Annotated in this window: 104 protein-coding genes and 1 pseudogene (2 of these 105 running past the window's edge); 47 read left to right on the top strand and 58 right to left on the bottom strand. The window is 65.2% G+C overall.

Annotated features, from left to right (window positions below; all coding sequences use genetic code 11):
• The 3 genes in view from GGQ64_RS16615 to GGQ64_RS16605 are tightly spaced (at most 55 nt apart) and all read right to left on the bottom strand, a layout consistent with a single transcriptional unit that may run on beyond the window.
• On the bottom strand, window positions 1-1218 hold the 5' portion of the coding sequence (locus GGQ64_RS16615) for an undecaprenyl-phosphate glucose phosphotransferase (protein WP_183806334.1). 354 nt of this gene lie to the left of the window's left edge; only the first 1218 of its 1572 coding nucleotides appear in the window; the start codon lies at window positions 1216-1218; its stop codon lies off the left edge, out of view.
• A gap of 55 nt (window positions 1219-1273) precedes the next feature.
• Window positions 1274-2455: a glycosyltransferase family 4 protein gene (locus GGQ64_RS16610; protein WP_183806327.1), complete on the bottom strand. Its 1182-nt coding sequence runs from the start codon at window positions 2453-2455 to the stop codon at window positions 1274-1276.
• Between the two features lie 5 nt (window positions 2456-2460).
• Window positions 2461-3039, bottom strand: coding sequence for a polysaccharide biosynthesis/export family protein (locus GGQ64_RS16605; RefSeq protein WP_183806325.1), 579 nt, complete (start codon window positions 3037-3039; stop codon window positions 2461-2463).
• A 209-nt stretch (window positions 3040-3248) separates the two neighbouring features.
• On the opposite strand from GGQ64_RS16605, the gene GGQ64_RS16600 reads away from it, so the two are divergent.
• Window positions 3249-5492, top strand: a complete 2244-nt coding sequence (locus tag GGQ64_RS16600) for an exopolysaccharide transport family protein (RefSeq protein ID WP_183806323.1) — start codon at window positions 3249-3251, stop codon at window positions 5490-5492.
• Between the two features lie 17 nt (window positions 5493-5509).
• On the opposite strand, the gene GGQ64_RS16595 is transcribed toward GGQ64_RS16600, so the two are convergent.
• The gene (locus tag GGQ64_RS16595) at window positions 5510-6790 is read right to left on the bottom strand and encodes a GNAT family N-acetyltransferase (protein WP_210300273.1); all 1281 of its coding nucleotides are present in this window, start codon (window positions 6788-6790) and stop codon (window positions 5510-5512) included.
• 158 nt (window positions 6791-6948) lie between these two features.
• Entirely contained in the window at window positions 6949-7164 is a 216-nt protein-coding gene (locus GGQ64_RS16590) for a DUF2842 domain-containing protein (RefSeq protein ID WP_183806319.1), read from the bottom strand.
• Window positions 7165-7293: 129 nt separating this feature from the next.
• On the opposite strand from GGQ64_RS16590, the gene GGQ64_RS16585 reads away from it, so the two are divergent.
• On the top strand, window positions 7294-8394 hold the full coding sequence (locus GGQ64_RS16585; protein ID WP_183806317.1) for a COX15/CtaA family protein: 1101 nt from the start codon (window positions 7294-7296) through the stop codon (window positions 8392-8394).
• A gap of 90 nt (window positions 8395-8484) precedes the next feature.
• Here the strand turns inward: GGQ64_RS16585 and argC are convergent, their stop codons facing one another.
• The 3 genes from argC to GGQ64_RS16570 all read right to left on the bottom strand — a co-directional run bounded on the left by argC (window position 8485) and on the right by GGQ64_RS16570 (window position 11679).
• Window positions 8485-9420 carry an N-acetyl-gamma-glutamyl-phosphate reductase gene (gene argC / locus GGQ64_RS16580; protein WP_183806315.1) on the bottom strand — a complete coding sequence of 312 codons (936 nt, stop codon included), beginning with the start codon at window positions 9418-9420 and terminating at the stop codon, window positions 8485-8487.
• A gap of 343 nt (window positions 9421-9763) precedes the next feature.
• Window positions 9764-10717, bottom strand: a complete 954-nt coding sequence (gene speB / locus GGQ64_RS16575) for an agmatinase (protein ID WP_183806313.1) — start codon at window positions 10715-10717, stop codon at window positions 9764-9766.
• A gap of 92 nt (window positions 10718-10809) precedes the next feature.
• Window positions 10810-11679, bottom strand: a complete 870-nt coding sequence (locus GGQ64_RS16570; protein WP_183806311.1) for a phenylalanine 4-monooxygenase — start codon at window positions 11677-11679, stop codon at window positions 10810-10812.
• Between the two features lie 54 nt (window positions 11680-11733).
• On the opposite strand from GGQ64_RS16570, the gene GGQ64_RS16565 reads away from it, so the two are divergent.
• The gene (locus GGQ64_RS16565; RefSeq protein WP_183806309.1) at window positions 11734-12195 is read left to right on the top strand and encodes an Lrp/AsnC family transcriptional regulator; all 462 of its coding nucleotides are present in this window, start codon (window positions 11734-11736) and stop codon (window positions 12193-12195) included.
• 90 nt (window positions 12196-12285) lie between these two features.
• Here GGQ64_RS16565 and rpsI read toward each other — a convergent pair whose 3' ends face one another.
• The 3 genes from rpsI to GGQ64_RS16550 form a co-directional block, all read right to left on the bottom strand.
• The gene (gene rpsI, locus GGQ64_RS16560; RefSeq protein WP_183806307.1) at window positions 12286-12759 is read right to left on the bottom strand and encodes a 30S ribosomal protein S9; all 474 of its coding nucleotides are present in this window, start codon (window positions 12757-12759) and stop codon (window positions 12286-12288) included.
• 2 nt (window positions 12760-12761) lie between these two features.
• Entirely contained in the window at window positions 12762-13226 is a 465-nt protein-coding gene (gene rplM / locus GGQ64_RS16555) for a 50S ribosomal protein L13 (protein WP_183806304.1), read from the bottom strand.
• A 229-nt stretch (window positions 13227-13455) separates the two neighbouring features.
• A complete protein-coding gene (locus GGQ64_RS16550; protein WP_183806302.1) occupies window positions 13456-13893 on the bottom strand; it encodes a PaaI family thioesterase in 438 nt (145 codons plus the stop codon).
• Between the two features lie 165 nt (window positions 13894-14058).
• Here GGQ64_RS16550 and GGQ64_RS16545 point away from each other — a divergent pair, with 165 nt between their 5' ends.
• Window positions 14059-14880 (top strand): enoyl-CoA hydratase, encoded by an 822-nt coding sequence (locus GGQ64_RS16545; protein ID WP_183806300.1) that lies wholly within the window; start codon window positions 14059-14061, stop codon window positions 14878-14880.
• Between the two features lies 1 nt (window position 14881).
• Here the strand turns inward: GGQ64_RS16545 and GGQ64_RS16540 are convergent, their stop codons facing one another.
• The 3 genes from GGQ64_RS16540 to GGQ64_RS16530 form a co-directional block, all read right to left on the bottom strand.
• The gene (locus GGQ64_RS16540) at window positions 14882-15151 is read right to left on the bottom strand and encodes a Txe/YoeB family addiction module toxin (RefSeq protein WP_183806298.1); all 270 of its coding nucleotides are present in this window, start codon (window positions 15149-15151) and stop codon (window positions 14882-14884) included.
• Entirely contained in the window at window positions 15148-15420 is a 273-nt protein-coding gene (locus GGQ64_RS16535) for a type II toxin-antitoxin system Phd/YefM family antitoxin (protein ID WP_183806295.1), read from the bottom strand. The genes GGQ64_RS16540 and GGQ64_RS16535 overlap by 4 nt, the downstream gene beginning before the upstream one ends.
• A gap of 72 nt (window positions 15421-15492) precedes the next feature.
• Window positions 15493-16329, bottom strand: coding sequence for an EamA family transporter (locus tag GGQ64_RS16530; RefSeq protein ID WP_343059499.1), 837 nt, complete (start codon window positions 16327-16329; stop codon window positions 15493-15495).
• A 280-nt stretch (window positions 16330-16609) separates the two neighbouring features.
• Between GGQ64_RS16530 and GGQ64_RS16525 the strand changes: the two genes are divergently transcribed.
• The 4 genes from GGQ64_RS16525 (at window position 16610) to GGQ64_RS16510 (ending at window position 19526) form a co-directional block, all read left to right on the top strand.
• Window positions 16610-17047 carry a CoA-binding protein gene (locus GGQ64_RS16525; RefSeq protein ID WP_183806291.1) on the top strand — a complete coding sequence of 146 codons (438 nt, stop codon included), beginning with the start codon at window positions 16610-16612 and terminating at the stop codon, window positions 17045-17047.
• A 90-nt stretch (window positions 17048-17137) separates the two neighbouring features.
• Window positions 17138-17566 (top strand): CoA-binding protein, encoded by a 429-nt coding sequence (locus tag GGQ64_RS16520; protein ID WP_183806289.1) that lies wholly within the window; start codon window positions 17138-17140, stop codon window positions 17564-17566.
• A 252-nt stretch (window positions 17567-17818) separates the two neighbouring features.
• Window positions 17819-19102 carry an O-acetylhomoserine aminocarboxypropyltransferase gene (locus GGQ64_RS16515; RefSeq protein ID WP_183806287.1) on the top strand — a complete coding sequence of 428 codons (1284 nt, stop codon included), beginning with the start codon at window positions 17819-17821 and terminating at the stop codon, window positions 19100-19102.
• Window positions 19103-19181: 79 nt separating this feature from the next.
• Complete coding sequence (locus tag GGQ64_RS16510; protein WP_183806285.1) at window positions 19182-19526, top strand: cupin domain-containing protein; 345 nt, start codon at window positions 19182-19184, stop codon at window positions 19524-19526.
• A 43-nt stretch (window positions 19527-19569) separates the two neighbouring features.
• On the opposite strand, the gene GGQ64_RS16505 is transcribed toward GGQ64_RS16510, so the two are convergent.
• The gene (locus GGQ64_RS16505) at window positions 19570-20817 is read right to left on the bottom strand and encodes a cytochrome P450 (RefSeq protein ID WP_183806283.1); all 1248 of its coding nucleotides are present in this window, start codon (window positions 20815-20817) and stop codon (window positions 19570-19572) included.
• Window positions 20818-20895: 78 nt separating this feature from the next.
• A complete protein-coding gene (gene ggt, locus GGQ64_RS16500) occupies window positions 20896-22665 on the bottom strand; it encodes a gamma-glutamyltransferase (RefSeq protein WP_183806281.1) in 1770 nt (589 codons plus the stop codon).
• Window positions 22666-23000: 335 nt separating this feature from the next.
• Between ggt and GGQ64_RS16495 the strand changes: the two genes are divergently transcribed.
• From GGQ64_RS16495 to GGQ64_RS16475, 5 genes are all read left to right on the top strand, one after another.
• Window positions 23001-23633: an ATP-dependent Clp protease proteolytic subunit gene (locus tag GGQ64_RS16495; protein WP_183806279.1), complete on the top strand. Its 633-nt coding sequence runs from the start codon at window positions 23001-23003 to the stop codon at window positions 23631-23633.
• Window positions 23634-23920: 287 nt separating this feature from the next.
• Window positions 23921-25198: an ATP-dependent Clp protease ATP-binding subunit ClpX gene (gene clpX / locus GGQ64_RS16490; RefSeq protein ID WP_183806277.1), complete on the top strand. Its 1278-nt coding sequence runs from the start codon at window positions 23921-23923 to the stop codon at window positions 25196-25198.
• Window positions 25199-25695: 497 nt separating this feature from the next.
• Window positions 25696-28119 (top strand): endopeptidase La, encoded by a 2424-nt coding sequence (lon, locus tag GGQ64_RS16485; RefSeq protein WP_183806275.1) that lies wholly within the window; start codon window positions 25696-25698, stop codon window positions 28117-28119.
• Window positions 28120-28326: 207 nt separating this feature from the next.
• A complete protein-coding gene (gene hupB / locus GGQ64_RS16480; protein ID WP_183806273.1) occupies window positions 28327-28602 on the top strand; it encodes a DNA-binding protein HupB in 276 nt (91 codons plus the stop codon).
• Window positions 28603-28768: 166 nt separating this feature from the next.
• Window positions 28769-30961 carry an esterase-like activity of phytase family protein gene (locus GGQ64_RS16475; protein ID WP_183806271.1) on the top strand — a complete coding sequence of 731 codons (2193 nt, stop codon included), beginning with the start codon at window positions 28769-28771 and terminating at the stop codon, window positions 30959-30961.
• A 281-nt stretch (window positions 30962-31242) separates the two neighbouring features.
• Here the strand turns inward: GGQ64_RS16475 and GGQ64_RS16470 are convergent, their stop codons facing one another.
• The gene (locus GGQ64_RS16470; protein WP_183806269.1) at window positions 31243-31716 is read right to left on the bottom strand and encodes a MarR family winged helix-turn-helix transcriptional regulator; all 474 of its coding nucleotides are present in this window, start codon (window positions 31714-31716) and stop codon (window positions 31243-31245) included.
• A gap of 186 nt (window positions 31717-31902) precedes the next feature.
• On the opposite strand from GGQ64_RS16470, the gene GGQ64_RS16465 reads away from it, so the two are divergent.
• Complete coding sequence (locus GGQ64_RS16465; protein WP_183806266.1) at window positions 31903-33180, top strand: metallophosphoesterase family protein; 1278 nt, start codon at window positions 31903-31905, stop codon at window positions 33178-33180.
• Window positions 33180-36815, top strand: a complete 3636-nt coding sequence (locus GGQ64_RS16460) for an ATP-binding protein (RefSeq protein WP_183806264.1) — start codon at window positions 33180-33182, stop codon at window positions 36813-36815. Before GGQ64_RS16465 ends, GGQ64_RS16460 begins: the two co-directional genes overlap by 1 nt.
• Window positions 36816-36827: 12 nt before the next feature.
• Here the strand turns inward: GGQ64_RS16460 and GGQ64_RS16455 are convergent, their stop codons facing one another.
• A complete protein-coding gene (locus GGQ64_RS16455; RefSeq protein ID WP_183806262.1) occupies window positions 36828-37490 on the bottom strand; it encodes an exopolysaccharide biosynthesis protein in 663 nt (220 codons plus the stop codon).
• A 335-nt stretch (window positions 37491-37825) separates the two neighbouring features.
• Between GGQ64_RS16455 and GGQ64_RS16450 the strand changes: the two genes are divergently transcribed.
• Together GGQ64_RS16450 and secD are read left to right on the top strand one after the other, a co-directional pair.
• Window positions 37826-38275 carry a hypothetical protein gene (locus GGQ64_RS16450; protein WP_183806260.1) on the top strand — a complete coding sequence of 150 codons (450 nt, stop codon included), beginning with the start codon at window positions 37826-37828 and terminating at the stop codon, window positions 38273-38275.
• Between the two features lie 106 nt (window positions 38276-38381).
• Window positions 38382-40928 carry a protein translocase subunit SecD gene (secD, locus tag GGQ64_RS16445; RefSeq protein WP_183806258.1) on the top strand — a complete coding sequence of 849 codons (2547 nt, stop codon included), beginning with the start codon at window positions 38382-38384 and terminating at the stop codon, window positions 40926-40928.
• Between the two features lie 86 nt (window positions 40929-41014).
• Here secD and GGQ64_RS16440 read toward each other — a convergent pair whose 3' ends face one another.
• From GGQ64_RS16440 to hutI, 9 genes are all read right to left on the bottom strand, one after another.
• Complete coding sequence (locus GGQ64_RS16440; protein WP_183806256.1) at window positions 41015-42139, bottom strand: NAD(P)/FAD-dependent oxidoreductase; 1125 nt, start codon at window positions 42137-42139, stop codon at window positions 41015-41017.
• Between the two features lie 119 nt (window positions 42140-42258).
• Window positions 42259-43203, bottom strand: coding sequence for a LysR family transcriptional regulator (locus GGQ64_RS16435; protein ID WP_183806254.1), 945 nt, complete (start codon window positions 43201-43203; stop codon window positions 42259-42261).
• Between the two features lie 82 nt (window positions 43204-43285).
• Window positions 43286-44062, bottom strand: coding sequence for an ABC transporter substrate-binding protein (locus GGQ64_RS16430; RefSeq protein WP_183806252.1), 777 nt, complete (start codon window positions 44060-44062; stop codon window positions 43286-43288).
• Between the two features lie 172 nt (window positions 44063-44234).
• Window positions 44235-45221, bottom strand: a complete 987-nt coding sequence (locus tag GGQ64_RS16425; RefSeq protein WP_183806250.1) for an aldo/keto reductase — start codon at window positions 45219-45221, stop codon at window positions 44235-44237.
• A gap of 102 nt (window positions 45222-45323) precedes the next feature.
• Window positions 45324-45908, bottom strand: a complete 585-nt coding sequence (locus tag GGQ64_RS16420) for a HutD/Ves family protein (RefSeq protein WP_246422697.1) — start codon at window positions 45906-45908, stop codon at window positions 45324-45326.
• 7 nt (window positions 45909-45915) lie between these two features.
• Complete coding sequence (gene hutU / locus GGQ64_RS16415) at window positions 45916-47601, bottom strand: urocanate hydratase (RefSeq protein WP_183806248.1); 1686 nt, start codon at window positions 47599-47601, stop codon at window positions 45916-45918.
• A 13-nt stretch (window positions 47602-47614) separates the two neighbouring features.
• Complete coding sequence (hutG, locus tag GGQ64_RS16410) at window positions 47615-48421, bottom strand: N-formylglutamate deformylase (RefSeq protein WP_183806246.1); 807 nt, start codon at window positions 48419-48421, stop codon at window positions 47615-47617.
• Between the two features lie 240 nt (window positions 48422-48661).
• The gene (gene hutH, locus GGQ64_RS16405) at window positions 48662-50197 is read right to left on the bottom strand and encodes a histidine ammonia-lyase (protein ID WP_183806244.1); all 1536 of its coding nucleotides are present in this window, start codon (window positions 50195-50197) and stop codon (window positions 48662-48664) included.
• A 40-nt stretch (window positions 50198-50237) separates the two neighbouring features.
• Complete coding sequence (gene hutI / locus GGQ64_RS16400) at window positions 50238-51485, bottom strand: imidazolonepropionase (RefSeq protein WP_183806242.1); 1248 nt, start codon at window positions 51483-51485, stop codon at window positions 50238-50240.
• A 91-nt stretch (window positions 51486-51576) separates the two neighbouring features.
• Between hutI and GGQ64_RS16395 the strand changes: the two genes are divergently transcribed.
• Complete coding sequence (locus tag GGQ64_RS16395) at window positions 51577-52920, top strand: formimidoylglutamate deiminase (protein WP_183806239.1); 1344 nt, start codon at window positions 51577-51579, stop codon at window positions 52918-52920.
• A gap of 40 nt (window positions 52921-52960) precedes the next feature.
• On the opposite strand, the gene floR is transcribed toward GGQ64_RS16395, so the two are convergent.
• Window positions 52961-54172 carry a chloramphenicol/florfenicol efflux MFS transporter FloR gene (gene floR / locus GGQ64_RS16390; RefSeq protein ID WP_183806237.1) on the bottom strand — a complete coding sequence of 404 codons (1212 nt, stop codon included), beginning with the start codon at window positions 54170-54172 and terminating at the stop codon, window positions 52961-52963.
• Between the two features lie 376 nt (window positions 54173-54548).
• On the opposite strand from floR, the gene hutC reads away from it, so the two are divergent.
• Complete coding sequence (hutC, locus tag GGQ64_RS16385; protein ID WP_183806235.1) at window positions 54549-55298, top strand: histidine utilization transcriptional repressor HutC; 750 nt, start codon at window positions 54549-54551, stop codon at window positions 55296-55298.
• Between the two features lie 32 nt (window positions 55299-55330).
• Here the strand turns inward: hutC and GGQ64_RS16380 are convergent, their stop codons facing one another.
• The 3 genes from GGQ64_RS16380 to GGQ64_RS16370 form a co-directional block, all read right to left on the bottom strand.
• Window positions 55331-56647 (bottom strand): L,D-transpeptidase family protein, encoded by a 1317-nt coding sequence (locus GGQ64_RS16380; protein WP_183806232.1) that lies wholly within the window; start codon window positions 56645-56647, stop codon window positions 55331-55333.
• Window positions 56648-56733: 86 nt separating this feature from the next.
• Window positions 56734-58020, bottom strand: a complete 1287-nt coding sequence (locus GGQ64_RS16375) for a DNA polymerase IV (protein ID WP_183806230.1) — start codon at window positions 58018-58020, stop codon at window positions 56734-56736.
• Between the two features lie 138 nt (window positions 58021-58158).
• Window positions 58159-59148: a DUF3572 domain-containing protein gene (locus tag GGQ64_RS16370; RefSeq protein ID WP_343059497.1), complete on the bottom strand. Its 990-nt coding sequence runs from the start codon at window positions 59146-59148 to the stop codon at window positions 58159-58161.
• A gap of 141 nt (window positions 59149-59289) precedes the next feature.
• Between GGQ64_RS16370 and GGQ64_RS16360 the strand changes: the two genes are divergently transcribed.
• Window positions 59290-59661 carry a response regulator gene (locus GGQ64_RS16360; RefSeq protein WP_108001214.1) on the top strand — a complete coding sequence of 124 codons (372 nt, stop codon included), beginning with the start codon at window positions 59290-59292 and terminating at the stop codon, window positions 59659-59661.
• 16 nt (window positions 59662-59677) lie between these two features.
• Window positions 59678-61045: a PleD family two-component system response regulator gene (locus GGQ64_RS16355; RefSeq protein ID WP_183806228.1), complete on the top strand. Its 1368-nt coding sequence runs from the start codon at window positions 59678-59680 to the stop codon at window positions 61043-61045.
• Window positions 61046-61830: 785 nt separating this feature from the next.
• On the opposite strand, the gene rpmG is transcribed toward GGQ64_RS16355, so the two are convergent.
• The 6 genes from rpmG to topA form a co-directional block, all read right to left on the bottom strand.
• Window positions 61831-61998 (bottom strand): 50S ribosomal protein L33, encoded by a 168-nt coding sequence (gene rpmG, locus GGQ64_RS16350; RefSeq protein ID WP_183806226.1) that lies wholly within the window; start codon window positions 61996-61998, stop codon window positions 61831-61833.
• A 102-nt stretch (window positions 61999-62100) separates the two neighbouring features.
• Window positions 62101-63285, bottom strand: a complete 1185-nt coding sequence (locus tag GGQ64_RS16345) for an MFS transporter (RefSeq protein ID WP_183806224.1) — start codon at window positions 63283-63285, stop codon at window positions 62101-62103.
• 16 nt (window positions 63286-63301) lie between these two features.
• The gene (locus GGQ64_RS16340; RefSeq protein ID WP_183806222.1) at window positions 63302-63982 is read right to left on the bottom strand and encodes an NUDIX hydrolase; all 681 of its coding nucleotides are present in this window, start codon (window positions 63980-63982) and stop codon (window positions 63302-63304) included.
• Window positions 63979-64437 carry a DUF983 domain-containing protein gene (locus GGQ64_RS16335; protein WP_183806220.1) on the bottom strand — a complete coding sequence of 153 codons (459 nt, stop codon included), beginning with the start codon at window positions 64435-64437 and terminating at the stop codon, window positions 63979-63981. The genes GGQ64_RS16340 and GGQ64_RS16335 overlap by 4 nt, the downstream gene beginning before the upstream one ends.
• A 53-nt stretch (window positions 64438-64490) precedes the next feature.
• Window positions 64491-66845 carry a ribonuclease R gene (rnr, locus tag GGQ64_RS16330; protein WP_183806218.1) on the bottom strand — a complete coding sequence of 785 codons (2355 nt, stop codon included), beginning with the start codon at window positions 66843-66845 and terminating at the stop codon, window positions 64491-64493.
• The gene (topA, locus tag GGQ64_RS16325) at window positions 66842-69517 is read right to left on the bottom strand and encodes a type I DNA topoisomerase (RefSeq protein WP_183806216.1); all 2676 of its coding nucleotides are present in this window, start codon (window positions 69515-69517) and stop codon (window positions 66842-66844) included. Before topA ends, rnr begins: the two co-directional genes overlap by 4 nt.
• Window positions 69518-69778: 261 nt before the next feature.
• Here topA and GGQ64_RS16320 point away from each other — a divergent pair, with 261 nt between their 5' ends.
• Window positions 69779-70033: a hypothetical protein gene (locus GGQ64_RS16320; RefSeq protein ID WP_183806214.1), complete on the top strand. Its 255-nt coding sequence runs from the start codon at window positions 69779-69781 to the stop codon at window positions 70031-70033.
• On the opposite strand, the pseudogene GGQ64_RS16315 reads toward GGQ64_RS16320, so the two are convergent.
• The 4 genes and pseudogenes from GGQ64_RS16315 to GGQ64_RS16300 all read right to left on the bottom strand — a co-directional run bounded on the left by GGQ64_RS16315 (window position 69965) and on the right by GGQ64_RS16300 (window position 74179).
• Window positions 69965-71096 (bottom strand): annotated as a pseudogene (locus GGQ64_RS16315) (DNA-processing protein DprA). The gene GGQ64_RS16320 and the pseudogene GGQ64_RS16315 overlap by 69 nt on opposite strands.
• Before the next feature lie 14 nt (window positions 71097-71110).
• Entirely contained in the window at window positions 71111-71725 is a 615-nt protein-coding gene (gene plsY / locus GGQ64_RS16310) for a glycerol-3-phosphate 1-O-acyltransferase PlsY (protein ID WP_183806212.1), read from the bottom strand.
• A gap of 223 nt (window positions 71726-71948) precedes the next feature.
• The gene (locus GGQ64_RS16305; protein WP_183806210.1) at window positions 71949-73241 is read right to left on the bottom strand and encodes a dihydroorotase; all 1293 of its coding nucleotides are present in this window, start codon (window positions 73239-73241) and stop codon (window positions 71949-71951) included.
• Window positions 73238-74179: an aspartate carbamoyltransferase catalytic subunit gene (locus tag GGQ64_RS16300; RefSeq protein WP_183806208.1), complete on the bottom strand. Its 942-nt coding sequence runs from the start codon at window positions 74177-74179 to the stop codon at window positions 73238-73240. Before GGQ64_RS16300 ends, GGQ64_RS16305 begins: the two co-directional genes overlap by 4 nt.
• 171 nt (window positions 74180-74350) lie before the next feature.
• Here GGQ64_RS16300 and GGQ64_RS16295 point away from each other — a divergent pair, with 171 nt between their 5' ends.
• On the top strand, window positions 74351-76000 hold the full coding sequence (locus tag GGQ64_RS16295) for an acyl-CoA dehydrogenase family protein (RefSeq protein ID WP_183806206.1): 1650 nt from the start codon (window positions 74351-74353) through the stop codon (window positions 75998-76000).
• On the opposite strand, the gene GGQ64_RS16290 is transcribed toward GGQ64_RS16295, so the two are convergent.
• Complete coding sequence (locus tag GGQ64_RS16290; RefSeq protein WP_183806204.1) at window positions 75985-76917, bottom strand: AEC family transporter; 933 nt, start codon at window positions 76915-76917, stop codon at window positions 75985-75987. The two genes, GGQ64_RS16295 and GGQ64_RS16290, sit on opposite strands and share 16 nt — an antisense overlap.
• Before the next feature lie 232 nt (window positions 76918-77149).
• Here GGQ64_RS16290 and GGQ64_RS16285 point away from each other — a divergent pair, with 232 nt between their 5' ends.
• A complete protein-coding gene (locus GGQ64_RS16285; RefSeq protein ID WP_183806202.1) occupies window positions 77150-77308 on the top strand; it encodes a hypothetical protein in 159 nt (52 codons plus the stop codon).
• Window positions 77305-77643, top strand: a complete 339-nt coding sequence (locus GGQ64_RS16280) for a DUF6105 family protein (protein WP_183806200.1) — start codon at window positions 77305-77307, stop codon at window positions 77641-77643. Before GGQ64_RS16285 ends, GGQ64_RS16280 begins: the two co-directional genes overlap by 4 nt.
• Here the strand turns inward: GGQ64_RS16280 and ruvX are convergent.
• The gene (ruvX, locus tag GGQ64_RS16275) at window positions 77601-78074 is read right to left on the bottom strand and encodes a Holliday junction resolvase RuvX (RefSeq protein WP_183806198.1); all 474 of its coding nucleotides are present in this window, start codon (window positions 78072-78074) and stop codon (window positions 77601-77603) included. The two genes, GGQ64_RS16280 and ruvX, sit on opposite strands and share 43 nt — an antisense overlap.
• A 10-nt stretch (window positions 78075-78084) precedes the next feature.
• On the bottom strand, window positions 78085-78390 hold the full coding sequence (locus GGQ64_RS16270; RefSeq protein ID WP_183806196.1) for an alkylphosphonate utilization protein: 306 nt from the start codon (window positions 78388-78390) through the stop codon (window positions 78085-78087).
• Between the two features lie 193 nt (window positions 78391-78583).
• Between GGQ64_RS16270 and GGQ64_RS16265 the strand changes: the two genes are divergently transcribed.
• The 7 genes from GGQ64_RS16265 to GGQ64_RS16235 all read left to right on the top strand — a co-directional run bounded on the left by GGQ64_RS16265 (window position 78584) and on the right by GGQ64_RS16235 (window position 82765).
• Window positions 78584-79288, top strand: a complete 705-nt coding sequence (locus GGQ64_RS16265; protein WP_183806194.1) for a metal-dependent hydrolase — start codon at window positions 78584-78586, stop codon at window positions 79286-79288.
• Between the two features lie 115 nt (window positions 79289-79403).
• On the top strand, window positions 79404-79691 hold the full coding sequence (gene gatC / locus GGQ64_RS16260; protein WP_183806192.1) for an Asp-tRNA(Asn)/Glu-tRNA(Gln) amidotransferase subunit GatC: 288 nt from the start codon (window positions 79404-79406) through the stop codon (window positions 79689-79691).
• A 4-nt stretch (window positions 79692-79695) separates the two neighbouring features.
• Window positions 79696-80175 (top strand): GNAT family N-acetyltransferase, encoded by a 480-nt coding sequence (locus GGQ64_RS16255; protein WP_183806190.1) that lies wholly within the window; start codon window positions 79696-79698, stop codon window positions 80173-80175.
• Window positions 80176-80193: 18 nt separating this feature from the next.
• Window positions 80194-81675 carry an Asp-tRNA(Asn)/Glu-tRNA(Gln) amidotransferase subunit GatA gene (gatA, locus tag GGQ64_RS16250; protein ID WP_183806188.1) on the top strand — a complete coding sequence of 494 codons (1482 nt, stop codon included), beginning with the start codon at window positions 80194-80196 and terminating at the stop codon, window positions 81673-81675.
• Between the two features lie 63 nt (window positions 81676-81738).
• A complete protein-coding gene (locus tag GGQ64_RS16245) occupies window positions 81739-81921 on the top strand; it encodes a hypothetical protein (protein WP_183806186.1) in 183 nt (60 codons plus the stop codon).
• Window positions 81911-82189, top strand: coding sequence for a type II toxin-antitoxin system RelE/ParE family toxin (locus tag GGQ64_RS16240; protein WP_183806184.1), 279 nt, complete (start codon window positions 81911-81913; stop codon window positions 82187-82189). The genes GGQ64_RS16245 and GGQ64_RS16240 overlap by 11 nt, the downstream gene beginning before the upstream one ends.
• 63 nt (window positions 82190-82252) lie before the next feature.
• Entirely contained in the window at window positions 82253-82765 is a 513-nt protein-coding gene (locus GGQ64_RS16235; protein WP_183806181.1) for a GNAT family N-acetyltransferase, read from the top strand.
• Between the two features lie 44 nt (window positions 82766-82809).
• Here GGQ64_RS16235 and GGQ64_RS16230 read toward each other — a convergent pair whose 3' ends face one another.
• Complete coding sequence (locus GGQ64_RS16230) at window positions 82810-83121, bottom strand: DUF1294 domain-containing protein (RefSeq protein ID WP_183806178.1); 312 nt, start codon at window positions 83119-83121, stop codon at window positions 82810-82812.
• Between the two features lie 160 nt (window positions 83122-83281).
• Between GGQ64_RS16230 and gatB the strand changes: the two genes are divergently transcribed.
• The 4 genes from gatB to GGQ64_RS16210 all read left to right on the top strand — a co-directional run bounded on the left by gatB (window position 83282) and on the right by GGQ64_RS16210 (window position 86482).
• On the top strand, window positions 83282-84784 hold the full coding sequence (gene gatB, locus GGQ64_RS16225) for an Asp-tRNA(Asn)/Glu-tRNA(Gln) amidotransferase subunit GatB (protein WP_183806176.1): 1503 nt from the start codon (window positions 83282-83284) through the stop codon (window positions 84782-84784).
• Window positions 84785-84788: 4 nt separating this feature from the next.
• Window positions 84789-85298, top strand: coding sequence for a GNAT family N-acetyltransferase (locus tag GGQ64_RS16220; protein ID WP_183806174.1), 510 nt, complete (start codon window positions 84789-84791; stop codon window positions 85296-85298).
• Between the two features lie 156 nt (window positions 85299-85454).
• A complete protein-coding gene (locus GGQ64_RS16215) occupies window positions 85455-85853 on the top strand; it encodes an NADH:ubiquinone oxidoreductase subunit NDUFA12 (RefSeq protein ID WP_183806172.1) in 399 nt (132 codons plus the stop codon).
• A gap of 188 nt (window positions 85854-86041) precedes the next feature.
• Window positions 86042-86482 carry a DUF2155 domain-containing protein gene (locus GGQ64_RS16210; RefSeq protein WP_183806169.1) on the top strand — a complete coding sequence of 147 codons (441 nt, stop codon included), beginning with the start codon at window positions 86042-86044 and terminating at the stop codon, window positions 86480-86482.
• Window positions 86483-86676: 194 nt separating this feature from the next.
• Here the strand turns inward: GGQ64_RS16210 and GGQ64_RS16205 are convergent, their stop codons facing one another.
• Window positions 86677-87657, bottom strand: a complete 981-nt coding sequence (locus tag GGQ64_RS16205) for a LysR family transcriptional regulator (protein WP_183806167.1) — start codon at window positions 87655-87657, stop codon at window positions 86677-86679.
• A 48-nt stretch (window positions 87658-87705) separates the two neighbouring features.
• Between GGQ64_RS16205 and GGQ64_RS16200 the strand changes: the two genes are divergently transcribed.
• Together GGQ64_RS16200 and GGQ64_RS16195 are read left to right on the top strand one after the other, a co-directional pair.
• Window positions 87706-88692 carry an MBL fold metallo-hydrolase gene (locus tag GGQ64_RS16200; protein WP_183806165.1) on the top strand — a complete coding sequence of 329 codons (987 nt, stop codon included), beginning with the start codon at window positions 87706-87708 and terminating at the stop codon, window positions 88690-88692.
• Window positions 88693-88718: 26 nt separating this feature from the next.
• Window positions 88719-89804 (top strand): aldo/keto reductase, encoded by a 1086-nt coding sequence (locus GGQ64_RS16195; RefSeq protein ID WP_183806158.1) that lies wholly within the window; start codon window positions 88719-88721, stop codon window positions 89802-89804.
• A gap of 217 nt (window positions 89805-90021) precedes the next feature.
• Here the strand turns inward: GGQ64_RS16195 and aat are convergent, their stop codons facing one another.
• The 5 genes from aat to GGQ64_RS16170 all read right to left on the bottom strand — a co-directional run bounded on the left by aat (window position 90022) and on the right by GGQ64_RS16170 (window position 93882).
• Window positions 90022-90636 (bottom strand): leucyl/phenylalanyl-tRNA--protein transferase, encoded by a 615-nt coding sequence (gene aat, locus GGQ64_RS16190; RefSeq protein ID WP_183806157.1) that lies wholly within the window; start codon window positions 90634-90636, stop codon window positions 90022-90024.
• 9 nt (window positions 90637-90645) lie between these two features.
• Window positions 90646-91989, bottom strand: a complete 1344-nt coding sequence (accC, locus tag GGQ64_RS16185) for an acetyl-CoA carboxylase biotin carboxylase subunit (RefSeq protein ID WP_183806156.1) — start codon at window positions 91987-91989, stop codon at window positions 90646-90648.
• 10 nt (window positions 91990-91999) lie between these two features.
• Window positions 92000-92449, bottom strand: coding sequence for an acetyl-CoA carboxylase biotin carboxyl carrier protein (accB, locus tag GGQ64_RS16180; protein ID WP_183806155.1), 450 nt, complete (start codon window positions 92447-92449; stop codon window positions 92000-92002).
• Between the two features lie 24 nt (window positions 92450-92473).
• On the bottom strand, window positions 92474-92911 hold the full coding sequence (gene aroQ, locus GGQ64_RS16175) for a type II 3-dehydroquinate dehydratase (protein WP_183806154.1): 438 nt from the start codon (window positions 92909-92911) through the stop codon (window positions 92474-92476).
• Window positions 92912-93117: 206 nt separating this feature from the next.
• Window positions 93118-93882, bottom strand: coding sequence for a DsbA family protein (locus GGQ64_RS16170; protein WP_183806152.1), 765 nt, complete (start codon window positions 93880-93882; stop codon window positions 93118-93120).
• A 227-nt stretch (window positions 93883-94109) separates the two neighbouring features.
• Between GGQ64_RS16170 and GGQ64_RS16165 the strand changes: the two genes are divergently transcribed.
• Entirely contained in the window at window positions 94110-95261 is a 1152-nt protein-coding gene (locus tag GGQ64_RS16165) for a pyridoxal phosphate-dependent aminotransferase (protein WP_183806150.1), read from the top strand.
• 204 nt (window positions 95262-95465) lie between these two features.
• On the opposite strand, the gene GGQ64_RS16160 is transcribed toward GGQ64_RS16165, so the two are convergent.
• Window positions 95466-98363, bottom strand: coding sequence for an Rne/Rng family ribonuclease (locus tag GGQ64_RS16160; RefSeq protein WP_183806148.1), 2898 nt, complete (start codon window positions 98361-98363; stop codon window positions 95466-95468).
• Window positions 98364-99085: 722 nt separating this feature from the next.
• Here GGQ64_RS16160 and GGQ64_RS16155 point away from each other — a divergent pair.
• The 3 genes from GGQ64_RS16155 (at window position 99086) to prfB (ending at window position 104311) form a co-directional block, all read left to right on the top strand.
• On the top strand, window positions 99086-100330 hold the full coding sequence (locus GGQ64_RS16155; RefSeq protein ID WP_183806401.1) for an N-acetylmuramoyl-L-alanine amidase: 1245 nt from the start codon (window positions 99086-99088) through the stop codon (window positions 100328-100330).
• Window positions 100331-100605: 275 nt separating this feature from the next.
• Window positions 100606-103056, top strand: a complete 2451-nt coding sequence (locus GGQ64_RS16150) for a penicillin-binding protein 1A (protein WP_183806147.1) — start codon at window positions 100606-100608, stop codon at window positions 103054-103056.
• 123 nt (window positions 103057-103179) lie between these two features.
• A protein-coding gene (gene prfB, locus GGQ64_RS16145; RefSeq protein WP_183806146.1) for a peptide chain release factor 2 occupies window positions 103180-104311 on the top strand; the annotation gives its coding sequence in 2 pieces (ribosomal slippage) (window positions 103180-103248 and window positions 103250-104311; 1131 coding nt in all).
• A gap of 115 nt (window positions 104312-104426) precedes the next feature.
• Here the strand turns inward: prfB and GGQ64_RS16140 are convergent.
• The 3 genes from GGQ64_RS16140 to GGQ64_RS16130 all read right to left on the bottom strand — a co-directional run bounded on the left by GGQ64_RS16140 (window position 104427) and on the right by GGQ64_RS16130 (window position 107317).
• A complete protein-coding gene (locus GGQ64_RS16140) occupies window positions 104427-104918 on the bottom strand; it encodes a hypothetical protein (RefSeq protein ID WP_425488513.1) in 492 nt (163 codons plus the stop codon).
• Window positions 104919-104964: 46 nt separating this feature from the next.
• Window positions 104965-105738 carry an NAD kinase gene (locus GGQ64_RS16135; RefSeq protein WP_246422696.1) on the bottom strand — a complete coding sequence of 258 codons (774 nt, stop codon included), beginning with the start codon at window positions 105736-105738 and terminating at the stop codon, window positions 104965-104967.
• Between the two features lie 448 nt (window positions 105739-106186).
• On the bottom strand, window positions 106187-107317 hold the full coding sequence (locus GGQ64_RS16130) for a tyrosine-type recombinase/integrase (protein ID WP_183806144.1): 1131 nt from the start codon (window positions 107315-107317) through the stop codon (window positions 106187-106189).
• 371 nt (window positions 107318-107688) lie between these two features.
• On the opposite strand from GGQ64_RS16130, the gene GGQ64_RS16125 reads away from it, so the two are divergent.
• From GGQ64_RS16125 to GGQ64_RS16105, 5 genes are all read left to right on the top strand, one after another.
• Window positions 107689-107874: a helix-turn-helix domain-containing protein gene (locus GGQ64_RS16125; protein ID WP_183806143.1), complete on the top strand. Its 186-nt coding sequence runs from the start codon at window positions 107689-107691 to the stop codon at window positions 107872-107874.
• 1 nt (window position 107875) lies between these two features.
• Window positions 107876-109195, top strand: a complete 1320-nt coding sequence (locus GGQ64_RS16120; protein ID WP_183806141.1) for an AAA family ATPase — start codon at window positions 107876-107878, stop codon at window positions 109193-109195.
• A 131-nt stretch (window positions 109196-109326) separates the two neighbouring features.
• Window positions 109327-109668, top strand: a complete 342-nt coding sequence (locus GGQ64_RS16115) for a hypothetical protein (RefSeq protein WP_183806139.1) — start codon at window positions 109327-109329, stop codon at window positions 109666-109668.
• 84 nt (window positions 109669-109752) lie between these two features.
• Window positions 109753-109950 carry a hypothetical protein gene (locus GGQ64_RS16110; RefSeq protein WP_183806137.1) on the top strand — a complete coding sequence of 66 codons (198 nt, stop codon included), beginning with the start codon at window positions 109753-109755 and terminating at the stop codon, window positions 109948-109950.
• A gap of 332 nt (window positions 109951-110282) precedes the next feature.
• Window positions 110283-110498: a divergent polysaccharide deacetylase family protein gene (locus GGQ64_RS16105; protein WP_183806135.1), complete on the top strand. Its 216-nt coding sequence runs from the start codon at window positions 110283-110285 to the stop codon at window positions 110496-110498.
• 430 nt (window positions 110499-110928) lie between these two features.
• On the opposite strand, the gene GGQ64_RS16100 is transcribed toward GGQ64_RS16105, so the two are convergent.
• The 3 genes from GGQ64_RS16100 to GGQ64_RS16090 all read right to left on the bottom strand — a co-directional run.
• The gene (locus GGQ64_RS16100; RefSeq protein ID WP_183806132.1) at window positions 110929-111687 is read right to left on the bottom strand and encodes a hypothetical protein; all 759 of its coding nucleotides are present in this window, start codon (window positions 111685-111687) and stop codon (window positions 110929-110931) included.
• 138 nt (window positions 111688-111825) lie between these two features.
• Window positions 111826-112365: a hypothetical protein gene (locus GGQ64_RS16095; protein WP_183806130.1), complete on the bottom strand. Its 540-nt coding sequence runs from the start codon at window positions 112363-112365 to the stop codon at window positions 111826-111828.
• A 5-nt stretch (window positions 112366-112370) separates the two neighbouring features.
• Window positions 112371-112453 carry the final stretch of an ATP-dependent helicase gene (locus tag GGQ64_RS16090; RefSeq protein ID WP_183806128.1) on the bottom strand. 1846 nt of this gene lie beyond the right edge of the window, so the window shows 83 of its 1929 coding nt (coding positions 1847-1929); its start codon lies beyond the right edge, outside the window — the gene reads right to left on this strand; the stop codon is at window positions 112371-112373.

Below are 112453 nucleotides of genomic sequence, written 5' to 3'. Positions count from 1 at the left end.
GGTGACGCGCGGGTCGCCCTTGGTGACGGCGGACTTCGCCGTCGGATCGGACATGTTGGTGTACATCGAGCGGAACTTGTAGACCTCGATTACCTCGTTGTTGAAGCCGTGGCGCTTCTGCTTGAAGATGATCGGCCCCCTGGAGGTGAATTTCACCGCCAGCGCCGCCCCGATCATCACCGGCCACAGGACGAGCAGCGCCACCACGCTGAAGACGATGTCGAAGATGCGCTTGGCGACCTTGTCCCAGTCGGCGATCGGCTTGTCGAAGATGTCGAGCATGTGCACCGCGCCGACCTGCGAATAGCTGCGCGGTCGGAAGCGCAGGCCATTCGCGTGCGCCGCCAGGCGGATGTCGACCGGCAGCACCCAGAGCTTGCGCAGCAGCGACAGGATGCGGGCCTCGGCCGAAAGCGGCAGCGAGATGATCAGCATGTCGATGCGGGCGAGGCGCGCGAACTCGACCAGCTCGGCGATCGTCCCGAGCTTGGGGTAGCCAGCCACGACCGACGGCGACCGGCGCTCGTCGCGGTCGTCGAAGATGCCGCAGATGCGGATGTCGTTCTCCGGCTGGCGTTCGAGCGCACGGATCAGTTCCTTGGCCGGCTCCCCGCCGCCGGCGATCACCGCACGGCGCTCCATCGTGCCGTTGCGGGCCCAGCGCCGGATCGAATAGGCGATCATCTGCCGCTCGGCGACGAGGTACAGCGCGCCGAGGACGAACCACAGCACGAACCAGACGCGGGACGTCGTCTCCGCCGTCTTGAAGAAGAACAGCGCCAGCGCCATGGCCGCGAAGGCAACCGTCCAGGCGCCGATAAGCCGCGGGATCATCCGCCAGGCGGCACGCAGCGACGGGATCTGGTAGGCGTCGACGAGATGCAGCAGGAGAACCCCGAGCGCCGAGCCGCCGGCGACCACGCCGACGTAGAACAGCACCAGGTCCTTCGGCGGCGCCACGTAGAAGGTGGTGATCGCATAGCCGATCAGAAACAGGACACTGAACTCCAGAAGCCGCAGCAGTCCGGTGATCATGTTCGGCGAATAGCTTTCGGCCCGGAATTGCAGCGCGATCTGCTGGGCCAGCGCATTCAGCTCGACCGTCTTGCCGCCGTCCTCCTGGTCGGGCTGCGCGCCTTGGGCAATCGTGCGCACCTCCGACACCTTGCGCCGGATCTGCTCGGGATCGAAGGCTTCTGGCTTGTCGATATGGTTCATGGCTCCACCCGGGACGTTAATCTCGACCGGATACCACAGAGCTCCTAAGAAACGCTTACGCGAGTTGTGACGATACGGTACAACCGGCGCTTTGTCCCGCGGGCGGCAGCAGGTCGCGGTAGAGCGTCATCGTCGTGGCGGCCATCACCGAGGCCGAGAAGGTGGCCTTGAAGCGCTCGGCGTCGGGCATGGCCTGGCAGCGCCATTTCGGCTCGGTGACGGATAGCGCCATGCAGGCGGCGAGTGCGTCGGCATCCGCGGGCGCAGCGAGCGCGATGCTGTCCTCACCCAGCACCTCGGGAATGCCGCCGACGCGGCTGGCAATCACGGGCACGTCTGCCGCCAGCGCCTCCAGCACGATGTAGGGCATCGCCTCGGCGCGGGAGGGGACGACGACGGCATGCGTCATGGCAAAGGCGTCGCGCGCCTTCATCGCCGGCATCATGGCGATGCGCCGGCCCAGTCCGAGCTGCAGCATGGTACGCTCGTATTTCTCCTCGTCCGGCCCGTCGCCGATCATCAGCGCCGACAGCGGCCGGCCGACCCGGCGCTCCGCCCGCGCGAACGCGTCGATGAACACGTCCGGTCCCTTGAGGTCGCGCAGCATGCCGATATAGAGGAAATCTGCCGCATCTTCCTGGGGATAGACCGTGTCGAAGTCGCGGTCGCTGATGCCGTTGTAGATGCGCTCGCTGCGGCAGCGCGGCTTGCCGACCTTGGCGATGTAGGTGTCGCGCTCGAAATCGCACACGAAGACGATGGCATCGGTGAAGAGCTCGAACAGGCGCTCGAGGCGGAACACCGTCCTTCCCGCAATCGTGGAGCGGGTGAAGTGGAGGCTGCCGCCGTGCGGGGAATAGAGGCGGGCTACGCGATACCTGTTGACCCGCAACACTGAGCCGATGAGCCTGGCTATGGCGCCGCCCTTGGCGCCATGACCATGAAGCACATCCGGCCGCAAGTTTCTGATTTCACGATAGCTGCCCCATAGCGCGCGCAGGTCGCTCGGGCTGATCGAGCGGCGGATGGGCAGCCGGAAGATCCCCAGCGAGAGGAAGGGGCGGATCTCGTCGAACAGCGCATCCTCGTAGGTTCCGCCGGTGCTGCTGTCGCAGACGATGCCGACCTCGTGGCCAAGGCGCGCATGATACTCCGCGAGATCCCGTACGTGACGGAAGATCCCGCCGATCGGAGACCGGAAGCAATGGATGATGCGCAACGGTCCCTGGTCAGCCATCGGGGTCAGAACAGGCGTTCGCGGACGTAGATGGTGTCGCCGGCCAGGATGGGTTCAGCGATCGATATGCGCCCGGTGATGACCCGACCGTTCACCTTGCGGGTCACGTCGACGTTCGACTGGTTCGCCCGCGGCGAGAAGCCGCCTGCAACCGCGATCGCGTTCTGCACCGTCATGCCGGCCACGTAGCTGTACTGCCCTGCCTGGCCGACCTCGCCCATGAGGTAGATCGAGCGGTAGTTGGCCACCTCGATCGATACGTCCGGATCGCGCAGGTAGCCCTGCCGCAACTTGCCGGCGATGATGCTTTCCATCTCCTGGATCGTCTTGCCGCGGGCGGGGACCGAGCCGACCAGCGGGAAGGCGATATAGCCGGCCTGGTCCACGAGATAGGTGTTGCTGAGGCTCTGCTGCTCGAACACGGTCACGCGCAGGCGGTCGCCGCTGTCGAGACGGTAGGGCTGTATCGTCGCTTCCTGAAACGACTTCGGCGCGGGGCGATAGCCACTGCAGCCGGTCATGGCGGCCATCGCAATGGCGGCGACCGCGATCGTAGCACCTCTGGTTGTCCTTGCGAATGTCATTCGCTCTGCCTGTCGGGAGTGGTTCCTGTCTGCAGACGTTATTGTCCCGTTAGGGTTAATGGCCGGTAAATGTTGCAACGCGTGGATGCGATTTCGTGTGCCCGGCGATGGGTCATGCGCATGCAGAGTTGTATGGGGAGCGCCATTAACGCTTGGGTTACCATGATTGTTTACCGTGCGAACAAACTGCGCGTTCACGGAGTATGCAGATGTCAGGCGGATATGGGGCACAGGACGACGTCGATATCGACCTCGGCGGGCTGGTCCGTGCGATCTGGAACAGGCGGCGGCGGGTCCTCTTTGCCACCGTCGTGTCCGCCGGCCTGGCGTTTGCCGTCGCCAGCATGATCGCGCCCACCTTCAGCAGCGAGACGCGCCTGCTGATCGAGGCGCGCGAGCCGGCCTATACGACGGGCATCGACCGCAGCGCCGTGCGCGAGCCGGCGTTCGACGAACTCGACGTCGTCAGCCAGGTGCAGCTGTTGAAGTCGGTCGACCTGATCAAGCAGGTCGCCCGCAACATGAAGCTCTACGAACTCCCCGAATTCGATCCCGCCGCCAATCCGTCCGCGATCTCCGATATCCTGGTCGCCTTCGGGCTCAAGAAGAACCCGCTCGATCTTCCCCCGGAGGAGCGGGTGCTCAAGGAGTTCGAGGAGAAGCTCGTGGTCTACCAGGTGGAGAAGTCGCGCGTGGTCGCGATCCAGTTCACCTCCAGGGACCCGCAGCTCGCGGCCGCCATTCCGAACGAGATGGCAAAGGTCTATCTGACGCTGCAGAGCGGGGCGAAGCTCGATACCAACTCCGAGGCGAGCCGCTGGCTCGAACCCGAGATCGCCAACCTGCGCGAAAAGGTGCGCGAGGCGGAAGAAAAGGTCGCGCAGTACCGCTCCCGGTCCGATCTCCTGCCGACCGGGGAGAACGCCACCTTCGCCGTCAAACAGCTGAACGACGTATCGGGCGAGCTCGCTCGTGTGCGGACCGAGAAGGCGACGGCCGAGGCGAGGGCGGAAGGCGTGCGCGCCGTGCTGAAGAGCGGCGGCGCACCCGATACGTTGAGCGATGTCGTCGGCTCGCAGATGATCCAGCGGCTGAAGGAGAGCGAGGCGCAGATCCAGGGGCAGCTCTCCGATCTTTCGACGAGCCTGCTCGACCAGCATCCGCGCCTGAAGGGCCTGCGGTCCCAGCTTGTCGGCATCCGTGCACAGATCACCGCCGAAACCTCGAAGATCCTGGCCAGCCTGGAAAACGATGCGAGGGTTGCTCGCCTGCGCGAGCAGCAGCTCGTCCAGCAGCTCAACGTGGTCAAGGTCGATTCCGCCCGCGCCGGCGAGGACGAGGTGGGGCTGAAGGCGCTGGAGCGCGAGGCCACGGCCCAGCGGCAGCTTCTGGAGACCTATCTCGCCCGTTACCGCGAGGCGACATCCCGCTCCGATGCCAATTCCACCCCCGCCGACGCGCGGGTCATTTCCGCAGCCGTGCCGCCGACCGAGCGCCAGTTCCCCAAGGTCCTGCCGATCACCATCGTCGGCGGGCTCGCGGGATTCCTTATCTCTGCGGTGACGATCCTGCTCGCCGAACTCTTCAGCGGCCGTGGGTTGCGGGCCGTCTCGCCCGGAAATCCGGCGCCGGATGGCGATTTCACGGAAGAGGACGAGGCCGAGCGCCGGCCGGTCGCCCGCGCCGATGTGGCGGCGGCGCGGCCCACTGTAGCCGAAGCGGACATCGCCGCCCGCGCCCATGCCCAGGCGTCGGACAACCGATCCGTTCTGGCCGCGCATGACGCCGAAGACGAGGACAACGCGAAACCCCTGGTAGCCCCGCTCGGCGTGGTCGCCGACGCCAGCGACAACAGCGACGAAGAGGACGACTTCACCGTCGCCGCCGTGGCGCGGCACATGACTGAGAACGATGTCGCCGTCGCAATCGCCGTATCGCCGTCCGGCGACACGGGGTCGGCCGCGACCGTGGCACTGGCCCGCGCCATCTCGGACAGGGGCCGCAAGACAGTGCTGGTCGACCTCACCGGTTCGGCCAGCCCGACGCGGCTGATGGCGGGAACGACGCGTCTGCCGGGGGTGACGGATCTGCTCGTCGGCGACGCGGCCTTCGCCGATATCCTACATGGCGACGAGGCCTCCGGCGCCCACGTCGTCGCGCGCGGCAATGCCGACATCAAGCGTGCGATGCGCGGCATCGACCGATTGTCGATGATCATCGATGCGCTTTCGGATGCCTACGACACCGTCATCGTCGAATGCGGCCCGGCGGACGTCGCCGGCGTGCACCGGCTGACACCATCGGGGCAGGCCGAGATCATCCTCTCCATTCCGGGGGCGGACGAGGATCGCGTCGTCGACACGATCGGCAGGTTCGCCGACGCCGGCTACAGCGAGATCGTGCTGATGACCGGGACCGGCACCCCGCCGCGCTCCGGCCGGCGTGCGGCCTGAACCGGCTCCCGCCGGCGTTATTCGCTGTCGGCGGCCGGCTGGACGAACTCGGTCTTGCCCGACCGCAACCGCTGCACGAAGCCATAGAGCCTCGGGTTCTGCTTGATCGAGCGCTTGGCGGCCGCCCGCGCCCGATGCAGCGCTGCGACCGCGCTTCCGGCAAGCGTCGTCGGCCAGAGCAGGTCGTATTGCGCCGTCTCGATATTGCACCAGGATCGCTTGTAGGCCTGGTCGCCGATGCCGAAATCGAAGAGGGCGACGCCTTCGCCGCAGAGCTTCTCGATCATCAGGTGGAACAGGGTTTCCCCCGGGCTGGTCTCGGGCGCAAACCCGTCGTCGATGGAACCGAACTGGCAGATGACGTGGTCGCCCTTGCGCGACAGGCCGGCGATGGCGATGACCCGGCCGGCCTCGCTGCCGTCCCGGATCCGGAGCGCATGCAGTTGCAGCGGATACCCGTCGGGCCCGGCGGGGATTGCGGCAAGGGCGCGGAAGAAGGCTTGCGTCTGCTCGTCCCGGAAGACGTTTGGCAGGCCGAGCGCCTCGAAGCGCGCGGCCTTCTGCTGGAAGAACAGGCCGAGCATCCGGCAGGCCTCGACCCGGCCTTCTGCAATCACGTGCTCATAGCCGCCCAGCGCCTCCAGCCGACGTTCGCACTGGCGGAATTTCTTGCGCCGCCGCTTGCCGTTGATCTGCGCAAGCGTGCGGTCGAAATCGGCGTGGAGCGAGAGTTGGAAGGCCGGGTTCTGGTTCAGGACCGCGGGCAGTTGCGAGAAGGGATGCTCCTGTCCGCGCCAGTCGAGCGGCATGTTCTCCAGCATGAAGAGGTCGAAATAGCGGGAAAACTGCCCGCGTGCCTGGTCGAGCGCCTGGCGCAGCACCGGCGGCGGGGCCAGCGTGCCGAAGGCCTCGGTATAGAGACCGGTGTTGATATTGCTGAATCGCGACCCCAGGAAGCGGGCGATGCGGACCGGCCCGTGGCGCACGATTTCCAGCGGCAGGATCATTTCCGTCCGGCCGGCATGCACCCCCTCGACGATCAGCAGTCGGCTGTCGTGCGTGGAGGCCCAGGCATGGCACCAGTCGTAGCCCTGGTGCAGCGACAGGGCGCTGCCGGCCTCGAGCGTCCGCCAGGTCGCCTCCAGCGCCTCCATCCGGTCGTGCAACTGGATAGCGAAAGGGATCGCGGCGGAGCGACGCTCGCCACCTGGAACATACCGCGCCAGTTTGCCCAGGACGTCTCCGTCCGCAGGCATGATCTGGAAATCAAGCTGCATTGTCCGCGCTTTCGACGCCATCGTGCTCCTGCCGGGGTCACACCGGGATCGGCGGACCATACATCGCCATGGCCGCCAACCGGTTTAATTCCCGTGCCCTTGCCCCGCTCGTCCCGGCGAAATCCGAAACTACGGTTACCGGCCGGCTAACGGAAAGGCCGCAGCGATCCTCATGGTGTCTACTCCCGCGGCTTGGCCGGCTTCTCCATCCACTTGATGATCAGCATCGCCGGCAGGATCCATAGCAAGCCGGAAAAGAGGAAGTAGAGCATGTGCACCCACCAGGGCGAGGTCCCAAGCGTCAGCGAGGCTATGGTCGTGGCGACCAGCGCATAGACGAGCACGAGGATGATGATCAGGATCGTCCCGATCAGTTTGCGCAGGCGAGGGGGCATGAAGGGTCCCGTATGGTTGCACGGCATCCGCACCGGCGCGATCGCCGCGACCGGATGCCGCAAAGGCATATCGGACTTGTTTTGCATGGCATCGTGTTGCAAATCAACGGCGACAAGACAGGAGCAGCCATGACCATCACCTCCGCGACCGAACGACAGCTCTTGAGCGACATCGACCGCGTCGACCGCAATCGCCGGGCCGTGCGCCTGTGGCTCGGCTTCGTCCTTCTGATCCTGTTCGCGCTCGTTCTCGTGGGCGGCGCGACGCGGCTGACCGGATCCGGCCTGTCGATCACCGAATGGAAGCCGATCCACGGCGTCATTCCGCCGTTGAACGATGCGGAATGGCAGGAGGAGTTCGACCTCTACAAGCGCATCCCGCAATTTTCCGAGCTCAACAGCGACATGACGGTGGAGAGCTTCAAGTCGATCTTCTGGTGGGAATGGGCGCATCGGCTACTCGCCCGCTCGATCGGCATCGTCTTTGCCCTGCCGCTCGTCTTCTTCTGGGCGACGGGCCGGATCGAACGCCGGCTGCGCTGGCCGCTGGTCGGCGTGCTGGCGCTCGGCGGCTTCCAGGGCTTCATCGGCTGGTGGATGGTCTCGTCCGGCCTGACGAAGCTCGTTTCGGTCAGCCAGTACCGGCTCGCCACCCATCTCGTCATCGCCTGTCTGATCTTTGCCGCCTGCACCTGGATCATGCGCGGGCTGTCGCCGCACAGCGACGATCCGGCTCCGGCCGACAATTCCAGGGCATGGGCTGCGGCGATCGCCTGCATGGCGATCTTCCAGATCTACCTCGGCGCGCTGGTCGCCGGTCTCGATGCAGGGCTGAGCTACAACACCTGGCCGCTGATGGACGGCGCCGTCGTGCCAAACGATCTCTTCGTCCAGCAGCCCTGGTGGATCAACCTGTTCGAGAACCCCAAGACGGTGCAGTTCATGCACCGCTGCGGTGCCTATCTGCTGTGGGCCATGGCGCTGGTGCACATGATCGCCTCGTTGCGCGCGGCACCGCAGACCACCCATGCCCGCCGCACGGTGCTGCTCTTCATCCTCGTCTGTCTGCAGGCGCTGATCGGCATCCTGACGCTCGTCTGGCAGGTACCGCTCGGCTGGGCGCTGGCGCACCAGGGCGGCGCCCTGGTCGTCCTCGGCTTTGCCATCGCCCACTGGCGCGGCTTCGTCGGGGAATATCCGAAGCCGGTGGCGATCGAGGTAAGGGAGTAGGCATTAGCGACTAGCAAATAGGGAAGGGTGTGTTCAGCGAGCGGGCGCTCGTCGCGTTCTGTCGATACGCCTGCTTCTATTCGCTGTTCCCTAATCCCTCCCGAGCATCAGATCCATGTTCTGCACCGCAGCCCCCGAAGCGCCCTTGCCGAGGTTGTCGAGCAGGGCGACGAGGTTGACGTGGGGGGCGCCGGCGGTGCCGAAGACGAACAGCTTCATCCGGTCGGTGTCGGCCAGTTCCACCGCGTTGACGCGGGGCAGGGCGGCGCTATCCTTCAGGTCGACCACTTCGACGATGTCCTGGCCGGCATAGTGGTCGGCAAGGACGGCGTGGATCGAACCGAGCGAGGCATTGTCGTTGAGGTCCGCAAGGTAGAGCGGCACCTGCACGATCATGCCCTGCGCGAACTTGCCGACCGACGGCGAGAACAGCGGCGCGCGCGACAGCAGGCCGTGCACCTGCATCTCCGGCACGTGCTTGTGCTTCAGCGGCAGGCCGTAGAGGAAGTGCGGCGCATCTATAGGATCTGGATGGCCGGCCTCCTCCATCTGCGCGATCATCTGCTTGCCGCCGCCGGTATAGCCGGAGACGGCGTTAACGGTGACGGGATAGTCCTCCGGCAGGATGCCGGCGGCGCGCAGCGGCCGGATCAGGCCGATTGCACCGGTCGGATAGCAGCCGGGATTGGCGACGTGGCGCGCGGCTGCGATCTTGCCCGCCTGGGCGGCATCCATCTCGGCAAAGCCATAGGCCCAGTCCGGATTGACCCGGTGCGCCGTCGAGGTGTCGATGATGCGCACGGAATTGTTGCCGGAGACCATAGCGACCGCCTCCTTCGCCGCCTCGTCGGGCAGGCAGAGGATGGCGACATCGGCGGAATTCAGCAGGTCCTCGCGCATCTGGCTGTTGCGCCGCTCGGCTTCGGGGATCGACAGAAGCTCGACATCGGCGCGGCCGGCCATGCGCGTGCGGATCTGCAGGCCCGTCGTGCCGTGTTCGCCATCGATGAAGATCTTCTGTTTCATGGGACTGCCTTTCGCTCTGCCGGACGTCGCGCCGCGACCGGGCGCTGCGTCGCGCAGGGCCGGACGGCCTGAGGCTGCCTATAGCGCCTCGGCATGACGCTTTCAATGCAATGCTTGATGCGTGGACGCGGAGCGCCAGGGTTCCACCTTCATTGCTCCGAGGCAACCGCCCCTCAGCCGCCCTTCGGGCACCTTCTGCCCGCAAGCGGGGAGAAGGACAGGAGCCGCGCCCACGCTTTCCTGCAGTCGACGTCGCGTGCAAAGCCGGCTTGAGGCACGTCCCCTCTCCCTGCTTGCGGGGAGAGGGTTAGGGTGAGGGGCAGAGGTTGCGGCGTTAGAAGGCCTACCGCCGCTCCGCCAGCGCACCTGCATGCAGGCCCAGCATGTACATGGCGATGGTCGAGGCGGCGATGGCGGTGATGTCGGCGTGGTCGTAGGCCGGCGCCACCTCGACGACGTCCGCGCCCTTGATGTGCAGCGCACCTAGTTGGCGCAGGACCGACAGGATCTTGGCGCTCGAAGGGCCGCCGGAGACGGGCGTGCCGGTGCCGGGCGCATAGGCCGGGTCGAGGCAGTCGATGTCGAAGGTCAGGTAGCAGGGCCGGTCGCCGACATGGCGGACGATCGTGTCGGCGATCGCAGCCGCTGACATGTCTTCCACCTCGTAGCCGTAGACGATGCGGATGCCGCAATCCTCCGGCGCATGCGTGCGGATGCCGACCTGGATCGAGGTGTCCGGATCGATGACGCCGTCGCGGACCGCGCGGGCGACGAAGGAGCCGTGGTCGATGCGGCCCTTCTCGTCCGGCCAGGTGTCCTGGTGCGCGTCGAACTGCACCAGCGACAGCGGCCCGTGGATCGCCGCATGCGCCTTCAGCACCGGCCAGGTGACGAAATGGTCGCCGCCGAGCGTCAGCAGGAAGGCGCCGGACTTAAGGATCTTGCCCGCCTCGCGCTCGATCGTCGCCGGGGTCTTCTGGTGGTTGCCGTAGTCGAGCAGGCAGTCGCCGTAGTCGATCACCGACATGTTTTCGAACAGGTCCTGCTCGAACGGATATTGCGGGTCGTTGTCCATGATGGCGGACGCCCGCCGGATGGCCTGGGGGCCGAAGCGCGCGCCAGGGCGGTTGGAGGTGGCGGCATCGAAGGGAATGCCCCAGACGACGGCATCGACGTCCTTCAGGGACTTGGTGTAGCGCCGGCGCATGAACGACAGGATGCCGGCATGGGTGGGGTCGGAGGCCGCAGCCTTCAGCGATTTCGCCGTGATCGCGTGATCGATCGTCCTGTTTGCCATCGGCCGTCCTCCTTGGATTGCAGGACGTTGGCCAATCGGCGCCGGGAAGACAAGGGGGCGCGGTGGTGATTTCCACCGCACGTTTTACCGGTTCAGGATGCCTTGGCCGCGAAGGCGGGCGGGAAGTCGCCGAGCGCCCTGGCCTCGCGGATGGCCGCGCCGATGTCCTCGTCGTTGATGGCATCGAGTTCGGCGAAGCTGTCGATCACGTAGTAGATCGGCTGGACGATGTCGATGCGATAGGGCGTGCGCAGCACCGTCATCAGGTCGAAGGGGCGGAACTCGCAGGTCTTTTCCACCATCGCCGCCCGCGTCTCGTTCGGCGAGGAGACGATGCCGGCGCCATAGCAGCGGCGGCCCTTCTCCGTGTTGATCAGCCCGAACTCGACCGTGAACCAGAAGATGCGGAAGAGATGCCAGGAGTAATCCTTGCCGAGCGCGACGGCGTTTTCGCCGAAGCGGCGGACGAAGCGCGCATAGGCGGCGTTGGTCAAAAGCGGGCAGTGGCCGAACACCTCGTGGAAGATGTCCGGCTCCTCGATGTAGTCGATGTGCTCGCGCCGGCGGATGAAGGTCGCGAGTGGAAACTTGCCTTCCGACAGGAGCTGGAAGAACTTCGACGGCGCAATCAGCGCTGGCACGCCCTCGACGCCGAAGCCGGTCGCCCGCTTCAGCCGCGCATCGACGTCGCGCAACTGGGGCACGTTCGGCGCGTCGAGGCCGAGCGTCTTCACGCCGGCGAGATACTCGTCGCAGGCCTTGTCGGCCAGGAGCGCGATCTGGCGGGCATAGAGCTCGCTCCAGATCGCATCCTCCTCCGCGGTATAGCTGTAGATGCCGTCCTCGTCCGGCAGCCTTGCGGTGTATGTGCTTTCCTTCGGCATCCTCGCCTCCCGTCGCCTGCGCGCCGCCCGCGCATCTGTCGGAAAATTGTAGTCGAACGCGGCGGATAGACTTTTCAATCTGGCGGCCGGATACTGCCGTCCTGAATGAAATTCGCGGGGAGGGCGGAGTTCATGAAAGAAATTGATCAATCGGTGCTAAGACTTCTCCGCCTGCTCCAGCAGGATTGCAGCCTGGCGCTGGCCGACCTCGCAGAGCGCGGCGGCATGTCGCAGAGCACGGCCTGGCGCAAGGTGCAGGAACTGGACGCGGCCGGGGTAATCCGCAGGCGTGTGGCGCTGCTGGATGCGCGCCAGCTCGACCTCAAGCTCTGCGTCATCGCCCATGTCACGCTCGACGACCATCATGAGGAGGCGATCGAATCCTTCTCGTCGGTCGTCAGGAACCATCCCGAGATCATGGAATGCTACGCGCTCTCCGGCGCCTTCGACTACATGCTGAAGATCCGCGCCTGCGACGTGGAAAGCTACGAGGCCTTCATGACGCGCCACCTGCTGCGCAACCCGCATGTGCGCAACGTCGTCTCAAGCTTCGTGCTCCGCGAAATGAAGGCCTCGACGGAGCTGCCGATCTGACGGATGCGCGCTTCGCGTGCCGTACAGCCGAAAACGAAAAAGGCCGGGACGAACCCGGCCTTCCAGAATTTCGCAAAGTTCGTATAGCGATCAGCGCTTGGAGAACTGGAACGAACGACGGGCCTTGGCCTTGCCGTACTTCTTGCGTTCGACGACGCGCGAGTCGCGGGTCAGGAAGCCGCCCTTCTTCAGGACCGAGCGCAGGCCCGGCTCGAAGTAGGTGAGCGCCTTGGACAGGCCGTGGCGAACGGCACCGGCCTGGCCGGAAAGGCCGCCGCCGGCAACGGTCGCGTCGACGTCGAACTGACCGTCACGGGCCACGGCGACGATCGGCTGCTGCAGGATCATCTGCAGGACCGGACGGGCGAAGTAGGCCGAGAACGGCTTGCCGTTGACGGTGATCTTGCCCGAGCCGGGCTTGATCCATACGCGGGCGACGGCGTCCTTGCGCTTGCCGGTGGCGTAGGAGCGGCCCTGGGCGTCAACCTTCTTGACGTAAACCGGGGCGGAATCCGGAGCGGCTGCAGCCGTGCCGAGGTCCTTCAGGGAAGAGAGGTCAGCCACTATCAGGCGCTCCTTACGTTCTTGCTGTTCAGCTTCGCGACGTCGAGGACGGTCGGCTGCTGTGCTTCGTGCGGGTGGTTGGCGCCGGCGTAGACGCGCAGGTTCTTCATCTGGCGACGGCCGAGCGGGCCGCGCGGAACCATGCGTTCGACAGCCTTCTCGAGAACGCGCTCCGGGAAGCGGCCTTCGATGATCTGGCGCGCGGTGCGCTCCTTGATGCCGCCGGGATAGCCGGTGTGCCAGTAGTACGTCTTGTCGGAGTACTTCTTGCCGGTCAGGGCCACCTTCTCGGCGTTGATGACGATGACGTTGTCGCCGTCGTCGACGTGAGGCGTATAGGTTGCCTTATGCTTGCCGCGCAGGTGGTTTGCGATGATGGAAGCGAGACGACCGACAACGAGGCCTTCGGCGTCGATGAGGATCCACTTCTTTTCCACCTCGGCGGGCTTCTGTGAGAAGGTTGCCATGGTAAAACTCTTTTCGTTTGGGACCCGAGGCGCAGGCGCCCGGGCGTTTCTTGTTGCTTGGTTCGACAGGCGCAAGCCGTGCCGAAAACGATAGCGGCCCGAGCGGACCGCGATCTGCGGCGGCTTATAGGCGACGTCCATTCGGGCGTCAAGTGAGGCCATTTCTGCGGTGGCGATAAAACAAGTTAAAATTCAATGGCTTAGTGGAGAGGTATTTCAATACCACAATTTATCGTGGCGGAATCGAATAGGTCGCGGTCGCGTGCGCCACCAGATCGCCCTCCGTCCCCGCCGAGATCGAGGCCTCGATGACGGCCAGCCGCTTGCCGAGTTTCAACAGCCGGCAGTCGCAGGCGAGCGGCCCCGGCTCCGGCTTGCGCAGGAAGTTGATGTTCAGGTTGGTGGTCACCGCCAGCGCTACCGGCCCGATATGGGCAAGCACCGCGCAATAGGCGGTGACGTCGGCAAGGGCGAACATTGTCGGCCCGGAGACGGTGCCGCCGGGGCGCAGGTGCTTTTGCGACGGGGAGAGCCGCATCGAGACGGTGCCGGGGCCGACGACGGTCACCTCAAACAGCTTGCCGTCGGTGTGGATCTCCGGAAAGTCCGTCTCCAGGAAGCGGTTGAGGTCTTCGACCGTCATGACCGGGGTGAAGTGCGTCGCCATCCTCTTGTCGTCCTTCCGTTTCGGCAGTGATAAGGGCGAACCTATGCCGGGCGCAATCGGCGAAAAGTCTTAAAGTCGCATCCCGTCGCGGCGATCCCGCCCTTGAATGCGGCCTGAGGCACGTCTACCACGGGGGCAGGAACGACGAATAGGGAGAATGCCGCCATGGCTGACGTAGTCCAGTTGCACAAGGGGGAGGCGGATGGTCTGGTGCTGAAGGAGCGCAACGACGCGGTCCTGCGGCTGACGCTCAACAATCCGCCGGCGAACGTGCTCTCGATCGCCCTGATGGAGGCGCTTTCCGCAGCCCTCGACGAGGCCGCGGCCGACGAGACGATCCGCGTCGTGGTCCTGGCCTCGGGCGGCAACCTCTACTCCGCCGGCCACGACCTGAAGGAGATGACGGCGCACCGCGGCGACCCCGACGGAGGCCGCGCCTTCTACGAGAAAACCCTGCGCATGGCCGCCGACCTGATGCTGAAGATCGCCGGCCTGCCGCAGCCCGTGCTCGCCGAGATCGACGGGCTCGCGACGGCTGCCGGCTGCCAACTAGTGGCGACCGCGGACCTTGCGATCTGCACCGACACCTCCGCCTTCTGCACGCCGGGCGTCAATATCGGCCTGTTCTGCTCCACGCCGATGGTGGCGGTGACACGGGCCGCCCATCCGAAGCAGGCGATGGAGATGCTGCTCACCGGCGAGACGATCGACGCTTCGACCGCGAAGGATTTCGGCCTCGTCAACCGGATCGTGCCGAAGCAATACCTGCGCCAGGTCGTCGACAAGTACAGCGCCGTCATCGCCTCGAAATCGCCGCAGGCGCTCAGGATCGGCAAGGCCGCCTACCGCGCCCAGGCCGGCCTGCCGCTGCCGGAAGCCTATGAGAAGGCCGTCGCCATCATGGTCGACAACATGCTGGGGCCCGACGCGAAGGAAGGCATCGGCGCTTTTTTGGAAAAGCGGATGCCGGAGTGGAAGGGGGAGTGAGTCAATCGTAGTGGTAGCGGCAGGCCGCGATCTCGAGTTGCTGGTCGCCAGCTGTACCGAAGACGCGATAGACTAGCCGGTGTTCCTGCGTGATGCGGCGTGACCAGAAGCCCTTCAGTTCGCCCCGCAGCGGTTCCGGCTTGCCGAGGCCGGAAAAAGGCGTCCTCTGACAGTCCCGGATCAGGGCGAGAAGCTTTGCGAGCGTCTTCCGGTCGTGCTCGATCCAATAGGTGAAATCGTCCCAGGCCTGCGACGAGAAGGTCAGCTTCAATTGCGTGCCGCCGCCAGCAGGTCGTCCATCGTCCTGGTCGTGCCCTTGCCCGCGTCAAGTTCTTCGACCGACCGGAGCAGGCGGTCGCGGTTCGCCGGGGTCGCGAGCAGATAAATCGTTTCCTTCCAGCTCTCGAAGTCGGCCAGCGACATCACCACCATCGGTTCGCGGTTCTGCCGCGTCACGATCAGTTCGTCGTGGTCGCTTTCGATCTGGTCGAAGTGCCTGGCCATGTTGGCGCGCAATTCGGAAAGGCTGACAACCTTCATCTTTCTGCTCCTGTACGTGTATCTGTACATATACGCACGGAGCCGTTTTCGCAACGCCAGTCCGTGCGGCCTCTACCCCAGCCGCAGCACCAGCACCCCTGCTGCGATCGTCGCACCGGCGACATAGCGCCAGATGCTCGCCTTTTCCTTCAGGACTGCGACGGAGATGATCAGGGCGAACAGGATTGCGGTCTCGCGGAGGGCTGCGACGGTTGCGATCGGCGCCTTCGTCATCGCCCAGAGCGCCAGGCCGTAAGAAGCGATCGAACCGCCGCCGCCTATCAGGCCGCGCTGCCAGTTGCGCCGCACGTGGTTGGTGACGACGTCGAGCCCGCGACGCCAGATCGCCCAGGAAAACAGCAGCACCGGCGGCAGCAGCGCCATCCACAGCGTGTAGGACACGGCATTGCCGGAAATGCGCGCGCCGGCGCCGTCGATGAAGGTGTAGCAGGCGATGACGCAGGCGTTAGCAAGCGCCAGCACGAAGGCGTGGCGGCTGCCGTGGCGACTCTCGAAAGCGAGCGTCAGCACGCCGGCGCAGATGATCAGGATGCCGCCGAGCGCGGCCGTCGAAAGGTGCTCGCCGAGCACGATGCCGCTGGTGGAGGCGACGATGAGCGGGGCTGCACCGCGCATCAGCGGATAGACCAGGCCGATGTCACCGGCCCGGTAGGCGGCGGCAACCAGCTGGAAATAGGCGAACTGGAACAGCGCCGAGACGGCGATGAAGGGCCAGGCCGCGGGGTTGGGCAGGGGAACGAAAGGCAGGAACGCCAGCCCGAACACGCCGGCGCCGAGCGCGATCATCGCCGCATCCAGCGACTTGTCGCTGCCCGCCTTCACCATGGCGTTCCAGGTGGCATGCAGCGCCGCGCCGAGAAGCACGAGCGCAATCACGTCTATCGGCACGACATACCTCGGTCGGTTCGGATGGCGGGTGCGCGGGCATTGCGACCCGAACCCTACATCTTCCGAAATTCCGCCCTTGGCAATCGGGCGCCCGCCTCGCCCCCGGGAAAATCTCCCTGTCCCGGATCCGTCCGGAGCCGGCCCGGCCGCCGCATTCGCCATCGCGAACGAAATGACGTATCATGAACGATTGATACAGATCGGGAGCGCAAGGCGGGACCGGCCTTGCCGTCGCGACGGTTGCAGGGGGTGTAACAGGGGGCATCACAGGGAGGCATCGATGAACCACGATCACTATGCCAGCACCTATATCTGCAACATCCTGCGCCAGGTCCATACGATCGCCGTCCTCGGCGCCTCGCCCAACCCTTCGCGCCCCTGCCATGGCGTGATGGATTTCCTGATCGCCAAGGGCTACCACGTCATCCCCGTCAATCCCGGCCATGCCGGCAAGCAGATCCTCGGGCAGACCGTCGTCGCCCATCTTTCCGACATCGGCGAGCCGGTCGACATGGTCGACGTGTTCCGCGCGCCGTCGCAGCTGTCGGCCGTCGTCGACGAGGTGCTGGCGCTGGACCCGCGGCCGGCGGTGATATGGGGCGAATATGGCGTGCGCGACGATGCCGCCGCCGAGAAGGCCGAGGCAGCCGGCCTGCGCGTCGTGATGGATCGCTGCCCCGTCACCGAATTTCCGCGCCTGACCCATCGCGCGTCCTGACCCGGCCTGACCTAACGTCAGTTGCGTATTGACAAGAGCCGCAGTCTCACCATCCTTTCGGCGCAAACGAGGATGCGGCGAGGATGCGGCATGAACCATGAGAGCTACAGCGATTTTTACCTGGCCGAAATCCTGCGACAGACGCGCGTGATCGCGCTGGTGGGCGCATCGCCCAACCCCGAGCGACCCAGCAATCGCGTCATGGCATTCCTCCTGCGCAAGGGGTATCGCGTCATCCCCGTCAATCCGGGGCAGGCGGGCAAGGAGATCCACGGCCAGAAGGTCTATGCCCGCCTTGCCGACATTCCCGAACCTATCGACATGATCGACGTCTTCCGCGCGGCCCATGCGCTTCCGGCCCTCGTAGGCGAGGTGCTGGCGCTGGAGCCGCTGCCGAAGGCGATCTGGGGGCAACTCACCGTCCACGACGACGTGGCCGCAGCGCAGGCTGAGGCCGCCGGCATCAAGGTCGTGATGGATCGCTGCCCGGCGATCGAACATCCCCGCCTGATCGGCTGACCGTTTCGCAACTCCGTGGTCTCGCGGCGGGCGAAGTTGCGCCACGATGCACACAGCCAATTCCTGTTGCTGCCTCCGGGTCGCGAAAACTTTCTTTGACCGTCTCCGCCGGCTCTGGAATAGTTCGGGCACGCCAAGGGTCGGCAACGGGAGAGCGGCCCGGACACGCAAGGCGTTGAAACAAGACGCGGAATGTAGGTAACAGGAGCACGGGCGCTGACATAGGCGCGTGCCGGACGGGAGGTCTCACACATGACGAGAAACAAGCCGGGCTTTGCCACGCTCGCCATCCACGCGGGCGCTGCCCCCGATCCGACGACGGGCGCGCGCATCACGCCGATCTACCAGACGACGAGCTTCGTCTTCGAGGACACCGAGCATGCTGCCTCGCTGTTCGGCCTGCAGGCCTTCGGCAACATCTACACCCGCATCATGAACCCGACCCAGGCGGTGCTGGAGGAGCGCGTCGCCGCCCTCGAAGGCGGCACGGCGGCGCTCGCCGTCGCCTCCGGTCACGCCGCCCAGCTTCTCGTCTTCCACACGCTGATGCGTCCCGGCGACAACTTCGTCTCGGCCCGCAAGCTCTATGGCGGCTCGATCAACCAGTTCGGCCATTCTTTCGCGAATTTCGACTGGCATGTGCGCTGGGCCGATACCGACAAACCAGAGAGCTTCGAAAGCCAGATCGACGACCGCACCAAGGCGATATTCATCGAGAGCCTCGCCAATCCCGGCGGCACCTTCGTCGATATCGCCGCGATCGCCGAAATCGCCCACCGGCACGGGCTGCCGCTGGTGGTCGACAACACCATGGCGACGCCCTATCTCGTCCGCCCGTTCGAACATGGCGCCGACATCGTCGTCCATTCGCTGACCAAGTTCCTCGGCGGTCACGGCAACTCCATGGGCGGCATTATCGTCGACGGTGGCACCTTCGACTGGTCGGCATCGGGCAGATACCCGGCCCTTTCCGAACCGCGCGCCGAATATGCCGGCATCGTGCTGCACCAGACCTTCGGCAACTTCGCCTTCGCGATCGCCTGCCGCGTGCTCGGCCTGCGCGACCTCGGCCCCGCGATCTCGCCCTTCAACGCCTTCCAGATCCTGACCGGCATCGAGACACTGCCGCTGCGCATGCAGCGCCATTGCGACAACGCACTCGCCGTCGCCAAGTGGCTGAAGACCAGCGACAAGGTGTCATGGGTGAACTATTCCGGCCTCGAAGGCGACCCGAACCAGGCGCTGCAGAAGCGCTATTCGCCGAGCGGCGCCGGCGCCGTCTTCACCTTCGGGCTGAAGGGCGGCTACGAGGCGGGAAAACGCTTCGTCGAGGGGCTGGAGATGATCTCGCATCTCGCCAATATCGGCGACACCCGCTCGCTGGTCATCCACCCGGCCTCCACCACCCACCGCCAGCTATCGCCCGAGCAACTGACCGCCGCCGGTGCCGGCCCGGATGTCGTCCGCCTGTCGATCGGCATCGAGGACGCCGCCGACATCATCGCCGACATCGACCAGTCGCTGGCGAAGGCGTAGCGGAGAAAGTCGCGGCTCCGGCTGCCATCGCATGCGGTGTCTGGAGGTCCGGCCACCGCCTTCATCATTCGGGAGCACCATGACCCACGCCCTTCGCTTCGACCTTTCCGCCATCGAGCCTGAGGTCGGCCGTCCGGCCGCCGACCGGCTGATCGCGGGCGATCCGCAGTTTCGCACCTGGAACCTCGAGGAGGCGGACGGCGGGCTCTATTGCGGGGTGTGGGAGGCAACGCCGGGCAAATGGCGCATCCAGTATGACGAGTGGGAATATTTCAACATCCTCGAGGGGCGTTCGATCGTCACCTCGGAGACGGGCGAGGTGTTCGAACTCAAGGCCGGCGACCGGCTGATCCTCAGGCCGGGCTTCAAGGGAACCTGGGAAGTCGTTGAAACGACTCGCAAGGACTACGTGATCAGGCTTTAGGTCAGGACCGTCTGAGCGGACCCAAGCGAAGGCCTGGGCGCCCCTACCATTCGAGATCCAGCCTCTCCAGCCCATGGAAGTGGTAGACGTCCTTGACGACCGGCGTCTGCGCCAGCCGCAATCCCGGAAGGCGCTGGAACAGCAGCGGCAGCACGATGTTCAACTCCAGCCGGGCGAGCGGCGCGCCGATGCAGAAATGGATGCCGGCGCCGAAGGAGAGGTTGGCGCCCTCGTCGCGGTCCGGACGGAAGGCGAGCGGATCGTCGAACTTCCGCGGATCGAGATTGGCGGCCGCAAGGATGAGCGCAACCTTGTCGCCGCGCCGGAACGGGATGCCCTCGACCTCGACGTCCTCGAGCGCATAGCGCTGGAAGATATGCACCGGCGCGCAGATGCGCAGACACTCTTCCACGGTCCGCTCGGTCGCCTTCTCGTCGGCAAACATCGGCTGCGGCGGCAGCCCGCTGTCGAGGATGACGCGGACGGCATTGCCGATCTGGTGCACGGTCGCCTCGTGGCCTGCATTGAGCAGCACGATCGTCGTCGAGATCAACTCGTCGTCGGTCAGCAACTGGCCCTTGTGTTCGGTGTGGATCATGTGGGTCAGAAGGTCGTCGCGCGGCTCGGCCCGCCGCTCGGCGATGACGGTGCGGACATAGTCGGCGAATTCCGCCGCTGCCCTGTCGGCGGCGTACTCGTCGGCCTCGGTGCGGCCGAACATGTACATGCGCACATAGGCATGGCTCCATTTCAGGAGCTGGGGTCCCATCGCGTCGGGGATGCCGATCATCCGGGCGATCATCGTCACCGGCACGATGTCGGCCAGTGCGGCGAGCAGTTCGACCTTGCCGTCCTTCTCGAAGCGGTCGATCAGCCCGTTGGCAAGCTCGGTGATCTCGGGCCGCAGGCGGTCGATCTGCCGGGAGACGAAGGCGCGGTTGACGAGCGTGCGCAGCCGCGTGTGCTCCGGTGGTTCCAGCTCCAGTAGCGACCAGGCCTCGGCGGCGTCGAAGTGCTCCAGATGCGGCATCGGCGCGGCCATGCCCAGTTCCTCGCGGCTCGCCACGTGCAGGATCTGCCGGCCGAAGCGCCGGTCGCGCAGCAGTGCGTTCACCTGGTCGTAGCCGGTGAAGTACCACTGCTTCTGTTCCTCCCAGTAGAAAGTCGGGCAATGCGCATGCAGCGCCGCATAGACCGGGTTCGGATCGCGGTAGAAGGCGGGATCGCGGGCATCGAGGGAGACCCTGCGGCTGGCGGCGTCAATGGAGAGGAAGGCAAACGGCTTGGACATGCCGCAAGACCTAGTCGATTTCGCGCAAGGTGAAAAGCGCGTCTTCGAGAGCGACGGTCGGCAAGATGAAGGCCCGGGCTATTCCCCCACCGCCACGCCCTCGCGCCGCGGGTCGGCGCTGCCTTTCAGGCCTTCCTTCGTGATCTCGATCGCGTGCAGGCCGGAGCTCATGTCGCCGATCTTCACCTCGTAGCCGAGCGCCTGAAGCGGCCCGGCAAGCTTCTCCGCGTCCGTCCCTGCCTCGATCTCGAAGGTACCGAAGCGGTTGAGCAGATGCGGCATCGCGACGATCTGGCTGACGTCCATGCCCCAGTCGATATAGGCGATGAGCGCCTGGGTGACGTAGCCGATGATCTGGCTGCCGCCGGGAGAGCCGATCGCCAGCAGCGGCCTGCCGTCCTTCATCACGATCGTCGGTGCCATTGACGAGCGCGGCCGCTTGCCCGGCTCTACCCGGTTTGCGACCGGCACGCCGTTGTCGTGCGTCGTAAAGGAGAAGTCGGTGAGCTCGTTGTTGAGCAGGAAGCCGCCCGTCATCAGCCGCGAGCCGAAGCCGTTCTCGATCGTCGTCGTCATCGACACGACGTTGCCGTCGCGGTCGACGATGACGAAGTGGCTGGTGGAGGGTAGTTCCAGCGCCGTGTCGCGGCCGAACAGGAGCGCGTGGTCCCATTCCGGCTCGCCCGCCTTCACCGCATCGTCGGCAAGTGCCCTGTCGCCGTCCAGCAGCGCTGCGCGCTTGCCGAGATAATCCTTCTGCAACAGGCCCTTGATCGGGGCCGGCACGAAATCGGTGTCGGCGAGGTAGCGGCCGCGGTCGGCAAAGGCGAGCCGCTGCGCATCGCCGATGATGCGCCAGCTCTGCGGATTGTCGCGGCCGAGGCCCTTGATGTCGAAGTTCTCGATCATGCCGAGCGTCTGGCCGACGGCGACGGCGCCGGAGGAGGGCGGCCCCATGCCGCAGACGTCGAACGCGCGATAGGTCATGCAGACCGGATCCCGCTCGCGCACGCGGTAGGCGGCCAGATCATTCAGCACCAGCACGCCGGGATTGCCCGCCGCCATCCGCACGGTGTCGACGATCGCCTCGGCGATCGGGCCGGTATAGAACGCATTCGCGCCGCCTTCCGCGATCGCCCGCAGCGTGGCGGCATAGGCCGGGTTCTTCAGGATGGCGCCCGCCTTCAGCGGTGCTCCGCCGGCGTCGAAGAAATAGTCCTTCGTCGCCTCGAATGTCTTCAGCGCGTCGCCCTCTTCGGCAATCAGCGCGGCCAGGCGCGGGGAGACCGCGAAGCCGGCCTCCGCAAGGGCGGCCGCCGGCTCGAACAGGCGCGTCCATGCCACCCGGCCGTAGCGGTTGTGGGCCTCCTGCAGCAGCCGCACGGTGCCGGGCGTGCCCACGGAGCGCCCGCCGACGACGGCGTCCATGAACTCCATCGGCTGGCCGTCCTTGTCGAGGAAGAGCTTCGGCGTCGCCCGCTGCGGCGCGGTCTCGCGGCCGTCAAGCGTTATCAGCCGCTTGCGACCGGCGTCGTAGTAGACGAGGAAGGCGCCGCCGCCGAGGCCGGAGGATTGCGGTTCGACGAGGCCGAGCACCGTCTGCACGGCCACAGCCGCGTCGATGGCGCTGCCGCCCTGCTTCAGGATCTCCGCGCCGGTGGCGGCCGCGATCGGATTGGCGGCGGCGACCATGTAGGATTTCGCCGTGACGAGCTTGGCCGTCGCAGCCAGCGTTGAAGCCTGCGTCGCGGCCTCGGGCGCAGTCGTATCCGAGGCCTGCTGCGACGTTGCGGGGGCGGCGATCAGCGCGAGTGCCGCGACGGCATAGGCATAAAGTTTCCTCGGCATGAAATCTCCCTCGAAATGGCCGCAATACTATGGCTCCGTGCGCGCGGCGTGGCAATCGATAGGACCCGCGACGGGGCCCGCAACAGGGACCGGAGGTGGGCCGGCGGTTGCGTGCGGTGAAGCGACGGAAGTCACTCTTCCTTTACGCTCCGGGCCCGTTGCGCTGTGGATATCGGTCAAAGGGTTTCGCCGGTTAACCCCAATCTGCCATTGACCTGACCCAAAGTTCCTGCGCGTCTTGAAGTAGGGCACCCGGACACTCTATGTAGGGACTATGAAGAACTGTTGATTCCCGGCGCTTCGCAAAGGTTTCGGGCACATTGAAAAGGGTTGATATGAGAAATCCCGTTGATACCGCCCTGGGGCTCGTACCCATGGTTGTCGAACAGACCAACCGCGGCGAGCGCTCCTACGACATCTTTTCCCGTCTGCTGAAGGAACGCATCATCTTCCTGACCGGGCCGGTGGAAGATTCCGTGGCGACCCTCGTCTGCGCGCAGCTTCTCTTCCTCGAGGCCGAAAACCCGAAGAAGGAAATCGCGCTTTACATCAATTCCCCGGGCGGCGTGGTCACGTCCGGCATGGCGATCTACGACACCATGCAGTTCATCAAGCCGGCCGTGTCGACGCTTTGCATCGGGCAAGCGGCTTCGATGGGCTCGCTGCTGCTCGCCGCCGGCCACAAGGACATGCGGTTTGCGACGCCGAACTCGCGCATCATGGTCCACCAGCCGTCCGGCGGCTTCCAGGGCCAGGCCTCCGACATCGAGCGCCACGCCAGGGACATCATCAAGATGAAGCGCCGCCTCAACGAGATCTACGTCACGCACTGCGGCCGCACCTATGAAGAGGTCGAGCAGACGCTGGATCGCGACCATTTCATGAGCGCGGACGAAGCGCTGGAGTGGGGTCTGGTCGACAAGGTCATCACCACACGCGAGGCCGTCGAGGGCTCGCAGGACGGCTGATTGCAGGGGATTGCGCGTGGGTCGGATTTGCAATGACGCATTTGTAATGGTCCAAGGGCTTTATCCGCGCGCCAAAGACGTTAATAATGGCCGTCACGCCGTGGTCACATATGGTGATCCGGTCGTCGGTTGGGTGGGGGTTTCGTTGCCACCGGTCGAAAGAGATCGTTTCGGCCGGTCAGTACCCCGAAGGGCCCGGATGGGCCGGCGTGAAAGCCGGACCGCGGGGCGGGTTGAGTGGTCCGCGCAGACTGGTGGTTTGTGCGAAGTGCCGGAAGGAAAGTGATATGAGCAAGGTCAGCGGCAGCAACGGCGGCGACTCGAAGAACACTCTCTATTGTTCATTCTGCGGCAAGAGCCAGCACGAAGTCCGCAAGCTGATTGCGGGACCGACGGTGTTCATCTGCGATGAATGCGTCGAACTGTGCATGGACATCATCCGCGAGGAGAACAAGACCTCGATGGTGAAGTCCCGCGACGGCGTTCCCACGCCCCAGGACATCATCAAGGTCCTCGATGAATACGTGATCGGCCAGCAGCAGGCCAAGCGCATCCTGTCGGTAGCGGTGCACAACCACTACAAGCGCCTGGCGCACGCCGCCAAGGGCTCCGACGTCGAACTGGCGAAGTCGAACATCATGCTGGTCGGCCCGACCGGCTGCGGCAAGACCTATCTCGCCCAGACGCTCGCCCGCATCATCGACGTTCCCTTCACCATGGCCGATGCGACGACGCTCACCGAAGCCGGCTACGTCGGCGAGGACGTCGAGAACATCATCCTCAAGCTCCTGCAGGCCGCCGACTACAACGTCGAGCGCGCCCAGCGCGGCATCGTCTACATCGACGAGGTCGACAAGATCTCGCGCAAGTCCGACAACCCATCGATCACCCGCGACGTGTCGGGCGAGGGCGTGCAGCAGGCGCTCTTGAAGATCATGGAAGGCACGGTCGCTTCGGTTCCCCCGCAGGGCGGCCGCAAGCACCCGCAGCAGGAATTCCTGCAGGTCGACACGACCAACATCCTGTTCATCTGCGGCGGCGCGTTTGCGGGCCTGGACAAGATCATCTCCGCCCGCGGCGAGAAGACCTCGATCGGCTTCGGCGCCATGGTGCGTGCACCGGAAGATCGCCGCGTCGGCGAAGTCCTGCGCGAGCTGGAGCCGGAGGATCTCGTCAAGTTCGGCCTGATCCCGGAATTCATCGGCCGTCTGCCGGTTCTGGCGACGCTCGAGGACCTGGACGAGGACGCGCTGATCCAGATCCTGTCGGAGCCGAAGAACGCGCTCGTCAAGCAGTATCAGCGCCTGTTCGAGATGGAAGACGTGGAACTGAGCTTCCACGAGGACGCGCTGCGCGAGATCGCCAAGCGCGCCATCATCCGCAAGACCGGCGCGCGCGGCCTGCGCTCGATCATGGAGAAGATCCTGCTCGACACCATGTTCGAGCTGCCGACGCTGGAAGGCGTGCGCGAAGTCGTCATCTCCGACGAGGTCGTCAAGGGTTCTGCCCGCCCGCTCTACATCTACTCCGACCGGACCGAGGAAAAGGCGAACGTTTCGGCCTGACCGGTATTTCACTCACGGGGATCCGCCATCGGCGGGTCCTCTCGTCGCAGGTCCCGGCTGCAGCCGCCATTTCCGGCACGCAGGCATTCGGGATCGGCAGCAGGAATGGCCGCATGCGTGATGCGGCAATATGGCATGGCATGGCTGCGCCTGTTGCTTGACTGGCGCAATCCTTCTACGCGCCGGGATGCCGGCAACCGCGGACGGCATCCTGGCAGACGGTACGGGACGCCGGAAATCGATCAGGATTTCAGAAAGTTACTGGCCAAGGCCCGGCGCGCGGCACGCGACAGGCAAGCTTCGCGACAGGGGCGGGGCCTAATGTGGCTTCCCCTGGGTGAGGCGTCCGGGCAAGGGCCACGGGGTGGCTCGGGGCGCCCGGGGTTGAAAAGTGGTTAATCGAAGTCCACTTGTGGGTGGAAGAAAGTTAGCCGGATCAGCGCAACAGGGCGCACCGGCATCAGCTCCCGGCGACGGGAAGTTGGAAAGGACATGACATGACGAAGAAAACGTCTGGCGCGCAAGAGAACACGGCATTCCCGGTGCTGCCGCTGCGCGACATAGTGGTGTTCCCGCATATGATCGTGCCGCTGTTCGTCGGCCGCGAGAAGTCCATTCGCGCGCTCGAGGAAGTGATGGGCACCGACAAGCAGATCATGCTTGCCACCCAGATCAATGCCGGCGACGACGATCCGGAACCCGATGCGATCTACAAGGTCGGCACGGTCGCAAACGTGCTGCAGCTTCTCAAGCTGCCCGACGGTACCGTGAAGGTGCTGGTCGAGGGCCGTGCGCGCGCCGAAATCGAGAGCTACACCGGGCGTGACGACTACTACGAGGCACTGGCCCACGTCCTGCCGGAACCCGAAGAGGATCCGGTCGAGGTCGAGGCCCTGTCGCGCTCCGTGGTCTCCGAGTTCGAGAACTACGTAAAGCTCAACAAGAAGATTTCTCCCGAAGTGGTCGGTGCCGCAAGCCAGATCGAGGACTACTCGAAGCTGGCCGACACGGTCGCCTCGCACCTGTCCATCAAGATCGTCGAGAAGCAGGAGATGCTCGAGACGACCAGCGTCAAGCTGCGCCTCGAAAAGGCGCTCGGCTTCATGGAAGGCGAGATCTCCGTCCTGCAGGTCGAAAAGCGCATCCGCTCGCGCGTCAAGCGCCAGATGGAGAAGACCCAGCGCGAGTACTACCTGAACGAACAGATGAAGGCGATCCAGAAGGAGCTCGGCGACGGCGAGGACGGCCGCGACGAGATGGCCGAACTGGAAGAAAAGATCGCCAAGGCCAAGCTCTCCAAGGAGGCCCGCGAAAAGGCGGACGCCGAACTGAAGAAGCTGCGGCAGATGAGCCCGATGTCGGCCGAGGCCACTGTCGTGCGCAACTATCTCGACTGGCTGACCGGCATTCCGTGGAACAAGAAGTCGAAGATCAAGACCGACCTTAACAATGCCGAGAAGATCCTAGAAGAGGACCATTTCGGCCTGGACAAGGTCAAGGAGCGCATCGTCGAGTATCTCGCCGTGCAGGCCCGGTCCAACAAGATCAAGGGACCGATTCTGTGCCTCGTCGGCCCTCCCGGCGTCGGCAAGACCTCGCTTGCGAAGTCGATCGCCAAGGCCACGGGGCGTGAATACGTCCGCATGGCGCTGGGCGGCGTGCGCGACGAGGCCGAGATCCGCGGTCATCGCCGCACCTATATCGGCTCGATGCCCGGCAAGGTCATCCAGTCGATGAAGAAGGCGAAGAAGTCCAACCCGCTCTTCCTGTTCGACGAGATCGACAAGATGGGCATGGATTTCCGTGGCGATCCGTCCTCGGCCCTGCTGGAGGTGCTCGATCCGGAACAGAACTCGACCTTCATGGACCATTACCTCGAGGTCGAATACGACCTGTCGAACGTGATGTTCGTGACGACGGCGAATACGCTGAACATCCCTGCGCCCCTGATGGACCGCATGGAAGTGATCCGCATCGCCGGCTACACCGAGGACGAGAAGCGGGAGATCGCCAAGCGTCACCTGCTGCCCAAGGCGATCCGCGACCATGCGCTGCAGGAGAAGGAATTCTCCGTGACCGACGGCGCGCTGATGGCGGTGATCCAGCAGTACACCCGCGAGGCCGGTGTCCGTAACTTCGAGCGCGAGCTGATGAAGCTAGCCCGCAAGGCGGTCACCGAGATCATCAAGGGCAAGGCGACCAAGGTCGAGGTGACGGCGGACAACATCCATGACTACCTGGGTGTTCCACGCTTCCGCCACGGCGAGGCCGAACGCGACGACCAGGTCGGAGTGGTCACCGGGCTTGCCTGGACCGAGGTCGGCGGCGAGCTGCTGACGATCGAAGGCGTCAGCCTTCCGGGTGGCAAGGGCCGCATGACGGTCACGGGCAACCTGAAGGACGTCATGAAGGAATCGATTTCGGCGGCGGCATCCTATGTCCGCTCGCGCGCCATCGATTTCGGCATCGAGCCGCCGCGCTTCGACAAGACCGACATCCACGTGCACGTGCCGGAAGGTGCGACGCCGAAGGACGGTCCGTCGGCCGGTATCGCCATGGCGACCGCCATCGTCTCCATCATGACCGGCATTCCGGTCAGGAAGGATGTGGCGATGACGGGTGAGGTGACCCTGCGCGGTCGGGTTCTCCCGATCGGCGGCCTGAAGGAAAAGCTGCTCGCGGCCCTTCGCGGCGGCATCAAGAAGGTGCTGATCCCGGAAGAGAACGCCAAGGACCTGGCCGACATTCCGGACAACGTGAAGAACAACATGGAGATCATCCCGGTCTCGCGCATGGGCGAGGTGATCCAGCACGCGCTCGTCCGCACGCCGGAGCCGATCGAATGGGATGCGACGGCGGTCGAGACAAAGCCGGTCGCGGTCGAATCGACCGACGAAACCGGCTTGGCCGTGGCCCATTGACGGTCGACAGCTAGGAAGAAATTCCCTCCATCTTGGAAGTTTCGGGAGGCCGGCAGTAATGCCGGCCTCTTTTTTGTCGAAAAAGCCTGTGAAAAGCCCGGAGTTTCAGCATTTTCAGGCGAAATCCGGTTGCGGCGGAAGGGTCGATGCGTATTCTGCCCTCGACTTGTATTGAGTCGTTTCGAACCGTATGAAAGGGGTGGAAACATGAACAAGAACGAACTCGTCTCCGCAGTTGCAGAGAAGTCCGGCCTGTCGAAGACGGATGCGGCATCGGCTGTCGATGCTGTATTCGAGACGATCCAGGGCGAACTGAAGAGCGGTGGCGACATCCGCCTCGTCGGTTTCGGCAATTTCTCCGTCTCCCGCCGCGAGGCATCGAAGGGCCGCAACCTTTCGACCGGCGCAGAGATCGACATTCCGGCCCGCAACGTGCCGAAGTTCTCGGCCGGTAAGGGCCTGAAGGACGCCGTCAACAGCTGATCCTTCAGCGATCGCTTCGGCGTCATGCCGATAGAGAAAGGGCCCGGTCTCCGGGCCCTTTTTCGTTGTCGGGGACTGTCGTCAATCTGTCATCTGATCGTCATCGTGTTGTAACGGGCGGGGACCACAACCCCGGCATTCCTTGACGCACACTCTGGAGGATCAGATGAAATCCCGTTCCATCATTGCCGGCCTCGCGGCCGTCCTGGCCGCTTCGGTCGCGACAGCGGCCCACGCCGAGCCCGTCTTCAATCGTATTGCTTCCTTTGCCGTCGCCGGCAACCTGCCGGACGGCACCGATCCGAAGACGGCGACGTCCTCCGAGATCATAGCAGCGACCGAGGACGGCAACACGCTCGTCTATTCCGACAGCCCGCTGAAGGCGATCGGCTTCATCGACATCACCGACGCGAAGGCGCCGAAGGCCGCCGGCACCGTCTCCTTCGAAGGCGAGCCGACCTCGGTCACCGTCGTCGGCGGCAAGGCGCTGGTCGCCGTCAACACCCGTGAGAGCTTCGTCAAGCCGTCGGGCCTCCTGGCGGTCGTCGATATCGCCACGAAGAAGATCGAGACGACCTGCGACCTCGGCGGGCAGCCGGATTCGATCGCGCTCAACAAGGACAAGACGATCGCCGCCATCGCGATCGAGAATGAGCGCGACGAAGAGGTGAACGACGGCGCGATCCCGCAGATGCCGGCAGGCGACCTCGTGCTCGTCTCTATCAAGGATGGCGCGCCGGACTGCGCGACCGTCAATCATGTCGCGCTGACGGGGCTTGCCGATATCGCCGGCGACGATCCGGAACCGGAATTCGTCTCCTTCAACGGCCAGGACGAGATTGCCCTGACGCTGCAGGAAAACAACCATATCGTCATCCTCGACGGCAAGACCGGCACGGTGAAGACGCATTTCTCCGCAGGCGCCGTCGACCTGGACAAGATCGACACCAAGAAGGACGGCCGGATTGCCTTCACCGGCAAGAAGGAAGGCCAGAAGCGGGAGCCCGACGCCGTGAAGTGGCTGGACGACGACCGTCTGGTGGTGGCCAACGAAGGCGACTGGGAAGGCGGCAGCCGCGGCTTCACCATCTTCGACAAGACCGGCAAGGTTGCCTATGAGAGCGGCCCGTCGCTCGAATATGCGATCGCCTCGATCGGCCACTATCCCGACAAGCGCAATTCCAAGGGCGTCGAGCCGGAAGGCCTGGAGGCTGCGACCTTCGGCGAAGACAACCTCTTCTTCGTGCTGGCCGAGCGCGCATCGATTGTCGGCGTCTACAAGGATACCGGCGCCGAGCCGGAACTGCTGCAGCTCCTTCCGTCGGGGATCGGCCCCGAGGGTGCCGTCGCGATCCCCGCTCGCAACCTGCTGGTGACTGCAAACGAGACCGATCTCGGCGAGGATGGCCTGGCGCGCTCGCATGTCATGATCTACGAGCGGGCCGAAGGCACCGCTGCCTATCCGCAGATCAAGTCCGCCGACAAGGACGGCTTGCCTGTCGGCTTCGGCGCCCTGTCCGGTCTTGCCGCGGCGAAGGACGAACCCGGCAAGCTCTTTGCCGTCAGCGACTCGGTCTATTCCTCGGATCCGGCGATCTTCACGATCGATGCCACCCAGAAGCCGGCGCTGATCACCGAAAAGCTCAGCATCACCCGCGACGGCGCTCCGGCGCAGAAGCTCGACATCGAGGGTGTCGCCATTGACGGGGAGGGCGGTTTCTGGCTCGCTTCCGAGGGCAATTCCGACAAGCTCTACGCCCATGCGATCCTGCACGTGAACAAGAAGGGCGAGATCAAGCAGGAGATCGCGATCCCGGCCGAACTGCGCGCCGGCGAGATCCGCTACGGCTTCGAAGGCATCACCGCGGTCGGCGAGGGTGACGACACGGTGCTGTGGATGGCTGTTCAGCGCGAGTGGAAGGACGACGAGAAGGGCTTCGTCAAGCTCGTCTCCTACAAGCCTTCGTCCGAGGAATGGGGTGCCGTCCGCTATCCGCTGGAAAAGGCTGAAGCCGGCTGGGTCGGCCTGTCCGAGATCACCGTCAACGGCGACTATGCCTATATCGTCGAGCGCGACAATCTTCTCGGCAAGGATGCCAAGCTGAAGAAGCTCTACCGCGTGGCGCTTGCCGACCTGAAGCCGGGCAAGCTCGGTGAGACGCTGCCGACGGTGAAGAAGGAAGAGGTCCGCGACCTCATCCCCGACCTGAAGGCGCTGAACGGTTACGTCGTCGACAAGGTCGAGGGCTTCACCATCGACGCCGCCGGCAACGGCTATGTCGTGACCGACAACGACGGCGTCGACGACTCCTCCGGCGAGACGCTGTTCTTCAGCATCGGTCCCGTCAACGCCATGTGATGGCGCGGACATGAAAAGCCAACGGCCGGGAGCACTGCTTCCGGCCTTTCCGGTTTGTGACGAAGCCTTGTCTCGGCGTCCATGTCCTCGGATAGGCCGCTACCAGCACTCCCGTCATACCGGCCCCCGAGCCGGTATCCAGCCCGCGCAAGTCCTTGCGCGATAAAGCATTTCCCGCGCCGCAGACGCGACGAAGCTAGACCCCGGATCAGGTCCGGGGTGACGGAAGGAGTGGAGTTTCGTGAGACGCTCCGGCTGGCGACAGCCGTGATCCCGCGGGATCAGATTGCCTGGCGACCGGGAAGCTCCTCGGCCTCGTCGCGTGCCCGCTGGAGCTCCTGCGTCTGCGCGCTGAGGCATTGCAGGATTTCGGCGAGCTGGGCCTTCTGCTCCTCATCCAGCACTTCGAAGATGGCCTTGACGATCTTGTGCTTGGGCTCCATCGCCGCGTTCATGACGGCAAGCCCGGTCTCGGTGATCGACACGATCTTGGCGCGACGGTCCTTCGGATCCGGCTCACGCACGACCAGCTTGTCGCGCTCCAGCCCGTCGATCGCTTCCGTGACCGTGCGCGGCGCGAAGCCGAGTGCGGCGGCAATATCTGTCGAGCGCTGGGGGCCCTCGCAGGACAGCAGGAACAGGAATTTGCTGCGGGCGAGCGACACGCCTTCGTCCATCATGCATTCATTCACCAGGCGGCTTACCTGGTGATAGATCTTGAACATGCCCTGGGCGATTTCGAGCGTATCGGTCATGAGGTCCAATATAGTTATAGTGAGGTACCATGTCAAAAGATTTGACGGTTATTTTTGAGAACCGGCTCCATTTATTGAACAATCATTGTGCTTTCTTCAATGGCCTGCCGCAATTCACTGGTGAATAAGCGCGAAGATGGCATGAAAGAGCATTGACCGGGGTGCCCGCGCGCGGAAAGGTCGGTCATGCCTTTCCGCTTCCTGCATACCGCCGATCTGCATCTGGATTCGCCGATCGCTTCGCTTGCCCTGCGCAATGGCGACCTGGCGGACCTCGTGCGCGGCGCCTCGCGCCGGGTCTTCGAGCGCATCGTCGATCTTGCGATCACCGAGGAGGTCGATGCGCTCCTGGTCGCGGGCGATCTCTACGACGGCGGGCAGACGTCGATGGCGACGGCGCTGTTTCTCGCAGCCCAGATGCGAAGGCTCGAGGCCGCCGGCATCCGCGCCTTCATCATCCGCGGCAACCATGATGCGCAGTCGCAGATCACGCGCGAACTGACTTTCCCGCCGAACGTCCATGTCTTCGACGGCCGCGGCCGCCCCGTCAGGGCGGGGACGCTCGGCAACGGCCGGGAAGTGCATATGCATGGCATCAGCTTCGGCCAGCCGCACGCACCGACAAGCCTGCTTCCGGGCTACAAGCCGCCGGTTGCCGACGCCGTCAACATCGGCATGCTGCATACGAGCCTCGCCGGCTCCAGCCGGCATGACAACTATGCCCCTGCCGGCGTTGCCGATCTGCTTGCCCATGGCTTCGACTACTGGGCACTCGGCCACATCCACCAGCGCGCGGTTCACAGCCAGCACCCGCCGATCGTCATGCCCGGCATTCCGCAGGGGCGCGACATCAACGAGGCCGGGTCGAAGTCCGTCACGCTCGTGACCGTCGGCGATGATGGCGCGTTCGGGCTTGAGGAGCATTTCCTGGCGGTCGCGGCATTCCAGCGTCTCTCGGTCGATCTCGCCGGTATCGAGGACTGGGCGTCGATGCTGGGCGCCGTCCGCACCGCGCTGGAGCAGGCCAGGCAAGAGGTGTCGGCCGACCAGATCGTCTGCCGCGTCGCGCTTTGCGGGGCGACCCCGCTCGCCTGGCGGCTGCGGCGCGACCGCGACCTGCTGGCCGCCGAACTGCAAGCGATAGCCGAGGGCGTGGGCGCCTGCTGGATCGAGACGGTGGAACTGGAGGTTCGCCCGGCAGCGCAGGCGGGCCGGCAGGACGATCTCGGCGCGCTCGCCGAGCTCGCCGCCATCATGGAGCAGGACGTGCTGGCCTCGCATGCCTACCGCGCGGAACTGCGCGAGACGCTGTCGGCATTGATGTCGCAATTGCCCCGCGAGGTCCGCGACCTGCTCGGGACCGACGAAGCGGAGGAGGACGCGTTGCTTTCTGAGGCTGCCTTGCGCGGGGCATCCGAGGTCGTCCCCAGGCTCGATGCCGAACGGGAAGGGGATCGCGGCTGATGCGTCTCAATCGCCTCGATCTCGCACGCTACGGCAAGTTCACCGACAGGAGCCTCGATTTCGGTACTGCGCGCGCCGGCGTGCCGGATTTCCATCTCGTCTACGGTCCCAACGAGGCCGGCAAGTCCACGCTGTTCTCGGCCTATCTCGACCTGCTCTTCGGCATCGAGCTGCACAGCGCCTACAATTTCCTGCATCCCCATCCGACCATGCGGATTGGCGCGGACGTGACGATCGGCGACGAGCGCCACGAGGTGGTGCGGCTGAAGCGCCGGCAGGGTTCGCTCGTCGATCCCGACGAGCGGGTGCTGCCGGATACGCTCTTTGCGGCGGTTCTCGGCGGCATGGACCGGCAGGCCTACCAGATGATGTTCTCGCTCGACGACGAGAGCATCGAGCGGGGCGGTGAGGGCATCCTGAAGAGCGAGGGGGAACTCGGCGCGCTGCTGTTTTCCGCCAGTTCCGGCCTCTCGGGGATCGCGACCGGGCTGGAGAGAATGAAGGCCGAAGCCGACGCCTTCTTCCGCCCGCAGGCGCGCAAGCACGAACTGGCGGCGCTGAAGTCGGAGATGGAGGCGCTGCGCGAGGAGCGCCGGGCGCTCGACGTTGCCGCGCGCGACTATGGCAGCCTGACGCGCCAGCTGGAGGCCTCCACCGTCCGCTACGACGAGGCTTTGAGCGCCCGCGCCGGGACCGGGGCGGGCATCGATGCGCTGGAGCGCCGGTTGGCGGCGATCCCGCTGCTGGAGCGGCTTCGCGGCGTGCGCACACAGCTTGCAGCCTTTGACCCCGGAGACGCGCCGCCGAAGGAATGGAGCGGCCTCGTCGCCGGCCTGATGCGCGAGGAAGCCGAACTCGCCGCCCGCAACGAGCGGATCGCCGCTGAGAGCCAACAGCGGCAAGAGGCGCTGGACGCGCTGGCAGGCGACCCGGCGATCCGCGACGTGGAGGCGGACATCGCAGCACTCGCCGGCTCATCGCTGGAGGCGCGCTACCGCACCGCCGGCATGGATCTCGCCGGCCGCATCGCCGAGCGTGATCGGCTGGAGGACGAAATTGCCGGGAAGCTCGCCCGCATCGCCCTGCCGGCCGGCACCGACGCCGCCGATCTCGTGCTGTCGCCCGATCGCGCCACGACGCTCTCGGCGCTGGTCGCCGCGCGCTCCGGGCTGGACGAGCGGCTGCTGGCGGCACGGCGCGAGGAAGAGGAGGCCAGAAGCACCCGGCAAGCCGCGGCGGCCGCGTTGGTCGCATTGGGGGACGCCGGGGACGAGGACAATTCTGCGGAGACCCGCGACCGCCTGGTGACGCTGGTCCGGACCCTGCGCTCCAACGCCCTTGCGAGCAGGCTGCGGGACGGGGAGCGCGAGGTGTCGACCGCGCAGGCGGCGCTGGCAGCAGCGCTCGACCGCCTCGGATGGGCCGACGATGTCGAAGCCCTGCGGGCGGCGGATATCCCCGGGCGGGACGCCGTCGAAAGCCTCAAGGCCGCCGTTCGCCGCCATGCCGAGGCTGCGGAGAAGATGGAGGCGCAGGCGCGCGATCTCGTCCGTGAACTTGCGGGCCAGCGCGCAGGCCTGGAGCGCATGCGCCGGAGCGAGACGCTGGTCGGCGACGACGAGGCGAGCGCCTTGCGCCGCGCGCGCGACGAGGCGTGGCAGGCGCACCGGGTAGCGCTCGATGCGGGGACGGCCGAGCGCTTCGAAGGCCTGCTCCGCAAGGGCGATCACGCCGCCGACCAGCGACTGGCGCAGGCGGGGCAACTGTCGGAGCTCCGCCTGACCGAGCGTGCGCTCGCCGCCAACGAGGCGCGGCTGGAGACGCTCGAGGCCGACCTCGAACGCGCGGCCGAGGACCGTGCCGGGCTGGACGACCGGATCAGGACTCTTTCAGACCTGCTCGGGCCGGGAACCGCCGCAGCCGCGACCGGCCGGAACGCGATGGCAGGCGGCCGGGGAAGGTCTTCCACTTCAGGCCTCGCAGCCGTCTCGCTGGGTGCCGCGGCATCGACCCCGAAGGCAGAGGCACTGACGGAATCGGATGGCGAGCCTGCCGCGGCCTGGCTTGCAGGCGCGCTTGCGGAGCTCGAGGGCGTCGAGCGCGCCGTGGAGCAGTGGCGCGATGCGCTCGCCGCCGCCGATCTTCTGGCCGGGCGTCGCGCCGCCCTGTCCGCAACGAAGCAGGAGGCGGCGGAGAGTGCCGGCCGGCTGTCGTCGGCGCTGGAACGGGCAGCACCTGCGGATATCTCCGCGACCGCCCTCGAAGAGCTGCTGCTGAGCGCCGACGACCGCGCTGCCGCCCTCGGTGAGGCCATCGCCGGCGGGCGCAACGCGCGGACGGCGATGACTGCGGCGGAAGCCAGGCACAGCGAGCGAGAGGCGGGCCGGGTTTCGGCCGAGGCGGCCTTCGCGGCATGGCAGACGGATTGGGACGCGGCCTGCGACGGCACCTGGCTCGCGACCACCGGGATCGCCTCCGATACGGCGCGCGCCGGCGCGCTGCTGCCGGCGATCCACGACATTGCCCGCCTGGTGGACGCACGGCGCGAACTCGACCGCCGGATCGAGGGCATGCGCCGTGACGAGGCCGATTTTCGGCGCATCGCCGCAGATATTGCCGAAAGGCTCGGCGAGCAGGCCGACGATCCGCTGGCGCTGTTGCAGCGCGTAGGCGAACGGCTGCAGCGTGCCCGCGACGTCGAGGCCCGTGGCGAGAGTCTTCGAGGCGACCTGGAGCGGCTGGAGGCGGAAAGCCGCGACCTCGGCGACCGGCTGGCGGTGCACCGGCGGCAGGCGGGCGACATCTGCACAGCACTCGGCTGCGATACGCTGGCGGATGCCGCGCGCGTGCTGGAGAAGCTGCGCGAGCGCGACGACCTGCGCCGGCGTGCCGACGAGATCGCCTTCGACCTTGCGCGCGCCATGCTGACCGCCACTGCCGACGAGGCCGAGGCGGCGCTTGCGGGAACCGACGAAGCCGAACTGCGCGCCGAGCGCGAGCGGCTGCGTGCCCTGCACGAGGACCAGGACGCAGAAGTGCGCGAGGCGCATGCAGCAAGGATCAAGGCCGCCGATGCGCTGGCCGCCATCGGCGCGGACGGAACGGTTGCGGCGATCGAGGAGCGGCGGCGGACGCTGATCGTCGATCTGGCCGAGCGGGCGAGGGGCTATCTCGCCACGCGCGCCGGCATCCAGGCGGCGGAGGCGGCGCTGCGGCTCTACCGGGAGCGGCATCGCAGCGCCATGATGCGCCACGCCTCGGACGCCTTCCGCACGATCAGCGGCGGCGAATATGCGGGGCTCGCCACGGTGGTGGAGAAGGACCAGGAGATCCTCGTCGCGGCCGCGGCCGCGGGCGGATCGAAGCTCGCGCGCGAGCTCTCCAAGGGAACGCGGTTCCAGCTCTACCTGGCGCTGCGCGTCGCAGGCTACCACGAGGTGGCGGCGAACCGTGAGATCCTGCCCTTCGTCGCCGACGACATCATGGAGACCTTCGACGACGGCCGCGCCTTCAACGCCTTCCGGCTGATGGCGGAGATGGCGACGGTCGGGCAGGTCGTTTACCTGACGCACCACCAGCACCTGCGCGACATCGCGCGGCAGGCTTGCCCCGACGTCACCGTGCACGAACTGTAAGGCTCCGCCCGCTCAGAGCAGGAAATGCTGTACCACCAGCATGAAGGCGAGCGTGGCGGCAACGACGGCCCCGCCCACCACGGCCAGGGCGACGACGGCGCAGACGAGGCCGGCGATGACCCAGATCCCGTCGCGCTCCAGGATGCCGAAGGCGGCGAGGGAAATCGCCAGCGCCGGCAGGATGTTGCCGAGCGGCATCGGCAGGAACAGCACGACGGCGAGGACGAAGCAGACCGCGCCGACCGCATATTCCGCCGGCGGCACGGCCAGGAAGGAAAGCCTTGGGCGCAGCAGCCGCTCGGCGCGCACGAGCAGCGGCATCAGGCGGCCGACGATGGTGGCGAAGTCCCTCGTCGTCATCGACCGTCCGGCAATGATCTTCGGCAGCCATGGCTTCAGCCCGAGCGTCATCTGGGCGGCGAGCACGACGAGCGGGGCGCCCAGGATCGCCGAGGTTCCCGGCGGCGTCGGCAGGATGTTGGGCAGCGCGAAGATCAGCATCAGCGCGCCGAAGGCACGGTCGCCCATGGCTGCGAGAAGGTCGCCGACGCTGATGCGCTCGCGCGCCTGATCGTCGGCAAGCCCGGCGAGGATGGTGGAGAACCGCCGGCGGGCGGACGCATCGTCGAATGCCGAGCTGCCGGGGCGGTCCTCGTCTTGGCGCTCGTCGATCATGCGGACCTGCCTCCGGGGAATCGTTGGCCGTGACGGGACGCTACGTCGCCAAGGTGACCCGCGTGTAACAGTGCCGGCGGGCGGTCCCCGCGCTGCATGCAGCAGGCCGTGGCGACCGGCGCGCCTTGCAATTCCCGGCCAAGGGGAGGATCCTGACAGGGCAGCCCGGCTCGGCTGGCAGGGCAGGGGTTGCGGTCTGCACGCATCGGTTTGCGGCACAGGCAGGAATGCCTGTCCCGCATGCATTCTCGGCCGTCGGGGTTGACTTGACGCAGCACCGATGGTTCTTGGCACGGTGCTTCGGCCCGGTGCCGGAGCTTCAACGGGCGAGGGCCATGACGGTTGGACAATTGAGCGGCGTGACGGAGCGGCAGCGGGGTTTCCTCGGTGCGTTCCTGCTCATGCTCGCACTCGTCGTCGGCCAGTTCGTCACCCTCGAACGCAAGGTTTCCGTCCGCTCCGCCGCCGATCCGGCGGTATCGCGCACGGCGGCCGACAAGGCTTCCGGCAACGCTGGCACGCGCCCGCTTTCCGCCGGCGGCGGATCGAGCGGCAACGATAGCTGGCATGTGACGGCAAGCGCCACCGAACGGCGTGCCGCCAAGGCAAAGGCGTCCGGCGGCGGCAACCCGTGGCCGGAATTCGGCCTTCCGCTGTCCAGCCGGCCGGCGCCGGCGACGGAGCTTACCGAAGTCGCAAGCCGCCAGTTGCCGGACGAGGCTGTCCATGCGGCAGCACCCAGGCATCATTTTGACGGGCGGGCGCCCCCGCAAGGCGTTCTCTGACGGCCCCTGGGGCCGCCTCCGGCGCGACTGCGCGCCGCATTTCCGACGATACCCGAGCCTCGCGGCCCCGACCCGACGCTCCCTCGCACCTGAAGCGGACTTTTCCATGCGCACATCCAAATGGGCCCTCGCGGCCTATCTCGTCATCATCATCTTCGGCGTCCTCACCGCCGTCCCCAACATCCTGACGTCGTCGCAGCTCGAGCGCTTCGGCAGCTTCCTGCCGGCCAAGCCCGTAACGCTCGGCCTCGACCTCAAGGGCGGCTCGCACCTCGTGCTCGAGGTCGATTCCGCCGCGCTCACCAAGGCGCGCATGGACGTCCTGCTCAACGACGTCCGTGGCATCCTGCGAACCGCCGGCGAGCGTGCCTCGGCCGCCCGGCTGAACGGCAACACCATCGTGGTGACCCCCTCGACGCCGGAAGCGCGCGACAAGATCCTGCCGGAGATCCGTAAACTCGCAGCCCCCGCCGGCACGCTCGGCTTCGGGGCGACCGCTGCCGACATCGACGTCCAGCAGCAGGGAGACACCGTCGGCGTGACGCTGACCGAGGCCGGCGTTGCCGACCGCATGACCGCGGCCGTCGACCAGAGCCTCGAGATCATCCGCCGCCGCGTCGACCAGGTCGGTGTCGCAGAGCCGCTGATCCAGCGCGTGGGCGGCGACCGCATCCTCGTCCAGCTGCCCGGTCTGCAGGACCCGACCCGGCTTCGCCAACTTCTCGGCTCGACCGCGCAGATGAGTTTCCACATGCTGGATGCGTCCGTCGACCCGAACAGCGTGCCGCCGCGCGGCGTGTCGATCCTGCCCGGCGCGAACGACGGCCAGAAATACGCGGTCGAGGATCGCGTGGCGATCTCGGGCGACCGTCTCGCCGATGCCAAGGCCGGTTTCGACCAGCGCACCAACGAGCCGATCGTCTCGTTCACCTTCGACACCACCGGCGCGCGCCAGTTCGGCGAGATCACCAAGGCAAATGTCGGTCGTCCCTTCGCCATCGTCCTCGACGGCAAGGTGCTGACGGCGCCCGTTATCCGCGAGCCCATCCTCGGTGGGCAGGGGCAGATCAGCGGCAACTTCACCCCGCAGGAGGCGACGGTCCTCTCCGCGCTGCTGCGATCGGGCGCCCTGCCGGCTCCGCTCACCATCATCGAGGAGCGCACCGTCGGCCCGAACCTCGGCAGCGACTCGATCCGCATGGGCCTCTACACCGGTCTTGCCGGTCTCGCCTTCGTCGTCGCGCTGATGGTCGGCCTCTACAGCGCCTGGGGTCTCATCGCCGTCGTCGGCCTGATCCTGCACACGATCATGACGATCGGTATCCTCGGCCTGCTCGGCTCGACGCTGACGCTCCCCGGCATCGCCGGCATCATCCTCGGCATCGGCATGGCGGTGGACGCCAACATCCTCATCAACGCCCGTATCCGGGAGGAGACCGCCGCCGGTTCGGGCGCGATGAAGGCGCTCGACGTCGGCTTCAACAAGGCCTACGCGACGATCGTCGACGGCAACATGACGACGATGGTCGGCATGATACTGCTGTTCATGTTCGGCAGCGGCCCTGTGCGCGGTTTCGCGATCACCATGATCATCGGTCTCGCGATCTCGATGTTCACCTCGATCACCGTCGTCCGCCTTCTGATGCGCGATGCGGTCGTTCGCCGCAAGATGAAGAAGATCGAGATCCATTCGCTCTTCGGCGCGGTGCGCAGCATTCCGAGCTTCTCGTTCATGCGCGGCCGCTACATTGCGATCGGCGTATCGGCTGTCCTTTCGATAAGCTCGATCATCCTCTTCCTCAAGCCAGGCCTCAACTATGGCATCGACTTCGTCGGCGGCATCCAGGTCGAGGCAACCTCGAAGACGCCGATCGATCTTGGCACGCTGCGCGAAGAGCTGGAGGGTCTGAACCTCGGCGAAGTGGCGCTGCAGGAGTTCGGCCACGGGTCCTCGGTCCTGATCCGCGTCCAGCGGCAGCCCGGCAGCGAGGCGGCGCAGACCGCAGCCTTGAACCAGATCCGCCAGGGCGTCGTGGACGTCATCCCGGACGCCAGCTTCGAACGCACCGAAGTCGTCGGCCCTACGGTGAGCACCGAGCTTGCCCGCTCCGGCTTCATCGCCGTCGGCCTCGGCATGCTCGCGATCCTGGCCTACATCTGGTGGCGCTTCGAATGGCACTTCGCCGTCGGCGCGATTGCGACGCTGATCCTCGACATCACCAAGATGATCGGCTTCTTCGCGCTGATGCAGATCGACTTCAACCTGACGGCAATCGCAGCCGTGCTGACGCTGATCGGCTACTCGGTCAACGACAAGGTCGTCGTCTACGACCGCATGCGCGAGAACCTGCGCAAGTACAAGTCGATGCCGTTCTCCGACCTGATCGACCTGTCGATCAACCAGGTGATCATGCGATGCATCTTCACTTCGGTCGCGGTTGCCGTTTCGCTGCTGCCGATGGCGATCTGGGGCGGCGACACGGTCAAGCCGTTCGCCTGGCCGATGATCTTCGGTGTCATCGTCGCCACGTCCTCGTCGATCTACATCGGCGGCCCGATCCTGCTGTTCCTGTCGCGCTGGTGGAAGGACCGCGAGGTCACCCGCCTGCCGTCGGCGGCAGGTCCCGAGGGACAGGCGATCGAACAGAAATAAGAAAGGGGCGCTTCGGCGCCCCTTCGCATTTACCAGTCCGTCTCATTTTCGGCCAAGGCCCTGGTCGGCTTGCCGCCTGCCTGACCTCAATCTAAGCGCAGGGGCGAGAAGACTGCCGGATCGACACCCTCCCGCGCGAAGACATCAGCAGGCGGCATGCCGGCGATCAGGGCGGCCGCGAGCTGGCCGAGAGCGGGCGAGGTCAGGATGCCGTAGCCGCCCTGACCGGCGAGCCAGAAGAAGGCGGCATTGTCCCTGGCCGGGCCGATGACGGGCAGGCGGTCGGCGGAGAAGCTGCGCATGCCGGCCCAGCTGCTGGCGATGCGGCCGATCTTCAGCGTCGTCGCCTCCTCGAGATAGTGGGCGGCATAGGCGACGTCGAGCTCCTCCGGCTGCACGTCGGCGGGCTCGCAGGGCGTTTCGTCGGCCGGCGAGACCAGCAGGCGGCCGGCATCCGGTTTGAAATAGTAGGTGTCGTCGATTTCGTTGATCTCCGGCAGCGCGGCCGCGTCGATCTCCGCCGGCAGGTCGACCGTAATGGCGGTCCGCCGGTGCGGGACGATGCTGGCCGGAGCCACGCCGCACAACGCGGCAACCGTGTCCGCCCAGCCGCCCGCCGCATTGACGAGGATGTCGGCCGAGATCGCACCCGCCGAGGTTTCGACGATCCATCTCCGGCCGTCGTGGCGCGCGCGCAGGAGCTCGGCGCCGGATATCAGCTCCGCCCCCGCCCGCCGGGCGAAGCGGGCATAGCCCTGCAGCAATTGGTCCACGTCGATGTCCCAGTAGTCGGGGTCGAAATAGGCGGCGCCGAGATAGGCGGGATCGAGGAAGGGCACGTGGCGGACGGCTTCATCGACGGTGAGCGGCACGACGGCGACGCCAGCGGCCGCAGCCTTCAGCCGGGCGCGCTCCACGGCGTCCTCCTTGCCGGTAGCGCCGATCCAGAGGCTGCCGCGGGCCGTCAGCAAAGGGGCGGTGGCAAACCCTTCCGGCGGCTGCGCCATGAAGGCGTGGCTGATGCGGGCAAGGGCGTTCACGACCGGGGCGTTGTCGCGCAGCGTGAACTCGGCCGCCGAGCGCCCGGTGCTGTGGTATCCGTTCGCCGCCTCCCGCTCCAGCACGGCGACAGAGCGATGCGGCGCCAGGAAAGAGGCCAGCGACAGGCCGGCTATCCCGCCGCCGATGATGGCTACGTCATGGTGCTGCATGTTCCTGGTCCCTCTGCCTGCAAGGTCGCCGGACGTCCGGCCGGTTGTGTCGGACCTGATCTACGCGAGCCTGGACCCCCGTTCAAATTTATAGGAATGAAGGCGGTTATCGATTGGGTTTATGACGCCGGGTGCCGGAACGGCTGCACGTTCGCCATGTGCGCCAGGAAGGCGCGCTCGGCCGGGTTGAGGGCCGCGCCCGGGTTGGTGATGCGGAAGGTCTCCGTCTCCGGCAGGTCGCGGTAGGGCGGCAGTTGCCACAGTTCCCCGGCCGGCAGGGCCGGACGGGCGAGATGCACAGGCAGCATGCCGATGCCGGCATTGGCGATCACCAGTCGCAGCACCTCCTCGACGTTGAAGGCGATCGCGCGGACTTGCTGGCCGAACGAGCCCACCGCGCGCACGGCCGTGACCGGCCCCATGTGCGGCCCGCCGAGCACGTCGGAAATGAAGCTGACATAGGGCTCGCCGCGCAGGGCCTCGAGGCCCACGCCATCGATGCCGAACAGCCGATGGTCGCGGCCGCAGTAGAGCGCATAGGTCTCGATGCAGAACGGCGCGCAGGAGAGGCCCGCGGGGATGATGCCGTCGGAGATGCCGAGCGTGGCAATGCCGCGTTCGACCGATCTGATCACGTCGGAGGTCGTCTCCACCTTCACGCCCGCCGTGACGCGCGGGTGCAGCCGGAAGAAGGCGGCAAGCGCCCGGTCCCAGTCCGGGTTCAGCGCATGGCTGACGGTGTGGATGGTGATGTGGCCGGTGACGTCGTGGCCGGTCGGCTCCATCGCTTCCGGCAGGCGCACGACGGCGGTGAAGATGTCGCGGCAGAGTGCATGCAGCCGTTCGCCGGCTTCCGTCAGTTCGAACCGCCCCGGCCGGCGGTCGATCAGCTTGTGGCCGACCGTCTGCTCCAGCCGCTTCAAGGCCATGCTGACGGCCGGCTGCTGCAGCAGGAGCCGGTTGGCCGCCCGCGTGATGCTGCCTTCCTCGACCACCACGATGAAGGTGCGAAGCAGGTTCCAGTCGAGATTGTGGGCGAAGCGTTCGAGGCGGTTGGTCGGCATGGGGACAGCGAACCGGGACGGTTGCGGCCGCAAGGCGGCCATCCTCCCCATGAAGGCGGAGGATGGCGGCCCGAGGCGGGCTCTATTTCATCGTATAGACGTCGATCGTGAAGTATTTTTCGTTGATCTTCTGGTAGGTGCCGTCGGCGCGGATATCCTTGAGCGCCTGGTTGATCCGCTCACGCAGGGTGTTGTCGTCCTGGCGCACGGCAATGCCGACGCCCTCGCCGACGAATTTCTTGTCGGTGATCGGATCGCCGATCAGTTCGCAGCAGCCCTTGCCGTCCTCGTTCTTCGTCACCCAGTCGAGCAGCGGGATCATGTCGCCCACCTGCAGGTCCAGTCGGCCGTTGGCCATGTCGAGATTGACCTCGTCCTGGGTCGGATAGAGCTTGATGTCGGCATCGGGATAGACGGCTGCGACATAGTCCGCCTGGGTCGTGCCGGACTGGGCGCCGATCGCCTTGCCCTTCATGCCCTCGTTGGTGAAGTCGGTGATGCCGGCACCCTTGGGTGCGGCATGGGTCATGGCGGCGAGATAGTAGGGGTCGGTGAAGGAGACCTGCTTCTTGCGCTCGTCGGTGATGAACATCGAGGCGATGATCATGTCGTATTTCTTCGCCTGCAGGCCCGGAATGATGCCGTCCCAGTCCTGCGATACGACCTCGCATTCGACCTTCATCTTCTCGCAGAGCGCAAGGCCGATGTCGACGTCGAAGCCGGCGAGCTTGCCGGAGGCTTCCTGGTAGTTGAAGGGCGGATAGGCGCCCTCCGTGCCGATCTTCAATGTCTCGGCCGACGCTGTCGTGGCGAGAAGGCTGGCTGCGGCAAGCGCCAGCGCGGCAATGCTCATGTTCATGGTCGTTCCCCTTTTCCCAGTGCTCTTATGAACGGGCGAGGCGAGCCTAGCGCTGCGCAAAGTATAAACGAAATAGATAGGCATGATAGCGAATATCATTCACGTTTATGCGCCTTGCAGCGCCGGACCCGCACTCCGCCTAGGCGAGCCCGGCGGGAACGAGGCTGTGCGCCTACCAGCGCTGGTGGACGTGCGGCGCCACGAGCCGGTCGTAGATGTCGGCGGTCGCAGCCATCACCTCGGCGGAAAGCGGCGCCAGATCGGCGGCCTTCGCATTGGCCTCGGCCTGCGCCGCATTGCGGGCTCCGGGGATGACGACGCTGACCGCCTCGTTCATGAGGATCCACCGGAGCGCGAAGGCGGCCATGCCGGTGCCGGCCGGCACCAGCTTGCGGACTTCCTCGACCGCCTGCAGCCCCACCTCGAAGGGGACGCCGGCGAAGGTCTCGCCCACGTCGAAGGCTTCGCCGTGGCGGTTGAAGGCGCGGTGATCGTCGGCCGCAAACGCGGTGTCCCGGGTGATCTTGCCCGACAGCAGGCCGCTTGCGAGCGGTACGCGGGCGATCACCGCGACGTTCCTGCGCTGCGCCTCCTTGAAGAACAGGTGCGCCGGGCGCTGCCGAAAGATGTTGAAGATGATCTGGATGCTGACGACGCCCGGATACTCGATCGCCTTCAGCCCTTCCTCGACCGTCGACACGCTGACGCCGTAGTCGGCGATCTTGCCGGAAGCCTTGATCTCCTCCAGCCCCTCGAACACCTCGGGCCGGTAGAACACCTCGGTCGGCGGGCAATGGAGCTGGACGAGGTCCAGCCGGTCCACCTGCAGGTTCGCCAAGCTGCGATCGATGAAGCCTTCGAGATTAGCCTTGGTGTAGCCCTCGGCGGTGTGCGGCGACAGGCGGCGGCCCGCCTTGGTCGCCACCATCGGCCGCTTGCCGCCACGCGCCTTCAGGACGTCGGCGATGATCTTCTCCGAGCGGCCGTCGCCATAGACGTCGGCGGTGTCGATGAAGGTCATGCCGGCGTCGAGCGCGGCATTGAGCGCCGCGCGCCCGTCCGCCTCGCTGACGTCGCCCCAGGCGCCGCCGATCTGCCAGGCGCCGAAACCGATATCGGTGGTGGTGAAGGCGGTGCGTCCGAACTGCCGGTGTCTCATCTTACGTCTCCCATCTGTGGATGCGCCGGTGTAGCGCCGTCGCATCCGGCCGACAAGCCCGGGAGCCAAGCCCGGAAACCAGGTCAGGTCGAAAGCCCTCGGTCAGACCCTGTCGATGCCGATCAGGTAGGCATCGCCTCCGGGGCAGTCGATGACGGCTTCGCGCCGGCCTTCCATGAGAAGCACGTCCAGCGTCCCCAGCCTGAACGGCGTGCCCGCGGCCACGATCGCCAGATCCGCAAGGGCGAGCACGAGGGTCCAGTCGTGGACTGTATCCAGCTTCGGCCCCGATCCGGGCCGAATGCGCCGGAGCGTGTGGCGGAACAGCCCACGTCGCGTCATCACGTTCAGGTCGGTGATCGCGCCGCCGGTCAGTCGCGCCGATGTCTGCGCGTCGGCCGGAAAGGGCAGGGGAGTGCTTTCCGGCACCAGCAAATGCCGCCCCATGCCCTCGATCTCCAGTTCCATGCCTTGGCCGGAGAGGAGCGCGAGCGTCCGGTCGATGCCGGGAAAAAGCGAGAAGGGCCCGTCGCTCGCAACCGTTGCCATGCTCACCCGCCAGCCGAAGCCGGCAAGGTCGCTGTCTTCCGGGAATACGGCCACCTCCACCGTCTCCCCGCCGCCGTTCTTCCACGGCATGCGGCGATGGCGGGCGCTGGCGAGGATTTTCGGTTCCGGCTGGCGCATGACCCAATCAGTTCCCAAGTATGCCCGGCAGCCTCAGGTCCTTCTCCCTGGCGCAGTCCAGCGCGATGTCGTAGCCCGCATCGGCGTGGCGCATGACGCCGGTGGCCGGGTCGTTCCACAAGACGCGTTCCAGCCGCCGGTCGGCGTCTTCAGAACCGTCGCAGCAGATCACCATGCCGGAATGCTGCGAAAAACCCATGCCGACGCCGCCGCCGTGATGCAGCGAAACCCAGGTGGCGCCCGATGCGGTGTTCAGCAGAGCATTCAGCAGCGGCCAGTCGGAGACGGCATCCGAGTCGTCCTGCATCGCTTCCGTCTCGCGGTTGGGCGAAGCGACCGAGCCCGAGTCGAGATGGTCGCGACCGATCACGATCGGGGCCGAAAGCACGCCGGTGCGGACCATTTCGTTGAAGGCGAGGCCCAACTTGTGGCGATCGCCGAGGCCGACCCAGCAGATGCGGGCGGGCAGGCCCTGGAAGGCGATGCGCTCCCTCGCCATGTCGAGCCAGTTGTGCAGGTGCTTGTTGTCGGGCAGGAGCTCCTTCACCTTGGCGTCGGTCTTGTAGATGTCCTCGGGATTGCCGGAAAGGGCCGCCCAGCGGAACGGGCCGATGCCGCGGCAGAACAGCGGGCGGATATAGGCCGGCACGAAGCCGGGAAAGGCGAAGGCGGTCTCCAGTCCCTCGTCCTTGGCGACCTGGCGGATGTTGTTGCCGTAATCGAGCGTCGGCACGCCGGCATCCCAGAAGGCGACCATGGCTTCCACATGGGTTCTCATCGAGGCGCGCGCCGCGGCTTCGACCGCCTTCGGATCGCTCTCGCGCCTGGTCTTCGCCTCCTCCACGCTCCAGCCGATCGGCAGGTAGCCGTTCAACGGATCGTGCGCGGAGGTCTGGTCGGTGACGATGTCGGGTCGCGGACCGCCGGCCTTCATGCGGCGGACCAGCTCGGGAAAGATCTCGGCCGCATTGCCGACCAGGCCGACGGACTTCGCCTCACCGGCCTTCGTCCAGCGGTCGATCATTTCGAGCGCCTCGTCCAGCGTCGTCGCCTTCTCGTCGACATAGCGGGTGCGCAGGCGGAAATCGATGCGTGTCTCGTCGCATTCGACTGCAAGGCAGCAGGCGCCGGCCATGACGGCGGCGAGCGGTTGCGCGCCGCCCATGCCGCCGAGGCCGCCGGTGAGGATCCACTTGCCCCTGAGGTTGCCGCCATAATGCTGGCGGCCGGCCTCGACAAAGGTTTCGTAGGTTCCCTGCACGATGCCCTGCGTGCCGATATAGATCCACGAGCCGGCCGTCATCTGGCCGTACATGGCAAGGCCCTTCTTGTCCAATTCGTTGAAATGATCCCAGGTGGCCCAGTGCGGCACGAGGTTGGAGTTGGCGATCAGCACGCGCGGCGCATCCTTGTGGGTGCGGAACACGCCGACCGGCTTGCCGGACTGGACGAGCAGGGTTTCGTCCTCGTTCAGGTCCTTCAGCGTCGCGACGATCCGGTCGAAATCGGCCCAGGTGCGCGCCGCCCGCCCGATGCCGCCATAGACGACCAACTCGTGCGGATTCTCGGCGACGTCGGGGTCAAGGTTGTTCATCAGCATGCGCAACGGCGCTTCGGTCAGCCAGCTCTTGGCGTTCAACTCATTGCCCCGCGGAGCGCGGACGTCGCGGATATTGTGTCGGGGATTGGTCATGGTTTCCTCCGGCTCAGAGTTTGAGGTCAGGCGCGATCCGTTCGATCCGCCTGAGAATGGTTTCGAGGGGGCGGCGAAGCCGCTCCGCCTTGGCCGTGTCGTAGGCGAAGGGCGGCGCTTCCGTCGAAAGATGGGTCGACTGGGCCAGTTCCATCTGGATGACATGGACGCCCGTTTCCGGCTTTCCGTAGTGCCGCGTCGTCCAGCCACCCTTGAAGCGGCCGTTGAGGATGCTGGTGTAACCTTCGGCGCCCGTTGCGACTTCGACAGCCGCCGCTTCGATTTCCGGCGCGCAGGTCCTGCCCATGTCGGTGCCGATATTGAGGTCCGGCAGTTTGCCTTCGAAGAGGAAGGGGACGTGCGAGCGGATCGAGTGGCAATCGTAGACAACGGCGATGCCGTGGATGGACTTCACCCGCTCGATCTCGGCCCTGAGCGCTGCGTGATAGGGCGCATGGAAGGCGCGGAGCCTTGCCGCGATGTCCTCGCTCGTCGGTGCCTGCCCGTCGTTCCAGATCGCGTTTCCGTCGAAATCGGTCTCCGGCACGAGGCCGGTGGTGTTCTGGCCGGGATAGAGGCTCCCGCCCGCCGGGTCGCGATTGGCGTCGATGACGTAGCGGTGAAAGGTGGCGCGGACGGTCGTCGCATCGTCGAGCAGGCCGTCATAGAGATCGTGGATGTGCCAGTCGGTATCGGCGAGGATCTTGCCGGTGTCGTTGAGGCGCGCCCGGATCTCGGCGGGGACCTCCGTGCCGGTATGCGGGAAGCCGAGGATGACGGGAGACGTGCCCCGGCGGGTTTCGACGGCGGGGGTGGTCATGCGGAGGCCTCCTTGTCGAACTGGTGGAGGAAAGCCCCCCTCATCCGGCCTGCGGCCACCTTCTCCCCGATGGAGAGAAGAGGGAGCTTGCCGGAATGGCTGGGCACGAAGTCGCCGTCCTGCGGGTTCAGCGGGTGCTTTGGAAAAAATGGGCGCAGCCGGTTCCCTCTTCTCCCCGGCGGGGAGAAGGTGGCCCGAAGGGTCGGATGAGGCGGCCCTGGAGGCAAAACAGCAGCCATCTCACCCCTCCAGCTTGGGCAGAATGCCAGCCGTGACCGATGCATTGAGCGCCCCGGTCTTCACCAGTTCGCCCGCCGCCGCCAGATCCGTCGCCATGTAGCGATCGACTTCCAGCGTCGGCACCACGCGTCGCAGCGCGTCGACCGCCTTCTGCAATTCATTGCTCGTGGAAAGCGGCGCGCGGAAATCCACGCCCTGCGCCGCCGTGATCGCCTCGATGCCGATGATGGCAAAAAGGTTCTCCGTCATCTGCAGCACGCGGCGGGCGCCGTGGCAGGCCATGGAGACATGGTCCTCCTGGTTGGCAGATGTCGGGGTCGAATCCACGGATGCCGGATGGGACATCTGCTTGTTCTCGCTCATGAGTGCTGCAGACGTCACCTCGGCGATCATCAGGCCGGAATTCAGTCCGGGCTTCTTCGCAAGGAACGCGGGCAGGCCGTAGGAGAGGGCGGGATCGACGAGGAGCGCGATGCGGCGCTGGGAGATCGCGCCGATCTCGCAGACGGCGAGCGCGATCTGGTCGGCGGCGAAGGCAACCGGTTCGGCATGGAAGTTGCCGCCGGAGACGACCGAGTTGTCGGACAGCACCAGCGGGTTGTCGGTCACGGCATTGGCCTCGATCTCCAGCGTGCGGGCGACCGAACGCAGCAGGTCGAGGCAGGCGCCGTCCACCTGCGGCTGGCAGCGGATGCAGTAGGGGTCCTGCACGCGCTCGTCGTTGTCTATGTGGCTCTGGCGGATCGGCGAACCTTCCAGCAGCGCGCGGAGGGCGGCGGCGGTGTCTATCTGGCCCCGGTGGCCGCGTAGCGTGTGGATGTCGGGATGGAACGGCGCGGACGAGCCCATGGCCGCATCCGTCGAAAGCGCGCCGGTGATCAGGGCGGCCTGCGAGGCACGGTGGGCGCGGAACAGGCCGGCGAGCGCCAGCGCCGTTGACGCCTGGGTGCCGTTGATCAGCGCCAGTCCTTCCTTGGCTGCGAGTTCGACCGGGACGAGGCCGGCCGCGGCCAGCGCCGCAGCGCCCTCCATCCGCCTCCCGTCGAAGTAGGCCTCGCCGTGGCCCATCATCACGGCCGCCATGTGCGCCAGCGGCGCCAGGTCGCCCGAGGCGCCGACCGAGCCTTTTTCCGGAATGACGGGGATGACGCCCTTTTCCTGCATCGCCTCGATCAGGCGGACGATCTCGATGCGCACGCCCGAGGCGCCGCGCCCGAGCGAGACGAGCTTCAGCGCCATGATCAGCCGGACGATGTTTTCCGACAGCGGCGCGCCCACGCCGCAGCAATGCGACAGGATCAGGTTTCTCTGCAGGGTCGCGACATCGGCGGCATCGATCCTGATCGAGGCGAGTTTGCCGAAGCCGGTGTTGATGCCGTAGACCGGCGCATTGCCGGCGGCGATCTCGGCGATGCGGGCGGCGGCCTTTTCGATCCCGGCATCGAAGGCGGCGTCGAGGCGGGCAGGCTCGCCGGTCCAGTAGATGGTTTCGAGATCCTTCAGCGGCACGGAGCCGGGATGCAGGATGATGGTCATTGCGTTTTCTCCGGTGCGGCGGACGGGCCGCCATTCGAGCTCAGCGGCCGCGATAGACGCGCCGGTGCAGCGGATTGAAGCCCATGCGGTAGACGAGCTCGGCCGGCTGGCCGATGTCCCAGAGCGCGAAGTCGGCCCGCTTGCCGGCCTCCAGCGTCCCCACATCATCGAGCAGCCCGAGCGCGCGGGCCGCCTCGCGCGTGGTTCCGGCGAGGCATTCCTCTACCGTCATGCCGAACAGGGTCGCCGCCATGTTCATCGTCAACAGCAGCGAGGTCAGCGGCGAGGTGCCGGGATTGTTGTCGGTGGCGATCGCCATCATGACACCGTGCTCGCGAAACAGCGCGATCGGCGGCTTCTTCGTCTCGCGGATGAAGTAGTAGGCGCCCGGGAGGATCACCGCGACGGTGCCGGCCTGCGCCATGGCCTTGGCGCCGTCGGCGTCGGTATATTCCAGGTGGTCGGCCGAAAGCGCGCCATAGGAAGCGGCAAGGGCCGCGCCCGAGAGATTGGAAAGCTGGTCGGCATGAAGCTTCACCGGCAGCCCGAGCGCCTTGGCGGCGTCGAAGACGCGGGCGATCTCGGCCGGCGAAAAGGCGATGCCCTCGCAGAAGCCGTCGACGGCATCGGCCAGTCCTGCTTCGGCTATGGCCGGCAGCATGTCGGAGACGACCTTCTGGATATAGCCGGCCTTGTCGCCCTTCATCTCCGGCGGCAGCGCATGCGCGCCGAGGAAGGTCGTCCGCACCGTGACGTCGCGCAGCCCGCCCAGACGTCTGGCTGCGCGCAACGCCTTCATCTCGTTGTCGCGGTCCAGCCCGTAGCCGGACTTGATCTCGACCGTGGTGACGCCTTCGCCGATCAGCGCGTCGAGCCGCGGCAGGGTCTCTTCCACCAACTGGTCCTCGGAGGCCGCCCGCAACGCAGTGACGGACGAGACGATGCCGCCGCCGGCGCGCGCGATCTCCTCGTAGGAGGCGCCTTCGAGGCGCATCTCGAACTCGTTGGCCCGGGTGCCGGCATGGACGAGGTGGGTGTGGCAGTCGATCAGGCCGGGGGTGATCCAGCGCCCCTCGCAATCGACCGTCTCCGCCGCGCGCAGGGCCACGGGAACCTCCGCCTCGGGGCCGGCATAGGCGATCTGTCCGTCGCGCACGGCGATGGCGCCCTTTTCGACGTTCCCCATGCCCGGAAGGGAGGAGGCGAAGGTTGCGAGCCGCGCATTCCGCCACAGCTTCGCCGTGTCGCCGTCGTTAGCTGATGTCGTCTCTGAAGTTGCCTGGGACATCGTTTCGCTCTTTCCTTGATGCCGGATAATGTATATACATATTAAACATCACGCAAGGCCGATTTTGCGCCCTACGATGGAGGACGATGCCGTGACAGCAATTTTTGCCGGGCAGGCGCTGCTGCCCGAGGGGTGGGCCGGCAACGTCCGGATGACGCTGAAGGACGGCCGGATCGCCTCGGTCGAAAAAGGCGTCGCGGCGGACCCGGCCGACGAGCGTCACGGCGCGATCGTGCCGGGGATGGCAAACCTCCACAGCCACGCCTTCCAGCGCGGAATGGCGGGCCTGGCCGAGACGCGTGGACCCGGCAGCGACAGTTTCTGGAGCTGGCGCACCGTCATGTATCGCTTCGCGCTCTCCATGAACCCGGAGCAGATGGAGGCGGTGGCGGCCCAGCTCTATGTCGAGATGCTGGAGGCCGGCTTCACCCGCGTCGGCGAGTTTCACTATCTGCACCACGATGCCGACGGCCGACCCTATGCGGACATCGCCGAACTGGCTACGCGCATCGCCGCCGCCGCATCTGCGACCGGCATCGGCCTGACCCTGCTGCCGGTCTTCTATGCCCATTCCGGCTTCGGCGGAGCCGATCCCGGCGAAGGCCAGCGCCGGTTCATCAATGACCGCGACGGCTACGCGCGCCTGCTGGACCGCTGCCGGGAACTGACCGCCGCGCTGCCGGGCGGCATCACCGGCGTGGCGCCGCACAGCCTGCGGGCCACCACACCCGAGGAGCTTGCGGCCGTCGTCGGGATGGCAGGCGACGCATCCATCCATATCCATATCGCCGAGCAGGTGAAGGAGGTGGAAGACTGCATCGCCTGGTCAGGCCGGCGGCCGGTGGAGTGGCTGCTGGACAACGCCCCGGTCGATGGCCGCTGGTGCCTGATCCATGCGACCCACATGACTGACGCGGAGACCGACCGGATGGCGGCCTCGGGCGCGATCGCCGGGCTGTGCCCGATCACCGAGGCCAATCTCGGCGACGGCACCTTCCCGGCCGTCCGATTCGTCGCCGGTGGCGGCCGCTTCGGCATCGGCTCGGATTCGAACGTGCTGATCGGTCTCGCAGACGAACTGCGCCAGCTCGAATATTCCCAGCGGCTCCTGCATCGGGGCCGCAACATGATCGCAATGCCGGGCGGCTCCACCGGCCGCGCCCTGTTCGACGGGGCGATCGCCGGCGGTGCGGCCGCACTCGGCGCGAAGACGGGGCTCGCAGCCGGCGCACCCGCGGACTTCGTCAGCCTCCGTGCGCGGCACGACATCGCCCTTACCGGCGACCGGCTGCTCGACGCCCTCGTGTTCTCCGGCGGCGTCTTCCCCGATACGGTCTGGGTCGCGGGGAAGAAGCTGGTCGAGAACGGCCGCCATGCCGCACACGAGGCAACGGCGGCGAGGTTCGCAAAAGCCATGCGGGAGCTCGCGGCATAGGAGCGGCGTGCACCACTTGTTACTCGACTGACCCTGTCTGTCAGGTCGATGGGCTCGCCGGAGCCGGCGTGCGCGATCGAAGAAGCCCCAGGCCGAGCAGCACGAGCACGGCCAGTGTCGTGGCGTAGCAGACGATGGGCCAGGCTGTGTCGCCATCCAGTATCGTCACCGCCAATGTTCCGGCGATGCCGACGATCAGGCTCTGGACGCAGAAATAGAATGCGACCGCAGAGCCGGCGATATCATCGAACTGCGCCAGCGCGCCGTTGGCAGTAACCGAAACGGTAACGACGATCCCGATGCAGGCAACCCACATCGGAACAATGAAGCTGACGAAAGACGGCGAGCCAGAAAGGGCACCGACCCCCAAAAGGGCTGCGCCGCAAAGCAGTAGGAGCATCCCACGGGCCACGCATCCGGCGATGCCCCATTTGGCGACGAAAGCCTTGGCGAAACGTGTTGTCACGACCATGACGAGCGCGACGGTGGCGAACGCTATGCTGAAACCGATCTCCGAATAGCCCGCCTGTCCTATGAGGACACGGGGAGCAGTCGAGAAGAATGTGAAGAAGGTGCCCATGCCGGCGCTGAACGCCACCGTGTAGACCCAGAAGGCCGGACTGGCGAATATCGGCAACACGGATCGACGGGGCCTGTCCTGATCCGATGGAAGTGTTTCGTGCCACCGGACCCCAGCGTTTAACATGGCGACCAACGCCAGCGCAGCCAGCGTGATAAAAATTGCACGCCAGCCGAAATATGCTCCGATCAGCGCTCCGGCGACGGGGCCGAGTGCCGGTACGAAAGCCAGCATTGCGCTAAAGAGCCCATAGATGACAACGCCTTCCGGTCGATTGGCGTAGACGTCCCGAACCGTCGCAAACGTTGCCACCATCGCCGCCGACGCACCAATCGCCTGGAGGAAGCGGAAACTGACGAAAACGACGGCAGTAGACGACGATGCCGCACCAAGGGAGGCAACAATGAAGATCGCCGCGCCGGCAAGCAGGACCGGCCGCCGACCGATGCGATCCGAGATTGGCCCGAAGATCACCTGACCTAGACCCAGCACCACCATATAGAGGCTGAGCGTGAGTTGGATCACGGATGGCGTCGTGCTGAGGATGCCGGGCATCGCAGGAACGACGGGAAGATAGATGTCCATCGCCAGAGAGGCGAGGATGTCGAAGGGTGCCATCAGCAGCAGTGCTGCCGGCAATGTATAAGCCCAAGTAGGGCGCGTGATAGTCATGACGAATCAACCGCTCGATTAGAGAAACCGGCGGCGTCTGCTCGTCAGCAATCGGATGAGATTGGCCTTACAGAACGCCGCAACAACGAAAATGTTGTTGCGGCTTATTTGTCTGATGACTTGCCGGCTCCCATGCCGATGACCTCACATCTGAAATGAAGGGCTAACCTCTATCTGATGAGCTCTAGCGCCGCAAGGCGCCTTCGCTATGTGCCGTTTTGCACTGCTGCGGTTGCAGGCGGGCCCAGAATCGTGATGCTTCGGTCTGTGGCGTCGCGCGTACACCATGGCCGGCAGCGGCGACGTTCGTCGTAGCGACCGACGGTCACGTCTTGCGAAGCATAGCGCGCCCGAAGAATGCGGATGGAACAGGGGCATGGACAACACCACCGATCCTGCACTGACGCCGAAGGAGCCGTCGCTGCATCGGCGTATCCTGGAGGACGTCGAGGGCCGGATCATGTCCGGCGAATGGCCGCCGGGATACCGCATACCCTTCGAGCACGAGTTGACCGCGCAGTACGGCTGCTCGCGCATGACCGTCAACAAGGCGCTGACGGAGCTGGTCAAGCGCGGCCTGATCGAGCGCCGGCGCAAGTCGGGAAGCTTCGTCACCCGCCCGCATGCGCAGTCGGCCGTCCTGGAGATCCACGACATCGAGGCGGAGGTGCGCTCGCTGGGGCTGGCCTATCGCTATGAGCGGCTTTCCCGCTCGGAGCGAACGGCGCGGGCCGCGGACCGCAAGCTGCTGGACCTGCCCGCCGGCGCCAGGGTCGTCGACCTCGTCGTCGTCCATCATGCCGGTGCGCGTCCCTTCTGCCTGGAGGAGCGCCTGATCAGCCTTTCTGCTGTGCCGGAGGCGTCCGGGGAGGGATTCGAGCAGGCGCCGCCGGGCCAGTGGCTGCTCAGCCAGGTGCCGTGGAGCGCTGCCGAGCATCGCATCCGCGCCGTTGCCGCCGACCGGCGCGTCGCCGACCTGCTTCACATCCCGGAAGGCGCGGCCTGCCTCGTCATCGAGCGCCGGACCTGGAGCGGCGGCGCCTACGTGACGCATGTGCGGCTGACCTATCCGGGCGAAAGCCATGAGCTCGTGGCAGAGTTCGCGCCGAACCATCCGAAGGCCTGAGGCCGCAGCGCAGAGGCTTCAGCCCGCCCGATTCACTCGACCACGACGATCGAGGACTCCTTCTTCCACCGGGCGCTCGAGGATGCATATCCCGATCCATACGGGCCGGGGCGCGTCAGCGTGATGAAGTCGGTGCCCTTGCCCGTTTCGCCTTCGGTGCCGGTGTCGGTGATCGTCAGCGAGGCACCGTCACCGACCAGACCCTCGATCTCGCCGCGCACGTCCGCGGCAATGTCGATCCGACCCAGCGCTTCCAGGATCGGATCCGCCGCGCGAGCCTCGAACGAGCCGGGCTCGACGATGCCGAGGCGCTTGCGCGTCGGGGTCGCAAGCGCGTTGTCCATCGTCACCCCGAACCAGTCGAGGTCGTTGCCGCCGGCAGAGGTGCGGGCGAGCAGGAAATGCGTGCCGAGTTCGGCGGCCTCGTTGCGGATCGTCACCGGCGCTTCCAGCAGGGTCACGAATTCCTTGCGGACCGACAGCCTGCCGTTTGCCGGCAGGCCGCGCCCGGCCTTGCGGAAGACGGCCTCGACCAGCGCCGGGGTCACCGCTCCGTCGGCCGGCATCCCTTCCGCGGTCTGGAATGCCTTGATGGCAAAAGTGGTCTGCAGGCCTGCCACGCCATCGGGCACGCCTGCGTCATGGCCGAGTTCGCCGAGGAGGGTCTGCAGGTCCTTCAGCGTGTCGCGCGCCGTCGCCCGCGTGATCAGGATGCGGACCGGGTCGCCGGACGGCCGGTGGACGGGCATTGCCTGCGCCGGCGGTGCGGCGACGCGCATGGCCACCTCGACGCTGCCGCCGGTCGGGCCTGGTATGGTCGGGCCCGGTATCGTCGGGCGCAAGGGGGCGTCGGAGAGCAATTGGCCCTCCGGCTCGGCGTCTTCGGGTTGGAAGAGGGCGGGGTGCTCCACGCGGTGCGGTGCGACGTCGGCGCTGTTGACGAGGACGTGGCCGCCGCGCCGGGTCAGGCGATAGAGCATCCGGGCGAAATCGTCCGGCATGCGCACGCAGCCGTGCGAGGCCGGATAGGACGGCACGTGGCCGGATGCGTGCAGGGCGATCCCGGACCAGGTCAGCCGCTGCATGAACGGCATGGGGGCGTCGTCGTAGATGTTGGAATGGTGCATGCGCTTCTTCTCCAGGATAGAGAAGATGCCGGTGGGGGTCGCATGCCCCTCCTTGCCGCTGGACACGTTCGAGCTCGCGACGACGGTGTCGCCGTCATAGACCTTCAGTGTCTGCTGGTCCCGCGAGACGATGATCTGCAGCGGCCCCTCGATCGTTCCGGCAAGTGCCGTGGAGGAGAGGAAGGCGATGAGGCCGAACCCGGCTGCGAGGCGCAAAAGCATGTTTCCCGTCCTTGACGCAATACGTGGGAAGGCGCCGAGGATAGACCCTGGATTTTAAGGAATCCTTTTATGCCCGGCAGGGCGTGCTATCTGCGGCCCTTGCCGAAGGTGTAGCCGGTCTCCACGCTCTTCGTGCCGAACTTGTCGCGCAGCGTGTTGATGGCGGCCTCCGCAGCCGCGCGGCGGCCTGCCTGCGGATCGACGAGGTCCGGCGGATCGGCGCGCTGCGGGTCGCAAAGATCGCTGACACCGATGCCGATCAGGCGGAACTTCGTCCCGTCCGCTTCCTTCTTCAGAAGCTCGATGCCGATGCGGAAGATCCGGTCGGCGAGCATGGTCGGATCCTCGAGCTTGCGGTTGCGGGTTCGGCCCTTGAAGTCCGCGGTCTTGAGCTTCAGCACCACGGTCTGGCCGGCGACGCCCGCCTTGCGCAGCCGAGCGGCCACCTGTTCGCTGAGCCCGCGCAGGTGGGTGACGAGGTCGTCATAGGCGGAGATGTCGTCGAAGAAGGTGGTTTCCGAGGAAACGCTCTTGGCCGCGTCGTTCAGGTGCACCTCGCGGTCGTCCTGGCCGCGCGAGAGGTGGTAGAGCCGCCTGCCCATGACGCCGTAGCGGCGCATCAGATCGGTCTCCTCCATCGTCTGCAACTGGCCGATGTCGCGGATCCCGTCGCGCTCCAGCGTCTCGGCAAAGGCCTTGCCGACGCCCCAGATCAGCCGTACCGGCTTCGTGCGCAGGAATTCCAGCGCCTCGGCCTGTCCGATGATCGAGAACCCGCGCGGCTTCTGCAGGTCGGAGGCGACCTTGGCGAGGAACTTGCAATAGGAGAGCCCCACCGAGATCGTGATCCCGACCTCCTGTTCGACGCGGCGGGCGAAACGGGCAAGCACGCGGGCCGGCGGGTCGTGATGCAGCCGCTCGGTGCCTTTCAGCTCCAGGAAGGCCTCGTCGATCGACAGCGGCTGAACCAGCGGCGTCAGATCCTGCATCATGGTGCGGATCTGGCGGCCGACGCGGACGTATTTCTCCATGTCCGGCTTGATCACGACCGCCTGTGGGCAGGCCTCCAGCGCCTTGAACATCGGCATCGCCGAGCGCACGCCGTGGATGCGGGCGATGTAGCAGGCGGTGGAGACGACGCCGCGCTTCCCGCCACCGATGATCACCGGCTTGTCGGCGAGTTCCGGATTGTCGCGTTTCTCGACCGAGGCGTAGAAGGCATCGCAATCGATATGGGCGAGCGTCAGCTGATAAAGTTCGTCATGGTAGACGAGGCGCGGGCTGCCGCACTGCTTGCAGCGTCGAATGCCCGCGGATTGCCCCGTCAGGCAGTCGCGGCAGAAACCCGGATGGCGCGTCTCGTCTGGCTGCATCTCTGGAACAAATATTGAACATTCGCAGATTAGCCTCTAAACTCGCGAGTCTCAAGCCCATCCAGCGAGGAGCGCATGGAAAGCCGCCTCACATGCCGCACTGCCGCAGCACCGGCCCGCCGGTGTCGCGCGGGTGCGTCATCTGCCGGCAAAGCTTTCGAAGTGGGCACGGATCCGCCGTTCGGCATCGCGCCAGTCGTGCGCAGGGATGATGTGTTCGCCGGGATCCGGCGCCATGGCAAGAAACACCTGGTTGGCCATCAGCCGCAGCAGAAGGGCATCCGGCACGTGTTCGCGCACCGAATGGTGATTGGAGTGGATGTCGTCGACGAAGGCGAGCGGGAGCGGGCGCCCTCCGTGCAGCGCCCGGACCACCGGGCCTTTCGCCGTCTCCGTGGCCACCATCGGAAAGTCCAGCCCGAAACGGTGGAGCAGCCGGCGGCGCACCTCGGCGTGACGTGGCGGCATCGCCGTCAGGAACACGATGTCGGCGTCCTTTCCGAGCGCGGCCAGCGTTTCCACCGCGAGTTCGGCCGGCTTCTGCCATTCGTCCTGCGTGGCGAAGAAATCCTCCTGCAGGGCCTTTATGGCCGCGTCCAGCACGGCTTCGCCCGTTTGGCTGTCGACGATGTTGCCGTGCAGGCGGAAGGAGCGCGGCAGGAGTTCGTGGCCGCGCGAGCGCAGGAAGGCGTCGAGCGGCGAGAGATATTCCAGCACCACCTCGTCGACGTCGCAGACCAGGAGCGGCCGGTCGGCCAGCCGGATGTGGTCGAGCGGGACCGTGCCGGGCGGCACGATGCCGGGTGGCACGATGTTGGACTGGGCGGTCATGACCAGTCGCCCGCAGCACCCGCGCCCGACAGCAGCGCATGCGCCCGCACCCACCCGTTCGGGCGTCGCCCCGGTCGCCTCGCAGAAGGCCATCAGCGTCGGCTCGTGGCCCATGAGGAAATCAAGCAGGCCGGAAAGGAAGCCGCGATCGCCGGCCGCCGCGCGCAGCCCGGCCGGGTCCATGCCGGTGAGCGACAGAAAACGGGACAGGAGCTCCGGTTCGCCGGCGAGCCAGGCAAGCACGGCGATCGCCGTCGATTCGGCGTCCTGGGCCGATGTATCTTTTTGGCTTTGCATGGCAATTTCCCGGAAAAGTTACCTTTTAGTCAACCAAATGCCGCTACTGTCGCGAGGATCGCGCTGGGTGAAGTCGGTATTACGGCAACTTATATATCTCCAGAGGTGTTGCAAGGCTGGAGCGAGGGGCAGGGACACGTGATGCCGAAGCAAGTGATGATAGTCGAGGACAACGAGCTTAACATGAAGCTCTTCCGTGACCTCATCGAGGCCTCGGGCTACACCACCATCCAGACCCGCAACGGCATGGAGGCGCTGGACCTCGCGCGCCGCTATCGCCCCGACCTGATCCTGATGGACATCCAGCTTCCGGAAGTCTCCGGGCTGGAGGTGACGAAGTGGCTGAAGGAAGACGACGAACTGCACGTCATCCCCGTCATTGCCGTCACCGCCTTTGCCATGAAGGGCGACGAGGAGCGCATCCGCCAGGGCGGCTGCGAGGCCTACGTGTCAAAGCCGATATCGGTTCCGAAGTTCATCGAGACCATCAAGACCTACCTGGGTGACGCATGAGGCTGGATTCCGATAGATGACCGCGCGCATCCTCGTCGTTGACGATATCCCCGCAAACGTGAAGCTCCTGGAAGCCCGGCTTCTGGCGGAGTACTTCGACGTTCTGACGGCGGACAACGGCTACGATGCGCTGGCGATCTGCGAGCGGACGCAGGTGGACCTCATCCTCCTCGACGTCATGATGCCGGGGATCGACGGCTTCGAGGTCTGCGAGCGGCTGAAGGAAAGCCCGCGCACGGCCCATATTCCGGTCGTCATGGTGACGGCGCTGGACCAGCCGTCCGACCGGGTGCGGGGCCTGAAGGCCGGTGCCGACGATTTTCTCACCAAGCCCGTCAACGACCTGCAACTGATGTCGCGCGTCAAGAGCCTCGTCCGGCTGAAAACGCTGACCGACGAGTTGCGCGTGCGCGCTGCCACGGCAGAGGCGATCGGGGTGGAGACGGGGCTTGGTGCCGCGATCGGCGACGAGCCCGGCTCTGTCCTGCTCGTCGATGGCCGGGCCAGTTCGCAGGAGCGCATCGTCCGTGCGTTGAAGCCGATCGCCGACGTCACCTGCATGTCGGATCCGCAGGCGGCGCTGTTCGATGCCGCCGAGCATCCCTTCGAACTCGTCATCGTCAATGCCAATTTCAGCGACTACGATCCGCTTCGGCTTTGCTCGCAGCTCCGATCGCTGGAGCGGACGCGGTTCCTTCCCATCCTGCTGATTGCCGAGCAGGGTGACGACGACATGATCGTGCGCGCCCTCGATCTCGGCGTCACCGACTATCTCATGCGGCCCGTCGACGCCAACGAATTGCTGGCGCGGAGCCTCACGCAGATCCGGCGCAAGCGCTACAACGACCGCCTGCGCGCCAGCGTGAAGCAGACGATCGAGCTCGCCGTGACCGACGGACTGACGGGCCTCCATAACCGGCGCTATCTCGACAGCCACCTGAAGCTGCTGATCGATCGTTCCGTGGCGCGGGGGCGGCAGATGTCGATCTGCATGACCGACATCGACCGCTTCAAGCTGATCAACGACACCTACGGCCACGACGTCGGCGATGCGGTCCTGCGCGAGTTCGCCAATCGGCTGCGCACCGCGGTGCGGGGCGCCGATCTCGCCTGCCGTTATGGCGGGGAGGAATTCGTGCTGCTGATGCCCGATACGTCGGCGGAAACCGCTGCCGCGGTCGCCGAGCGGCTGCGCATGACGATCGAGGAGCAGCCTTTCCGCATTTCGGGCGGGGGAGCGCCGCTCACGGTCACCGCCTCGATCGGCATCGCTTCGTTGCTGCCGCAGGGGGATTCGCCCGATACGCTCCTGAAGCGGGCAGACAATGCCCTCTATGAAGCCAAGCGCGCCGGCCGCAACCGCGTCGTCGCCGCCGCGGCCTGAAGCGCACCGCGATCAGGTTCGGTCTACCGAATCGTGGCGACAGCGACACAGTCTCCCCGCCAAATTCACTTATCCACAGATTTTCAGCCCCTCATTTGGGTGAAAAATGACACAGCGTCAATTTTCGGGGCGCGCCGCGATGCACAAGTCTTGCCGGCTCGGCGGCTCCAGCGCGCCGCAAAAATAGTGTCCAAAGGGCTACTTTTGGCAATTTATATTATTGTTTGGGTTTGCTAATGTATTCAAGGTCTTCTGGTGACGAGGTAATTGGGGCTTACCTAACGTCAAGTCATCCTTGCCGGAAGACATGCATCTGCGGGTTGTTGAGTGGGGCACACGGAACTGTTGCTGTAAATTGCGTTTTCTTCGCCTGAATCCCCTTGGTGCAGGTGAACGGCTTAACCATCGCGGCTGACACTGTGGCAGCAGCGCGCAAGATTTTATTGATTTTTTTCCAGTTCCGCGCGATCTTTATGGAAAGGCGGGCGAAAAGTCCGCCGCCAGTTACCCCATGATGCTAGGTCCGCCGCATCTCCTGGGTCGTGGGGTTGGCCGGCTGGTGACGACATAAACGGAATCCTCGTGCCGTTGTCTTCCCCAGCCGGCCCCCGATCAACGCCGCTTCCGCAAGGAGGCGGCGTTTCGCTTTTCAGGATTCGTGTGGCTCAAGCAGACGGGGAGGGTTCTTCCGCCAGGTGCTGCGCGCCGTCTTGCATGAGCTTGGCGCAAAGAAAAAGGCGCGCCGCCGGAACGATGCGCCTTTCGGATAGCCGAAGCGACAAGGATTACTTGATCTTCGTTTCCTTGAACTCGACGTGCTTGCGCGCGATCGGGTCGTACTTCGTCTTGGTCATCTTTTCCGTCATCGTGCGGCTGTTCTTCGTCGTGACGTAGAAGGAGCCGGTGTCGGCCGTCGACAGCAGCTTGATCTTGATGGTGGTAGCCTTGGCCATGGTCGTCCTGCCTTTACAAAAACGAAGCCGTGGACGACCTGTCCGGTTCCACGGCATTGGAACTTCAAATGTGGCGCGAAACTACGAATCGCGCCTGAAAAGTCAAGCCCGTTTTGGCCGAAACACCATGCGGGCGAGGGAAAGCGCGACATAAAGGCCGAAGAAGAAGGCAATCGACCAGGCAAACCCGTCGTCGCCGGCGACATCGATGGCGACGCCCACGACCTGCGGCCCCGCGACGGTGCCCACCGCATAGCAGAAGATGAAGGCGGCATTGGCGGCTGCGAGGTCGGCCCCGGTCAGCCGCGATCCGAGGTGGCTCAGGCCGACGGTGTAGAGGCCGGAGACGCAGCCGCCCCAGAAGAGCAGCACCACCGCCATCAGCAGCCAGTTCTGCGACAGGAGCGGCAGGGAGGCGGCGCCGACCATGCCGACCAGCGCCATGATGGAAAGCAGCTTCCGCCTGTCCTTCATATGGTCGGACAACAGGCCCAGCGGGATCTGGAACAGGAAATTGCCCACGCCCATCACGGTCAGCAGGAGAGCAGCCTGCGATTCGGTGAAGCCGGCGCGGGTGGCATAGACCGGAAACAGCGACAGGCCGCCAACCTGGACCGCGCCGAAGACGAAGACGGCAGCCGTCGCCGTCGGCACGAGCAGGATGTAGCGCATGAAATGCATTTCCGGCTTCTCGTCGATGTCCGGGCTCTCCTTGCGGGCGATCAGGATCGGCACCGCCGCAAGCAGGATGACGAAGGCGCCGACCGCGAAGGGAAGGGGACCGTCGCTGCCGAGCAGCGAGAAAAGCAGGGGGCCGTTGGCGAAGCCGAGCGCCAGTACGGTCGCATAGATGCCGAGCACGAGCCCCCGCCGTCGCGGCGGGGCGGCGGCGTTGATCCAGAACTCCGAGAGGATGAAGACCATCGTGGTCGCCCCGTGGAAGACGATGCGCAGGGGAAACCAGAGCCAGAAATTCTGGATGTAGTAGAAGCCGAGCGAACTGGCGGCGGAAAGGACGATGGCGGCCACCATCACGGACGAGGTGCTGTATCTGTGCGCCAGCCGCGCCGTGAACGGGGCGCAGAGCATGGAGGCGACGCCGGCCATGGCGGAGTTGAGGCCGATCAGCGTCGGCGGGATGCCGCGCTTTTCCATGATGATGCTCAGCAGCGGCAGGCCGAGGCCGATCGCGATGCCGACGGCGGCGATGGCGGCCATGGCGGCTATCAGCGAGCGCCAGTGGATGCTGTCCGGCGTGGAAGAGCTCCCGGACTTGGGATCTGACATGCGTGAATCCATCGCTCTAGAGTGTGTCCCTGACAAATTGTCCACGACGGTGCAGGAAGAAGGCCGCCTGCCCGCCGAACGGGAGCGACGGATCGGTCTGGAGGGCAATCTTCAATTCCTCGAGGATGAAGACCGTGATGGCGGGCATATCGACTTTCAATGTCTGGAAGATGTCAATCCATTGCAGGTCCGAAAGCTCGTGGCTCTCGCGGGCGGTCAAGGGGTCGACCCCGACATCGTCGGTAAATAGGGCGAAAAAGCGGGTGTCGTAGCGACGCGGCGGACCGGGCGGGGTGACCGCGCGCGCGACGAAGCGCAGTTGCGACAGGTCCGGCCGAAAGGGGGTGCCGCCCATCCCGGGCGCGCCGGGTGCCTCGACCGCTGCACCGACCGCCAGGCCAGCCTCCTCGTAGAGCTCGCGCAGGGCGGCGACGCCGAGCCCGCGCAGCGTCGCAGCCCCGGTCCGCACCGGCGTGCGCAGCATGAGGCGCTCGGCAGCCGCCGGATTGAGCGGGGCCTGCACCGGAACGCGGGAATCGGACGGATCGCGCCGGCCGCCGGGGAAGACGTAGACGTCGGGCATGAAGACGTGTCGGTTGCTGCGCCGGCCCACGAGCACGCGGAAGCGGTCGTCCGACCGGTCGATGAGGAGCACCGATGCCGCATCCACCGGGCGCAGCGGTCGCTGCCCGCTCATGCGTCGGCGTCGCGCGGCGGCAGGTCGTCTTCCGGCGCGTCCTCCTGGCCGCCGAAACCGTGCATGCGCAGCGCCCATTGCAGGCCGATGACGCCGCCCTTGACCGGCTGCATCAGCGCCAGCGCGCCGAACAGCGTCACCGGGACCCAGATGGCCAGGTGCATCCAGGTGCTGAACGGCAGGAAGAGGTCGGTCATCATGTAGCCGCCGAGCACAAGATGGCCCACGATCGTGATGACCAGGTAGGGGGGAAGGTCGTCGGCGCGGTGATGATGCATCTCCTCGCCGCAGACCGAACAGGCATCGACCGGCTTGAGGAAGGACTTGAACAGCCGGCCTTCGCCGCAGCGCGGGCAGCGGCAGAGAAGACCGCGCCGGATGGAACGGCCGGTCGGCCGGTCCCCCGGATGCATCGTGGCCGGATCTGTCCGCTTCTGTTCGAATGTCGCCTGCATCGTCACAATCCTTGCATCGCTGCGAACCGCCGCACACCTTTGCGCGGCATGCTCTAGCGCCTGCCGCGCGGAGGCCGCGTTCCCGGCTGCCGCCGCGACCCGGCGCGGTCGCGCCGGTTGGCCTTGTGGAAGGAGCGCACGCCCGTCGGCATCTGGCGGCCCTCGCTCAGCATCTCGAAGCGCAGCGCGCCTGCCAGCGGCACGGCTTCGGCCAGCCTGACCTGCACCTCGTCGCCCAGCCGGTAGCCGAGCCCGGTCTTCTCGCCCGAAAGGGCCTGGTGCGCCTCGTCGTAGATATAGTAGTCGCGCCCGAGCGTGGATATGGGAACGAAGCCGTCGGCACCATAGGCGGGCAGCACGATGAAGAGCCCGGCCCTGGTGACGCCGGAGACGCGCCCGAGGAATTCCTCGCCGATGCGGCCGGCGAGATGATGGGCGATCAGCCGGTCCACCGTGTCGCGCTCGGCCGCCATGGCACGCCGCTCGAAGGTGGAGATCTCGGCGGCGATGTCATCCAGTGCGGCTTCCTCCTCCATCGTGATGCCGCCTTCGCCGAGCTTCAGCGAGGCCACCAGCGCGCGATGCACGATCAGGTCGGCATAGCGGCGGATCGGCGAGGTGAAGTGGGCGTATTTCATCAGGTTCAGGCCGAAATGGCCGATGTTCTCCGGGCTGTAGATCGCCTGGCTCTGCGAGCGCAGCACCATCTCGCTGACCATCTGCTGGAACGGCTTGTCCTCGGCCTTCTTCAGGATTCCGTTGAAATTGTTGGCGCGCATGTTGCCGCCCTTTGCGAGCGAGATATCGAGCGTCGCCAGGAATTCGCGCAGGATCTCCTGCTTGGAAAGCGAGGGGGCGTCGTGCACGCGGTAGATCAGCGACTGCTGCCGCTTCTCCAGCGTCTCGGCGGCGGCGACGTTCGCCTGGATCATCATCTCCTCGATGAGCTTGTGTGCATCGAGCCGCGGCGGGACGACGACCCGGTCCACCGTGCCGTCCTCCTTCAGCAGGATCTTCCGCTCGGGCATGTCGAGCTCGAGCGGCTGGCGCCGGTCGCGGCCGACCGTCAGCACGCGATAGGCATGCCACAAAGGCTTCAGGATCGTCTCGAGGATCGGTCCCGTCTGGTCGTCCGGCGCGCCGTCGATGGCCGCCTGCGCCTGCTGGTAGGAAAGCTTGGCCGCACTCTTCATCATGATGCGGTGGAAGGTGTGGCTCGCCTTGCGGCCCTCCTTCGAGAACACCATGCGCACGGCGAGCGCCGGGCGGTCGACGCCTTCCTTCAGCGAGCAGAGATCGTTGGAGATCCGCTCGGGCAGCATCGGCACGACGCGGTCGGGGAAATAGACCGAGTTGCCGCGCTTCAGCGCCTCCCGGTCCAGCGCGGTGCCGGAGCGGACATAGTAGCTGACGTCGGCGATCGCGACGGTGACGATCACGCCGCCCGGGTTTTCGGGCGCGTCGTCGGCCTGCGCATAGACCGCGTCGTCGTGGTCCTTGGCGTCGGCGGGGTCGATGGTGATCAGCGGCAGGTCGCGCCAGTCCTCGCGATGCGCCATGGTGGCGGGACCGGCGTCGGCGGCTTCCTTCAGCACGCTGTCGGGGAAGACGTGGGGAATGCCGTGCGCGTAGATCGCGATCATCGAGATCGCCTTTTCGGACGCGACCGAGCCGATCACCGCCTTCACCTGCGCGCGCGGCAGGCCGTAGCGGCCGATCTTGGCGACGTCGATCTCGACCAGGTCGCCGTCCTTGGCGTTCGCGGTGAAGTCGCTGTCGACGGCAAGCTCCTCGCCGCGCTTGTCGATCGGCATGATCCGACCGCCGCCGTCCGGCATGGCACGGAACACGCCCATGCCGGCATTCTTGCGCTTGTCGAGAATCTTGATGACGCGGGCCGTATAGGCCGGGCCGCCGCGGTCCTTGGCCGGGAAGATCTTCGCCAGCACCCGGTCGCCGAGGCCCGCGACCGGCACCTTGCCGGCCGATTTGCCGACGCTCGGCTGGCGGATCGTCACGGCCGGTGCGACGCCGAGATCGTCGAGCCATTCGGCGGGCCGGCCTATGAGATCGCCCGTGACGTCGCGGGTGGTGATGTCGAGAACGGTGACCGGGGGCAGGGCACCCGGGCGGACGAGCGACTTGCGTCGCTTTTCCAGCAGGCCCTCTTCCTCGAAGCTCTTCAGGATCTGCTTGAGCTCGACCCGCTTTTCACCCTTGAGCCCGAATTCCTTGGAGATCTCGCGCTTGGACGCCTTGTCCGGGTGGTCGGCGATGAAGCGCAGCAGCACCTCGCGCGGCGGGATCTCGCCGTGGATCAGCGGGATATCGGCGCCCGGCGGCAGGTCGCGCCCCGCGCGGCCGGGACGCTTGCTCTGCTTCATCCGGTCGCGCGGGTCATGCGTCATTCGCTTGCCTTCTTCGTCTTCGAGGCCGTCTTCGCCTTGCTGCCGGCGGCCTTCTTCGTAGTCTTGGCCTTCGTCGTCTTCTCGCCGTCGGCCTTGGCCGCAGCGGTCTTCGTCTTGGTAGCCTTTGCCTTGGCCTTCGTGCCGCCGCCCTTGCCGGCCTTCTCGGCGATCAGGACCAGCGCTTCTTCCAGCGTCACGGCTTGCGCATCCTTGCCCTTGGGCAGCGTCGCATTGACCTTGCCCCAGTTGACGTAGGCGCCGTAGCGGCCGTCGCGCACGGTGATCGGCCCGCCGTCGGGATGGTCTCCGAGCGCCTTCAGCGCCGCCGGCGTGCCGCCGCGCGCCCGGCCGCCGCCCTTGCTCTGCTTGTCGGCAAGCACCGAGACTGCGCGGTTGAGACCGATCGAGAACACGTCCTCGATGCTTTCCACGTTGGCATAGGTGCCGTCATGCAGCACGAACGGCCCGTAGCGTCCGAGTCCGGACGAGATCATCTTGCCCGTCTCGGGATGGGCGCCGATGTCGCGCGGCAGCGACAGCAGCGCCAACGCCTTCTCGTGGTCGATGCTGTCGGGCGCCCAGCCCTTGGGAAGGCTCGAGCGCTTGGCTTCCTTGCCGTCGCCGCGCTGGACGTAGGGGCCGAAGCGGCCGGAGCGCAGCGTGATCTCCTCGCCGGTGTGCGGGTCCTTGCCGAGCGCCTGCGGCTCGCTGGAGGCCTGGCCCTCGCCGTTGGCCGCCTCCGCGCCGAAGGGGCGGGTGTAGCGGCATTCCGGATAGTTCGAGCAGCCGACGAAGGCGCCGCTGCCGCGGCCGAGCTTCAGCGATAGCTTGCCGGTGCCGCAGGAGGGGCAGGCGCGCGGATCGCCGCCGTCCTCGCGCTTGGGGAAGGCGAGGGGTGCCAGGATCTCGTTCAGCGCATCCAGCACATTGGTGACGCGCAGTTCCTTGGTGTCGTCGATCTGGGCGATGAAGTCCTTCCAGAAGTCGCGCAGCACGTCCTTCCAGTTGAGTTCGCCGGCCGAGATCTGGTCGAGCTTCTCTTCGAGCGACGCCGTGAAGTCGTATTCGACGTAGCGCGTGAAGAAGCTTTCGAGGAAGGCGGTGACGAGCCGGCCCTTGGCCTCGGGGATCAGCTTGCGCTTGTCGATCGTGACATATTCGCGGTCACTCAGCGTCTTCAGCGTCGCCGAATAGGTGGAGGGCCGGCCGATGCCGAGCTCTTCCATTTTCTTGATCAGGGTGGCTTCCGAATACCGCGGCGGCGGCTCGGTGAAGTGCTGGGTCGCGTTGATCTTCTGCTTGGCGAGGTTCTCGCGCGCATTGATCTCCGGCAGGCGGCCGTCATCGTCGCCGTCGTCAGACTGCTCGCCGTCCTCCTTCTGGTCCGTGTAGGCGGCGATGAAACCGTCGAAGCGGACAACCGAGCCGGTGGCGCGCAGGCCGGCATGCTTGCCGCCATTGTCCGCGTCGATCTCGACGGTGGTGCGCTCGATCTCGGCCGATGCCATCTGGCTGGCGATCGCACGCTTCCAGATCAGGTCGTAGAGGCGGGCCTGGTCGGGGTCCAGCATCCGGCGGACGTGGTCGGGCACGCGATTGAAGTCGGTCGGGCGGACCGCCTCGTGCGCTTCCTGGGCGTTCTTGGCCTTGGTGGAGTAGAAGCGGGCCTTCTCCGGCACGTAGCGGTCGCCGAACTGGCTGCCGATGGCGCGACGCGCCGCATCGATTGCCTCGGGTGCCATCTGCACGCCATCGGTACGCATGTAGGTGATCAGGCCGACGGTCTCGCCGCCGATGTCGACGCCCTCGTAGAGCCGCTGCGCCACCTGCATGGTGCGCGAGGACGAGAACCCGAGTTTGGAGGACGCCGCCTGCTGCAGCGTCGAGGTGGTGAAGGGCGGGGCCGGATTGCGCTTGGTCGGCTTGGCTTCGACGCTCTCGACGCGATAGGCCGCGCCCTCGAGCAGGTCCTTCAGCCGGCTGGCGTCCTGGCCGTTGCCGACAGCGCGGGGCTGCAGACGCTTGCCGTCGGCCGAGACAAGCTTGGCCTCGAACTCGTCACCGCGCGGCGTCTTCAGCAGCGCCGAGATGTTCCAGTATTCCTCGGAAACGAAGCGCTCGATCTCCGCCTCCCGATCGCAAACGAGCCTGAGCGTCACCGACTGCACGCGGCCGGCAGACCGCGCGCCAGGCAGCTTGCGCCACAGCACCGGCGACAGGTTGAAGCCGACGAGATAGTCCAGCGCGCGGCGGGCGAGATAGGCGTCCACCAGTGACATGTCGATATCGCGTGGCGCTTTCATCGCGTCCAGCACCGCCGTCTTGGTGATGGCGTTGAAGACGACGCGCTGGACCGGCTTGTCGCCGATTACCTTCTTCTTCCGCAGAAGGTCGAGTACGTGCCAGGAGATCGCTTCGCCCTCGCGATCCGGGTCGGTCGCAAGGATCAGGCCGTCGGAGGATTTCACTGCGTCGGCGATATCCTTCATCCGCTTGGCCGCCGAGCTGTCGACCTCCCAGGACATCTCGAAGTCCTCATCGGGACGCACGGATCCGTCCTTGGCCGGCAGGTCGCGAACGTGGCCGACGGAAGCGAGCACTTTGTAACCTGAGCCCAGATACTTGTTGATTGTCTTGGCCTTGGCAGGCGATTCCACCACTACAACATTCATCGTCGTTCTCTGCGCCGGGGGCCGTTCCCGGCGGGATGGCCTTCTGATCTGCGATGCGCGCCGGCGTTGTTGGTCCTCGAAATGAACAGGGAAAACGTCCCGGTCAAGGGGACAGGCCAAAATAACTGGCGTTCGGGCTATACAACCTAAGAGGGTTTTAGAGTGTATTGCAATTTAAAATAAAGGTTGTATCGTCTTCAGGGAGTGAAGGCTGCGGCGATGACGTGTGGCTGCGCAGCGGTATTCGGACAGGATGTGGAAATGAATACCAAACCGATCATTGCGGCGCCTCCCACCGGACGGACGCAGGAAAACGTGGCCTACATTCGCCAGATGCTCGGCGAGCTTCGCGCCGTTGCCAACATGGAGGGTGCGGAGATGCTGCGCTACCTGATCGAGATGGCCTATGTCGAGGCGGGGGACATCCAGGCGGGCTTGCGGCCGCTCTCAATCGGCGGCAATCGAGACAAGGCCGCCGGGGTGACGGTGAAGTCGGCCGGCAAGGTCCAGTTCTAGGAGCACGAGGTAGACGCTCGCCGCCGGCAGTTCCGTGTGGCGGATGATCTCGTCGATCTCGACCGGGGTGGGGCCGAGCGCAGAGGCGATCCGGCCGCGGTCGTCGTCGTCCGGCGGCAGGGTCACCTCCCGCGGCGGCTCGTCGGCTCCGACCGGACCTGCAAACAGGTCCGGCTCGCGCAGCGGCGCCAGCGCTTCCAGGATATCGGCCGCCCCCGTCGTCACGATCGTCCTTCAGGAGGCCGTTCGTCCCGTGGGCGCGCGGATCCAGCGGCGAGCCGGGCACGGAAAAGACGAGGCGGCCGAAATCGGCGGCATTGCGCGCCGTGATCAGGGAGCCGGAGCGGTTGGCGGCCTCGACGACCACGAGCCCGAGGCCGATGCCGGCGATCAGCCGGTTGCGGCGCGGAAAATCGCGCGCCCTGGGCTCCCAGCCGAACGGCATCTCGCTGATGGCGAGGCCGTTGCCGGAGGTGATCTCCTCCATCAGGCCGATATTTTCGGGTGGATAGGGCTGGTCAAGACCGCCCGCCATCGCCGCGATCGTTCCCGTGGCAAGGCTCGCGCGATGGGCGGCCGTATCGATCCCGCGGGCAAGCCCGGAGACGACGGCATAACCGGCAGCGCCCAGGTCCCTCGCCAGCATGCCGGCGAACTTCGCGCCGGCGATCGATGCGTTGCGGGAGCCGACGATGCCGACGGCGAGGTCCCCGGCGATCCTCCGGTTGCCCTTCATCGCAAGCAGCGGCGGGGCAGCGTCGATCTTGCGCAGGAGTGCTGGGTAGTCCGGCTCGCCGATACCGACGAAGGCTGCGCCGTGCCGCTCCGCTATGTCGAGTTCGCGCTCGGCCTCGGCGCGGCTCGCGATCCGGATCGCCCGGACGGCGCCGCCGCGGCGGGAAAGCTCCGGCAGCATCTCCAGCGCCGCCTCGGCCGTGCCGCAATGGTTGATCAGGTCGCGGAAGGTGACGGGGCCGACATTGTCGCTGCGGATCAGCCGCAGCCAGGCGATCCTCTGTCTGTCCGAAAGCGCAATTCCCTGCCTGCCTGCGCCCTCTGACATTCGCCCCTCTTATCCTAGCCCTTGCTGCCGATCCTGCTCTCGGTGCCGTTGATCAGGCGCACGATGTTGGCGCGGTGCTTCCACCACGAGATCGCGCTCATGACGGCCAACAGCAGTGCAACCTTCTCGTTCCCCGAAAACCACAATACAACCGGAATCGTTGCCATTGCAACCATGGCGGAAAGGGAGGAGTAGCGGCTGATGAAGGCGACCGCGAGCCAGATCGCGGCGAACACGGCCAGCATGATCGGTACGAGCCCGAGGAGCACGCCGAGATAGGTCGCGACCCCCTTGCCGCCCTTGAAGCCGAGCCAGACGGGAAAGAGGTGGCCTAGGAAGGCGGCAAGGCCGGCGGCGATGCTGGCATCCAGCCCCCATCGCGACGCGATCGCAGCCGCAGCCGTGCCCTTCATGGCATCCAGGAGCAGGGTCGCCGCGGCAAGCTTCTTGTTGCCGGTGCGCAGCACGTTGGTGGCGCCGATGTTGCCGGAGCCGATCTGCCGCACGTCGCCGAGCCCGGCCATCCGCGTCAGGATCAGGCCGAAGGGAATGGAGCCCAGCAGGTAGCCGAAGGCGAGGCTCAGAAGCGTCGGCAGCGGTGCGAGCTGCCAGGTCAGGATGTCAGACACTCTAGTGTTTCCCCCGAGATTGACGATCTGTCGTGTCTTGCCGCAGCCTCGCGATGCCCCTCATCCGGCTGCCGCCACCTTCTCCCCGCAGGCGGGGAGAAGGCCCCTTGCGTCACGGTTCGCCGCAGAGCCGAAGCGTTGCGGCTTGTCCCTTCTCCCCGTTCACGGGGAGAAGGTGGCCGGGAGGCCGGATGAGGGGCAGTTTCCCCATCCGCATCCGCTGTTACCGCCCCGAATGCACGAGCTTTCCCGCAACATAGGTGCTGACTGCGCGCCCCGTAAAGCGGGCATCCTCGAACGGCGTGTTCTTGGAGCGCGAGACGAAGCGGTCCTTGGTCGCAAGCCACGGCTCGTCGACGTCGATCAGCACGATGTCGGCGACCGCGCCGGCCTTCAGGCTGCCGGCGTCGAGGCCGAAGATCCTGGCAGGACGCGTCGACATGGCATCGATCAGGCGCGTCAGCGAGACTTCGCCGCTGTGATGCAGGCGAAGCGCGGCGGCCAGCATCGTCTCGAGCCCGATCGCCCCGTCGGCCGCTTCTGCGAAGGGCAGCCGCTTGGTGTCGACGTCCTGCGGGTCGTGCGAGGATACGATGATGTCGATGGTGCCGTCGGCGAGCGCCTGCACCATGGCGGTGCGATCGTCCTCGCCGCGCAAGGGGGGCGAGAGCTTGAAGAAGGTGCGATACTCGCCGATGTCGTTCTCGTTCAGCGTCAGGTGGTTGATCGAGATGCCGCAGGTGACGTTGGCGCCGCGGTTGCGGGCCACCCGTATCGCCTCCGCCGATTCCGGAACGGAGATCTGCGCCGCGTGATAGGCCGCATGCGTCAGGGCGGCGAGCCGCAGGTCGCGCTCCAGCGGAATGACCTCCGCCTCGCGCGGCGTGCCCGACAGGCCGAGCCAGCTTGCGAGCAGCCCTTCGTTCATCACCCCGCCCGCACCCAGATGCTCGTCGCGAGTCTCGAGCGCGATCACCGCGCCGAACTCGCGGGCATAGGTCATCGCCCGGCGCAGCACCTGCGCGTCGTGGATCGCATGGCGGCCGTTGGTGAAGGCGACGGCGCCCGCTTCCCGCAAGAGGCCGAATTCCGTCATTTCGGTGCCGGCCAGTCGCTTGGTCAGGGCGGCGGCCGGATGCACATGCACCAACGCCTTGTCGCGCCCCGTCTTCAGCACGTATTCGACCAGCGCGATGTCGTCGATCACCGGGTCGGTGTCGGGCATAATGATGAAGGTCGTGATGCCGCCCGCGGCAGCCGCGCGCGATGCGGACTCGATCGTCTCGCGGTGCTCGGCGCCGGGCTCGCCGACGAACACCCGGGCGTCGACGAGCCCGGGAGCGGCGACGAGGCCCGATCCGTCGACGATGTCGGCACCGTCGGGCGCGCCCTGGTTCTGCGCCGCCTTGCCGGCGGCGGCGATCCGGCCGTCCTTGACGACGATTGTGCCGGTCTCGTCCAGATCCTGGGAGGGATCGATGATGCGGACGTTCTTGATAACGGTCGGCCGGGTCATGCGCGCGGTCCCTGGTTCTGCGAAACGAGGAGGGTTTCCATCACCGCCATGCGGACGGCGACGCCCATTTCCACCTGCTGTTCGATGACGCTCTGGGGGCCGTCGGCAATTTCGGACGCGATCTCTACGCCCCGGTTCATCGGGCCGGGATGCATGACGAGCGCATCCTCCTTGGCCGCCTTCAGTTTCTCCGCGTCGAGCCCGAAGTAGCGGAAGTACTCGCGCACCGAGGGAACGAAGGCGCCGGACATGCGCTCGCGCTGCAGTCGCAGCATCATCACCACGTCCGCGTCCTTCAGGCCTTCTTCCATCGAGTGATAGACCTCGGCCCCCATCTGGGCGATGCCGTTCGGCAGCAGCGTGGCGGGCGCCACGACCCGGACACGCGCGCCCATGGCGTTGAGCAGCAGGATGTTGGAGCGGGCGACGCGCGAATGCAGCACGTCGCCGCAGATGGCGACGATGATGCGCGACAGTTTGCCCTTGGCGCGGCGGATCGTCAGCGCGTCGAGAAGCGCCTGGGTGGGATGCTCGTGCTGCCCGTCGCCGGCATTGATGACGGAGCAGGACACCTTCTGCGCCAGAAGGGCGGCCGCACCGGCGGAGGAGTGGCGCACCACGAGAACGTCCGGGTGCATGGCGTTCAGCGTCATCGCCGTGTCGATCAGCGTCTCGCCCTTCTTCACCGAGGAGTTGCCGACCGACATGTTCATCACGTCCGCGCCGAGGCGTTTTCCGGCGAGCTCGAAGGAGGACTGCGTCCGTGTCGATGCTTCGAAGAACAGGTTGATCTGGGTGAGGCCCCGCAATGTCGAGGTCTTCTTTTCCCGCTGCCGGCTGATGTCGACGGCCGCGTCCGCCTTGTCGAGCAGGAGGTTGATGTCCGGCTCGGTCAATCCCTTGATGCCGAGCAGGTGGCGATGCGGAAAGGAATCCATGGGGGTCGCCTCGATGTCGTGAATACGCGGGGTCTATAGAGGCTATGCCGCCATGCGGCAAGGCGGCCGCGCGGCCCGGCCGGCGGTTGGCGTTTGTTTTCAAGCATTCTTTCGGGGTACGGCGGTTGCGTCCCCGTTTCGCGGCAGGCGCAGTTAGGATAGAACGCCAGCATGACTCAGATGACCCGGACCGAACAAGCTCTTGCAGACCTGAACCAGCCGAAGCTGTGGACGGGCATCAACGCCTATCGGTCCGATCCGCTGCTCGTCGACGGCACGGCTTCGCTGCCGAAGGGCCTGCGCGACGAGTTCGACGCGCTCGGACGCTATGTGACGGCGCCCGAGGCGCAGGAACTGGCGCGGATGGCCAACGAATCGCCGCCGCAGTTGCGCACGCACGGCCCGCGCGGCGAACGTCTCGACGTCGTCGACTTCCATCCGGCATGGCACGCGCTGATGCGCCGCTCGATGAGCAACGGCCTGCATTCGTCGATCTGGGAGAACCTTCCCGACGAGAAGGGCAGGGCGCACAGGGCACGCGCCGTCCGCTTCTATCTTTCCGCGCAGCTCGAAAGCGGCCATCTCTGCCCGCTGACGATGACCAGTGCGTCGGTCGCCGCCATTTCCGCCTCGCCCGTCGTTCAGCGCGAGTGGGCGGGCCGCATCCTGTCGCGCAAGTACGACAGCACCAACCGCCCGGCCATGCAGAAGAGCGCGGTCACCATCGGCATGGGCATGACGGAGAAGCAGGGCGGCACCGACGTGCGCGCCAACACCTCGACCGCCGAGCGGGTGGGGGAGGGCATCTACCGTCTCAGCGGCCACAAGTGGTTCATGTCGGCGCCGATGAGCGACGCCTTCGTCATGCTGGCGCAGACGCGCGACGGCATCGGCTGCTTCCTCGTTCCGCGCCTGCTGGAGGACGGAACGGCCAACGGCCTGCGCTTCCAGCGGCTGAAGGACAAGATCGGCAACCGTTCCAACGCCTCGTCCGAGGTCGAGTTCAACGACACCTTCGGCTTCCTTCTCGGCGCGCCGGACGCCGGTATCCGCACCATCCTCGACATGGTGACGCTGACGCGGCTCGATTGCGCGCTCGCCTCCAGCGGCATCATGCGCGCCTCGCTTGCGGAGGCCGTCCATCATGTGCGCGGGCGCAAGGTGTTCGGCAAGACCCTCGTCGAACAGCCGATCATGACGCGCGTGCTCGCCGACATGGCGCTCGACGTCGCAGCGGCGACCGCGCTGTCGCTCCGCCTCGCCGAAGCCTTCGACCGCGCGCCGGTCAGCGGCGACGAGGCCGCCTATGCCCGGGTGATGACGCCGGTGACGAAGTACTGGTGCTGCAAGATCGCGCCTGCGCTGATCTACGAGGCGATGGAGTGCATCGGCGGCAGCGGCTATGTCGAGGAACGCCCGATCGCCCGCCACTACCGCGAGGCCCCGGTCAATGCGATCTGGGAAGGCTCCGGCAACGTGATGGCGCTGGACGTGCTGCGCGTGCTGTCGCGCGGCAAGGACCTGTTCGAATCCGTCTTCGCCGGCATCGCCCGCGATCTTGGCCCGTCGGGACGCAAGACGGTCGAGGTGCTGCGCGCGGCGACGTCGCTGTGCGAGCGCGACGAGGGAGCCGCGCGCATGCTGGTCGAGCAACTGGCGCTTTCGGCCGCCGCCGCCGAGCTGAACCGCATCGGCGCCGGACGCATTGCCGACGCCTTCCTCGAGACGCGCCTGGCCGCGGGCTGGCGCTCGACCTACGGCATGCTCGATTCGCGCTTCGATTCGGCCTACATCGTCGACCTGCTCTACCCGGCCGCGTAGGCGGTCAGCGTCAGCACCAGCGGAATGGTGAGGAACGACGCCGCCGTCTGCAGCGTGGCGACGGAGGCGTAGAGCGGCGCGTCGCCGCCCATCTGCTTGGCCAGGAGATAGCCGTTCATCGCCGTCGGCACGCTGGCGCCGAGCGCGACCGCGAGCAGCGGATTGCCCTCGACCCCGAGCAGCCACGCCGCACTCACCATGACGAGCGGCATCGCGAACAGCTTCAGTGCGACCGAGATCAGGGCGGTCCCGTTCGGCCGCAGGGCATCGGCAATGCGCAGGCCCGCGCCGACCATGATCAGGCCGAGGCTCAGCGAGGCCTCCGCCATCAGATCGACCGTTTCCATGACCGGCGCATAGAGATGAATGCCGAGAAGGTTGAAGAGCGTCCCGGTCGCGGAGGCGACGATCAATGGGTTGGTCAGGATCCTGACGAGGAAGCTGCGCACGTCGCGCGCGCCGCCGCCGAACCAGACGAGGATGCCGATGTTGTAGAAATTGATCGGGATGATGACCAGCGTCATGATCAGCGCCAGTATCCCGATTCCCTCCTGGCCGTAGAGCTTGCCGGCGGTGGCGAGCGCCATGAAACCGTTCCAGCGCGTCGAGGTCTGGAAGACGGTGGTGAAGGACGCGCGGGAAACACCAGCCTTGCGAAACAGCGGCCAGGCGAGAAGGATCGCCGTCGACATCAGCGTCACCGCGCCGATGGAGGCGATGGAGAGCGCGCCTGCTTCCATGCCGGCGAAGTCGGCCTGTGCGAGCGTGGAGAACAGAAGCGCCGGAAACAGGACGTAGAAGCCGAGCTGCTCCAGCCCCAGCCACAGGCCGTCGTCGATCTTCCGCCATCGCTTGAGCACGGTGCCGAGTACGACGAGCAGGAAGACGGGGATGATGCTTTCGAAGACGACGAGCATGGCAGAACCGGTATGCGAGACAATCGGTCCCTCATTTCACGGACGGGAACAAACGGCAATCCTGAAGGCTGGTTTTGTCGGCAGCGGGATTTCCGCGAGCGGGGCCGTCGCCGGGGGAGGGCAGGCGCGTCGATGTGGAAATTAACCTTAACCCGGAGTTTACGTTGCGCGCCCGCGGCGATCGATGGAAGGTGCCTTCATTAATGTTTCATTAACCTTCGGGGACGGCGCGATGCCGAAATCGGTCCTGATTGCGGCCATGACGGCCTTCTTTGCAGCGCTCGCGCTCGACATCGCCATGCCGGCCGCCGTGTTGCTCGGCCTGTTCGCCGTGCGCGAACTCGGGCTGGAATTCGGCGGCGTCCTCGTCGGCAAGGAGAGAACGGCATGAAGTGGTTCCTGATCCTCTGGGCCGGCCCGATCGCGTTGCTCGGCAGCTGGTACGGGCTGTCCTACTACGACATGAGCTTCGGCATCTTCATGCTGACCCGCGACGCCCATGACCTCGTCTTCCGCATCTACGGCAATGTTCTGGGGTTGCAGCCGGAAACGATCCCGCCGCTCGTTGCGCGCGCGATTGCCGTCGACAGCCTGTTCGTCTTCGCCTTCATCGCCTTCCGCAGGCGAAAGCAGATCGCCGCATGGTGGCGGCGTCGCCGGGCGGCCGGGCAGGCCGCGTCGGCTCAGGACCTGCCGAGCGCCGACAGCCTGTCGAGCGCGCCCTGAAGGATGAAGGAGGCGGCGGCCGAATCGATCCGCTCAGCCCGCTTCTTCCGCGACACGTCCATCTCGATGAGCGTGCGTTCGGCCGCGACCGTGGAAAGCCGCTCGTCCCAGTAGACGAAGGGGATGTCGGTCCTCTCGCTCATGGAGCGCACGAAGGCGCGCGTCGCCTGCACGCGCGGGCCTGCGCTGCCGTCCATGTTGATTGGCAGGCCGAGGACGAAGGCGACCACCTTTTCCTGCTCGGCGAACGAAAGCAGCGTCTCCGCGTCGATCCCGAATTTCACCCGCTTCAGCACCGGCCGCGGCGTCGCAATCCTGCGTCCGAGGTCGGAGACCGAAAGACCGATCGTCTTCGTGCCGAGGTCCAGGCCGGCAATCGGCTGGCCGGGTTCGAGGATAGCCGCAAGTTCTTCGATCGTCACCGTCGCCATGCCGCGGTACTCACCGTTTGCGGACGAATTCGGTGCGCAGCACCAGGCCCTTGACCGCCTCGTGGCGGCAGTCGATTTCCTCCGGGTTGTCGGTGAGGCGGATCGACTTGATGACCGTGCCCTGCTTGAGCGTGGTGTTCGTGCCCTTGACCTTCAGGTCCTTGACGAGGGTGACGGAATCGCCGTCGGCGAGCAGGTTGCCGGCCGAATCGCACGCCGCGGGCCGGCTCGCAGCCGCCGCTGCGGCGACCTCGGAGGCCGGGCGCCACTCTCCGGTTGCTTCGTCGTAGATGTAGTCGTCGTCATCGGGCGTCATGCTTGTCTCCGTTGGCAAGCTTGGATATTGCTGAAGCCAGGCGCGTTGCCCGGACCGGGTCCGGGCTCGCCGGGCGCCCGCCATCGGCACGGCTTTTCCTCCGCCCCAAGGCGGGCTTCCCGTGCAACCGGGCTACAAAAATGCGTGCCATGCTCTATGCCATATGATGGCAGAAGTACAACGGGAGAATATCATGAAGATCACCTGGCTCGGCCACGCCGCGTTCCGGATCGAGACGGCCAAGGCGAAGATCCTGATCGATCCGTTCTTCACCGGAAACCCGTCCTTCGATGCCACGAAGCGCAAGGAGGCGACGGACGGTTTGACCCATATCCTGCTCACCCACGGCCACGGCGACCATGTCGGCGATACGGTCGCGATCGCAAGGGAAACCGGCGCGACCGTGCTCGCCAACGCCGACCTCGCCGCCTGGCTCGGCGCGAAGGGGGTTAAGCAGCTCGAGGCGGGCAATACCGGCGGCACCATCCATTTCGACGGCTTCTCGACCACCTTCGTCAATGCGCTGCATTCTTCCGCACAGGTCACCGAGGACGGCGTCTCCCATTCGCTCGGCAGCGCCAACGGCCTGGTGCTGCATTTCGAGGACGAGCCGACGCTCTACCACATGGGCGACACCGACATCTTCTCCGACATGGCGCTGGTACATGAACTGCACGAGCCGGAGATCGGTCTGGTGCCGATCGGCGATCGCTTCACCATGGGCGGCGCGGTGGCGGCCCTTGCCTGCCAGCGCTATTTCAAGTTCGGCACCGTCATCCCCTGCCACTACGGCTCCTTCCCGATCATCGACCAGACGGCCGACACCTTCGTCACCGCGATGGACAGCGCGGGCGGCAAGGTGGAGGTGCCGAAGGTGGGCGAGGTCGTGACCCGATAGGGGCTCCGCCGCAGTACGCTTCCGGCGCTCCCGCCGCCGGCAGCCTACATTCCCCCGTTGCGCAGCCGGGGTACTCTCATTATAGCGGGTAGGAAATTCCGACCGGAGAATGCCAATGTCTGTCGATCTTGCCACCGTCAAGCGGGTGGCCCACCTTGCCCGTATCGCGGTCAGCGAAGAAGAAGCCCAGCGCATGATGGGCGAACTGAACGGCATCCTCGGCTTCGTCGAGCAACTGGGCGAAGTCGACGTCTCGGGCGTCGAGCCCATGACCTCGGTGATGCCGATGGCCATGAAGGAACGGGACGACGTCGTCACCGACGGCAACAAGGCCGACGACGTTGTCGCCAATGCGCCCATATCCGACCGAAACTTCTTCCTCGTGCCGAAGGTCGTGGAGTAAGCCCTTGGCCGTGACGATCGCCGTCGAAAGCCCGCTTCAGGACGAGGTGCGTGCGCTCATCGCCGAACTCAACGAAGTTCTGCTGACGCTGTCGCCGCCCGAGGCTTGCTACCACCTGACGGTGGAGCAGATGGCCGAGCCCGGCGTTACCGTCTGGATCGCTCGCGACGAAGGCGGGGTCGTGGTCGGTTGCGGCGCGCTGAAGCGGCATTCGGCGGCAACCGGCGAGGTGAAGCGCATGTACACCCGGCCGCAATGGCAGGGCAGGGGCATCGGCCGGGCGATCCTGGCCGAGATCGTCGCTGCCGCCGAAGCGGACGGGATCGGCGAACTCGTGCTCGAGACGGGCGACCGGCATCCGGCCGCCTGGGCGATCTACGAGAAGGCCGGCTTCATCCGCTGCGGCCCCGTCCTCGACTATCCGCAAAGCCCGTATTCGATCTTCTACCAGAAGCAGCTTGGACGTGCCTCCAGCGCTGCGTGACCCGAAAAAGATAGAGCCATGACCGATCTGACCCGCCTGACCATTGCCGAAGCCCGCGAGAAACTCGGCGCCAAGGAGATCACCGCCGTCGAGTTGACGGACGCCTATCTCTCGGCGATCGACGCGGCCAACGAGACGCTGAACGCCTATGTCACGGTCACGCCGGACAAGGCGCGCGAGATGGCCAGGGCATCCGACGCCCGCATCGCCGAGGGCAAGGCCGGTGCGCTGGAGGGTATTCCGCTCGGCATCAAGGACCTGTTCGGCACCCGCGACGTCCACACCCAGGCCTGCAGCCACATTCTCGACGGCTTCAAGCCGAAATACGAATCGACCGTCACCCAGAACCTGTGGAACGACGGCGCGGTCATGCTCGGCAAGCTGAACATGGACGAGTTCGCCATGGGTTCTTCGAACGAGACCTCCTACTACGGCCCGGTCAAGAACCCCTGGCGCGCCAACGGCTCAAACCTCGACCTCGTGCCGGGCGGCTCCTCGGGCGGTTCGGCGTCTGCGGTCGCAGCCTTCCTCTGCGCCGGCGCGACGGCGACCGACACCGGCGGCTCGATCCGCCAGCCGGCTGCGTTCACCGGTACCGTCGGCATCAAGCCCACCTATGGCCGCTGCTCGCGCTGGGGCGTCGTCGCCTTCGCCTCCTCGCTCGACCAGGCCGGCCCGATCGCCCGCGACGTGCGCGATGCCGCCATTCTCCTGAAGTCCATGGCCAGCGTCGACGCCAAGGACACGACCTCCGTCGACCTGCCGGTGCCGGACTACGAGAAGGCGATCGGCCAGTCGGTGAAGGGCATGAAGATCGGCATTCCGAAGGAATACCGCGTCGACGGCATGCCCGAGGAGATCGAGGCGCTCTGGCTCAAGGGCATCGCCTGGCTGAAGGAAGCCGGCGCCGAGATCGTCGACATCACCCTGCCGCATACGAAATACGCGCTGCCGGCCTATTACATCGTGGCGCCGGCCGAGGCGTCCTCGAACCTCGCCCGCTACGACGGCGTGCGCTACGGCCTGCGCGTCGACGGCAAGGACATCGTCGACATGTACGAGAAGACGCGCGCCGCCGGCTTCGGCAAGGAGGTCAAGCGCCGCATCATGATCGGCACCTACGTGCTCTCGGCCGGCTACTACGACGCCTATTATCTGCAGGCGCAGAAGGTCCGCACGCTGATCAAGCGCGACTTCGAGCTCGCCTTCGATGCCGGCGTCGATGCGATCCTGACGCCGGCGACCCCGTCGTCCGCCTTCGGCATCGCCGACGAGGACCTCGCCGCCGATCCGGTCAAGATGTACCTGAACGACATCTTCACGGTGACGGTGAACATGGCCGGCCTGCCGGGCATCGCCGTCCCCGCCGGCCTAGACCACAAGGGCCTGCCGCTCGGCCTGCAACTGATCGGCAAGCCCTTCGAGGAAGAGACACTGTTCAAGACCGCGCACGTCATCGAACAGGCCGCCGGCCGCTTCTCGCCGAAGAAGTGGTGGTAGGGGACTCGTCCGCATTGCTTGCGGGCGTGACACCGTGCTGCGCGGTGTGATAGGCTTCGATGCATGCGAAAGGTGCAGCAAAAGCCCGATCAGGAAAGCATCGCGGCCGGTCCTCTCGGCGGTGACGCCGACCATGGCGAATGGGCGGTAGCCAAGATAGAGGCTGCGCTGGCGGAAGCCAAGGCGCATCCCGAAAGGCGCATTCCGGAGGACGAAGTCTGGAAGATGCTTGGTCTTGAACCTTAGCTTCTCGCCGCGTGCCCTTGCCGACCTGACCGCAATTCGCAGATTCATCGCGAAGGACGATGCGATCGTCGCCGATCGGGTCATTGCGCGCATATTGCAATCGATAGCCATGCTGAAGCACTTCCCTATCCTCGGTCGCGACGGGCGCGTGCCGGAGACGCGCGAACTGCCGATCGTCCGGCTTCCGTATTTTGCCGTCTATCATTTCCCGGCCGCGACGGAGATCGAGGTGATCGCGATCGTCCATGAGCGGCGAAAACTCCCGTAACGCGTGCCCTCTCGCCAAGCGGCGATTCGAATGGTTTGATGCAGCCGAACAGGGGCTGGCTTGATGACGACCATTCGATATGCGCATAGCGAGGACGTCCCCGCATTGGCCGAAGTCGGCATGCGGGCATGGGAACAGGCGGTGACGGGGGTCGCCGACCTGAATGCGTTGCGGGACAACGCCCGCACGGCGTTCCTGCAGTTCCTGTCGGCGAACTGGGTCAAGGTGATCGTCGCCGAGGACGGCGGGCGCATCGCCGGCTGGGCGGCGCGCGAGAAGCTCGACGAGGAGATCACCGACCTCTGGGTCGATCCGGCCCTGCAGCGCCGCGGAATCGGTACGGCTCTTCTTGCCGCGATCGAGGACGAGATGCGCCGGTCCAACGTCGAGACCGCGGACCTGCAGACGCATGCCCGCAACGCCCCCGCGCTCGCCTTCTTCCGCAACCGGGGCTATTCGGTGAACTGGCTGTCGGTCGCCTATTCGCCCAAGCTGGACCGCGACGTGGAATCGGTCGGCCTGCGGCGGCAACTCATAGAGGACCAGCCGATCGGCTACGGCCCGGGCGGGTTCTGAAGGCGGGCGCGGCGGCAGTCTTTCGGCGTGAATCCAAATCCAGGTCAGGATCGGGCGAGCCAATGGAGCAAGTCGAGAAGATGGCCGGAGAAAGCCAGAAGCGCCATGCCAATCGCGGCGTGCACGGCCACGATCGCCGGCAGCCCGGTGCGGAACGGCTGCTTGCGTGTCTTGTGTCGAAGCATGCGCTGGGCCGCGAGCGCCCCGAGGCTGCCGCCGATCACGGCGAGGCCGAGCAGCGTGTCTTCCCGCACCCGCCATCCGCCCGCGCGTGCAGCCTCCTTGTCCCACCAGAAGGCGAGAAAAGCGGCGAGGTTGATGCCGAGGAGAGCCGTGGCGATGGCAAGCGCGATCATGCACCGAGCTTAGCCCGCCGCAGTTAAGATTGTGCGGAGGGGGCATCGCGTTGATGATGCCTTTTGTCGGGCGGCCCCAACCCTTGCGCCGTCTGCCCATATGGTCTACCGACACAGTTCGAAAATCAGCCATCCGAAGCGATCTTCCAAGAGCTTGTCCATGACCCTCGTCGACGTCCGCACCCCCGATCCGAAACGTTTCATCCCCGGCGCCACCGGCGACTGGGAGGTGATCATCGGCATGGAGGTGCACGCGCAGGTCACCAGCAATTCGAAGCTCTTCTCGGGCGCTGCGAACGAGTTCGGCAACGCTCCGAATGCCAATGTCTCGCTCGTCGATGCGGCCATGCCGGGCATGCTGCCGGTCATCAACGAGGAATGCGTGCGCCAGGCGATCCGCACCGGCCTCGGCCTGAAGGCGCAGATCAACAACCGCTCGATCTTCGACCGCAAGAACTATTTCTACCCGGACCTGCCGCAGGGCTACCAGATCTCGCAGTACAAGGATCCGATCGTCGGCGAGGGCCAGATCGTCATCTCGCTCGGACCGGATCGCCAGGGCAATTTCGAGGACATCGAGATCGGCATCGAGCGCCTGCACCTGGAGCAGGACGCCGGCAAGTCGATGCACGACCAGCATCCGACCATGTCCCATGTCGACCTCAACCGCTCCGGCGTGGCGCTGATGGAGATCGTGTCGAAGCCGGACATGCGCTCCTCCGACGAGGCCAAGGCCTACATGACCAAGCTGCGCTCGATCGTGCGCTATCTCGGCACCTGCGACGGCAACATGGACGAAGGCTCGATGCGCGCCGACGTCAACGTCTCCGTGCGTCGTCCGGGCGAGGGCTTCGGCACGCGCTGCGAGATCAAGAACGTCAACTCCATCCGCTTCATCGGCCAGGCGATCGAATACGAGGCCCGCCGCCAGATCGGCATTCTGGAGGACGGCGGCTCCATCGACCAGGAGACCCGCCTGTTCGATCCGAACAAGGGCGAGACCCGCTCGATGCGCTCGAAGGAAGACGCGCACGACTATCGCTATTTCCCCGATCCGGACCTGCTTCCGCTCGAATTCGACGACGCCTATGTCGAGGAACTGAAGCAGCACCTGCCGGAACTGCCGGACGACAAGAAGGCGCGTTTCGTAGCCGAGCTCGGCCTTTCGGTCTATGACGCCTCGGTGCTGGTCTCGGAAAAGGCGATCGCCGACTATTTCGAGGCGGTTGCTTCCGGCCGCGACGGAAAGGCCGCTGCCAATTGGGTCATCAACGACCTGCTGGGCGCCTTGAACAAAGCCGGCAAGGGCATTGAAGAGACACCGGTTTCGCCCTTCCAGCTCGGCGGCATCATCGACCTGATCAAGGACGAGACCATTTCCGGCAAGATCGCCAAGGACCTGTTCGAGATCGTCTGGAACGAGGGCGGCGTGCCGGGCGAGATCGTCGAGAGCCGCGGCATGAAGCAGGTCACCGATACCGGCGCGATCGAGAAGGCCGTCGATGACATCATCGCCGCCAATCCGGACCAGGTCGAAAAGGTCAAGGCCAAGCCGACGCTGGCCGGGTGGTTCGTCGGCCAGGTGATGAAGGCGACCGGAGGCAAGGCCAACCCGCAGGCCGTCCAGGCGCTCGTCAAGGCCAAGCTCGGCATCGAGGAATAGGGCGGTGTTCTTCGTCCGCACGGCCTCGGAGCACGACCTTGAGAAAGTCAGCGCGCTTCTGGCCGCGACCTGGCATGCGACCTACGACGCAGTTTACGGCGTCGACAAAGTCTCCGAGATCACGGCGAAGTGGCACTCGGTCCAGGCGCTTGCGGAAAAGCTGAAGCGCAAGGACTCCGAATTCGTCGTCGCCGACGACGGAAAGGCGCTGGGTGGCATGGGCTACGCGGCCATGTCGGCGAGCGAGCCGACGGTCGCGATCCTGCACCAGCTCTATGTCCTGCCGCAGCACCAGGGGCAGAGGATCGGCCGCGACATGTTCGCCGAGCTCGAGACCTGCTTTCCGGACGCGAAGGTCATGCGGCTCGAGGTGGAGCCGCGGAACACAGCGGCAATCGCGTTCTACGAGGCGCACGGGTTCGAGAAGGTCGGCGAGACCGGCAATTGCGGCGGCGACCAGTCGGGCAGCCAGTCCGGGATACCGGCGCTGGTCTATGAGAAGACGCTCGGCTGAACGTGGCAGCGCTTCGGCCGTCGGGCGCCGGAAGGCGGCAAAACCCCGCTTGAAACGCCGGGAATCGCTGGACATTCACTTGCCGCCGCGCCATAAGCGGGAGACTATTTCGACAGCGGTGCCTGCACCCGGCAGGTCCGCCCAAGGACGGCGATCATGAACCTTCTCAAGCAGATCTTCACCTGGTGGAACGGACAGACCATCGGAACGCGCTTCCATACTTGGCGCTTCGGCAAGAAGGTGGGCGAGGATCAGTTCGGCAACGTCTACTATCAGGGCGGCGGCACGGACAGCGAAGGCCGCACGCGCCGCTGGGTGATCTACAAAGGCTACGCCGACGCCTCGGCGATCCCGCCCGGCTGGCACGGCTGGATGCACCACCGCACCGACGTTTCCCCTGCGGATGAAGACTACAAGGCGCGCGAGTGGGAAAAGAACCATCGCCCCAACGGCACCGGTTCGGCTCAGGCCTACCGCCCGCCGGGCTCGCTCGCCGCCGCCGGCGAACGCCCCCGTGTCTCCGGCGACTACGACGCCTGGACCCCGGGCGGCTGAACCGCTTTCGCCACATTTGACCGCTAGAGCATGTCTCCCGAAAGTGGGAACCGGTTTCGGGCTAAAGACATGCGTAAAAACAAAGGCCTAAAGCGCCAACAGCGAATCCGGAGGATCGCGACGCGCTTTAGCGCAGACGGGCCCGGACATCGCGCCGGGCCGATTCTCATGTGGAAGACTTGAAGGGTATGGATTTGGCAGGCAGGCTGACAATCGCTTCGCGCAGGGCATGCGCACTCGCCGCTCTCGGTGTGGCCGCCCTTGCCGCAGCGCCCGCCGAGGCAGCCCGCATCGCCAATCCCGTCGCGGTGTTCTCCGGGCTCGACAAGATCACCGGCCGCATCACCTCCTTCGACGTCTATGTCGGCGAAACCGTGCAGTTCGGCGCGCTGCAGGTCACCCCGCGCGTCTGCTACAACCGCGACGACACGGAAGCCCAGAAGGTCGATTCCTTCGTCGAGGTCGACGAGATCACCCTCGACCGCAAGATCCGCCGCATCTTCACCGGCTGGATGTTCGCCGAAAGCCCGGGCCTCAACGCCGTCGAGCATCCCGTCTATGACGTCTGGCTCGTCGAGTGCAAGACGAAGTCCGACGTGCCTCCGCCGGAAACGACGAGCGCGCAATAGGGCTCTGCGCTTGCAGCGAAAGCGACGAGAGTGGCAACGGCTGGGCTATGTCGGCATTTGGCCCTTTGCGGTCATCCACAGACCTTCGTGACAGCGTCCCCGCATCCTGTCCGCGGATGAAAGGCGTCTTCTCTTGAAGTCTCGTTTACGGGAGTCTTTGCGAAGGGAGTCAGGCGTAGTTCATAGCAGTTCAATTAAGCTGGCATCTGGGACATGTTCCAATCATGGGAGCGCAGGAAGCTCACCAGTACTCGCATGGCCGCGCTAGAGTGTCTTTTGCTCGGGTAATAGAGATACCAGCTTGGCAAGAGGGGGCTCCAGTCCTTCAGCACCTCCGTCAACCTACCACTTGTAAGGTGATGTGTGGCGTAGTCCTCGAAGACATGGGCCAATCCGCATCCGGCGACAGCGGCCTGCAGTTCGTTGTGTGCCGAACTCAGCGTTAGTCGCCCCTCCGGCAAGACATCCAGGGTGTCTCCGCCTTTTTCAAACTTCCATGACACCAGCATTCCGCCGGGAAATCGTCGGCGAATGCAGTTGTGGCGAGCGAGATCGTTGGGGGTCAGAGGCAGGCCATGCTTTGCAATATAGTCCGGCGACGCCACGATCGCGTATCGAAGCGATGGTCCCAGCGGGACCGCGATCATATCTTGTGCCAGTTGCTTCCCGAAACGGACGCCCGCGTCAAAGCCTTGCTCGACGATGTCGATGACCGCTGCATCGCTGACAAGCTCGACCTTGATGTCCGGGTATGTGTCCATGAAGGTGAACATTGCCGGACAGAGCAGGTGATCGATTGCGGGGCCCGGCGCATTGATGCGAAGGGTGCCGGACGGATTATCCTTCAACTGGTTGAGGTCATCGACTGCGAGACGGATGTCCGTCAAGGCAGGACCGAGGCGTCGCAGGAGACGCTCTCCGGCCTCCGTCGGAGCAACGCTTCTTGTCGTCCTGTTGAGCAGGCGGATGCCGAGAGCCTCTTCCAGACTGTTGATTGTTTGGCTGAGCGCCGACGATGAAACACCTCGCTCCTGTGCGGCCGCCCTGAAACCGCCGCACCTGACGATCGCCGCGAAAACATCGAGGCTGTCCAAACGAAACTGGTCCATTGCGAAGCCTGCCTTATCAAGCTGAGTAGATTTACCTGTCTTATCAGCGCAGCGATTTGAGGTCATCTAAATACCTCCTCCGCGCATGCGGGTTGTCGGCTGAAAGGAAAAGCAATGGATAGACTCACTTTGAACCGGCGAACGGTCATGGTTTCAGCGGTTGCCGGAACCTCCGCCCTCCTGCTGGGAGGTTTGGCCGGCCCGGGCAATGCGCAGGTGCAGAGCCCGGACGCCAGCAATGTTGGATATTATCGTTTCCCGGTCGGGCAGATCAAAGCGACGGTCTTGAGCGATGGCCTGATCGGCGGCCCGCCATCCGTCTATGCCAACGACGCGCCGGAGGCCGAACTGCAGGCGGTGCTTCGTCGCGCCTTCCTTCCTGCCGATCACATGACCCTTCAACTCAACACGCTGCTGCTCGAAGTCGGCGGCAGGCGGATATTGCTTGAGGCGGGAGCAGGGGCCACGATGGGGCCGAATGGGGGGCGCGTGTTCGACAATCTCGCCGCCATCGGTCTCGATGCAGGCGATATCGACACGATCGTGGTGTCCCACACCCACCCCGATCACGTCGGCAATCTGCGCAATGGCGAGGGCGGAAAAGCATTTCCCAATGCCGTCGTCTACGCACCCCGGGCAGACTGGGATTTCTTTGTGCGCAACGATCCCGATCTCTCCTACATGCCCGTACCGAGCGACTTTCGCGACCGGTTCGCAGCGGCGATCAAGCGGAGTGTCGAGCCGATCGCAAAGGATATCGAACTCTACGAGGCGGGCGCGGAAATCGTGCCGGGCCTCACCACGATAGCTGCGCCCGGGCATACGCCTGGCATGGCGACGTTTCTGGTCCACTCCGAAAACGACCAACTGCTTCTCACAGCCGACCTTGCCTATCACCCGGTCGTCAACATTGACCATCCATGGCGACCCGGACCTGATCGCGACAAGGACGCCGCGCTCGCGTCGCGCCGCCGCATATTCGATATGGCCGCGACCGATCGGCTGCTTGTCCTCGGGTTTCACTACCCGTTCCCGGGGCTGGGAAGAATGCTCAAGACCGACATGGGTTACGCCTGGGTCCCGGCGGGCTGGCAGTTTTGACCAGAGATCGAACTGGAGGTTTATTCATGATCCGAACGACAATCGGTCGACGGTGCTTTCTGGGTGCGATTGGCTGGACCGCCGCGAACGCGGCGATCGTAGTAGACACAAGGGCGCAAGGCGCAACAGGCTATGCGCCGCTGCCATTGGCGCCCGAAGCTGAACCCGTCCTGATGCGCACGGTACCGAAAACGGGAGAGCGGCTCACGGCGCTGGGACTGGGCACATTCCTGACATTCGACCGGCGGCCGGGTGATGCGCGCAACGACCTGCGGGAGGTGTTCCGGCGGTATGTCGCCGGCGGCGGCCGTGTCGTCGATACCTCGCCCTTGTACGGGTCGGCCGAGGTCACCGTCGGCCAGTTCATGGCGGAGATGCCCGAGGCGTCCGAAACCTTCCTGGCAAACAAGGTCTGGGCAACGGGAGAGTATCTGGGCGACGAAAGTCACGCGGAGGAAAGCTTTCGGCAGTCGAAGCTGCGTACCTGGCGTGACACGATCAACCTGATGCAATGCCACAGTATCACCAATGCGCAGGTCGTCGTTCCGCTGCTTCGTTCATGGAAAAAGGAAGGGAAGATCCGGCACGTCGGTATCACCCATCACGAGGCTTCGGCCCAGGAGGCTCTGACGAAGTTCATCGAAAGCGGGGAGGTCGACTTTGTGCAGACCAACTACTCCATCTTCGACAGGAATGCCGAAAAGCGTCTGCTGCCATCGGCCGCAGACAATGGTGTCGCCATCCTGATCAATCTGCCGCTGGAAAAGGCCAGGTTGCTCAAGGTCGTCGAAGGTCATCCGTTGCCGGAGTTCGCAAGCGAGTTCGGCGCGAAAACCTGGGCGCAATTCTTTCTGAAGTGGGTCATGGCCCATCCCACCGTAACCTGTGTCCTGTGCGGTACGTCCAACCCGGACCACATGAGCGACAACCTTCAGGCGATGCGCGGCCCGCTTCCCGACGAGGCGATGCGCCGACGGATGGTGGCCCACATGGAAGCTATCCCGGGCTTCTCCTCCATCGGCACGATGCCGTGGTACCCGGGCAAGGACCGGCTGTACTCGGGTCTGATCCGGGATGCGCAGACGAACGCAAGGAACCGGCTTGAACAATGACGTCTGGGTGCTGCGTCGAGGGGTTCCGTTCGACGAGGTCTGGCGAGCTCCACCGAAGCGGAAATCATTTCCGCTTTCGGCCCCTTTTGGTCGTCACCAACCATCTTCGACACGGCCGCAATAGGCGCGAAGCGGACGTCCTATCGCAACAGGCCTCGAGTTTGGCGGCGCCGCCGCGCTCTTTCACGCGCGGGCGGTCTTGTCGTACCGCTGCCCCTCAGAAAGCCAAATTCGGCGAAGCCAGCGCCTTGGAGAGCATGCATTCGTAGTCGACCTTCGGCACGTCGATCGCGCCGAAGGTCTTCAGGTGCTCGGTGGTGAACTGGGTGTCGAGCAGGCGGAAGCCTCGCTCCCTCAGCCGTTCGACCAGATGCACGAGACAGATCTTCGAGGCATCGGTGCGCCGTGAAAACATGCTTTCGCCGAAGAAGGCCGCCCCCAGCGAGACGCCGTAGAGACCGCCGACCAGCTCGTTGCCCTCCCAGGCCTCGACGCTGTGGGCGTGTCCCATATGGTGCAGGGTCGCGTAGAGCCCGCGGATCTTGGCGTTGATCCAGGTGGAGGGCCGGTCGGGTGCGGCCTGTGCGCAGGCCTCGATCACCGCCTCGAAGGCGGTGTCGACGCGGATGTCGAAGGGCTTCTGGCGGACTTTCTTGGCGAGGCTGCGCGAGACGTGGAACCGGTCCAGCGGAATGACGCCGCGCATGTCCGGCTCGACCCAGAAGAGTTCCGGGTCGTCCGCGGAATCGGCCATCGGAAACAGACCGATGGAATAGGCGCGCAGCAAGAGATCCGGTGTAACTTCCGGGGACCTGCCGCGTCGCCCTGCCATGCGCTTCCCCTAGGCCTTGGTCTTGGCCAGATAGTTCTCCAGCCAATGGATATCATAGTCGCCGTTGGCGATGTCCTGATTGGAAATCAATTCCTGGAACAAGGGAAGCGTTGTCTTGATGCCGTCGATAACAAATTCGTCGAGCACGCGGCGCAGGCGCATCATGCATTCGACGCGGGTGCGCCCGTGAACGATCAGCTTTCCGATCAGGCTGTCGTAGTAGGGCGGGATCTTGTAGCCCTGGTAGGCCCCGGAATCGACGCGCACGCCGAGCCCGCCGGGGGCATGGAAATGCGTGATGGTGCCGGGCGAAGGCACGAAGGTGCGTGGATCCTCCGCGTTGATGCGGCACTCGATCGCGTGTCCGGAGAACTCTATCTCCTCCTGCGTGACCGACAGGCCGGCGCCGGAGGCGACGCGGATCTGCTCGTGCACCAGATCGATGCCGGTGATCGCCTCGGTGATCGGGTGTTCCACTTGCAGGCGCGTGTTCATCTCGATGAAATAGAACTTGCCGTCCTCGTAGAGGAATTCGACCGTGCCGGCGCCGCGATACTTCATCTTCTTCATCGCGTCGGCGCAGATCTGGCCGATCTTCATCCGCTGCTCGACGTTGAGGGCAGGGGAGTTTGCCTCTTCCCAGATCTTCTGGTGGCGGCGCTGCAGCGAGCAGTCGCGTTCGCCGAGATGGATCGCATTGCCGAAGCCGTCACCGACGATCTGGATCTCGATGTGGCGCGGATGGCCGAGATACTTCTCCATGTACACGGCGTCGTTGCCGAAGGCAGCCGCTGCCTCGGAGCGCGCCGTCGAAACGGCCTCGTCGATGTCGGCCTCGCTCCTGGCCACCTTCATCCCGCGGCCGCCGCCGCCGGCAGTCGCCTTGATGAGGACGGGAAAGCCGATCTTGCGGGCGACTTCCAGCGCGTTCTCCGGCTTGACCTCGCCGTCGGAGCCGGGAACGACGGGGATGCCGAGCTCCTGGGCGGTCTGCTTGGCGGTGATCTTGTCGCCCATCAGGCGGATATGCTCGGCGGTCGGACCGATGAAGGTGATGCCGTGCGCGTCGAGGATCTCGGCGAACTTGGCGTTTTCCGACAGGAAGCCGTAGCCCGGATGCACGGCGTCGGCGCCGGTGATCTCGCAGGCGGCCACGATCTGGTGGATGTTGAGGTAGCTTTCGCGCGAGGGCGGCGGGCCAATGCACACGCTCTCGTCGGCGAGGCGGACGTGCATGGCGTCGGCGTCGGCCGTCGAATGCACGGCAACCGTGGCAATGCCCAGTTCCTTGCAGGCACGCAGGACACGGAGCGCGATCTCGCCGCGGTTGGCTATGAGGACTTTGGAAATCATCGGGCTGACCTTACTCGATGACGATCATCGGTTCGCCATATTCGACCGGCGCGGCATCTGCCACGAGAATTTCGGTGACCTTGCCGGAGCGAGGCGCCGGGATCTGGTTCATCGTCTTCATCGCCTCGATGATGAGGATCGTCTGCCCTTCCTGGACGTTGGAGCCGACTTCGACGAAGGGGCGAGCGCCGGGCGCGGGCGACAGGTAGGCGGTGCCGACCATCGGCGCGGTCACCGCGTTCTTGTTGTCGCGCACGGCGGCAACGGGGGCTGCTGCCACGGCCACCGGCGCAGCCGCGACCGGAACAGGGGCGGAGACGTACTGCGGCGTGCCTGCGCGCGAGACGCGGATGCGCAGGTCGTCCTGCTCGATTTCGATTTCGGTCAGGTCCGTCTCGTTGAGGATGTTGGCGAGATCGCGGATCAACACCTGATCGATGCCCTGTTTCTTGTCAGCCATGGGATTTAGCCTCTTATTCTCTTCTTATTTCGTGATGGATTTCAGCGCGTGGAGCGCCAGGATGTAGCTATGCTCGCCGAACCCGCAGATCACGCCCTTGACCGCCGGTGCGATCATGGACTTGTGGCGGAATTCCTCGCGGGCATGGACGTTGGAAATGTGCAGTTCGACGACCGGGATGCGGATGGCCTTGATGGCGTCGTGCAGGGCAAGCGAGGTGTGGGTGTAGGCGCCGGCATTGATGGCGATGCCGGCGGCCGTGTCGCCCGCCTCGTGGATCCAGTCGACCAGCGTGCCCTCGTGGTTAGACTGGCGAAAATCGATGTCGAAGCCGATCCGTTCCCCCTCGGCACGGCACAACACCTCGATGTCGGCCAGCGTATGCCCGCCATAGATTCCGGGCTCGCGCTTGCCGAGCGCATTGAGGTTCGGGCCGTTCAGGACGAAAATGGTGGATGCCATTCGGATTTCCGCTTGCTGGATCGTGGGTTACCTATAGACCGCCGGTTCTCCAAGGAAAAGCCCCAAGGAATCACGCGCGTCTTGTCCACAACCAAGAAGGCTGAACCGCAAGGGAATGGCGGAAAGATGGCGGGCGCGCATGTTCCCGGGGCGGGGCCGGCCGCTCGGGACCATGCGGATCGTTTTCAGGCCGGCGCTGGCCCGGTTCAGCATACGGCCTTGCCGCAGGCGCGGACATTGGCGACCTTCGCGTTCAACTCGTCGACGCCGACGGCCCCGAACACGGCCTCGTTCGAGATGATGTAGGACGGCGTGCCGGTGATGCCGAGGCTCTGGGCCAGCGAATAGGCCTGGCGCACGGCGTCGTCGTGGGGCTTGGTTTCCATCTGCTTGCGGATGTCGGCCTCGCTGACGCCGAGCCCAGTCGCGACCGCGATCGCCGTCTCCTCCGTTGCGCGCTCCTCGCCGCCGAGAAGGGTGCGGTGGAACTCGGCATATTTCTCCGGCGCAAGATCGCGGAAGGCCGCACTCACCTTGTGGGCGGCCAGCGAATCCGGCCCGAGGATCGGCAGTTCCTTCAGCACGAAGCGCACGTTCTTGTCTTTTTCCAGAACCGCGTCCATGTCGGAAAGAGCCCGCTTGCAGTAGCCGCAATTGTAGTCGAAGAACTCCACGATCGTGACGTCGCCGTCAGGATTGCCGAGCGAGATGTCGTCCTTGCCGTTGAAGATCGCAGCCTTGTTTTCGGTGATCGCGGCCTTGGCCTGCTCCTGCTGCTCCTGCGCCTGCTTCTGCTGCAGGGCTTCCTGCATGTCCATCAGGATTTCCGGATTGGCGAGCAGGTACTCCTTGATATAGGCGCCGAACTCTTCCTTCTGCTTGTCGTCGAGCGCCTGCGCTTGAAGCGGCAGGAAGACGGCGCCGGTCAGTGCGAGCGCGGCTGCGAGCGATTTGGCTTTGGTACGAAACATCTTGTCCTCGTGGTGCCGTGAGGCGGATGCCGCGGCCGTTGTCCGTCGCGCCCTTGTATCCTTGCGGCGCGTCGCGGCCACCTTAGGACGCGGTTGTCGCAAACGAAACTGCAAAGGCGGCGAAAATCCGGTCGTCCCGGGATTGTGAACAGGCCTTTTTTACGGCTAGTGCATATGGCATCGAAGATGCCCGACCGCCTCATGCAAGCTCAAGGACAGATGCGAAGATGAAAGTCTCCCGACGAAGCGCAGTCGAACCCTTCCATGCGATGGATGTCCTGGCTGACGCGACGCGCCGGCGCGCGCAGGGGCGTCCTGTCATATCGATGGCCGTCGGCCAGCCGGCCTATCCGGCGCCGCGCGCGGCCCTCGATGCCGCAAGGGCAGCGCTTGCCGACGGGCGGGTCGGCTATACCGAGGCGCTCGGCCTTGCCGCGCTGCGCCGCGGCATCGCCGACTACTATCGCGCCCAACACCGCGTCGAGGTCGATCCTGCCCGCATCGCCGTGACCACCGGCTCGTCGGCCGGCTTCAACCTCGCCTTCCTGACGCTGTTCGATCCCGGCGACCGGGTTGCGATCGCGCGGCCGGGCTATCCGGCCTACCGCAACATACTGGCGGCCCTGGGAATCGAGACGATCGAGATCGAGGTGACCGCGGAGAACGACTTCACCATCACGCCGGAAAGCCTGGAGGCGGCGCAGAGCGTGTTCGGCAGGCTTTCCGGCGTTCTCCTCGCAAGCCCGGCCAATCCGACCGGCACCGTCACCAACCGCGCCCACCTGAAGGCGCTCGCGCACTACTGCACCTCAAACGACATCGCCTTCATCTCCGACGAGATCTACCATGGCCTGACCTTCACCGGTGAGGAGACCAGTGCGCTGGAACTGACCGACGACGTGGTCGTGATCAATTCGTTTTCCAAATATTATTGCATGACCGGCTGGCGGATCGGCTGGATGGTGCTGCCCGACAGCGTCGTGCGCCCGATCGAGCGGCTGTCGCAGAGCCTCTATATCTCGGCTCCGGAAATATCGCAGCTCGCCGGGCTCGCGGCCCTTGGCGCGCGTGACGAGCTCGACGTCCATCGCGACGCCTACCGCCGCAACCGCGACCTGCTCGCGACCCGCCTGCCCGAGATCGGCTTCTCGATCGCCTCGCCGATGGACGGCGCCTTCTACGCCTATGTCGACGCCGGCCGCTTCACCAACGACAGCATGGCCTTTGCAAGGCGGATGCTGGCGGATATCGACGTGGCGGCAACCCCGGGGCACGATTTCGATCCCGTGGGCGGACATCGCACGATGCGCTTCTCCTTTGCCGGTGGGTACGACGAGATGGTCGACGCGACCGACCGGATCGCGGCCTGGCTGAAGTAGAGCAGAGGAGGGGCGGGCGGGGCAAGTCGCCCGCGGTCCGGTTAGCCGGTCGGCCCTCGGGCAGGAGCTTCTCGGCGGCGGCAGTCGGGGTTTCCCTTTGCCTGCCGAGGACGAAGACCGGCTGTTTCAGATGACGCGCGCCGCCTGCTACGAAAGACCCGGCACAAAGGCCGGGTCTCCAATTTCCTGCAAATGTCAGGCTTCTCAGAAGAAGCCGCGGCGCTGCCACCAGCCGCCCTTCTTGGGCTTCTCGGGTTCGTCGCCTTCCTTCTCCTGCGCAGACGAGGACTTGACGACGGGCGCGCTTGCGACCTTCGATCGGTCCCGGCTGGCGCGGGCGGGCTTGGCCTCGTCCAGCACGGCCGCCGCTTCCTCGACTGCGGGTTCTACCGCTTCTGCCGCCGGCTTTTCCTCGACCGCCGTCTGCGCCGCCACGTCCGCTGCGGCAGCCGCAGGGGCCTTCGCCACCGGTTCTGCGGCATCCGTCTCGTCGGTGGTCTTTACCTTCGCCTTGCGGGTCCGGCGGGCCTTCGGTGCAGGGGCTGCGGCCACCTCGGCCACGGCCTCGTTCAGTGCGGCCTGGCCCTCGATTGCCGCCTCGGCGGCAGCGTCCAGGTTATCGTCCACAGCTGCCGTGACTTCGGCCTCGGCTTCTGCTGAAGCCACGCCTTCGTCTTCGCCGTCGTCGGAGCCGCCGGCCGCATCCTCGCTTGCGGAGACTTCGCCTTCATCGCGGTTGCGGCGTCCGCCACGCTTGCCGCGCCGGCGACGCTTGCGCTTCGACGGGTCGCCATCGCCGTCGGCGTCGGCGGCGACGCGGGTCGCATCGCCATCGGCTTCGCCGGCCTCGTCCTCGCCATCTTCGTCCTCGTCGCCCGGTTGCTCGCCACCGAAGGAGGCGGTGTCGCTGCCTTCGGCGCCTTCCTGGCCGCCACGGCCGCGGCGGCGGCGGCGGCGCTTGCGCTTGCGGCCGGCCTGGTCGTCGGAGGCGGCCACGGATGCCGCTGCCGCAGGCTTCACCACGACTTCGGCTTCCTCGTCGATCTCTTCCTCGATGACGATATCGTCGTCTTCGTCGGGCTCAGGGGCGAACTGGATGAACTGGTCGATCTTGACCGGGTTCTCCACCGGCTCGCCGCGGTCGATCGCAAAGTGCTGGGCGCCGACATGGGCGTCCGCGTCAATGATGATATGGACGCCGAAGCGGGCCTCATAGTCGCCGATCGTGCCGCGCTTGTGGTTGAGCAGGTAGAGCGCGATGTCCGGTGTCGTCCGCACGGAGATGTTGTGCGTCGTATTCTTGAGCAGGTACTCCTCGATGCCGCGCAGGACATGCAGCGCCACGGAGGATTGCGAGCGAACATGGCCCGTGCCGTTGCAGTGCGAGCATACCTGCATCGTGCTTTCGAGCACCGAGGCGCGGATGCGCTGGCGCGACATCTCGAGCAGGCCGAAATGCGAGATGCGGCCGACCTGGATGCGGGCGCGGTCGTTCTTCAGATGGTCCTTGAGGCGCTTCTCGACGGAGCGGTTGTTACGCTTCTCCTCCATGTCGATGAAGTCGATGACGACGAGGCCGGCAAGGTCACGCAGGCGCAACTGCCGCGCCACTTCCTCGGCTGCCTCGAGGTTCGTCTGCAGCGCCGTTTCCTCGATCGAATGCTCGCGGGTCGAGCGGCCGGAGTTGACGTCGATCGAGACCAGCGCCTCGGTCTGGTTGATGATGATGTAGCCGCCCGACTTCAGCGTCACCTGCGGCTGCAGCATCCGGTCGAGCTGGGCCTCGATGCCGGAGCGCGACAAGATCGGATGGATGTCGCGATAGGGCTGGACCACCTTGGCGTGGCTCGGCATCAGCATCTTCATGAAGCCCTTGGCTTCCTTGTAGCCTTCCTCGCCGGCGACGACGATCTCGCTGATGTCCTTGTTGTAGAGGTCGCGGATCGAACGCTTGATGAGCGAGCCTTCCTCGTAGACGAGGCAGGGGGCGGTCGAGTTGAGCGTCAGCGTGCGGACGTTCTCCCACAGGCGCATCAGGTATTCGAAGTCGCGCTTGACCTCGACCTTGGTGCGGTTGGCGCCGGCGGTGCGCAGGATCACGCCCATGCCCTGCGGCACTTCGAGATCGCGCGCGATCTCCTTCAGGCGCTTGCGGTCCTGCGGGTTGGTGATCTTGCGGGAAATGCCGCCGCCGCGGGCGGTGTTCGGCATCAGGACCGAATAGCGGCCGGCAAGCGACAGGTAGGTGGTCAGCGCCGCACCCTTGTTGCCGCGCTCTTCCTTGGCGACCTGAACCAGCAGGATCTGCCGGCGCTTGATCACTTCCTGGATGCGGTACTGCTTGCGCGGGCGGCGTGCGGCGCGATCCGGAACCTCTTCCATCGCGTCTTCGGCGCCGACCGATTCGATCACTTCCTTTTCTTCGTGGTGATCGTCGTCGTCATCGTCGTCGTCGCCCGGGCGCTTGCGCACGTCTTCGGAGATCATGTCGGTATCGACGGCTGCAGCCATGTCGCCGGAAGGCGTCTTGCCGTCCTCGTCGTCGGCAGCAGCGGCTTCGGTCGTCTCGACGGCCTCGTCCTTGGCGGCGGCCTTCTTGGCGCGCGGCTTGCGCGGCTTCTTCGCCTTCGGCTTTGCTTCTTCCTCGACCGGGGCGGCTTCGGCCTCGACAACGTCCGCGGCTTCCGCCGTTTCCTCGACGGCTATGGTCTCGACCGGCGCTTCAGGCTCGGCCTGGGTTTCCTGCCGGATTTTGACCGGCTGGGCGGGAACCGGCGCCGTCTCGACATGCTCGATGTCGTCGTCGCGGCGGGCATCCTCGGCCTCGGCGCGCAGCAGCGCCTGCCGGTCGGCCAGCGGGATCTGGTAGTAGTCGGGGTGGATTTCGGCAAAGGCCAGGAAGCCGTGCCGGTTGCCGCCGTAATCGACGAACGCCGCCTGCAGCGACGGTTCGACGCGTGTCACCTTGGCAAGGTAGATGTTGCCGCGGATCTGCTTCTTGTGCTGAGATTCGAAGTCGAATTCTTCTATGCGGTTGCCGCGTACGACAACGACGCGCGTCTCCTCTGCATGAGACGCATCGATAAGCATTTTGTCTGCCATGAAAGTTCTGCTCCTCGGCGCAGGCCAAGCCTGTCTGGCGACCGCCCGCCAAAGGGCGGGGGACCGGAGGGAGGGAGCTCTGCGCCGGATAAGTGATTCCCCGTCGGGACTGGATGAGCGGGCTGCGGCCAGACAACGGCTGGTACGATCACGCACCGAAGCCTGTTAACCTCTGACAAATACCGCAGCGACAACATCAACGTCCAAACGAGAATGCCAATGCCATAGACCCAAGGGGTCCGATGAAGCGGGCCTGAATGCCCATGGTGGATATCCACCGTTGAATTTGGTCCGGCCACCGCCGGATTACCGCGATTCCATTGCTCGGGAAGAAGCATTGCAACGGCGGATGAAGGCCAGTTTCGGCGCCAAATCCAAGTGGTTGGCTGCCCGCCTGCGGCTTCTATCCCGTCTGTACTTTTTCCTTGAAATCGCTTTTATGTTCAATATGTCACAATGGCAAGGAAAAAGCCCGGACCGTCACAATTATGATCGAATCCGGCCGGATGGAGTGGCCCCGGTCCGGATGGAGTGCGGGCGGCTGATAAGCTTTGATTAACCCTGCGAATGCAAGTTGGTGCGCGAGCGACTGCGTGTCGCAACTGGCGCGCATGGCCGAATCGCGGTTGCATATCGGCGCCATGACGATGCAGGTTGACGATGCAGATTCTTGACAAGGGAGTGACCGGGTGAAGGTCGAAGCGGCAAAGCGGCGTTCTGCGATGCATCGGCTTGCCGGTGTCGCGTGCCTTCTGGCCGGCATCCTCGCCTTCGTTCCGGGGCCGTCCCTGGCGGCGGAGACGGACGTGCCGACGGCCTCCATCCCGGCAGATGTCTCGCCGCTGGTCGCCTATTCGGGGCGCGTCGCCGGCGACGACGCCCGCACGCGCCTGATCCTCGACTTCGACAAGCGGCCGGAAATCTCGGTCCACTATGTCGCCAATCCCTATCGCATTCTGATCGACCTGCCCGACACGGTGTTCGCCCTGAAGAAGGACGACGTCGCCGCGCGCGGCCTCTTCTCCGACATCCGCTACGGCGGCATGGCTGCCGGCAGGTCCCGCATCGTTCTCACCGCTGACCGTCCCGCGAGCGTCGTCGCCTCCGAGGTGCGCAAGGAGGAGGGCGGAACGGGCTATCGGCTCGTGGTCGACACCGCGATCGTGACGGAGGACGCGTTTGCCAAGCTCCTCAGCGGCCAGAGCTGGAAGGACGCAGCCGCAGTGGCCGAGAGCAGGCCTGTTCTGCCGGGGGCGGCCGCCGATGACGGCGGGACGTTCGTGATCGCCGTCGACGCCGGCCATGGCGGCATCGACAACGGCGCGCAAGGGGCGGCGACGGGAACTCACGAGAAGGCGGTGACGCTTGACTTCGCCAGGGAACTGACCTCAGCCCTGAATGCCTCGCCCGCGACCAAGGCGGTGCTGACCCGCGACAAGGACGAATTCCTCTCCCTGTCGCAGCGCGTCCAGCTTGCCCGCAACCAGGGCGCCAACCTTCTCATTTCGATACATGCCGACACCCTGCGGCAGAAGGACATCCGCGGCGCGACCGTCTATACGATCTCCGACAAGGCGTCCGACAGCCTCGCCGCCAACCTCGCCGCGCGCGAGAACCTGTCCGACGAGATCGCCGGCATGCCGCTCCAGGGCGAGCCCGCCGAGGTCGCCGACATCCTGATCGATCTCACCCGCCGCGAAACGCAGGCCTTTTCCATCAGCCTGGCGAAGGAGGTCGTGGGCGCCTTCGAGGGCGAGGTGAAGCTGATCAACAATCCGCATCGCCACGCCGGCTTCCGCGTCCTGACCGCGCCGGACGTGCCCTCGGTCCTGCTCGAACTCGGCTTTCTGTCGAACAAGGACGACGAGAAACTCCTGCTCGACCCGGCCTGGCAGAAGAAGGTGGCGGGCCTGATCGCCGAAGCCGTGCAGCGCTATCGCTCGGCCGTCATGGCCAACGGCGGCTGACGCACGGGGGGTGCCGAGCAGGGCGCGTTCGCACGGGCCTGCATTGTGCCGAAAAAGTGACAGCGCGGGCAATTGTTTCGTGGCCTTCGCGCGTTGTTTGCAGTAAGCCCTATTTTCCTCACATTCGGGGCTCTACTCGGGTCAAATATCCGGACGACTCGATGGCGAATTCTCTGGTCGCCTGCCGCGATGGCCGAGGCCGCCAGTATCCGCGCATGACGCGGTACGCCTCCATCGTCCTGGCTGATGAAATGATAGGATACCGGTAACGGCATATGATCAGATTGATTGGATATTTTTTCGGGATTGGCACCGTCTTCTTCCTCGGTGTCGCCGCGATCGTCGCGGTCTATCTCGCCAATGTCACGAAGGATCTGCCTGATTACGAGGTATTGAACAGCTATTCCCCGCCGGTGACCACGCGCGTGCACGCGACGAACGGCGCGCTGATGGCCGAGTATGCGCGCGAGCGGCGGCTCTACCTGCCGATCCAGGCCATCCCGGACCGGGTGAAGGCGGCCTTCCTGTCCGCCGAGGACAAGAATTTCTACAACCATCCCGGCGTCGACGTGACGGGCCTCTTCCGCGCGATCGTCACCAACGTCCAGCAGATGGGCTCCGGGCGCCGGCCGGTCGGTGCGTCGACGATCACCCAGCAGGTCGCGAAGAACTTCCTCCTCTCCTCCGACCAGACGATCGACCGCAAGGTGAAGGAAGCCATTCTCTCCTTCCGCATCGAGCAGGCCTATTCGAAGGACCGCATCCTCGAGCTCTATCTCAACGAGATCTTCTTCGGGATGAATTCCTACGGCATCGCCGGCGCCGCGCTGACCTACTTCGACAAGTCGGTCACCGAGCTCACGATCGCCGAGACGGCCTATCTCGCGGCCCTGCCGAAGGGCCCGAACAACTACCATCCCTTCCGCCGCGCCGAGGCTGCGATCGAGCGGCGCAACTGGGTGATCGACCGCATGGTCGAGAACGGCTACGTCACCCGCAGCGAAGGCGACGAGGCCAAGAAGCAGCCCCTCGGCGTGACGCCGCGCAACCGCGGCTCCTATCTTTTCGCCTCCGACTATTTCGCCGAGGAGGTGCGCCGGCAGATCATCGAGCGCTACGGGGACAATGCGCTCTACGAAGGTGGCCTGTCGGTGCGCACCTCTCTTGACCCGCGCCTGCAGGTCATCGCCCGCAAGGTCCTGCAGGGCGGCCTGATCAGCTACGACGAGCGCCGCGGCTTCCACGGCCCGGTCAAGACCGTCGAGATCGGCAGTGACTGGGGGATCGAGCTGAGCAAGGTCGCAGCCTACAGCGACGTGCCCGAATGGAAGCTTGCCGTCGTGCTCTCGACCGACGCCGACGGCGCCGACATCGGACTGCAGCCGCGCAAGGAGCCGTCCGGCAAGGTAGCCGAGGAGCGCGTCACCGGACGCATCGCGGCAGACGCCATGAAATGGGCCTATCGCTCGGCGAAGGGCGACCGGAAGTCGGCCCGCTCGCCGGAAGGCGTGCTGTCGCCGGGCGACGTGGTCTATGTCGAGCCGACGGAGACCGAAGGCAGCTACAGGCTTCGCCAGCCGCCGAGCGTGCAGGGCGGGCTGGTGGCGATGGACCCGCACACCGGGCGCGTGCTCGCCATGGTCGGCGGCTTTTCCTACGGCCAGTCGGAATTCAACCGTGCGACGCAGGCCATGCGCCAGCCGGGTTCCTCGTTCAAGCCGTTCGTCTACGCCGCGGCCCTCGACAACGGCTATACGCCGGCATCCGTCATCATGGACGCCCCCATCGAGATCGTTTCGGGCGGCGAGGTCTGGCGCCCGCAGAACTACGGCGGCGGCTCGGCCGGCCCCTCGACCCTGCGGCTCGGCATCGAGAAGTCGCGCAACCTGATGACGGTTCGCCTTGCCCAGGACATGGGCATGAGCCTCGTGGCCGAATATGCCGAGCGCTTCGGCGTCTACGACAAGATGAACCCGGTGCTGGCCATGTCGCTCGGCTCCGGCGAGACCACCGTGCTTCGCATGGTCTCGGCCTATTCCGTGCTCGCCAACGGCGGCAAGCAGATCAAGCCCTCGCTGATCGACCGCATTCAGGACCGTTACGGCAAGACGATCTACAGCCACGAGGAACGAACCTGCGAGGGCTGCAATGCGGCCGACTGGGAGAATCAGGAAGAGCCGAACGTCATAGACAACCGCGAGCAGGTGCTCGATCCTATGACCGCCTACCAGATCACATCGATGATGGAAGGCGTGGTCACGCGCGGCACGGCCGCCGGCAAGATCAAGCTTGAGCGCCAGGTCGCCGGCAAGACCGGAACCACCAACGACGAGAAGGACGCCTGGTTCGTCGGCTATACGCCGGACCTCGTCGCGGGCCTCTATATCGGCTTCGACAGCCCGGCCCCGCTCGGCCGCGGCGCCACCGGCGGCTCGCTGTCGGCCCCGCTCTTCAACGAATTCATGCAGGCGGCGACCGAAGGCACCCAGCCGACCAAGTTCCTGATCCCGGAAGGCATGCAGATGATCGCGGTCAACCGCAAGACCGGCATGGCCGCATCCGAGGGCGATCCCGACACCATCATGGAAGCCTTCAAGCCCGGGACCGGCCCGGCCGACGTCTTCTCGGTCATCGGCGGCGACGAGTTCATGGAGCCGGAGGAAATCCTCCGCAATTCGCCGCAGGCCAACCAGGCCGTCAGCGGCGGCCAGAGCGGTCTGTTCTGATCAGCCGGTACTGACTGGACACGCAGGATGAAAAAGGCGGGCGTTCTCCGACGCCCGCCTTTACATCTTTCGGCCATGTGACTATCTCACGGGCCAACTCGCAAACCACAGAAGAAAACGGATATGCGCGCGGAAATCGAGAACGTAGTCGACGAAATCAAGCAGGCCATAAGCCTGCTGAGGAGGCATCTTTGACTGGGACCAGGCGGTAAGACGACTGGACTGGTTGAACAACAAGGCAGAGGACCCGAACCTCTGGAACGACGCCACCGAAGCGCAGAAGCTGATGCGCGAGCGCCAGCATCTGGACGACGGCATCAACGGCCTGCGCGCGCTCGAGCAGCAGCTGAGGGACAACATCGAGCTGATCGAGCTCGGTGAGGAAGAAGGCGACGCCGACATCGTCAAGGATGCCGAGGGCGCCCTCAAGGAACTGCGAAACGAGGCCAACCGTCGCCAGGTGGAGGCGATGCTGTCCGGCGAGGCCGACGGTAACGACACCTATGTCGAAGTGCATTCCGGCGCCGGCGGCACCGAGAGCCAGGACTGGGCCAACATGCTGCTTCGCATGTACACCCGCTGGGCCGAGCGCCAGGGCTTCAAGGTCGAGCTGCTCGAGATCCACGACGGCGAAGAGGCCGGCATCAAGTCCGCGACGATCCTCGTCAAGGGCCACAATGCCTATGGCTGGATGAAGACCGAATCGGGCGTGCACCGGCTGGTGCGCATCTCGCCCTACGACAGCAACGCCCGCCGTCACACCTCGTTCTCGTCGATCTGGGTCTATCCGGTCATCGACGACTCGATCAACATCGAGATCAACGAGAGCGATTGCCGCATCGACACCTACCGTTCGTCGGGTGCAGGCGGCCAGCACGTCAACACGACCGATTCGGCGGTGCGCATCACGCACATGCCCTCCGGCATCGTCGTCGCCTGCCAGCAGGAACGCTCGCAGCACAAGAACCGGGCCAAGGCCTGGGACATGCTGCGCGCCCGCCTCTACGAGGCCGAGCTGAAGAAGCGCGAGGAGGCCGCCAATGCCGAGGCCGCGTCGAAGTCCGAGATCGGCTGGGGCCACCAGATCCGCTCCTACGTCCTGCAGCCCTACCAGTTGGTGAAGGACCTGCGCACCGGCGTCGAAAGCACGGCGCCCTCGGACGTCCTCGACGGCGAACTCAACGAGTTCATGGAGGCCGCACTCGCCCACCGGGTAAGCGGCGGCGCCGACGCGGTCGTCGACGACCTGGCCTGACGGCCGTACCGGTCCATCAATAACGACGGCGCCGCTAGGCGCCGTCGCTTGCCGCGCGGTTTCAGCGCGCCCGTTGTCCCGCGCCTCCCGCCTGCACGAGCGCGCCCATGCCCCGTCAGTTGCTGGCCTTTTCGACCTTCAGTTCGCCGAGATCGTCGATCAGCACCGTCCAGGCGGTTGATTCCGCCGCCTGTGGGTCCGTCTTGAGGTGGATGGTGGCGAACATGCCCGGCTGGCCCTTGACGCCGTCCGAGCTCTCCGGCCGGATATCGGTGACATAGGCCTTCATCGCGGAGAACTCCTCCAGTTCCGTCGACGAGGCGATCGCCGGCCCTTCGGGCGTCGCCTCGATCCGTTGCAGGTGGATCTGCGCGGTGCCATCCGGCTGGCGCAGCGAGTACAGCTTGTAGTAGCCCCGTCTGACCGCCGATGCGTCGGGCGCCGCAGCGTCTGATCCGTCCTGGTCGCCCGCCTGTTCCTCCCAGTAGCCTGTGCTGACGGCGAAGGTCACGTTGGCAGGCAGCGGGGAGGGTTCCTGCGCCACGGCGGCAGGGGCCATGGCAAGCAGGGCCACGAGAGCGATGACAGCAAGTGAGGGACGGGACATCGGTTGCACCTTTCGTGCCTAGCTGCTCCTGAGCAAACGATCCGGGCTAGTACTGGAACTGCTCGGACAGGATGCGCTCCGACCATGAGTGGTCGGGGTCGGAGAGGATGATGGCGGTCGAGCTCTCCGACTGGGCGATCCGCACGGAGCGCACCGACTTGATCTCGGTGTAGTCGGCAACGGCGTTGACGGGCCGCTTCTCGGGTTCGAGGATCTCGATGTCGACGGTGACATGGTTCGGCAGGAGCGCCCCGCGCCACCGCCGCGGCCGGAACGGGCTGACCGGCGTCAAGGCCAGCAGCGGCGCCTCCAGCGGCAGGATCGGGCCGTGCGCCGACAGGTTGTAGGCGGTCGATCCGGCAGGCGTCGCCAGCAGCAGGCCGTCGCAGATCAGTTCCTGCAGTCGCGTCCGGCCGTCGATGGCGACCTTGAGCTTGGCCGCCTGATAGGACTGGCGGAACAGATAGACCTCGTTGATCGCGAGCGCATCGCTGACATGGCCGTCGGCATCGACCGTGCGCATTTCGAGGGGCCGGCAGATATTGGCCACCGCCCGTTCGATGCGGGCAGGCAGGTCCGCCAGGCTGAAGCGGTTCATCAGGAAGCCGATCGAACCGCGGTTCATGCCGTAGACCATCTTGCCGGAGTTCATGGTCGTGTGCAGGGTCTGCAGCATGAACCCGTCGCCGCCAAGCGCGACGATCACGTCGGCCTCGTCCGGTGGGGCATCTCCATAGCGTTCGACCAGTTCGCCCCGGGCCTGCTCCGCCTCCGGTGCCGGCGAGGCGACGAACGATAGCGATCGTATCTTGCGGCTCATCTTCTGTGCTTCTGCCTTCCTGCCCGACTGTCCTGCCTGCCTTGTCCTTGCCCGGCCGTCCGCTCCACGGCCGGCGCCGGCAGGAGCACGCCTGCAGGCCCGCCTTTTTGGCATGCCTCGCCGGCAAGCGCATCATAATTTTCAGGCGCTTGCCGGACGGCCGGCGAAGCGGCGGTCGGCACGGGTCCCCCGGATTCCATTCGGGCAGTTGCGGCAAGAATGACATTAGGCATGTCGGAAAGGCTGGAGCCGATCCTGAAGTAAAGCATAAAGTCTTGCGTCGAAATACATGATTTAATTGGTGAGCGCGCAGGGATTCGAACCCTGGACCTACTGATTAAAAGGATTTTGCCAAGTCCTGATTTTCAGTCTGTTGCGGTGGATTTGCGCCAAATTTGCGCCAATCGGAGGTTTTTTGAAGACTTGGGAAGGATCGGGAAAGGCCCAGTTAAAGGCCGATTTTGTTCATGCGGGCGCGGCGGTCATCGGATGCGAATAGATGCCCGTAGCGCGTCGTTGTCACGTTGATAGAGCTATGCCCGGCGAGGCCCTGCACTTCCTTATGAGAGAATCCGGTCTCAATCCAAACCGAGATTGCGAAGTGTCTCAGGGCGTGCCAGCCTATATCAACGCCAGCCGCCTTCTTCACCTTGGCCCACTCACGTTTCGTGAAGTTGGTGTGGCTAACAGTGCCACCCTTGCTGTCAGGGAAAACGAAGTCGTCATCCGCGCCGAATGCCGTCGCCTCGCGCCACGCCTGCAAAGCTTCGACAAGCTCGTCAGCTAGGTCTATGTCGCGCTCACCGGCTTGCGTCTTGGTCACGTCCTCAACACCTGCATAGGCATCCACGCGCGCAGAGACAGACACCAGCGCGCGCTTGAAGTTGATATTGCGCCAGCGCAAGGCCCAGAGCTCAGAAGCGCGTAGGCCGGTCCGTCCGGCGAATTGAATGCGAAGGGTTAGCGAGCCCGGCTGATTGGTGTTTGCGGGCCGGATACTGTCGGCGGCGGCAACCAGCGCATCATATTGTTCCTTGGTCGGCGGGGTGACGCGGGAGTTGCCAGATGCGCGGGCCGCTTTCACACTGATGTCTTTAGCGGGATTATCTCCTGTCAGGCTGGCGATGCGGGCATGGTCAAAGCAGCGCTTCAAGGCCCCCACGGTGCGGCGCACAGTCGGAATGCCAACGCCGGCCGCTTTCATGTCTTCGGATAGGCCCTTCACGTCACCCGGCAGCACGTCCATAATTTTGAAGTGGCCGAGAACCGGGCGCACATGCTTATTGAGTAGCCCGGCCGTGTTGACCACGTGCATTTGCGTGACTTCCCTTTTTGCAAGCTCGGCAAGCATTCCCTTGTGATAGGCGTCGATTACGTCGCCGACAGTAGCGCTCTTGGCTTCGGCTCGGAATGCATTGGTGTCAATCTTGCCCTCAACCTCAATACGGCGTGTGTTTGCCAGCGGCAGGCTAGAGAACTGCTCCTTGTGCCGCTTGCCGGCGCGGTCGGTGTAAGCCAGCACCCATGCTTCGCTCTGTCCCTTGGCAGTCGTCCAAATCCGCTTTTTAATTGTAGCCACCGCTAATGCTCCATAAATCAGTTGGTCTGAAATGGGCTTAGCTCCGTCCCTCGCAGCCTGTCAACCGTCTAAGGCTATGCGGCCGTGCCCGGCCGACGGCCCGCTTTTTGGCGGGATGGCAAATCGGACACATCTTTTTCGCAAGCAATATCAAATAGATGGAGTGTCAATTATCGCTAATATACGTGCTTAGGCCGGGCACATCCGTCGAAATCCGCTCATGAAATCAACAGACTGACTCAATCGCTGAATATTGCAGATGATAAAAAGCGGAGCAGAAACAAACACTTGTTCTCCGGAAAAGGCGTATTACATGAGCATCACCGGGACAAACCGGGAAGGAGACGACGCCAGACGAAAAGGAGCTACGAATGAACGACAATTGCGAACTGCTGTGCGGCGCTGCCGCTATTGCCTCTGCCCTCAGCATCCCCCGCCGCAAGGTCTATGCGATGATCGAGGCCGGCACTATCCCAACGATCAAGATAGGCGGCACCGTAGCCATCCGCAAGGCCAAGCTCGCAAGCTGGCTGGAGTCGCTGGAAGCGGCGGCTTGACGTGGCGCCATTCTCTTACAAGCGCGGGAGTTTGTCCGTCGCTTGTCACGAGGACGCCCCTGAAAGCCTAGAACCTGCCGACGAACTGCCTACCTTTGCATTTGATCCTGGCGAGGACGCGCTAGCCGTCGAATTCGATGACGGCCTAGATGCGACGAAACCGCTTCCGGTGCGCCTCGACCTTGTAGACGAGCTAATCCCACAAGTTGGACGCGTTGGGATTGTCGGACCTTCGGGCTCTGGCAAGACATTCGCCGTTGGCGACCTCGCGGCGGCAGTGGTGACGAAAACCGAATTCGCCGCCCGGGACGTCATGCGGCAAGGTGGCTTCGCGTACCTCGCATATGAGGCATCCGGCACCATTGATGCACGATGGAAGGGGCTTCGCGAGAAGTACGGCCCGGCGCTGGACGGAAAGCCATTCTTTCCGGTTAGGAACCCACCACCGCTCGACACGGAGAACGGCTGGAACCGGCTTAAGGCTACGCTCGTCAAGATGCATCGCCATTGCGTCGAGAAGTACGGTCTGCCGCTTGTCGCCTGCGCCATCGACACGGTGCATGCGTCGGGCATGGTCATGGATGAAAACGACGCAAACGGCTGGAGCGTGGCACTTCGGCACCTGAAGGACATCGCGGACACGCTCGGCATTGCCGCTATCATCGTGCATCACAGTGGCAAATCTGGCGACGGCGCGCACAACAAAGGCGAGACGTTGAACCTTTGGCGCGGTTCGTCTTCTGCGCCTGCGGCCATGGATAGCGTTATCGGCATCAAGGTGGAAAAGCGGGACGGCCACGTTTCGCGCCGCCAGATGTTCCACGAGAAGAGCCGCGACGGCGAAACCGGCTACATCGCGGATATCGAAACCAAGTCCATCAAGGTTGGCATGAAGGCGAACGGAAAGCCTCTAACAACCCTGATATTGCACTTCAACCCGAACGGGCGGGAAGAGCGGGCGGCGGAAGTGGTGGCGCAACGGGTGGAAGCGAAGCGGGCAAAGCGCAAGCGCGGGGAGTACGAACTGCCGGCCCTGCAAGCTATCAGGCGGACAGCGATTGCAGAGTGCAAGGAAGTCCAGATGCCCGACGGTCGCCACGCATACGATGCGACGACGGAAGGCGCATATCAGGTCTTTCTGCGGGATGCCGGCGCGGGGTCGAACGCAAGGAAGTGCTGGGATCGGGCACTTAAGGCGCTCGCGATGCACGACGGATTAGAGATCGATGACAGGCTTATGAGGCTGTCAATCATAACAGATGAACCAATTCGCTTGGGTGCATTCGCGCACTCGTCATCGCCCTCGTCAAATGACGAGTAGCATGACGAGATGACGTTTTGACCCCTGCTAGCCCTCGTCATCTCGTCACTCGTCATCCCCCATTACCTAATGGGGAGATGACGTGACGACGACGAGCGTGGTGGCGAACAATGAGGAGAAGGAGATTGACCATGGGAAAACTGATTGAGGGAGAATTCCTCACGATAGAAGCCTTCGACAAGGTGCATTGGAGATGGCGTGTGCACGTGTGCGAGTTCGCAACGCTGGAGCGCGTCGGGCATTACTACGTCTTGTCCACGTCATCTAAGCGCGTCGGGCTAGCGATTGAAGATACGCCCTACAAGGTGCTTGCGAAGGAATGGAATAAGTTTGTCCATCGGTACGGAACCATCGATGCACTTGTCCGGCGCATTGATGCGCGCCTTGCGGCTGAGCGGCTGAAGGCGGTCCCCCGTCGGGATTACTCGCGTATGATCGCGAACGCGGATCGCAAGGCGCAGGCGGCGGCATGACTGGTGCAACTGAAGGCGCTGACGGCCTGACGGCCGGCGGCCCGCTTTCCATACGATCCGCAATTCAACAAAAGGAGGACACGAATGACAGACAGGGAAAGCAACGCATATCACTGCCCGGAGCCTGAAGAGGCGCTGAGCCCTGAAACCATAGACGGCATGGTACGGCTAGCGATTGAGAGAGCAAGGGCCGGCGTCGTCTCGGACGATCCTGAGGCGATGGCGATCCGCGAGATGGTCGATCTCGCTGTAGAGAAGGCAAGGGCCGGCCGGACTGCCTAGAAGGGGGGGGCTTGATAAAGTGCGGGAATGAAGCCTGTCGGGGGACCGGCGGGGGGCCTTTTCGTACACGCCTGCAAAATGGGAAGTTTTAGGCGGCTGGAGTGGTCCCGTCGCCTGAATTACGGGGCGCAGTGTTGCAGTTTAGCAACATCCCCAGAGACACCCACAAGCGGCGAGTTTGGCCACCAGTGCGCTTCTTTTTAAAGGCGCAGGAAGCAACGAAGCAACACAAAATCACGGCAAGCGCGCCAGCGGGCGTCTGTGGGGGATTGTGCATGGCACGGTTCGCCTCTGGACGTTCGTCGGCCCTGCCAGTCACAAAGGAGACCAAAATGCTACATCAGAAGAAGATTGATTCACTTACCGCGCTCAAGACGGTCGCAGAAGAGCGGATGCAGGTGCTTGGCGCCAAGGCCGCGGCGCATTCCCGGTTTTTGACGGCTGCGGAGGCCGCTCAATTCGACAAGTGTGCGAGAGACGCGAAGAGCTACGCCATCGCAATCCAGCATTGGAGTGCTGTGCAATCGTCTTTTGGCCCTAGGCCGTAAGTCGTCACAGCGGCCGGGCGGACGTCCCTGGCATTCGTCGGGCCGCATCCATGAAATAGACCGTCGTTACCGAGCAACCATGAAGGAGAACAAACCATGAATAACGCACTGCTGCCAGCATTCCAGAGGCTCATTGAAAAAGCTGCGGACGTTGAGGGCATTGACCAAGAGGTCTTGGGCCGTGTGCTTGGGCACTTATCCGCTGATTTAAGTGCCCGTCTCGCTATCGTACAGCGGAAGATTGAAGGGGCCGCAGTCATCTTGGAGCGCGCTATCGACACGCTGAAGGCACAACAGGGTATGAATTCGGTTGGCCCTTGTCGAGGAGGCCAAGACTGCGGGGGCTAACCGAACCGACGGCGCTTGGACGCCACCATCCTCATAGACTCACGGATAGCCAAATCTTATATTTACATGCAACCGCACGAGGTTATTCGCGCTGAATGGTCACCTGGCCCCGACCCTTGTCGATCTCTTGGCGAATAGCTGCTGCAACATCCCCCCGTCCCTCGCCTTCGAGAGTGGAGGCGACCATCTGCGCGCTACTGACGCCTCCATTTATCATCAGCGCTCGCACAAGAGCGCTGATGAGCGATGGATCGATGGTTGGTCCCGAAATCTGACGTACCGCACCAAGAAGGTTGCCATGGTAGACTTCCAGCGTATCTTTCGTGCGCGTCGCCGCTTTGAGCTTCTGGCTTGCAACCTTGCTCGCCACAATCGCCTCAACAGGAGTGATGTCGATATCGAGTGTTTCGACCGATCCGTCGGTCGTCAGCGTCTTCCGGACTTTGATTCCGCTATTTGTCTTCCGAGAGACCTTGGCCATTTCCTTCACAGACCGCGCAACGTCAGCTATGCCTTTTTCTACGGCAGCGGACGGTTTCGGTTTTAAGGCGTTTGCGAGCTTCACCCCGAAGGAAGTGATGTCATCGATGGCCTTGGCGATCTCTGCAATGCTTCCCGCGACGCCGCCGACAGCTGCTAAAGCATCGTATAGCGAGAACCAGGTTGATCCGATCTCCAGCCTGCCCAAGACAAGACCACGCCCATTCAGAGTGCGATAATCCGTATCCAAAGCGTGGAGAACGGTTGCGACCTCTGCCGCACCTAGCGGCTTTTCGCCAGTGAACGCAATCGTAAGCACTCTCGCGTCTTCTGTGTTCCTGCTAAAATCGAAATCAGCCATAGTTCCCCCAGGTGCAATTCTTGAGGTTGTATCTGTACCCGATTCTCTGCAAGCGTTTCGCGCCTCTGCTCAAGCCGGAACCGGCTTGTCAGTCTTGGGCCGCAAGCGGATAGGCGGCTTTGAGGACCCGCAACTGCGTTAGCTGCCACTAGACGAGAGTGAGTTGTCCACGCTTGCTCCCAAGGCCTGCGTGGCACCGTCGGGTCCGTCTCGATCAACACGTCTGTGCAACGGAGTTCGGGCAGCATCCTCACGCATGAATTCCGACACCAGCGACGTCATCGCGCCCGCGATGCGCCATGCCTGGAACAACTCTTCGTGGAGAGCTTCCAGATCGGCGATCATCACATCGCGTCCTTCGTCGGTCTGGATCTTGAAATTATGCCGTTCGTAGAACCCGTGGTTCAGTCGGTTCCTCGCCTTGAGAGCCAAATCAAATCGATCCACCAAACCACCCTCGAGATGGACAAGACCCTTGAGAGTGGTCAAGAGCCGTCCGAGCGTGCTCCTGTCGATCTTGTAGAGGGCGGCGCGCGCCTTCTCGCCATCCGGCGCGACGTGCCAGCCGTGCTCAAGCGCCTGGGAGCACAGTATTAAAGTGCCGAGCTCAGTCTCGAATAGCTGGGCGGCCTCGGCCGTGATCCCGAATTTCGCGTAAAGCTCCTCTCGTGTCGCCACCGTCCTTACTTCCCTCCAGCGATGGGTTTGGGCGCAGCCGCGCCGAGTTCCCCTAGGAATCGACTCGGCAGAAGGTTCGCCATGACGC

The organism is Mycoplana azooxidifex, assembly GCF_014196765.1.
In the GTDB taxonomy this organism is placed as follows: domain Bacteria; phylum Pseudomonadota; class Alphaproteobacteria; order Rhizobiales; family Rhizobiaceae; genus Mycoplana; species Mycoplana azooxidifex.
This window is presented reverse-complemented; position numbering and strand designations above follow the sequence as displayed.

What these genes read in the sequence shown, in the direction of transcription:
- GGQ64_RS16195 (WP_183806158.1), top strand. Translation starts at nt 88,719, where the DNA reads ATGATCCGAACGACAATCGGTCGACGGTGCTTTCTGGGTGCGATTGGC.
- secD (WP_183806258.1), top strand. Translation starts at nt 38,382, where the DNA reads ATGCGCACATCCAAATGGGCCCTCGCGGCCTATCTCGTCATCATCATC.
- ruvX (WP_183806198.1), bottom strand. Translation starts at nt 78,074, where the DNA reads ATGGCGACGGTGACGATCGAAGAACTTGCGGCTATCCTCGAACCCGGC.
- GGQ64_RS16590 (WP_183806319.1), bottom strand. Translation starts at nt 7,164, where the DNA reads ATGCCCCCTCGCCTGCGCAAACTGATCGGGACGATCCTGATCATCATC.
- gatC (WP_183806192.1), top strand. Translation starts at nt 79,404, where the DNA reads ATGTCTGTCGATCTTGCCACCGTCAAGCGGGTGGCCCACCTTGCCCGT.
- GGQ64_RS16595 (WP_210300273.1), bottom strand. Translation starts at nt 6,790, where the DNA reads ATGGCGTCGAAAGCGCGGACAATGCAGCTTGATTTCCAGATCATGCCT.
- GGQ64_RS16535 (WP_183806295.1), bottom strand. Translation starts at nt 15,420, where the DNA reads ATGAAGGTTGTCAGCCTTTCCGAATTGCGCGCCAACATGGCCAGGCAC.
- aroQ (WP_183806154.1), bottom strand. Translation starts at nt 92,911, where the DNA reads ATGGCATCCACCATTTTCGTCCTGAACGGCCCGAACCTCAATGCGCTC.
- GGQ64_RS16290 (WP_183806204.1), bottom strand. Translation starts at nt 76,917, where the DNA reads ATGCTCGTCGTCTTCGAAAGCATCATCCCCGTCTTCCTGCTCGTCGTA.
- GGQ64_RS16585 (WP_183806317.1), top strand. Translation starts at nt 7,294, where the DNA reads ATGACCATCACCTCCGCGACCGAACGACAGCTCTTGAGCGACATCGAC.
- GGQ64_RS16345 (WP_183806224.1), bottom strand. Translation starts at nt 63,285, where the DNA reads ATGTCAGATCCCAAGTCCGGGAGCTCTTCCACGCCGGACAGCATCCAC.
- GGQ64_RS16450 (WP_183806260.1), top strand. Translation starts at nt 37,826, where the DNA reads ATGACGGTTGGACAATTGAGCGGCGTGACGGAGCGGCAGCGGGGTTTC.
- GGQ64_RS16610 (WP_183806327.1), bottom strand. Translation starts at nt 2,455, where the DNA reads ATGGCTGACCAGGGACCGTTGCGCATCATCCATTGCTTCCGGTCTCCG.
- GGQ64_RS16160 (WP_183806148.1), bottom strand. Translation starts at nt 98,363, where the DNA reads ATGGCAGACAAAATGCTTATCGATGCGTCTCATGCAGAGGAGACGCGC.
- ggt (WP_183806281.1), bottom strand. Translation starts at nt 22,665, where the DNA reads ATGCCGAGGAAACTTTATGCCTATGCCGTCGCGGCACTCGCGCTGATC.
- GGQ64_RS16440 (WP_183806256.1), bottom strand. Translation starts at nt 42,139, where the DNA reads ATGCAGCACCATGACGTAGCCATCATCGGCGGCGGGATAGCCGGCCTG.
- GGQ64_RS16600 (WP_183806323.1), top strand. Translation starts at nt 3,249, where the DNA reads ATGTCAGGCGGATATGGGGCACAGGACGACGTCGATATCGACCTCGGC.
- GGQ64_RS16375 (WP_183806230.1), bottom strand. Translation starts at nt 58,020, where the DNA reads ATGCAGCCAGACGAGACGCGCCATCCGGGTTTCTGCCGCGACTGCCTG.
- hutH (WP_183806244.1), bottom strand. Translation starts at nt 50,197, where the DNA reads ATGACCATCATCCTGCATCCCGGCTCCGTGCCGCTGAAGGATCTCGAA.
- hutC (WP_183806235.1), top strand. Translation starts at nt 54,549, where the DNA reads ATGGACAACACCACCGATCCTGCACTGACGCCGAAGGAGCCGTCGCTG.
- GGQ64_RS16355 (WP_183806228.1), top strand. Translation starts at nt 59,678, where the DNA reads ATGACCGCGCGCATCCTCGTCGTTGACGATATCCCCGCAAACGTGAAG.
- GGQ64_RS16515 (WP_183806287.1), top strand. Translation starts at nt 17,819, where the DNA reads ATGACGAGAAACAAGCCGGGCTTTGCCACGCTCGCCATCCACGCGGGC.
- lon (WP_183806275.1), top strand. Translation starts at nt 25,696, where the DNA reads ATGACGAAGAAAACGTCTGGCGCGCAAGAGAACACGGCATTCCCGGTG.
- GGQ64_RS16475 (WP_183806271.1), top strand. Translation starts at nt 28,769, where the DNA reads ATGAAATCCCGTTCCATCATTGCCGGCCTCGCGGCCGTCCTGGCCGCT.
- GGQ64_RS16420 (WP_246422697.1), bottom strand. Translation starts at nt 45,908, where the DNA reads ATGCGCCAGCCGGAACCGAAAATCCTCGCCAGCGCCCGCCATCGCCGC.
- GGQ64_RS16520 (WP_183806289.1), top strand. Translation starts at nt 17,138, where the DNA reads ATGAACCATGAGAGCTACAGCGATTTTTACCTGGCCGAAATCCTGCGA.
- GGQ64_RS16210 (WP_183806169.1), top strand. Translation starts at nt 86,042, where the DNA reads ATGGATTTGGCAGGCAGGCTGACAATCGCTTCGCGCAGGGCATGCGCA.
- GGQ64_RS16455 (WP_183806262.1), bottom strand. Translation starts at nt 37,490, where the DNA reads ATGATCGACGAGCGCCAAGACGAGGACCGCCCCGGCAGCTCGGCATTC.
- GGQ64_RS16245 (WP_183806186.1), top strand. Translation starts at nt 81,739, where the DNA reads ATGCGAAAGGTGCAGCAAAAGCCCGATCAGGAAAGCATCGCGGCCGGT.
- GGQ64_RS16265 (WP_183806194.1), top strand. Translation starts at nt 78,584, where the DNA reads ATGAAGATCACCTGGCTCGGCCACGCCGCGTTCCGGATCGAGACGGCC.
- hutI (WP_183806242.1), bottom strand. Translation starts at nt 51,485, where the DNA reads ATGTCCCAGGCAACTTCAGAGACGACATCAGCTAACGACGGCGACACG.
- GGQ64_RS16140 (WP_425488513.1), bottom strand. Translation starts at nt 104,918, where the DNA reads ATGTCCCGTCCCTCACTTGCTGTCATCGCTCTCGTGGCCCTGCTTGCC.
- GGQ64_RS16525 (WP_183806291.1), top strand. Translation starts at nt 16,610, where the DNA reads ATGAACCACGATCACTATGCCAGCACCTATATCTGCAACATCCTGCGC.
- floR (WP_183806237.1), bottom strand. Translation starts at nt 54,172, where the DNA reads ATGACTATCACGCGCCCTACTTGGGCTTATACATTGCCGGCAGCACTG.
- GGQ64_RS16295 (WP_183806206.1), top strand. Translation starts at nt 74,351, where the DNA reads ATGACTCAGATGACCCGGACCGAACAAGCTCTTGCAGACCTGAACCAG.
- GGQ64_RS16285 (WP_183806202.1), top strand. Translation starts at nt 77,150, where the DNA reads ATGCCGAAATCGGTCCTGATTGCGGCCATGACGGCCTTCTTTGCAGCG.
- GGQ64_RS16300 (WP_183806208.1), bottom strand. Translation starts at nt 74,179, where the DNA reads ATGGATTCCTTTCCGCATCGCCACCTGCTCGGCATCAAGGGATTGACC.
- rnr (WP_183806218.1), bottom strand. Translation starts at nt 66,845, where the DNA reads ATGACGCATGACCCGCGCGACCGGATGAAGCAGAGCAAGCGTCCCGGC.
- GGQ64_RS16380 (WP_183806232.1), bottom strand. Translation starts at nt 56,647, where the DNA reads ATGCTTTTGCGCCTCGCAGCCGGGTTCGGCCTCATCGCCTTCCTCTCC.
- GGQ64_RS16125 (WP_183806143.1), top strand. Translation starts at nt 107,689, where the DNA reads ATGAACGACAATTGCGAACTGCTGTGCGGCGCTGCCGCTATTGCCTCT.
- GGQ64_RS16100 (WP_183806132.1), bottom strand. Translation starts at nt 111,687, where the DNA reads ATGGCTGATTTCGATTTTAGCAGGAACACAGAAGACGCGAGAGTGCTT.
- accB (WP_183806155.1), bottom strand. Translation starts at nt 92,449, where the DNA reads ATGGCTGACAAGAAACAGGGCATCGATCAGGTGTTGATCCGCGATCTC.
- rpmG (WP_183806226.1), bottom strand. Translation starts at nt 61,998, where the DNA reads ATGGCCAAGGCTACCACCATCAAGATCAAGCTGCTGTCGACGGCCGAC.
- GGQ64_RS16465 (WP_183806266.1), top strand. Translation starts at nt 31,903, where the DNA reads ATGCCTTTCCGCTTCCTGCATACCGCCGATCTGCATCTGGATTCGCCG.
- GGQ64_RS16340 (WP_183806222.1), bottom strand. Translation starts at nt 63,982, where the DNA reads ATGAGCGGGCAGCGACCGCTGCGCCCGGTGGATGCGGCATCGGTGCTC.
- GGQ64_RS16605 (WP_183806325.1), bottom strand. Translation starts at nt 3,039, where the DNA reads ATGACATTCGCAAGGACAACCAGAGGTGCTACGATCGCGGTCGCCGCC.
- GGQ64_RS16280 (WP_183806200.1), top strand. Translation starts at nt 77,305, where the DNA reads ATGAAGTGGTTCCTGATCCTCTGGGCCGGCCCGATCGCGTTGCTCGGC.
- GGQ64_RS16510 (WP_183806285.1), top strand. Translation starts at nt 19,182, where the DNA reads ATGACCCACGCCCTTCGCTTCGACCTTTCCGCCATCGAGCCTGAGGTC.
- hutG (WP_183806246.1), bottom strand. Translation starts at nt 48,421, where the DNA reads ATGACCACCCCCGCCGTCGAAACCCGCCGGGGCACGTCTCCCGTCATC.
- rplM (WP_183806304.1), bottom strand. Translation starts at nt 13,226, where the DNA reads ATGGCAACCTTCTCACAGAAGCCCGCCGAGGTGGAAAAGAAGTGGATC.
- hupB (WP_183806273.1), top strand. Translation starts at nt 28,327, where the DNA reads ATGAACAAGAACGAACTCGTCTCCGCAGTTGCAGAGAAGTCCGGCCTG.
- GGQ64_RS16165 (WP_183806150.1), top strand. Translation starts at nt 94,110, where the DNA reads ATGAAAGTCTCCCGACGAAGCGCAGTCGAACCCTTCCATGCGATGGAT.
- GGQ64_RS16335 (WP_183806220.1), bottom strand. Translation starts at nt 64,437, where the DNA reads ATGCAGGCGACATTCGAACAGAAGCGGACAGATCCGGCCACGATGCAT.
- GGQ64_RS16270 (WP_183806196.1), bottom strand. Translation starts at nt 78,390, where the DNA reads ATGACGCCCGATGACGACGACTACATCTACGACGAAGCAACCGGAGAG.
- GGQ64_RS16320 (WP_183806214.1), top strand. Translation starts at nt 69,779, where the DNA reads ATGAATACCAAACCGATCATTGCGGCGCCTCCCACCGGACGGACGCAG.
- GGQ64_RS16110 (WP_183806137.1), top strand. Translation starts at nt 109,753, where the DNA reads ATGACAGACAGGGAAAGCAACGCATATCACTGCCCGGAGCCTGAAGAG.
- GGQ64_RS16430 (WP_183806252.1), bottom strand. Translation starts at nt 44,062, where the DNA reads ATGAACATGAGCATTGCCGCGCTGGCGCTTGCCGCAGCCAGCCTTCTC.
- GGQ64_RS16170 (WP_183806152.1), bottom strand. Translation starts at nt 93,882, where the DNA reads ATGTTTCGTACCAAAGCCAAATCGCTCGCAGCCGCGCTCGCACTGACC.
- GGQ64_RS16565 (WP_183806309.1), top strand. Translation starts at nt 11,734, where the DNA reads ATGAAAGAAATTGATCAATCGGTGCTAAGACTTCTCCGCCTGCTCCAG.
- GGQ64_RS16150 (WP_183806147.1), top strand. Translation starts at nt 100,606, where the DNA reads ATGATCAGATTGATTGGATATTTTTTCGGGATTGGCACCGTCTTCTTC.
- GGQ64_RS16550 (WP_183806302.1), bottom strand. Translation starts at nt 13,893, where the DNA reads ATGGCGACGCACTTCACCCCGGTCATGACGGTCGAAGACCTCAACCGC.
- gatB (WP_183806176.1), top strand. Translation starts at nt 83,282, where the DNA reads ATGACCCTCGTCGACGTCCGCACCCCCGATCCGAAACGTTTCATCCCC.
- GGQ64_RS16505 (WP_183806283.1), bottom strand. Translation starts at nt 20,817, where the DNA reads ATGTCCAAGCCGTTTGCCTTCCTCTCCATTGACGCCGCCAGCCGCAGG.
- GGQ64_RS16305 (WP_183806210.1), bottom strand. Translation starts at nt 73,241, where the DNA reads ATGACCCGGCCGACCGTTATCAAGAACGTCCGCATCATCGATCCCTCC.
- GGQ64_RS16205 (WP_183806167.1), bottom strand. Translation starts at nt 87,657, where the DNA reads ATGACCTCAAATCGCTGCGCTGATAAGACAGGTAAATCTACTCAGCTT.
- aat (WP_183806157.1), bottom strand. Translation starts at nt 90,636, where the DNA reads ATGGCAGGGCGACGCGGCAGGTCCCCGGAAGTTACACCGGATCTCTTG.
- GGQ64_RS16115 (WP_183806139.1), top strand. Translation starts at nt 109,327, where the DNA reads ATGGGAAAACTGATTGAGGGAGAATTCCTCACGATAGAAGCCTTCGAC.
- clpX (WP_183806277.1), top strand. Translation starts at nt 23,921, where the DNA reads ATGAGCAAGGTCAGCGGCAGCAACGGCGGCGACTCGAAGAACACTCTC.
- GGQ64_RS16495 (WP_183806279.1), top strand. Translation starts at nt 23,001, where the DNA reads ATGAGAAATCCCGTTGATACCGCCCTGGGGCTCGTACCCATGGTTGTC.
- argC (WP_183806315.1), bottom strand. Translation starts at nt 9,420, where the DNA reads ATGAAACAGAAGATCTTCATCGATGGCGAACACGGCACGACGGGCCTG.
- GGQ64_RS16135 (WP_246422696.1), bottom strand. Translation starts at nt 105,738, where the DNA reads ATGAGCCGCAAGATACGATCGCTATCGTTCGTCGCCTCGCCGGCACCG.
- GGQ64_RS16360 (WP_108001214.1), top strand. Translation starts at nt 59,290, where the DNA reads ATGCCGAAGCAAGTGATGATAGTCGAGGACAACGAGCTTAACATGAAG.
- topA (WP_183806216.1), bottom strand. Translation starts at nt 69,517, where the DNA reads ATGAATGTTGTAGTGGTGGAATCGCCTGCCAAGGCCAAGACAATCAAC.
- GGQ64_RS16215 (WP_183806172.1), top strand. Translation starts at nt 85,455, where the DNA reads ATGAACCTTCTCAAGCAGATCTTCACCTGGTGGAACGGACAGACCATC.
- gatA (WP_183806188.1), top strand. Translation starts at nt 80,194, where the DNA reads ATGACCGATCTGACCCGCCTGACCATTGCCGAAGCCCGCGAGAAACTC.
- GGQ64_RS16230 (WP_183806178.1), bottom strand. Translation starts at nt 83,121, where the DNA reads ATGATCGCGCTTGCCATCGCCACGGCTCTCCTCGGCATCAACCTCGCC.
- GGQ64_RS16545 (WP_183806300.1), top strand. Translation starts at nt 14,059, where the DNA reads ATGGCTGACGTAGTCCAGTTGCACAAGGGGGAGGCGGATGGTCTGGTG.
- GGQ64_RS16235 (WP_183806181.1), top strand. Translation starts at nt 82,253, where the DNA reads ATGACGACCATTCGATATGCGCATAGCGAGGACGTCCCCGCATTGGCC.
- speB (WP_183806313.1), bottom strand. Translation starts at nt 10,717, where the DNA reads ATGGCAAACAGGACGATCGATCACGCGATCACGGCGAAATCGCTGAAG.
- GGQ64_RS16425 (WP_183806250.1), bottom strand. Translation starts at nt 45,221, where the DNA reads ATGAGACACCGGCAGTTCGGACGCACCGCCTTCACCACCACCGATATC.
- GGQ64_RS16105 (WP_183806135.1), top strand. Translation starts at nt 110,283, where the DNA reads ATGCTACATCAGAAGAAGATTGATTCACTTACCGCGCTCAAGACGGTC.
- GGQ64_RS16200 (WP_183806165.1), top strand. Translation starts at nt 87,706, where the DNA reads ATGGATAGACTCACTTTGAACCGGCGAACGGTCATGGTTTCAGCGGTT.
- GGQ64_RS16470 (WP_183806269.1), bottom strand. Translation starts at nt 31,716, where the DNA reads ATGACCGATACGCTCGAAATCGCCCAGGGCATGTTCAAGATCTATCAC.
- GGQ64_RS16155 (WP_183806401.1), top strand. Translation starts at nt 99,086, where the DNA reads ATGCATCGGCTTGCCGGTGTCGCGTGCCTTCTGGCCGGCATCCTCGCC.
- GGQ64_RS16435 (WP_183806254.1), bottom strand. Translation starts at nt 43,203, where the DNA reads ATGCCGACCAACCGCCTCGAACGCTTCGCCCACAATCTCGACTGGAAC.
- GGQ64_RS16370 (WP_343059497.1), bottom strand. Translation starts at nt 59,148, where the DNA reads ATGCAAAGCCAAAAAGATACATCGGCCCAGGACGCCGAATCGACGGCG.
- accC (WP_183806156.1), bottom strand. Translation starts at nt 91,989, where the DNA reads ATGATTTCCAAAGTCCTCATAGCCAACCGCGGCGAGATCGCGCTCCGT.
- hutU (WP_183806248.1), bottom strand. Translation starts at nt 47,601, where the DNA reads ATGACCAATCCCCGACACAATATCCGCGACGTCCGCGCTCCGCGGGGC.
- GGQ64_RS16460 (WP_183806264.1), top strand. Translation starts at nt 33,180, where the DNA reads ATGCGTCTCAATCGCCTCGATCTCGCACGCTACGGCAAGTTCACCGAC.